The 111,821-nt window shown below is 60.1% G+C and carries 114 protein-coding genes and 3 pseudogenes (1 of these 117 running past the window's edge); 58 read left to right on the top strand and 59 right to left on the bottom strand.

The genetic code is table 11. The annotated features are described in order from the left end of the window. Positions 1–579: 579 nt before the first annotated feature. A complete protein-coding gene (locus IB277_RS34225; RefSeq protein ID WP_192372822.1) occupies positions 580–801 on the bottom strand; it encodes a hypothetical protein in 222 nt (73 codons plus the stop codon). 197 nt (positions 802–998) lie between these two features. Here IB277_RS34225 and IB277_RS34230 point away from each other — a divergent pair, with 197 nt between their 5' ends. After that, on the top strand, positions 999–1,157 hold the full coding sequence (locus IB277_RS34230) for a hypothetical protein (RefSeq protein ID WP_192372824.1): 159 nt from the start codon (positions 999–1,001) through the stop codon (positions 1,155–1,157). A gap of 379 nt (positions 1,158–1,536) precedes the next feature. Here IB277_RS34230 and IB277_RS34235 read toward each other — a convergent pair whose 3' ends face one another. Then, complete coding sequence (locus tag IB277_RS34235; protein ID WP_060521307.1) at positions 1,537–1,782, bottom strand: hypothetical protein; 246 nt, start codon at positions 1,780–1,782, stop codon at positions 1,537–1,539. Between the two features lie 478 nt (positions 1,783–2,260). Further along, on the bottom strand, positions 2,261–3,559 hold the full coding sequence (locus IB277_RS34240; RefSeq protein ID WP_192372826.1) for a tetratricopeptide repeat protein: 1,299 nt from the start codon (positions 3,557–3,559) through the stop codon (positions 2,261–2,263). Between the two features lie 525 nt (positions 3,560–4,084). Here IB277_RS34240 and IB277_RS34245 point away from each other — a divergent pair. Continuing rightward, positions 4,085–4,918, top strand: coding sequence for a hypothetical protein (locus IB277_RS34245; protein WP_192372827.1), 834 nt, complete (start codon positions 4,085–4,087; stop codon positions 4,916–4,918). 555 nt (positions 4,919–5,473) lie between these two features. Here IB277_RS34245 and IB277_RS34250 read toward each other — a convergent pair. Further along, positions 5,474–6,013 (bottom strand): hypothetical protein, encoded by a 540-nt coding sequence (locus tag IB277_RS34250; protein ID WP_192372829.1) that lies wholly within the window; start codon positions 6,011–6,013, stop codon positions 5,474–5,476. Between the two features lie 628 nt (positions 6,014–6,641). Between IB277_RS34250 and IB277_RS34255 the strand changes: the two genes are divergently transcribed. The 5 genes from IB277_RS34255 to IB277_RS34275 all read left to right on the top strand — a co-directional run bounded on the left by IB277_RS34255 (position 6,642) and on the right by IB277_RS34275 (position 12,378). Further along, the gene (locus tag IB277_RS34255; RefSeq protein ID WP_192372831.1) at positions 6,642–8,162 is read left to right on the top strand and encodes an alpha-N-arabinofuranosidase; all 1,521 of its coding nucleotides are present in this window, start codon (positions 6,642–6,644) and stop codon (positions 8,160–8,162) included. A 36-nt stretch (positions 8,163–8,198) separates the two neighbouring features. After that, a complete protein-coding gene (locus IB277_RS34260) occupies positions 8,199–9,290 on the top strand; it encodes an ABC transporter ATP-binding protein (RefSeq protein WP_192372832.1) in 1,092 nt (363 codons plus the stop codon). 34 nt (positions 9,291–9,324) lie between these two features. Continuing rightward, positions 9,325–10,599, top strand: coding sequence for an extracellular solute-binding protein (locus IB277_RS34265; protein WP_210339712.1), 1,275 nt, complete (start codon positions 9,325–9,327; stop codon positions 10,597–10,599). A gap of 70 nt (positions 10,600–10,669) precedes the next feature. Next, positions 10,670–11,554 (top strand): carbohydrate ABC transporter permease, encoded by an 885-nt coding sequence (locus IB277_RS34270; RefSeq protein ID WP_192372834.1) that lies wholly within the window; start codon positions 10,670–10,672, stop codon positions 11,552–11,554. Then, positions 11,551–12,378, top strand: a complete 828-nt coding sequence (locus IB277_RS34275; RefSeq protein ID WP_192372836.1) for a carbohydrate ABC transporter permease — start codon at positions 11,551–11,553, stop codon at positions 12,376–12,378. Before IB277_RS34270 ends, IB277_RS34275 begins: the two co-directional genes overlap by 4 nt. Here the strand turns inward: IB277_RS34275 and IB277_RS34280 are convergent. Beyond that, a complete protein-coding gene (locus IB277_RS34280; protein ID WP_192372838.1) occupies positions 12,368–13,297 on the bottom strand; it encodes a LysR family transcriptional regulator in 930 nt (309 codons plus the stop codon). The two genes, IB277_RS34275 and IB277_RS34280, sit on opposite strands and share 11 nt — an antisense overlap. A gap of 161 nt (positions 13,298–13,458) precedes the next feature. On the opposite strand from IB277_RS34280, the gene araD reads away from it, so the two are divergent. Continuing rightward, positions 13,459–15,201, top strand: a complete 1,743-nt coding sequence (gene araD / locus IB277_RS34285; RefSeq protein ID WP_192372840.1) for an L-arabinonate dehydratase — start codon at positions 13,459–13,461, stop codon at positions 15,199–15,201. A 537-nt stretch (positions 15,202–15,738) separates the two neighbouring features. Here the strand turns inward: araD and IB277_RS34290 are convergent. Then, entirely contained in the window at positions 15,739–15,969 is a 231-nt protein-coding gene (locus IB277_RS34290; protein WP_192372842.1) for an HU family DNA-binding protein, read from the bottom strand. Between the two features lie 210 nt (positions 15,970–16,179). Beyond that, complete coding sequence (locus IB277_RS34295; RefSeq protein ID WP_192372844.1) at positions 16,180–16,551, bottom strand: hypothetical protein; 372 nt, start codon at positions 16,549–16,551, stop codon at positions 16,180–16,182. Positions 16,552–16,851: 300 nt separating this feature from the next. Here IB277_RS34295 and IB277_RS34300 point away from each other — a divergent pair, with 300 nt between their 5' ends. The 3 genes from IB277_RS34300 to IB277_RS34310 all read left to right on the top strand — a co-directional run bounded on the left by IB277_RS34300 (position 16,852) and on the right by IB277_RS34310 (position 18,460). Continuing rightward, the gene (locus IB277_RS34300) at positions 16,852–17,256 is read left to right on the top strand and encodes a SyrB-like regulator (protein WP_192372846.1); all 405 of its coding nucleotides are present in this window, start codon (positions 16,852–16,854) and stop codon (positions 17,254–17,256) included. A 113-nt stretch (positions 17,257–17,369) separates the two neighbouring features. Then, positions 17,370–17,888: a hypothetical protein gene (locus tag IB277_RS34305; protein WP_192372848.1), complete on the top strand. Its 519-nt coding sequence runs from the start codon at positions 17,370–17,372 to the stop codon at positions 17,886–17,888. 32 nt (positions 17,889–17,920) lie between these two features. Beyond that, a complete protein-coding gene (locus tag IB277_RS34310; RefSeq protein WP_192372850.1) occupies positions 17,921–18,460 on the top strand; it encodes a hypothetical protein in 540 nt (179 codons plus the stop codon). Between the two features lie 183 nt (positions 18,461–18,643). On the opposite strand, the gene IB277_RS34315 is transcribed toward IB277_RS34310, so the two are convergent. After that, positions 18,644–18,835 carry a hypothetical protein gene (locus tag IB277_RS34315; protein WP_192372852.1) on the bottom strand — a complete coding sequence of 64 codons (192 nt, stop codon included), beginning with the start codon at positions 18,833–18,835 and terminating at the stop codon, positions 18,644–18,646. Positions 18,836–19,113: 278 nt separating this feature from the next. On the opposite strand from IB277_RS34315, the gene IB277_RS34320 reads away from it, so the two are divergent. Beyond that, complete coding sequence (locus IB277_RS34320; protein WP_371813746.1) at positions 19,114–21,783, top strand: UvrD-helicase domain-containing protein; 2,670 nt, start codon at positions 19,114–19,116, stop codon at positions 21,781–21,783. Between the two features lie 51 nt (positions 21,784–21,834). On the opposite strand, the gene IB277_RS34325 is transcribed toward IB277_RS34320, so the two are convergent. Next, positions 21,835–22,044, bottom strand: a complete 210-nt coding sequence (locus IB277_RS34325) for a helix-turn-helix domain-containing protein (RefSeq protein WP_192372854.1) — start codon at positions 22,042–22,044, stop codon at positions 21,835–21,837. Positions 22,045–22,285: 241 nt separating this feature from the next. On the opposite strand from IB277_RS34325, the pseudogene IB277_RS34330 reads away from it, so the two are divergent. Then, positions 22,286–23,159 (top strand): annotated as a pseudogene (locus tag IB277_RS34330) (LysR family transcriptional regulator). 541 nt (positions 23,160–23,700) lie between these two features. Here the strand turns inward: IB277_RS34330 and IB277_RS34335 are convergent. From IB277_RS34335 to IB277_RS34345, 3 genes are all read right to left on the bottom strand, one after another. After that, positions 23,701–23,883, bottom strand: a complete 183-nt coding sequence (locus IB277_RS34335; protein WP_192372856.1) for a hypothetical protein — start codon at positions 23,881–23,883, stop codon at positions 23,701–23,703. A gap of 126 nt (positions 23,884–24,009) precedes the next feature. Then, a complete protein-coding gene (locus IB277_RS34340; RefSeq protein ID WP_192372858.1) occupies positions 24,010–24,441 on the bottom strand; it encodes a hypothetical protein in 432 nt (143 codons plus the stop codon). An 84-nt stretch (positions 24,442–24,525) separates the two neighbouring features. Continuing rightward, positions 24,526–25,209, bottom strand: a complete 684-nt coding sequence (locus tag IB277_RS34345; protein WP_192372860.1) for a hypothetical protein — start codon at positions 25,207–25,209, stop codon at positions 24,526–24,528. A gap of 146 nt (positions 25,210–25,355) precedes the next feature. On the opposite strand from IB277_RS34345, the gene IB277_RS34350 reads away from it, so the two are divergent. Next, positions 25,356–25,583 carry a helix-turn-helix domain-containing protein gene (locus IB277_RS34350; protein WP_090428798.1) on the top strand — a complete coding sequence of 76 codons (228 nt, stop codon included), beginning with the start codon at positions 25,356–25,358 and terminating at the stop codon, positions 25,581–25,583. Between the two features lie 37 nt (positions 25,584–25,620). Here the strand turns inward: IB277_RS34350 and IB277_RS34355 are convergent, their stop codons facing one another. From IB277_RS34355 to IB277_RS34375, 6 genes are all read right to left on the bottom strand, one after another. Further along, the gene (locus IB277_RS34355) at positions 25,621–25,827 is read right to left on the bottom strand and encodes a hypothetical protein (protein WP_060580849.1); all 207 of its coding nucleotides are present in this window, start codon (positions 25,825–25,827) and stop codon (positions 25,621–25,623) included. A gap of 48 nt (positions 25,828–25,875) precedes the next feature. Further along, complete coding sequence (locus IB277_RS34360; RefSeq protein ID WP_192372862.1) at positions 25,876–26,088, bottom strand: hypothetical protein; 213 nt, start codon at positions 26,086–26,088, stop codon at positions 25,876–25,878. 114 nt (positions 26,089–26,202) lie between these two features. After that, entirely contained in the window at positions 26,203–26,421 is a 219-nt protein-coding gene (locus IB277_RS34365; RefSeq protein WP_192372864.1) for a hypothetical protein, read from the bottom strand. Between the two features lie 56 nt (positions 26,422–26,477). Then, a complete protein-coding gene (locus tag IB277_RS37905) occupies positions 26,478–26,954 on the bottom strand; it encodes a hypothetical protein (RefSeq protein ID WP_210339713.1) in 477 nt (158 codons plus the stop codon). An 822-nt stretch (positions 26,955–27,776) separates the two neighbouring features. Continuing rightward, entirely contained in the window at positions 27,777–28,094 is a 318-nt protein-coding gene (locus IB277_RS38400) for a hypothetical protein (protein ID WP_113553756.1), read from the bottom strand. A 463-nt stretch (positions 28,095–28,557) separates the two neighbouring features. After that, positions 28,558–28,824: a hypothetical protein gene (locus IB277_RS34375; protein ID WP_192372866.1), complete on the bottom strand. Its 267-nt coding sequence runs from the start codon at positions 28,822–28,824 to the stop codon at positions 28,558–28,560. A gap of 164 nt (positions 28,825–28,988) precedes the next feature. On the opposite strand from IB277_RS34375, the gene IB277_RS34380 reads away from it, so the two are divergent. Further along, positions 28,989–29,366, top strand: a complete 378-nt coding sequence (locus IB277_RS34380; RefSeq protein WP_060586377.1) for a DUF4440 domain-containing protein — start codon at positions 28,989–28,991, stop codon at positions 29,364–29,366. Between the two features lie 546 nt (positions 29,367–29,912). On the opposite strand, the gene IB277_RS34385 is transcribed toward IB277_RS34380, so the two are convergent. From IB277_RS34385 to IB277_RS34400, 4 genes are all read right to left on the bottom strand, one after another. After that, positions 29,913–30,134, bottom strand: coding sequence for a hypothetical protein (locus IB277_RS34385; protein ID WP_192372868.1), 222 nt, complete (start codon positions 30,132–30,134; stop codon positions 29,913–29,915). Positions 30,135–30,204: 70 nt separating this feature from the next. Continuing rightward, positions 30,205–30,612: a hypothetical protein gene (locus IB277_RS34390; RefSeq protein WP_060586373.1), complete on the bottom strand. Its 408-nt coding sequence runs from the start codon at positions 30,610–30,612 to the stop codon at positions 30,205–30,207. A 256-nt stretch (positions 30,613–30,868) separates the two neighbouring features. After that, positions 30,869–31,099, bottom strand: a complete 231-nt coding sequence (locus tag IB277_RS34395; RefSeq protein ID WP_060586372.1) for a hypothetical protein — start codon at positions 31,097–31,099, stop codon at positions 30,869–30,871. Between the two features lie 325 nt (positions 31,100–31,424). Next, positions 31,425–31,928, bottom strand: coding sequence for a hypothetical protein (locus IB277_RS34400; RefSeq protein WP_192372870.1), 504 nt, complete (start codon positions 31,926–31,928; stop codon positions 31,425–31,427). 246 nt (positions 31,929–32,174) lie between these two features. Between IB277_RS34400 and IB277_RS34405 the strand changes: the two genes are divergently transcribed. Genes IB277_RS34405 through ligD form a run of 3 tightly spaced genes read left to right on the top strand, consistent with a single transcriptional unit; the run spans position 32,175 to position 33,700 of the window. Beyond that, the gene (locus IB277_RS34405; RefSeq protein ID WP_060586366.1) at positions 32,175–32,504 is read left to right on the top strand and encodes a hypothetical protein; all 330 of its coding nucleotides are present in this window, start codon (positions 32,175–32,177) and stop codon (positions 32,502–32,504) included. Continuing rightward, positions 32,501–32,719: a hypothetical protein gene (locus IB277_RS34410; protein ID WP_060586365.1), complete on the top strand. Its 219-nt coding sequence runs from the start codon at positions 32,501–32,503 to the stop codon at positions 32,717–32,719. Before IB277_RS34405 ends, IB277_RS34410 begins: the two co-directional genes overlap by 4 nt. Next, a complete protein-coding gene (gene ligD, locus IB277_RS34415) occupies positions 32,720–33,700 on the top strand; it encodes a non-homologous end-joining DNA ligase (RefSeq protein ID WP_060586363.1) in 981 nt (326 codons plus the stop codon). A gap of 314 nt (positions 33,701–34,014) precedes the next feature. On the opposite strand, the gene IB277_RS34420 is transcribed toward ligD, so the two are convergent. Continuing rightward, on the bottom strand, positions 34,015–34,218 hold the full coding sequence (locus tag IB277_RS34420; RefSeq protein ID WP_060586362.1) for a cold-shock protein: 204 nt from the start codon (positions 34,216–34,218) through the stop codon (positions 34,015–34,017). A gap of 850 nt (positions 34,219–35,068) precedes the next feature. Between IB277_RS34420 and IB277_RS34425 the strand changes: the two genes are divergently transcribed. Both IB277_RS34425 and IB277_RS34430 read left to right on the top strand, forming a co-directional pair. Further along, complete coding sequence (locus tag IB277_RS34425; protein WP_192372874.1) at positions 35,069–35,242, top strand: hypothetical protein; 174 nt, start codon at positions 35,069–35,071, stop codon at positions 35,240–35,242. A gap of 9 nt (positions 35,243–35,251) precedes the next feature. Further along, positions 35,252–35,965 carry a zeta toxin family protein gene (locus tag IB277_RS34430; protein ID WP_113553750.1) on the top strand — a complete coding sequence of 238 codons (714 nt, stop codon included), beginning with the start codon at positions 35,252–35,254 and terminating at the stop codon, positions 35,963–35,965. Positions 35,966–36,332: 367 nt separating this feature from the next. On the opposite strand, the gene IB277_RS34435 is transcribed toward IB277_RS34430, so the two are convergent. The 3 genes from IB277_RS34435 to IB277_RS34445 form a co-directional block, all read right to left on the bottom strand. Beyond that, positions 36,333–36,713 (bottom strand): type II toxin-antitoxin system HigA family antitoxin, encoded by a 381-nt coding sequence (locus IB277_RS34435; RefSeq protein ID WP_029742565.1) that lies wholly within the window; start codon positions 36,711–36,713, stop codon positions 36,333–36,335. Between the two features lie 17 nt (positions 36,714–36,730). Next, a complete protein-coding gene (locus IB277_RS34440; protein ID WP_192372876.1) occupies positions 36,731–37,042 on the bottom strand; it encodes a type II toxin-antitoxin system HigB family toxin in 312 nt (103 codons plus the stop codon). 195 nt (positions 37,043–37,237) lie between these two features. Continuing rightward, positions 37,238–37,669: a hypothetical protein gene (locus IB277_RS34445; protein WP_192372878.1), complete on the bottom strand. Its 432-nt coding sequence runs from the start codon at positions 37,667–37,669 to the stop codon at positions 37,238–37,240. A gap of 63 nt (positions 37,670–37,732) precedes the next feature. On the opposite strand from IB277_RS34445, the gene IB277_RS34450 reads away from it, so the two are divergent. The 11 genes and pseudogenes from IB277_RS34450 to IB277_RS34500 all read left to right on the top strand — a co-directional run bounded on the left by IB277_RS34450 (position 37,733) and on the right by IB277_RS34500 (position 48,503). Then, complete coding sequence (locus IB277_RS34450) at positions 37,733–37,897, top strand: hypothetical protein (RefSeq protein ID WP_192372880.1); 165 nt, start codon at positions 37,733–37,735, stop codon at positions 37,895–37,897. Between the two features lie 183 nt (positions 37,898–38,080). After that, a complete protein-coding gene (locus IB277_RS34455; RefSeq protein WP_060582852.1) occupies positions 38,081–38,668 on the top strand; it encodes a thioredoxin family protein in 588 nt (195 codons plus the stop codon). A 64-nt stretch (positions 38,669–38,732) separates the two neighbouring features. Next, on the top strand, positions 38,733–40,361 hold the full coding sequence (locus IB277_RS34460; RefSeq protein WP_110819026.1) for an FAD-binding protein: 1,629 nt from the start codon (positions 38,733–38,735) through the stop codon (positions 40,359–40,361). A gap of 3 nt (positions 40,362–40,364) precedes the next feature. Continuing rightward, positions 40,365–40,694: a ferredoxin family protein gene (locus tag IB277_RS34465; RefSeq protein WP_060582850.1), complete on the top strand. Its 330-nt coding sequence runs from the start codon at positions 40,365–40,367 to the stop codon at positions 40,692–40,694. 13 nt (positions 40,695–40,707) lie between these two features. After that, on the top strand, positions 40,708–41,502 hold the full coding sequence (locus IB277_RS34470) for an ABC transporter ATP-binding protein (protein WP_192372882.1): 795 nt from the start codon (positions 40,708–40,710) through the stop codon (positions 41,500–41,502). 11 nt (positions 41,503–41,513) lie between these two features. Then, on the top strand, positions 41,514–42,377 hold the full coding sequence (locus IB277_RS34475; RefSeq protein WP_060521242.1) for an ABC transporter permease: 864 nt from the start codon (positions 41,514–41,516) through the stop codon (positions 42,375–42,377). Positions 42,378–42,425: 48 nt separating this feature from the next. Further along, positions 42,426–43,451, top strand: a complete 1,026-nt coding sequence (locus IB277_RS34480) for an aliphatic sulfonate ABC transporter substrate-binding protein (protein WP_192372884.1) — start codon at positions 42,426–42,428, stop codon at positions 43,449–43,451. A gap of 54 nt (positions 43,452–43,505) precedes the next feature. Beyond that, positions 43,506–44,945 carry an MFS transporter gene (locus IB277_RS34485; protein WP_112983971.1) on the top strand — a complete coding sequence of 480 codons (1,440 nt, stop codon included), beginning with the start codon at positions 43,506–43,508 and terminating at the stop codon, positions 44,943–44,945. A 597-nt stretch (positions 44,946–45,542) separates the two neighbouring features. Further along, a pseudogene (locus IB277_RS38405) lies at positions 45,543–45,995 on the top strand (septal ring lytic transglycosylase RlpA family protein); the annotation flags it as partial. 855 nt (positions 45,996–46,850) lie between these two features. Then, positions 46,851–47,543 carry a thioredoxin family protein gene (locus IB277_RS34495; protein WP_192372957.1) on the top strand — a complete coding sequence of 231 codons (693 nt, stop codon included), beginning with the start codon at positions 46,851–46,853 and terminating at the stop codon, positions 47,541–47,543. 399 nt (positions 47,544–47,942) lie between these two features. Next, positions 47,943–48,503, top strand: a complete 561-nt coding sequence (locus IB277_RS34500; RefSeq protein ID WP_060582844.1) for a dihydrofolate reductase family protein — start codon at positions 47,943–47,945, stop codon at positions 48,501–48,503. A 196-nt stretch (positions 48,504–48,699) separates the two neighbouring features. Here IB277_RS34500 and IB277_RS34505 read toward each other — a convergent pair whose 3' ends face one another. Beyond that, positions 48,700–49,236 (bottom strand): imm11 family protein, encoded by a 537-nt coding sequence (locus IB277_RS34505; RefSeq protein WP_246812875.1) that lies wholly within the window; start codon positions 49,234–49,236, stop codon positions 48,700–48,702. A gap of 18 nt (positions 49,237–49,254) precedes the next feature. Continuing rightward, positions 49,255–50,319 (bottom strand): GlxA family transcriptional regulator, encoded by a 1,065-nt coding sequence (locus IB277_RS34510; protein WP_246812876.1) that lies wholly within the window; start codon positions 50,317–50,319, stop codon positions 49,255–49,257. A gap of 134 nt (positions 50,320–50,453) precedes the next feature. Between IB277_RS34510 and IB277_RS34515 the strand changes: the two genes are divergently transcribed. From IB277_RS34515 to IB277_RS34530, 4 genes are read left to right on the top strand one after another with little or no spacing between them, the layout of a single operon-like run. Beyond that, positions 50,454–51,455 (top strand): DJ-1/PfpI family protein, encoded by a 1,002-nt coding sequence (locus IB277_RS34515; RefSeq protein ID WP_371813747.1) that lies wholly within the window; start codon positions 50,454–50,456, stop codon positions 51,453–51,455. Beyond that, the gene (locus tag IB277_RS34520; RefSeq protein ID WP_192372888.1) at positions 51,452–52,693 is read left to right on the top strand and encodes a flavin-dependent oxidoreductase; all 1,242 of its coding nucleotides are present in this window, start codon (positions 51,452–51,454) and stop codon (positions 52,691–52,693) included. The genes IB277_RS34515 and IB277_RS34520 overlap by 4 nt, the downstream gene beginning before the upstream one ends. A 34-nt stretch (positions 52,694–52,727) precedes the next feature. Further along, positions 52,728–52,865 (top strand): hypothetical protein, encoded by a 138-nt coding sequence (locus IB277_RS34525; protein ID WP_162770696.1) that lies wholly within the window; start codon positions 52,728–52,730, stop codon positions 52,863–52,865. Next, positions 52,862–53,386, top strand: coding sequence for a LysE family translocator (locus IB277_RS34530; protein ID WP_371813748.1), 525 nt, complete (start codon positions 52,862–52,864; stop codon positions 53,384–53,386). The genes IB277_RS34525 and IB277_RS34530 overlap by 4 nt, the downstream gene beginning before the upstream one ends. A 412-nt stretch (positions 53,387–53,798) precedes the next feature. Here IB277_RS34530 and IB277_RS34535 read toward each other — a convergent pair whose 3' ends face one another. Both IB277_RS34535 and IB277_RS34540 read right to left on the bottom strand, forming a co-directional pair. After that, positions 53,799–54,002: a cold-shock protein gene (locus IB277_RS34535; protein WP_034791723.1), complete on the bottom strand. Its 204-nt coding sequence runs from the start codon at positions 54,000–54,002 to the stop codon at positions 53,799–53,801. A 237-nt stretch (positions 54,003–54,239) separates the two neighbouring features. Continuing rightward, entirely contained in the window at positions 54,240–55,250 is a 1,011-nt protein-coding gene (locus tag IB277_RS34540) for a LacI family DNA-binding transcriptional regulator (RefSeq protein WP_192372890.1), read from the bottom strand. 136 nt (positions 55,251–55,386) lie between these two features. Between IB277_RS34540 and IB277_RS34545 the strand changes: the two genes are divergently transcribed. The 3 genes from IB277_RS34545 to IB277_RS34555 are packed head-to-tail and all read left to right on the top strand — an operon-like array spanning position 55,387 to position 58,855. Beyond that, positions 55,387–56,754, top strand: a complete 1,368-nt coding sequence (locus IB277_RS34545; RefSeq protein ID WP_192372892.1) for a uracil-xanthine permease family protein — start codon at positions 55,387–55,389, stop codon at positions 56,752–56,754. Continuing rightward, complete coding sequence (locus IB277_RS34550; RefSeq protein ID WP_162728687.1) at positions 56,751–58,151, top strand: amidohydrolase; 1,401 nt, start codon at positions 56,751–56,753, stop codon at positions 58,149–58,151. The genes IB277_RS34545 and IB277_RS34550 overlap by 4 nt, the downstream gene beginning before the upstream one ends. Beyond that, positions 58,148–58,855: a sulfite exporter TauE/SafE family protein gene (locus tag IB277_RS34555; RefSeq protein ID WP_060521236.1), complete on the top strand. Its 708-nt coding sequence runs from the start codon at positions 58,148–58,150 to the stop codon at positions 58,853–58,855. The genes IB277_RS34550 and IB277_RS34555 overlap by 4 nt, the downstream gene beginning before the upstream one ends. A 42-nt stretch (positions 58,856–58,897) precedes the next feature. Here the strand turns inward: IB277_RS34555 and IB277_RS34560 are convergent, their stop codons facing one another. The 9 genes from IB277_RS34560 to IB277_RS34600 form a co-directional block, all read right to left on the bottom strand. Further along, positions 58,898–60,142 (bottom strand): DUF2325 domain-containing protein, encoded by a 1,245-nt coding sequence (locus tag IB277_RS34560; protein WP_192372894.1) that lies wholly within the window; start codon positions 60,140–60,142, stop codon positions 58,898–58,900. Between the two features lie 333 nt (positions 60,143–60,475). After that, complete coding sequence (locus IB277_RS34565; protein ID WP_034791732.1) at positions 60,476–61,372, bottom strand: LysR family transcriptional regulator; 897 nt, start codon at positions 61,370–61,372, stop codon at positions 60,476–60,478. A 57-nt stretch (positions 61,373–61,429) separates the two neighbouring features. Further along, positions 61,430–62,962, bottom strand: a complete 1,533-nt coding sequence (locus IB277_RS34570) for an ABC transporter ATP-binding protein (protein WP_060582858.1) — start codon at positions 62,960–62,962, stop codon at positions 61,430–61,432. A 5-nt stretch (positions 62,963–62,967) separates the two neighbouring features. Beyond that, on the bottom strand, positions 62,968–63,900 hold the full coding sequence (locus IB277_RS34575; RefSeq protein ID WP_060582833.1) for an ABC transporter permease: 933 nt from the start codon (positions 63,898–63,900) through the stop codon (positions 62,968–62,970). A gap of 79 nt (positions 63,901–63,979) precedes the next feature. Next, positions 63,980–65,074, bottom strand: a complete 1,095-nt coding sequence (locus IB277_RS34580) for an ABC transporter permease (protein WP_051659225.1) — start codon at positions 65,072–65,074, stop codon at positions 63,980–63,982. A gap of 67 nt (positions 65,075–65,141) precedes the next feature. Next, positions 65,142–66,131 (bottom strand): BMP family protein, encoded by a 990-nt coding sequence (locus IB277_RS34585; protein WP_192372896.1) that lies wholly within the window; start codon positions 66,129–66,131, stop codon positions 65,142–65,144. Between the two features lie 54 nt (positions 66,132–66,185). Continuing rightward, the gene (locus tag IB277_RS34590) at positions 66,186–67,481 is read right to left on the bottom strand and encodes an amidohydrolase family protein (protein WP_192372898.1); all 1,296 of its coding nucleotides are present in this window, start codon (positions 67,479–67,481) and stop codon (positions 66,186–66,188) included. A gap of 222 nt (positions 67,482–67,703) precedes the next feature. Further along, positions 67,704–68,492: an aldolase gene (locus IB277_RS34595; protein ID WP_192372961.1), complete on the bottom strand. Its 789-nt coding sequence runs from the start codon at positions 68,490–68,492 to the stop codon at positions 67,704–67,706. 185 nt (positions 68,493–68,677) lie between these two features. Then, positions 68,678–69,574 carry a LysR family transcriptional regulator gene (locus IB277_RS34600; protein ID WP_034791737.1) on the bottom strand — a complete coding sequence of 299 codons (897 nt, stop codon included), beginning with the start codon at positions 69,572–69,574 and terminating at the stop codon, positions 68,678–68,680. A gap of 164 nt (positions 69,575–69,738) precedes the next feature. On the opposite strand from IB277_RS34600, the gene IB277_RS34605 reads away from it, so the two are divergent. The 13 genes and pseudogenes from IB277_RS34605 to IB277_RS34660 all read left to right on the top strand — a co-directional run bounded on the left by IB277_RS34605 (position 69,739) and on the right by IB277_RS34660 (position 84,806). Further along, entirely contained in the window at positions 69,739–71,130 is a 1,392-nt protein-coding gene (locus IB277_RS34605) for a nucleobase:cation symporter-2 family protein (protein WP_060521231.1), read from the top strand. Between the two features lie 61 nt (positions 71,131–71,191). Then, a complete protein-coding gene (locus IB277_RS34610) occupies positions 71,192–72,055 on the top strand; it encodes a xanthine dehydrogenase family protein subunit M (protein WP_034791741.1) in 864 nt (287 codons plus the stop codon). Further along, positions 72,052–72,534 carry a (2Fe-2S)-binding protein gene (locus IB277_RS34615; protein WP_192372900.1) on the top strand — a complete coding sequence of 161 codons (483 nt, stop codon included), beginning with the start codon at positions 72,052–72,054 and terminating at the stop codon, positions 72,532–72,534. The genes IB277_RS34610 and IB277_RS34615 overlap by 4 nt, the downstream gene beginning before the upstream one ends. After that, on the top strand, positions 72,531–74,837 hold the full coding sequence (locus tag IB277_RS34620; protein WP_192372902.1) for a xanthine dehydrogenase family protein molybdopterin-binding subunit: 2,307 nt from the start codon (positions 72,531–72,533) through the stop codon (positions 74,835–74,837). The genes IB277_RS34615 and IB277_RS34620 overlap by 4 nt, the downstream gene beginning before the upstream one ends. Positions 74,838–74,839: 2 nt before the next feature. Further along, positions 74,840–75,970 carry a GTP-binding protein gene (locus tag IB277_RS34625; RefSeq protein WP_060582856.1) on the top strand — a complete coding sequence of 377 codons (1,131 nt, stop codon included), beginning with the start codon at positions 74,840–74,842 and terminating at the stop codon, positions 75,968–75,970. A gap of 401 nt (positions 75,971–76,371) precedes the next feature. After that, positions 76,372–77,295, top strand: a complete 924-nt coding sequence (locus tag IB277_RS34630) for an amidohydrolase family protein (protein ID WP_034791747.1) — start codon at positions 76,372–76,374, stop codon at positions 77,293–77,295. A gap of 18 nt (positions 77,296–77,313) precedes the next feature. Continuing rightward, the gene (locus IB277_RS34635; protein WP_034791749.1) at positions 77,314–78,258 is read left to right on the top strand and encodes an amidohydrolase family protein; all 945 of its coding nucleotides are present in this window, start codon (positions 77,314–77,316) and stop codon (positions 78,256–78,258) included. Between the two features lie 60 nt (positions 78,259–78,318). Then, positions 78,319–79,692 (top strand): UbiD family decarboxylase, encoded by a 1,374-nt coding sequence (locus IB277_RS34640; RefSeq protein WP_089045344.1) that lies wholly within the window; start codon positions 78,319–78,321, stop codon positions 79,690–79,692. Positions 79,693–79,696: 4 nt separating this feature from the next. Then, positions 79,697–80,278, top strand: a complete 582-nt coding sequence (locus tag IB277_RS34645; RefSeq protein WP_192372904.1) for a UbiX family flavin prenyltransferase — start codon at positions 79,697–79,699, stop codon at positions 80,276–80,278. 1 nt (position 80,279) lies between these two features. Then, a complete protein-coding gene (locus IB277_RS34650; protein ID WP_192372906.1) occupies positions 80,280–81,218 on the top strand; it encodes an XdhC family protein in 939 nt (312 codons plus the stop codon). Between the two features lie 147 nt (positions 81,219–81,365). Then, on the top strand, positions 81,366–83,072 hold the full coding sequence (locus IB277_RS34655) for an adenylate/guanylate cyclase domain-containing protein (RefSeq protein WP_192372908.1): 1,707 nt from the start codon (positions 81,366–81,368) through the stop codon (positions 83,070–83,072). A 55-nt stretch (positions 83,073–83,127) separates the two neighbouring features. Further along, positions 83,128–83,494: pseudogene (locus tag IB277_RS38415) on the top strand (exodeoxyribonuclease III); the annotation flags it as partial. A gap of 778 nt (positions 83,495–84,272) precedes the next feature. Beyond that, positions 84,273–84,806 carry an NUDIX hydrolase gene (locus tag IB277_RS34660; RefSeq protein WP_113188460.1) on the top strand — a complete coding sequence of 178 codons (534 nt, stop codon included), beginning with the start codon at positions 84,273–84,275 and terminating at the stop codon, positions 84,804–84,806. 794 nt (positions 84,807–85,600) lie between these two features. Here IB277_RS34660 and IB277_RS34665 read toward each other — a convergent pair. The 8 genes from IB277_RS34665 to IB277_RS34695 all read right to left on the bottom strand — a co-directional run bounded on the left by IB277_RS34665 (position 85,601) and on the right by IB277_RS34695 (position 92,273). Then, entirely contained in the window at positions 85,601–86,515 is a 915-nt protein-coding gene (locus IB277_RS34665; protein ID WP_192372910.1) for a TIM barrel protein, read from the bottom strand. A gap of 27 nt (positions 86,516–86,542) precedes the next feature. Beyond that, positions 86,543–87,664 (bottom strand): sn-glycerol-3-phosphate import ATP-binding protein UgpC, encoded by a 1,122-nt coding sequence (locus IB277_RS34670; protein WP_192372912.1) that lies wholly within the window; start codon positions 87,662–87,664, stop codon positions 86,543–86,545. Between the two features lie 42 nt (positions 87,665–87,706). Continuing rightward, on the bottom strand, positions 87,707–88,594 hold the full coding sequence (locus IB277_RS34675) for an ABC transporter permease subunit (protein WP_060521200.1): 888 nt from the start codon (positions 88,592–88,594) through the stop codon (positions 87,707–87,709). Between the two features lie 7 nt (positions 88,595–88,601). Next, a complete protein-coding gene (locus IB277_RS34680) occupies positions 88,602–89,492 on the bottom strand; it encodes a carbohydrate ABC transporter permease (RefSeq protein WP_060521199.1) in 891 nt (296 codons plus the stop codon). A 75-nt stretch (positions 89,493–89,567) separates the two neighbouring features. Continuing rightward, positions 89,568–90,911 (bottom strand): extracellular solute-binding protein, encoded by a 1,344-nt coding sequence (locus IB277_RS34685; protein WP_192372914.1) that lies wholly within the window; start codon positions 90,909–90,911, stop codon positions 89,568–89,570. Between the two features lie 390 nt (positions 90,912–91,301). Further along, on the bottom strand, positions 91,302–91,538 hold the full coding sequence (locus IB277_RS34690; protein WP_210339714.1) for a hypothetical protein: 237 nt from the start codon (positions 91,536–91,538) through the stop codon (positions 91,302–91,304). After that, positions 91,531–91,842: a hypothetical protein gene (locus tag IB277_RS37910; protein ID WP_246812877.1), complete on the bottom strand. Its 312-nt coding sequence runs from the start codon at positions 91,840–91,842 to the stop codon at positions 91,531–91,533. The genes IB277_RS34690 and IB277_RS37910 overlap by 8 nt, the downstream gene beginning before the upstream one ends. Before the next feature lie 239 nt (positions 91,843–92,081). Then, positions 92,082–92,273: a hypothetical protein gene (locus tag IB277_RS34695; RefSeq protein WP_192372917.1), complete on the bottom strand. Its 192-nt coding sequence runs from the start codon at positions 92,271–92,273 to the stop codon at positions 92,082–92,084. Positions 92,274–92,576: 303 nt separating this feature from the next. Here IB277_RS34695 and IB277_RS34700 point away from each other — a divergent pair, with 303 nt between their 5' ends. Further along, a complete protein-coding gene (locus tag IB277_RS34700) occupies positions 92,577–92,822 on the top strand; it encodes a hypothetical protein (RefSeq protein WP_192372919.1) in 246 nt (81 codons plus the stop codon). A 260-nt stretch (positions 92,823–93,082) separates the two neighbouring features. On the opposite strand, the gene IB277_RS38765 is transcribed toward IB277_RS34700, so the two are convergent. Then, a complete protein-coding gene (locus IB277_RS38765) occupies positions 93,083–93,208 on the bottom strand; it encodes a hypothetical protein (RefSeq protein ID WP_256436368.1) in 126 nt (41 codons plus the stop codon). Between the two features lie 313 nt (positions 93,209–93,521). Between IB277_RS38765 and IB277_RS34705 the strand changes: the two genes are divergently transcribed. From IB277_RS34705 to IB277_RS34720, 4 genes are all read left to right on the top strand, one after another. Beyond that, positions 93,522–95,504: an AI-2E family transporter gene (locus IB277_RS34705; RefSeq protein WP_192372921.1), complete on the top strand. Its 1,983-nt coding sequence runs from the start codon at positions 93,522–93,524 to the stop codon at positions 95,502–95,504. A gap of 684 nt (positions 95,505–96,188) precedes the next feature. Continuing rightward, the gene (locus tag IB277_RS34710) at positions 96,189–97,838 is read left to right on the top strand and encodes a caspase domain-containing protein (protein WP_060582802.1); all 1,650 of its coding nucleotides are present in this window, start codon (positions 96,189–96,191) and stop codon (positions 97,836–97,838) included. A gap of 325 nt (positions 97,839–98,163) precedes the next feature. Beyond that, a complete protein-coding gene (locus tag IB277_RS34715; protein WP_060582801.1) occupies positions 98,164–98,775 on the top strand; it encodes a TetR/AcrR family transcriptional regulator in 612 nt (203 codons plus the stop codon). 37 nt (positions 98,776–98,812) lie between these two features. After that, the gene (locus IB277_RS34720; protein WP_034791853.1) at positions 98,813–100,036 is read left to right on the top strand and encodes an MFS transporter; all 1,224 of its coding nucleotides are present in this window, start codon (positions 98,813–98,815) and stop codon (positions 100,034–100,036) included. 159 nt (positions 100,037–100,195) lie between these two features. Here the strand turns inward: IB277_RS34720 and IB277_RS34725 are convergent, their stop codons facing one another. Further along, on the bottom strand, positions 100,196–100,765 hold the full coding sequence (locus IB277_RS34725; protein ID WP_082572978.1) for a 2'-5' RNA ligase family protein: 570 nt from the start codon (positions 100,763–100,765) through the stop codon (positions 100,196–100,198). Positions 100,766–100,878: 113 nt separating this feature from the next. Continuing rightward, positions 100,879–101,628 (bottom strand): exonuclease domain-containing protein, encoded by a 750-nt coding sequence (locus tag IB277_RS34730; protein WP_060521192.1) that lies wholly within the window; start codon positions 101,626–101,628, stop codon positions 100,879–100,881. A gap of 555 nt (positions 101,629–102,183) precedes the next feature. Here IB277_RS34730 and IB277_RS34735 point away from each other — a divergent pair. Continuing rightward, on the top strand, positions 102,184–102,441 hold the full coding sequence (locus tag IB277_RS34735; RefSeq protein ID WP_192372923.1) for a hypothetical protein: 258 nt from the start codon (positions 102,184–102,186) through the stop codon (positions 102,439–102,441). Between the two features lie 264 nt (positions 102,442–102,705). Here IB277_RS34735 and IB277_RS34740 read toward each other — a convergent pair whose 3' ends face one another. The 9 genes from IB277_RS34740 to IB277_RS34780 form a co-directional block, all read right to left on the bottom strand. After that, entirely contained in the window at positions 102,706–103,647 is a 942-nt protein-coding gene (locus tag IB277_RS34740; RefSeq protein ID WP_192372925.1) for a carbohydrate kinase family protein, read from the bottom strand. Continuing rightward, positions 103,644–104,153: an ureidoglycolate lyase gene (locus tag IB277_RS34745; RefSeq protein WP_192372927.1), complete on the bottom strand. Its 510-nt coding sequence runs from the start codon at positions 104,151–104,153 to the stop codon at positions 103,644–103,646. Before IB277_RS34745 ends, IB277_RS34740 begins: the two co-directional genes overlap by 4 nt. Further along, positions 104,150–104,890 (bottom strand): BtpA/SgcQ family protein, encoded by a 741-nt coding sequence (locus IB277_RS34750; RefSeq protein ID WP_192372929.1) that lies wholly within the window; start codon positions 104,888–104,890, stop codon positions 104,150–104,152. Before IB277_RS34750 ends, IB277_RS34745 begins: the two co-directional genes overlap by 4 nt. Before the next feature lies 1 nt (position 104,891). Further along, positions 104,892–105,692, bottom strand: a complete 801-nt coding sequence (locus IB277_RS34755; protein WP_146749580.1) for a GntR family transcriptional regulator — start codon at positions 105,690–105,692, stop codon at positions 104,892–104,894. 22 nt (positions 105,693–105,714) lie between these two features. Then, positions 105,715–106,575 (bottom strand): ABC transporter substrate-binding protein, encoded by an 861-nt coding sequence (locus tag IB277_RS34760; protein WP_060519001.1) that lies wholly within the window; start codon positions 106,573–106,575, stop codon positions 105,715–105,717. A 31-nt stretch (positions 106,576–106,606) separates the two neighbouring features. Further along, the gene (locus IB277_RS34765) at positions 106,607–107,371 is read right to left on the bottom strand and encodes an amino acid ABC transporter ATP-binding protein (RefSeq protein WP_060519003.1); all 765 of its coding nucleotides are present in this window, start codon (positions 107,369–107,371) and stop codon (positions 106,607–106,609) included. Further along, entirely contained in the window at positions 107,368–108,294 is a 927-nt protein-coding gene (locus IB277_RS34770; protein ID WP_034803346.1) for an amino acid ABC transporter permease, read from the bottom strand. Before IB277_RS34770 ends, IB277_RS34765 begins: the two co-directional genes overlap by 4 nt. 285 nt (positions 108,295–108,579) lie before the next feature. Further along, positions 108,580–109,593, bottom strand: coding sequence for a methyltransferase (locus IB277_RS34775; RefSeq protein WP_192372930.1), 1,014 nt, complete (start codon positions 109,591–109,593; stop codon positions 108,580–108,582). Between the two features lie 1,204 nt (positions 109,594–110,797). Next, positions 110,798–111,382, bottom strand: a complete 585-nt coding sequence (locus IB277_RS34780; protein WP_371813751.1) for a TetR/AcrR family transcriptional regulator — start codon at positions 111,380–111,382, stop codon at positions 110,798–110,800. 103 nt (positions 111,383–111,485) lie between these two features. Here IB277_RS34780 and IB277_RS38420 point away from each other — a divergent pair, with 103 nt between their 5' ends. Continuing rightward, positions 111,486–111,821, top strand: the 5' portion of a protein-coding gene (locus IB277_RS38420) for an NAD(P)-dependent oxidoreductase (protein WP_246812883.1). The gene runs 252 nt beyond the window's last position; the window shows 336 of its 588 coding nt (coding positions 1–336); it begins with the start codon at positions 111,486–111,488; its stop codon lies beyond the right edge, outside the window.

Below are 111,821 nucleotides of genomic sequence, written 5' to 3' on the forward strand. Positions count from 1 at the left end.
GCAACCCGACCCTACCGAAGAACATCGATGACCACCGCTTCGCCGCCCGCTCACTACGGCGCTGTTGAGGGCGCGCTCGCGAGCGGCTTCGCTACCGCCGAGCTACACCACCTGTAGGGACACGACCGCAAAGTCTGCCTACGGCCCCTACGAAGCGCCGCTTGCGAAGACGTCCGCTTCTGTCAAGGCCGCGGCTGCAGCCTGATCGTCGAGTGGAGAGAACGTCGCGTGAGAGGGTGGTTGCAGGAATTGCGACCACCCCTTTTGTATAACGTGGTGGGAAGGATGCGGCCCGGCAAATTGCTGAAGCGGTTTGATGGATCGTGAACTGAGAGGCTGCGGGCCTTGTTCGAGAGAACGGCAGCCAGCCGCCGCTCGACCCGTCTTCGTCGTTCACCTGATCGACCAGTCGATGAGGGCGTCGGCCTGCTCGTCGTCTGCCATTTCTCGGAATTCCCAGTGCCCTTTACGCCAGCGCCGCCAGTAAAACTTCCCGTCCCGGCCGGCTTGGTGCCATGCGGTCCAACCAAGTGCTCCCATCACAAAGTCCCGAACAATGGCCCGCATGGCGGCCACAGCTCAGGCTTCAGCAATTACGATGTCGTCGCGGATCAGCCTCGCCAGCTCGTCTGCGTCGGTCACGCCAAACTCATACCAGTTGATCAGCGTTTTGGCGGTTCGGCTGCCTTCCTGACTATCGGCGCGATGACCGCGCTCATCGCACCAGTCTCGCAAAATTCGGCGAAGCACGACAATCGTTTCTGAAGTCACCGCCGATTTTGGCCAATTCGTCGTCCACATTGCCACCGCCCCCTCTGAACAACTAACAGTATTCGGACTGTGGCCAGACTCACAAGGGGTGAAATCAAGAGATTTCTAATGTTAAGCGCGCCGGTCCGACGAAGTGCTATGCACTGCCCCTCGTCCCGCATTACGGCCCACAAGTCTCACTCAAGCAGAACGGAATATAACACCCTCAATCTTTAGGGGTCTGTCCGATGACGTATGTATTCGAAGTGGTCGACGAGGCGGGTGCGGTTCGCAACTACGTTGCCAAGTTCATGCGCCGCGAAGCGGACAAATTGGTCGTAGAATATCGCGGGCTTCAGATGCGGTTTGCAATCTCGCATATTCGCGACTGGTGCGCCGTGGAATAAGAGCAGCGCCGCTCCGAAGAAATCCGCGAGGAGTATAAATGCCGAGGCGAGGAAAAATCGTAGGTCTCATAGCGCAGAGTGATGTCCACATTGACGGGCTGAACATTCCTCCCGGGCTCTACTCGGCGACAGTGAGAACGTCTCTCTCCGGCCAGCACCGGAAGAGAACCCTGGAGACCACGTATGAGCTTCATTTGAATGCCCGCGACCTTAAAGGGGTTGGCGGTTTCCTTGGAGATGAGCGCGGCGCCAGTATGGATGCGACCACAGCCGTCCAAAAGGGGTTGCTCACCATCGCCTAATGTGAGGCTGCCTCATTGTTACCGCAGAGGTGATGCGGCCGGATCCTTCTCTTTTCACCAATCACCGATCGACTTCCCTATTCAGCGCCGTCTCCGTCGGATGTCTCGATTGCTAGATCGTGGAGCGCTTGGGCGTCCTCCGACGCATACTCAGCAGACAGGATGATGGTGAGAAACGCCGCTCGAGCGATTTCTTTTTTCGAAGCACTTGGATGTCTGGCCTTGACGGCTTCGATCAGTGCTTTTGGCCTCATCCCCGGGACCGCCAATTCCCGGATCGTTTCGGAGATGGTTTCGGTCTCACGAAGCTTTTTCTCTCGCATTGCCACTCCAAATGCTGACGAGAAATATTCATATCGTAGCTACATAAGAGAATTGTGATTTCAGCCGGCTGGCTGTGCCAGAGCTAGCTAATCGTCTGGAAACCCTACCGTCGGTCTACGCCGCGCCCTGCGGCGGAACCAAATAGAACGGACATTTGCTGCCCGTCATCGCATCACCAGACATGCACAAGTATCGCATTTCTGCGTGAGCCAATTGAACCGGCCAACCTTTCGCTTACGCCGCGAGGCCGTTTACTGTCGCTTCGGTCAATAAGAAACCCCTAAAATTACGGGGAACAAAGATAGTCAAGGACCAGAACGAAGGTGCAACCATGCCGACTACGACGAAGCAGGCCTCACAACAAAAAGTGGAGCTACTTCGGAAGGAAATCGTCGCTATCATGAGCCCCCATAGCGTGCGAGAGCCGCTTCATGGCGGTGCAATTTGCGAAAGCGCGGCAACCCCGTACCAAGGTCCTCAGCAGCCTTCGCCGCCGCTAACCGCGTCTAGTCCGCATGCCGTGCCGCCCACGGCCTCAGCAACAGTTCCCATCGCTGCAACCATTCCTTTCTGCGCCTGCATCTGAAGCGTTGGCGAGTACCACCCTTCCGAGCCAAGAATGAAAACCTCTTCCTGTCGCTTGGACCCGTTGCGCGTCATCATGTCGGCGGCTGAACTCATAACCTGGCCCTGTAGAGTATTGCCGAGCGCTGAGATCATCTCTTTCGAGCGACGGTAGGTCAAATCTGCCACGAAAGCGCATGTATAGCCTTGCCCGCCTTTGACGCAGCCTTCCTTGTGCATCCCGTTGATCTCAATTTCCCACGCCGTATCGGCGAACAGGCCATAGGTGAAACTGCGAAACCCAGTCTGCTTTCCGTATTGGGCATAGGCGCGCATGAAGGCTAGCCCGATCTCTCGCTCGTCCGGCTCCGTGTAGTCGGCTGGCACCACGATCGTCTTTCCATCAGCCATCAGGCTTCGCTCACGCCGCGAATGTGCGGCTGTCTCCAAATGCTCGGCCGCAGTCTTGCTGCCAAGTTCCGCGGCAATCTCAAACAGGCGGTCGGCCTCGTCCCTGTTCTCGGGTACACCCTTTCCGAGCTTGTAGTGCATTGCAATGCTGAAGTAGCCGGACGGGTCGTTCTGGTCGGCTGCCAGCTGATACCATTCCCGCGCCTTTTCGAATTCTCCACGCGCCTCAGCCTTCTGCCCCATCCACCATTGCGCCTTTGCATTCCCTTGCTCGGCGGCCGCCTTCATCCACTTGTGGCTTTTCGCTTCATCAAGAGCGCCGAAACGTGGCTCCTGATGAAGGAACGTAAGCACGAGCTGTGCTTCGACATCGCCGGCCTTTGCTGCTTTCTCATACGTGGCTGGCGTGACAGCGTTCCGGGCTGCCTGGCGATACCAGTCGGATACATCCTTGCCGATCGTCCCTTCGTTCCTTCTCGCCAGCCCACCAGCGTTTGAGAACGTATACAGCGCAAACCGGATATCCTGCTTTGGGCCTGGCGCCATGTAGGCGCGGGCTCGCCGAAATTCGCTTGCGTGGTCCTGCGGGTTCAAACGCGCCGCCTCGTCGCATGCTGTCGTCGCCGCGGACGTATCGATAAATGGAAGATCGACCCCGATCTGCTCTTTGTTGTTCGGCTCCTCGACAGATCCAGCCAATCGTCGACATTCATAAACCGGATCAGCCGCGTGAGCATCTGCGAAGGCAAGCCCTGCTAGCAGGCTCCACGCGGCAATCCTTGGAAAATCTACGACGTCCATTCGATTCCTCCATGAAAAAGGAGCGAGGCGAGTATTGCTTGTCGGACTGAACTGGCGCGATGCACAAAAGACGCTGGTCTAAGGGGTCAACAGATTTGGTCCGAGCTTCACATAGTGCCGCTTTTCCACGGAAGTTGAAGTAGACACTATGGGCTAGCTTCACAGCGGAAGCGCCGCGACCACTGTTGCGGGGGAAGGCGCCTTCATCTGGAAGCGGGAAAAAGATGGGGTTAGGCTGCGAGGTCGAGCTTTGATTGTTTGAGACAGCCGCCAGCGACGGCGGCTACGAGTTGTTATTATTTATAGTGTGAGGTTTGCTCAACCGCCCTCTGAATGCACTTGGCAACCGAAGGCCTTTGGCTCCATCCCCCCGCCCGGAGATCGCACCTTTCATTAAACTCGCCGCTCGGCGCGTGGCGTCGCGAAAACAGCTCCAGGCGCAACGTCAAGGCTACATCGAATAGGCGAATTGTTCAGCCCTTCGCCTCGGGTGATAATTTCCGAGCGTGCGAATGGAGCCGGGTTATGAAGATAATGCGTGCAATATCTTCGTTCGTGTTCCTCCGGCTCTTCGTTCTCTCTATTCCGCTCCTTTGCTGGCCAGCTGAGCAAGTGGAGGCTTCGGGCAGCCGGTTATGTATATCCAACATTGGGAACGCGACTGTGAAGGTCGCCGTGATCTACAGTGGCGCGTGGGGGGGCTGGCTGGCGGACGGGTGGTGGGAGATTAAGCCTCAAAGCGGCTTTCTTGAGGGTTGCACGCATGTGCCAGAGAACGACAATCAAGGAGCAGATTTTCATTACCTCGCATTCCGCCAGCAAGGTCCTGATGGGAGATGGTATGAGGCAGCCTTTGACGTCAAAGATGTAAGCTGGACGGAGGACGGATCAGATACCGTGGGAGGTAGCTATACGCTTGTTCCGAGGTCTACGCACGATAGTCGCCAACTGGACGGCCCATTCGGGAGGAGAGACCTCGGGGGAACCAAGTTCATAACGTGTGTTCCGAAACTGGGAACCAAAAAACTCTCGACGCTCAAAGACCATTGGTCCTGTTCCCCCTACGATATGCTCGCGTTATTCGGGACGCAGCTTTACACGCCTACTGACGGCGGCTTGCTGCAGATAAACGACTATGATGTTTACGTTCGGACAAGCGTGGACGCGAAACTCTTCGATATCAATCCATCTAGTTATGGCAAAGCCAATGAGAAGAACCAGAAGGTGTCACCTGGACCTCCGGAATCTGGAGAACCAGATCTCCTCCTGGGGTCGCAGGGGTATGGCTTTTACTTCATGCTGGCTCATCTGCTATTGTTTTATCACCCACTCGGCGTAATCGTTCTCGTGGGTGCCTAGGAACGCGCCTCGGTCTATGGTGCCTACGAAGAGTGCAGTCCCAGAGAATCCATCCGGTTGTTCAGGCCAGGTCTTCCGCGAGCTACAAGACGGCCATATGATAAACTAATTCATGTCGGCCGCCTCGTGGCACCCTGCAGCAAGGACACCGTTGGGGGCTATGCGATTTTTCGCGTCCTGGTGCTGATCCTTGCTCTCATTGCATATCTGTTGCGAGCCGCCTCATTGCCTCCGGAAATAGAGTAGCTTCTATCACCACCAGCGCACACGCGCACCGTCTCACGAAGTCATAAACGTCGAGACTTCGGAGGTCGGCGCAGATGATTGAGCCCCCGCAGGGGGCGGAGGCTCAATCAAGGTGCGCGTTCGTAAATTGAGGAATTGCGCGGCAATAAAAACCAGCACGGATCTCATTTTTAACGTGTGCTTTGTGGGTGCGCAATTACAGGTATATTGTTGCAAGTGAGACGCTGAATAGCAATGAATTTATAGGGGCTCTGGCTAATCAATTCGAGTTACGCAGCAACCGCCGGGCTATTTCAAGGATCCTCGATTTCAACCGGCGTCCAGCGGAGGCGGGATCATCGGCGAACCCAGGGATGGAGAGGGGCCTCTGACTTCGGAGACATACACCTCGTGGCCGAAGTGGGGGTCCTGGCTCAGGTCCTGACCATCAAACCGATCTATAAATTCTTCAAGATCCGTCTGGTGCGAGAAGCCCATCGCAACGGCAGACATGCTTTCGACTTCGCCGTCTTGGTCCTCATAAGTCGCACTCACTTCGAGGACACCTAGCCGATCGAAGTTTGCTTGCATGTGAAATGAAAGCCAAACCAGATATTCTAGCGGATAGCCGGGATTGCCTGCATATGTCACGACATAGGGGTAAGCCAAACGAAATCGTTCGGCCAACGCTACGCCATCGGAGGCAAAGACGAGAAGATCGTTGTCCTCGTCGACGTCGTGAAGTTCGATTGTCAGATCATGTTTGCGCAAAGCGACGTAAGCGCCAAGTCGGTCCGATGGCAAGGATGCAAATATGATGTCGCGCCATCGTTGGATGGCTTCATCGAGGTCGGTGCGGACCAAAAACATGAACCATCCCCAGCAAAGGCATCCCATGATCACGAGCTTGGAGCAGTGCATAGTACAATTACCGCTAGTAGATATTAGGCAAATCTAAATTTCAAGCTCGGCATAAGGTTATAGGGCATTGCGTATATTCAAAAGCGATCGGGCGTCAGAAGCGTTGTGGCAGCGTTCGAGATTCACACCAATTACGACAAGGCTAGCTGTGAGAGCTTTTTCGCCGAGGCCTCGAAATGCATGCCGACCTCGCCAAGGATACCTACAAGCCTCAGGAAGCGCCGGTCGCCAGCGCGGCTGCAGTCAAGGGCGTCACAGCTGCAGCCTGATTGCTGGGTAGAGAGGCAATTATGCCAAAGGAGCGGTTGCAGAAATTTCGACCGCTCCTTGATTGTCGAAATCGTGGCATGGCACCAACGCGGGAGGGGGCCACGGTCGCCGCCCATCTGAAGGTCTATTTTCCCGGATTCCGGTACCCCCAGGCAAGATCTAGAATGTGCATTCCTCACTCTTATTGGAACTTCCGGCATCCCTAAAATGCCAATTATGGTAAGTTAGGATAGGCCAATATGATTTGATATTTAGCAAGCGGCACGCCATCCCTTCCTTATGGGGTTCATACCCACTGGGAGGAAATATGAAAATTCGTGCTGCTGTCCACCGCGATTTCACGATCGCTGAGATCGACGATCGGCTTTACTCGGCCTTCATCGAACATATGGGCCGTGCCATCTACAGCGGCATTTATGAACCGGGTCACCCGACCGCCAATGAGCAAGGGTTCCGCAAGGACGTCTTGGAACTGGTGCGTGGGCTCAACATCCCGGCGATCCGCTACCCTGGTGGCAATTTCGTTTCCGCTTACAATTGGGAGGATGGGATCGGACCGAGGGAACAGCGCCCCGTTCGTCTCGATCTTGCCTGGCGCTCGAAGGAGACCAACCACGTCGGCATCAACGAGTTTGCCGGTTGGGCAAAGGATGCCGGCATCGACATGATGCTGGCGATCAACCTGGGCTCGCGCGGTATTGATGCAGCCCGCAATTTCGTCGAATATTGCAATCACCCCTCTGGAAGCTACTGGAGCGACCTGCGGCGGAGCCACGGCGTCGAGCAACCATACGGCGTTAACATGTGGTGCCTTGGCAATGAGATGGATGGCCCATGGCAGATTGGCGCCAAGCAGGCCAAGGAGTACGGCCGCCTTGCCGATGAGACGGCCAAAGCCGTCAAAGCCTTTGGTCGTAACATGGAAACGATCGTCTGCGGATCCTCGAACGATGCCATGCCGACCTACCCCGAATGGGAACGCCAGGTTCTCGAAGAATGCTACGACAACGTCGACTACATCTCCCTGCACAAATACTTCGGCAACAACAGCCACGATACGCTGAATTTCTTCGGCAAGATCGAAGAAACCGGCCGCTACATCCAGGCGATCGGTGGCGCCATCGACTATGTGAAGGCAAAGAAGCGTTCGAAGCACAACGTCTACATCTGCTTCGACGAGTGGAACGTCTGGTATCACCGCCGCGAGGAAGACAAAAAGAACTGGACGACATGGGACTGGCCGGAAGCACCGGCGCTCTTGGAAGAGGACTACAACCTCGAAGACGCGCTTTTTGTCGGCGGCCTGCTCAACGAGTTCATCCGGCGCTCTGACCGGGTCAAGATTGCCTGCATCGCCCAACTCGTGAACGTCATTGCGCCGATCCGCGCCGAACGCGGTGGCAAAGCCTGGGCGACAACAATCTACTATCCGTATCAGTTCGCCTCGCTTTACGGCCGCGGTACGGCACTCAACGTCGCCGTCGACGCCCCGACCTATGACTGTGCGGTCGAAGACGACGTTTCGTACATCGACGCCAGCGCCGTCCTTGCGAAGGACGGAAAGAGCATGACGCTATTCATTCTCAACCGTCATCTGACGGAGGCCGCTGACCTGAACCTCCAACTGACCGGCTTCAGCGCTGCGACCCTTATCGAGCATTTCGTGATGGGTGGCCAGGGGCAGGACATACGTCTCGCCAACACGTCGGAGAATCCCAATCGAATCAAGCCGCGCAACGGCGAAGGCGTCGGCGTTGAGGATGGTTCTGTCGTTCGTGGCGCTTTGCCGCCGTTGTCCTACCACGTTTTGCGACTGTCACTGGCCTGAGCGGGAGGGAGGCTTGCCAGACAGGAGGAGATGAAGATGGATGCCAATGGCGTAAGACTGACCGACGTCAGGAAAAGTTTCGGTGCGCTCGACATCATCAAAGGTGTCGATATGGAAATCGGGCGCGGCGAATTCGCGGTGTTCGTAGGGCCGTCCGGCTGTGGCAAATCGACGTTGCTGCGCATGGTCGCCGGACTCGAGGAGACAACGGCCGGCAAGATCGAGATCGGCCAGCGTGACGTCACAGATGTCGAGCCCGCAAAGCGCGGCGTGGCGATGGTGTTTCAGTCCTACGCGCTCTACCCGCATCTGACCGTCTACGAAAACATGGCCTTTAGCCTGCGGCTTGCGAAGCGGCCGAAGGTCGAGGTGGACGAGAAAGTGAAGGCCGCTGCGGCCATTCTGCGGCTGACCGATCAACTTGAAAAGAAGCCCTCGCAATTGTCTGGCGGGCAGCGCCAGCGCGTCGCCATCGGTCGCGCGATCGTGCGCGCGCCGGAGGTCTTCCTGTTCGATGAACCGCTCTCAAATCTTGACGCCGAGCTCAGAGTGCAGATGCGCCTCGAATTGAGCCGGCTGCATGAAAAGCTCGGAGCGACGATGATCTACGTCACGCATGACCAGGTCGAAGCGATGACTCTCGCCGACAAGATCTTCGTTCTGCGTGGCGGGGTCGTGCAGCAGGCGGGCAGGCCGCTCGACCTCTACGACGACCCTGACAATCGGTTCGTCGCCGGGTTCATCGGCTCTCCGGCAATGAACTTTTTCGAGGGCACGGTTGCTGAGGTCCGTCCGGGCGGCGGGCGCGTCGTGCTGGCGGGTGGCAGGGACGGCGTATTCGACGTCGATCTGAAGGAACCGCTGCCCGTGGGATCGTCCGTCACCGTCGGTGTGCGGCCGGAACATCTTGCCGTGGCTCAGGAGGGAGCCGGCGGAATAGAGGTGACCATCGATGTCGCCGAGGAACTGGGCGGTGTGTCCTATCTCTATGGCGCTACGCCTTCGGGTGCCTCGATCGTGTTTGAACAGCGTGGTTCGCGGGCGGATCGGCGTGGTGTCCGCCTCAAGCTTGACGCGCCCTCGCAGAGGATTTTGATCTTCGACAAGAACGGCGTCCGGCATCGTTAGCCGGATCCGAGCAACCCATTGGAGGGAGAGGACTATGGGAAAGACATTGAAAAGCATGCTTCTGTCGGCCGCGGTATTCTGTGCGGCCGCCGGACAGGCACTCGCCATCGACGTTGAATGGTGGGATTTCTTGAGCGGCGGTGACGGCGTGCGCATGAAGTCGCTGATCGAGAAATTCAACAAGGAACACCCCGACATCCAGATCAAGTCGACCACGCTTGAATGGGGCGCGCCGTATTATGCCAAGGTCCGCACGGCCGTCGGCGTCGGACAGGGCCCGGACATCATGACTTATCACCTGTCGCGGCTCCCACTCGGTTTGGTCGACGGTAGCCTGTCGCAGATCACCGACGAGGACCTGGCGGCAGCCGGCCTTGCAAAGGCGGACTTCTTTGACAGTTCGGTCAAGGCGGCCAGCAGCGATGATGGCAAGCTCTATGCCGTGCCCTTCGACATCCATGCGATCGTGCTCTTCTACAACAAGAAGGCGCTGGAAGGCACCGAATACCTCGATGACAAGGGGAACCTTGTTGGCATCAAGAGTCTTGACGACTTCAACGCCGCTCTGGCCAAGTTGAAGGAAAAAGGCGTGAAGACGCCGCTCTCCTACCAAACGGCTGGCGGTGGCGGCACCTGGCGCGTTTTCTACACGTTGCTGTCGCAGTTGGGTGGCGAACTGATAACCAACGGCGAGGTTCTGGCGGGCGACAATGCCGCAAAGGCCGAAAAGGCGATTGAGATCATGGCCGACTGGCGCAGCAACGACTACACGCCAGAGCAGGCCGAGTATAAGGCTTCGGTGGCGCTGTTCAGCGCCGGTGACGCGGCCTTCTTCATGAACGGTGTTTGGGAAGTGCCGACGCTGAAGGATCTTGGCGCCAACGGAAAGCTGCCGTTCGACTGGAGTGCGGTCGAGATTCCGCAATTGCTCGATAAACCCGCCACCTGGGCGGATTCGCACGCACTGGCAATCCCAGCCAACAAGGACGAGAGCCCGGAAATGCGCAAAGCTGTGCTCACGGTCATCGGCTGGATGGAGAAGAACTCGCTCTCCTGGGCAGAAGCCGGTCACATTCCGGCCTATAAGGCGACGGTCGAAAGCGGTGAATATCAGAAGCTTCAGCCAAACGCGACTTATGCAAGCCTCGCCAACAACGCCGCATTCGATCCTCGTAGCCCCATCGCCGGTGTAGCTTCTCCAGTTTACGACGCGGTTGACAATCTGGTCGCTCCGGCGGTGCATGGCCAACTCTCTCCGGCCGATGCAGTCGCGGAGATGAAGGCAACGCTACAGCCGTTGCTCCAGTAACAAACCGCCTCGCGGCCCGCATTCGCGGGCCGCGATTCCAGTTGCGGCGTAGAGCGCCGGGAGCCAGCCGATGTCCTTGCAGTCGAAGCGACGAAAGTCCTATCTGACGGCGCTTGCCCTTATCGCGCCGTTCTGCCTCACCTACCTCGTCTTCTTCGCTTATCCGGCCTGGAAGGTTGTTCAGCTAAGCTTCACCGATGCGCCGCTCGTCGGCGACGGGAACTGGGTTGGGCTTGATAACTACCGGCGGCTTTTCGCCGACCGACTATTTTACACATCCCTCAAGAACAACGCTTATTTCCTGCTGCTGACGGTCGTTCCCACGACGGCAATCGCGCTCGGTTTTGCGCTGCTGATCAACCGTTTGAGCGGTCGGATGCAAGCGCTGGCGATGGTTTTCTTTTTCATCCCCTATATCCTGCCGGTCTCTGTTGTCACCCAGATCTGGGGCTGGATGCTCGACTACCAATACGGCGTCCTGCAGCATATTTTTACGTGGCTTGTGGGCAAACCCGTTGCTGTGTTCAAGAGCCCCGCGTGGGTCATGCCGGTCATCGCGGCCGTAACGGTCTGGTGGACCAATGGCTTCAACGTGCTGCTCTTCCTCGCGGGACTACGCAACATTCCCGCCGATCTCTATGAAGCTGCAACCCTCGACGGTGCCACTGCCTGGCAGCGCTTCCGACGCGTGACTTGGCCGCTGCTGTGGCCGATCACGGCGATGGTGTTAACACTGCAACTCATTTTACAGCTCAAGATCTTTGATCAGATCTATCTCCTCTCAAAGGGCGGCCCGTTCAATTCGTCCTACGTTCTCCTCATGCAGGTCTACCGCGAGGCATTTCAGCTCAATCACGGTGGCTACGCTTCGGCGATTGCGCTGGTGCTCTTCCTGGTAATCATCGTCGTGTCGGTGGTTCAGTTCCAACTCTTGCGCGTGGTGGGTCGGCGATGAACGGCAAGCATAAACTGATCAATCGTCTGTTTGCCGCCTTTACGATAGTCGTCGGCGCGATCTGGACCTTCCCCCTCTACTGGGCTTTCGTCACTTCGATCCGCACCGAACAGCGGGTGATCGAAGGCGCGGGCATCATTCCAGACGAGTTCAATCTCGGCTCTTATGCGCACGCGATCTTCAATACCAACCTGCTCCGCTGGTATGTCAACTCGATCGGTACGGCGATCTGCATCACCGCGATCGTCTTACTTTTCGGCATGATGTGCGCCTATGCCCTTTCGCAAATTCGTTTTCCGGGCCGTAAGCTTTTGTTCGGCATCATTTTGATGAGCTACATGGTGCCGGCGCAGGCGCTGGTCGTTTCGCAATTTATCCTGTCAAATGACCTTGGTATCGTGAACAGCTGGGCGGGCATCATCCTGCCGCAGTTGATCGTCCCAGTCGTCATCGTGGTCTACAAGCAGTTCTTTGACGCAGTGCCCAAGGAGATGCGTGAAGCGGCAGTGCTCGACGGAGGCGGAGAATTCACGCTGCTGTTCAAGGTGTTCCTGCCGCTGAACTGGGGGATCACGACTGCACTTGCGATCGTCACGTTCATCATGGCCTGGAACTCATTCCTTTGGCCGTTCCTTGTCATCACCTCCGAGGAGCAGATGACGATCACGGTCGGCATCACGCAAGTCAACGACGCATTCGGCGTCACCTATGCGCGGCTGATGGCGGTCGCATTGCTTGGTGCGGCTCCTGTAGCCATCGGCTACCTGATTTTCCAGCGCAAGGTCACCGAGGCAATCATGATCTCGTCCGGGGTCAAGGGATAGGGCGCGTGATCTCTGCTTCGATTAGCGATAGAAAGCGCTGCGCGAGTGGCGAGAGCAGCACGCCTTTTTCAAGTATGACATTGTAGGCTGGCACGCTTACCCCGCGGGCCATGTCGAGGGTGACGATCCGTGCGCTTAGGTCCTCGGCGGTCAAAAGATTGGCGACTTCGCGGGCAAAAGGCGCTATCGCGTCGGTCCGGGACACGGTCGCAAGCGTCAGTAGCACCGAGGCGGAGTAGGTGATGCGCTCCGGAAAGTCCGCTCGCTCACTGCGAAAGGCATCGACGACCGTCGTCCAGATCGGCGAGCCGGCGGGCTGGATGACCCACTCAAAGGGAGAGAGGTCCCGGAAACTAAGCTGCGTGCGATCCGCAAGCGGATGTTTTTCCCGAACAGCGAAGCTCAGCACCTCCTCTCCGATCGGGCGCACGTCGTAGGCGCCGGGATCGTCGGCAGCGCTCAGTCGGGCAAGCACGAAATCGTATTCGCCCGCGCGCATCCGCTGCATCAGTGTCAGGCTGGGTTCCACGTCCACCTGCAATTGCGCGTTCGGGGCGAGCGTGCGAAGCGCAAGCGATGCAGGCAGGACATGGGCGACGGCTGCCGCTGTTACCGCGCCTATCCTCACCCTTCCGCGTAGACCGTCAGCGACCTCACGGACGTCACGGCCGATATTCTCAACCTCCGCAACCACACGGCTGGCGCGCGCTGCTAAAACGTTTCCGAACTCGTTGAAAAGAAATCCGTGAGCATTGCGGCTGCAGATCTGCTGGCCGACGATTCCCTCTATATCGGCCAGTGTGCGGGAGGCCGCTGGCTGCGAGATGTTCATCTCTTCTGCCGCGAGGCTCAGTTTTCCCCGTCGCTTCAATGCATCGATGAATCTGAGGTGGTTGAGTTTGAGGTAGCGTGCTTTCATTCGGTCTCTTTAGTCACCAGCGTAATATGACGCAATTGGTATGAAATGATATTCATTGATGATTTGACTGTTATGTGACTTCCGCATTTCTTGGAGGCAACGAGGTAGGCTGCGTGAGATCGCAACGCCCGCAACAGGCTCAAAACCGGAAAGCAGCATCAATGACATTCAAACCCGCCACCTGGCCGCGCCAGCTTCGTTCACAGGAGTGGTACGGCGGCACCTCGCGCGACAGCATCTACCATCGGGGGTGGTTGAAAAATCAAGGCTACCCGCACGACCTGTTCGATGGACGGCCGGTGATCGGCATCCTCAACACCTGGTCTGATATGACCCCGTGCAACGGGCATCTGCGTGAACTCGCTGAAAAGGTGAAAGCCGGCATTTGGGAAGCTGGCGGTTTCCCTCTTGAGGTACCGGTCTTTTCGGCCTCGGAAAATACATACCGGCCAACGGCCATGATGTACCGCAACCTCGCGGCACTCGCCGTCGAGGAGACGATGCGGGCGCAACCTATTGACGGTGCGGTTCTGCTTGTCGGATGCGACAAGACCACACCTTCCTTGCTGATGGGAGCTGCCTCAACCGACATTCCGTCGATTGTCGTGACCGGTGGTCCCATGCTGAACGGCTGGTTTCGAGGCGAACGCGTCGGTTCGGGTACTGCGCTCTGGCAAATGTCGGAGGCGATCAAGGCCGGTACGATGAGCAGGCAAGATTTCCTCGACGCCGAACAGGCGATGAGCCGATCCTCCGGCACATGCAATACGATGGGCACGGCATCGACAATGGCGTCGATGGCGGAAGCGCTCGGAATGGCCCTTTCCGGTAATGCCGCGATCCCGGCCGTCGACAGCCGCCGCCGTGTCATGGCACAACTGACCGGACGGCGGATCGTTCAGATGGTCAAGGATGACCTGAAGCCGTCCGACATCCTGACCAGAGAAGCGTTTGAAAACGCGATCCGTACGAATGGTGCGATTGGAGGCTCGACAAATGCTGTCGTGCATCTTCTGGCGCTCGCCGGACGGGTCGGCATCGATCTTACGCTCGACGACTGGGACCGGCTTGGTCGAAACGTGCCCACTATCGTCAACCTCATGCCTTCCGGCAAATACCTGATGGAAGAGTTCTTCTATGCCGGCGGTCTACCGGTGGTCTTGAAGCGCCTCGGCGAGGCGGGCCTGCTACACAAGGATGCGTTGACAGTATCGGGTGAGACGCAGTGGGAGGAGGTCAAGAACGTCACCAACTGGAACGAGGATGTCATCTTGCCGGCAGAACGCGCGCTGGCGCAGCAAGGGGGCATTGCAGTGCTTAGGGGCAACCTGGCTCCCAATGGCGCGGTGCTGAAGCCGTCTGCAGCCACACCTTCGCTCATGGTGCACCGGGGACGGGCAGTCGTGTTCGAGGACATCGACGACTACAAACGCAAGATCAACGATCCCGATCTCGACATCGACGAGACCTGCGTAATGGTCCTCAAGAACTGCGGCCCGCGCGGCTATCCCGGAATGGCAGAGGTCGGCAATATGGGCTTGCCGCCGAAGGTGCTGAAGAAGGGCATAACGGACATGGTGCGTATCTCCGATGCTCGTATGTCAGGCACAGCATACGGTACCGTGGTTCTGCATACGAGCCCGGAGGCGGCAGCGGGTGGGCCTCTCGCGATCGTGCGTGATGGTGACTTCATAGAGCTTGACGTACCAAACCGACGCTTGCATCTCGATCTGCCGGACGCCGAGATCGGACGGCGGCTGGCCGAATGGAAAAACCCGATCGAGAGACCGACCACAGGCTACAACATGCTGTACCACGACCACGTCACAGGTGCCGATACAGGAGCCGACTTCGACTTCCTGCGAGGTATGCGTGGGAACGGGGTTCCAAAGGATTCGCACTAAAGGTGCGTTTTGCTGGATGGGGCTAAGGGGCGAACGTCTTGGTTCAAGCTTCACAATTATGCGACTGCGGCTCGATTCCGAACAAGGCGGGAGGTTCGGTCCAAAGCAGCCATCTCGCGTGGAGAAAAGGAACGCAAAAAGCCCTTCCTCTCAGACGACAAGAGAAAGGGCGGGGCGTCTGAGTGTTCGATTTCGCAGATATTTCATCTCGGGCTGAAACACCGAAAATATCAAGCCGTTCAGGGAAATTTAGCTGGCCGAGGAGTTTTTTCGATGCTGATACGGGATTGTTCAAATGACGGCCCCGGAAAGGCGAGGGCTCGCATGCGCGGGCGCTTACATCATATTAGTAATGGTGGGCCCGGCAGGATTTGAACGGACGACATGAGAAGGCTCGCGTCTACTAACCGAGCCACTTCGGCCAAGGCCTTAGCCGACCGGCTCTATCGCACAATCCGCAATCGCTGAAGGTTCGAGGCAAGTAGATAGCATCACCGTGAGGTGGTGCGCGCTCTTGCCCCGAACCTCCCAGCCGTATCAGCCGTTCAGCGCGTCCTTGAGAGCTTTGGCCGGCGCGAAGGTCAACTTCTTCGCAGCAGCAACCTTGATGGTCGCACCGGTTGCCGGATTGCGCGCCTCCCGCTCGGGCATGTCCTTGACCTTGAACTTGCCAAAGCCCGGGATCGAAGTTTCGCCGCCGGATTTGGCGGCCGCGATCACAGCGGCGAAGACCGCCTCGACAGCTGCCTTGCTCTGGACTTTGGTCAAGCCGTGCTCGGTTGGTTGTTGTCATTGTTTTCCCCTCCTGGTGACGGGCGAAGTCTCGCCCGACGAAATCCCTTTTGTCATCTGGCGTCCCAGCGGGGTGGAGCGAAATGCTAAGGATTTCCACAACGCAATCGCCGCTTTTCGGTGAAATTGGCTCCCGCGCATGCGAGTGCCCGTTCGATCGACGGCGGGATATTCAGATGTGTCTGGTCATCCCATACAGCAAGGTATCGCCCGCCAACCAGAATGACGCGCGTTGAGCAGAGTCGAATTCCCATCCACCACGAGCCACAGCTCGTTGCCTAACGACTGAACCGTGAGGGGTTTGCGTTTTTCCAGACTGCCTTTCGCCGCCGCCACCATGTGGCGGTTGGCATTGACGATGCCTCTTTCGCGCGCACGCGCGTTGACCAACTGCTTGAGCGGAACAAGGAGATGTGGTTGGCTCAAATCGAAGTAAAGCGAAGGGTCATCCGGAAGCCGCGCGAGCGAAGCGGCGATTTCCTGATTGAACTCGATCTCCACAACAGCGCCGTCGGTCCGGAGAGCGGAATACATTAGCGAAATTTCTTCAGCTTTCATGCCGTGCCTCTCGGAAATGCCTGGCTCTGGCCACGGGAAGTCTCGTGCCGGAAAGGAGGATTGCGGTCCATCAGAAACTGCTCATGTACGCTAAGCGCATAGCTCAGGGGAGGGAAGGTCTGTTTTCCTGATTCCGGTACGCCCTTGGATAAAAACCTTGCCGCAAGCGTTGTCGCATGAACGCGCGGCCGTCGACGATGGCGTCATTCATCAACGCAGAGATGACGTCGCGATAAGAGGTTGTTGACTCTGCTTTACGCGCAACGGAAAAAGCTGATGGGTTTAAGAGGAAAAACACTGATGGCAGACGAGAGCAATACCGAAATCGTAGAGACCGCGCCGGCGGCGGAAGTCGCTCCGCCTAAGAAGCCCCGGGGGCCGCGGCCCAAGAATGTCGTATCGGACGCGACCGCTGAACCACCGGCAGCCGCCCAGCCGGCGAGGGGGCGGAAGAAACGTGCGGACAAGTCTGCGGACGGGAACCTCTCGGTAGCTTCGCCGGCCGTAGCCAAGACCAAGGCAACCAAGGCGGCCAAGGTTGCTGCGAAAACCCGTGGGGCAAAGCAGCCGACGGCGGCGACTCCCGTCCTCGACGGCATTGCAGATCTTCTCCAACTTGAAGAAGAGAACGCGCGGCTGCGTAAGACGCTTGCCGAAAAATTGCGGGCCGAGAATGCCGAACTGCGCAAGCGGTTGGGCCACTGATCAATCAGTGCAGGGCCGCTCGGAAAAGCCTGATTGGCCCTGCATCGCATTCTGGCTGAAGCTTCTTTGAGGGCTGCGGCGAATGCCGGTGCCATTTGATCGGGTTGGCCACTATGAAAACACCATGGAAATATCTGGTCGAGCTGGCGTCCCGGGGACGAACGGACAAGGCGGCGGAAAATCCTCCTGAAACCGAGGCCGAGGACCCGGCAGACGAAGTTGTCGATCCGATTGTGGAAGCCTTGCGCAAGGAGGAAAGCAGCCTCGACGTTGCGAGCAGCGATACTGCAGTTGCTGCGGTTGACGAAGAGGACAGGACGTCTTCTGCTACAGTCGAGCAGGCAACTGTCGACCCTCAGGGGGGCCTTCCAGAACCCGTCGGGCCACCACAGCCAGCAGCGACGAAAAGGCGGAGGCCCAGTCGGAAAACGGGCGCCGTGGATGTTGCAGTGTCGAAGGTCGCCGAGTATGGAGATGGCAGTTCCGGTGCCCCACAGCCGCCGATGACTTTCGTCAATGAGATGGCCACACTGGACGAGGACATCCGGCAGCTAAGACGCCAGCTTGCAGAAAAGTTGCGATTGCAGAATACGCAGCTCAAGAAAATGCTTGGGCGATATGACACGCCGTAACCTGTTTTCGCACCCTTAATCATTGGAGCCGCATGAAACCGCAGCAGCGAAAGTTTATTGTCGAAGTCAAATCGCCTCGCCGGCGGTCGACGGCCAGCCAGCCTTCAATATGGGGCGATACGGATCTCAAAGCCATTGCGCGCGCGGCGGAGACGGATGCACCGCATCTGTTTGAACCGGCTCAGCCCATGGAGCTGCCTTCTCCAGAGATCACTGCAGAGGTTTTGCCAAACGAGGGTGCCGTAATCGAGGCTAGTGCTCCGATCGCAGATCTGGCGGCCCCAACAGAAGGCGGCCGTGGTATTGAAGATGCTGCCAGTTCTGCTCGGGTCCTGCCCTTGGAAGTGGATCGCCCGAAGGCTGTCCCACCACAAAAGAAGCCGAAGCGCCAAGGCTTGGCGCGCAAGGGTCGTGGTATTGGCAGCCCGACGGTTATCGCTACGCCCGAAGCAAGTGGTGATCTCGCGGCGCTCGATGAAGAGAACCGCCGTCTGAAAGGCCTGGTCGTGCAACGGCTTCGCCAGGAAAACACTATCCTTAAAAAAATGCTTGAGCGGTTCGAAACCAACTGAGTGGCGGCTTAAAGCCGTCGCACAGTCCGCAGGCCAAGTTGAAGGCGGATGAAAACTGTCTCGGGCGGTTGCTTCGCTTCGATCGCGGCAGCCCTCGAGATATGATCCGATTGACTGGTTCCGGCCGGGCTTGCTTACGCGAAGGAAGGCCCGCCGAAGCGGGCCCAATGCGAAATTCGTGCTTTACTGATGCTTCACCAGCGCGTCGATGAAGCCTATTTGCGAACGAACACCCCTGCGGTATTCGCTGATCAGGAGCTTGGCTTCCTCCGTTGCGTCCTTGCGGCAGATCTTCTGATCGTGGCACCACGCGTCGAGAACGCTTTGCAGCAAAGAAATATCATTCGGTGGAATGCTGTCTTCATCCAGGTTCATTTGTTGCCTCCCAAAACGACAAATGCTGCCTCGACTGATGCCGTCGTCCGGCATCTCTAACCATGATACAGGGCAAGCCGCCCTCCCAAAGTAAATGCTTGTGAGCGGGATTTATTAGACGATAAACGCTGTTTGGGGGGTACTTTCCAAGGCATGTCGATGTGGCTTTGAACAAACTGTTTTCCCGCCAGGCACGGACATATCGACCAGGCCTTCTTGCCAGGCTTTTTCCATCTGGGAAATGGAGGCTGATCGTTGATCCTCGGAAAACTGAGGGTGTGCGGGTCATCCAGGGTGACGACTTTGACGTCGCATGTTTCGATATCGTGTCGGTATCGACCCGCAAGGCGCTGCTCTGGCACAATGTCGAGATCCGATCACGCGGCAGAAGCGTTGAACTACCAGGGCTGTCGGGTGAAGCCGCCGTGCAATTGGCCGCTGACATCCGTGCATTCGTCAACACCCATCTCTTTGCACTCATCAGCGCCGAAAAGGACCGTTGGCACGACGTCGATGTAGCGCTTCGTCAGATCGTCGAGGGCAACAACCAATACCTTGCCCAGTCCGATGTCGCCCGAGTGATCGCAAGCGTGACCGGCAACGCTGCTGCTGCTCTTTCTCACCCGCTTCTGGATGCACTGTTGATGCCATCCAGTCTCAAAGGCTCCCTGCCGGCATCTTTCGCTATTCTGACCGACCCCAACGCTCGTCACGCCTATAACGAGGCCTTCGTCAAAACTGAGCTCGTCAAGTTTCGAGCGTTCTTTGACGATCTCGACGGTCGGTCGTTTTCAGATCAACAACGGGAGGCCTGTATTCGCCTGGAGGACAACAATCTTCTTGTGGCCTCGGCTGGATCCGGAAAATCGGCGACCATGGTCGGCAAGGTCGCCTATGCCTTGGAAAAGCAGCTCTACCGTCCCGACGAGATCTTGCTCCTCGCCTTCAACAAGAACGCGGCCGTTGAGCTGAGGACCAGAATTGCACGACAGCTGCAGGTCGAGGAAGGCGCGCTTCAATGTCGCGTCACGACGTTTCATGCGCTTGGACGGGGCATCATCGAAGAGGTCGAAGGGCGTCCACCGCAACTCGCCAATTGGGTGGATCATCCAAGCGGCGAAACCAAAGTGATCGAAACGATCATCAAGGACCTCGTTGAGACCGATCCGGAGTTCGCCCGTTTATGGGCCGATCTGCTCGTGGTGCATCCGAAAGCGGACATCCCGGCGGAGGTTTTCGATGCCGACGTGGATTTTCGCCGCTATGTATCGGACCGCCTCAAAAGGGGTTCGGCCACGATTGGCTCGCATTCCGGCGTCATCGTCAAATCGCTGCAGGAACAGAAGATCGCGAACTGGTTATGGTTGCACTCCGTCGCATTCACATATGAGAGGCAAATCGAGGTCAAGGATGCCGACGGCACCCTGCGGCATTTGCACCCTGATTTTTACTATCCGCTGACCGGCACCATCCATGAACATTTTGCGATCGATGCCGACGGAACCTCACCCTTTGCGAACTATGCCGAGCACGCCGAGAGCAAACGGCAGGCGTATCGACGATATGGGATTGATTTCTTCGAGACCACCTCTGCGCAAGCGAGCAGCGAAACGCTTTTTGGTGTCCTCGAGGCCGAGTTGGTGCGGCGAAAAGTTCCTTTGGAACGCAAGAGCTATACTGAATTAGCCAAGGTGCTCGAGCCGGTGGTGATCAAGCACTACCACAAGCTCATAGCCACCTGCATCAAACATATCCGGGCGAGCCATTTTACGCTCGACATGCTCTTGGAGCGCGCCAAAGGCCTGCACGACAAGGAACGGGCGAAGCTCTACGCGCGCGTCGTGTGGAGGATCACGCAAGAATACTCCCGTAAGCTGGAAGAAGCCCAGTGCATCGATTTCGACTCGATGATCGCTGACGCCGTGCGGCTGGTACAGGGCGGACAATATCAAAGTCCGTACTCGCTCATCCTCGTCGACGAGTTTCAGGACATTTCCGAGCCGCGCGCCAATCTCATCAAGGCGCTCAGGCAGCAGAAGGCATTCAGCAAAGTGTTCGCGGTTGGCGACGACTGGCAGTCGATTTATCGCTTTGCAGGATCTGACATCACCATCTTCACGCAGTTCGAGGCGAATTTCGGAGCGAGCTGGCGGGGGCGTCTTGAGCAGACCTATCGCTGTAACCAGCTCATTGCCGAAACGGCGGCAAAATTCGTCCAGCGCAATCCGGAGCAGATCACAAAGTCAGTGCGTTCCACGCGGCCTGCGGTTCCGCGTTCGATCAGGGTCGTTCCCATCGACGACAACGCGGGGCGGTCGGACTTCGCGATCGCTTGTCACCGCCTTCTCGAACGGCTCGATCAGTTCCTGGAGACAATTGCTGACGACCGGCGGGATGGATCAAGTTCCAAGTTCAAAGTGCTTGTGCTCTGGCGCTACAACAACGTCGATCCGTTCGAGAGGCGGCTGCCCACGTTCGCGAACATCGATGTTTGCGGACTGTCTTTTCATCGGGCGAAAGGGCTCGAAGCGGATTACACGATCCTGCTTGACGTCAGCGAGGGCAATTACGGCGTGCCAAGTCGGATTGAGGACGATGAACTCCTCAATCTGGTCATTCCCCGACCAGAGACGTTCGCCTATGCTGAAGAACGGCGCCTCTTCTACGTCGCGCTCACTCGTGCCAGCCGCGGCGTGTATCTGATCACCAACAGTCGTGAACCATCACGATATATCCGGGAGCTTTGTGAGATCGCGGGCGACGAGATCCGTTTCGAGACAAGCGAAGGTACGGCCTTGCGCCAATGTCCCATCTGCCTTGTTGGTCAGATCGTTGAGAAGCGAAATCGGGATGGTACTGTGTTCTGCGGATGCAATCAGTTCCCAGATTGCAAGCACAGGGACGGTGCCTCCGGACGCTCATCGCCGCGATTGCGAAAGAAGCGCTGACCCAGTTCCTGCCGCGCTATGCGGGCGGCTGTCCTGACGGCGTGGAAAGGGCTACTTGTTCAATCTCACGCCAGGGCCACCGCTGCCCGCGTAATCGCCATCGATGAAGGTTACGCCGGCGTGCTCGAAAACGGAACGAATGTCGGCGACCGTGCGCGGTTTGAGCTCTTCACCGCGTTCGAAGCGAACGATCGTGTTGGTGGAGACCGTTGCCGCCTCAGCCAGCTCTTTGACGCTCATCTGAAGAGCAGTTCGAGCCATTCTGCACTGCATTGGCAACAAATCGCCTCTCCGTATCGATTTCGCCTTGACGTGGCGAATTTAGCAGCCTATTTACAACCTCGGAGCGCAATGTGGCTCCAGGTGATTCTGTCCGGACTATAACGACCTAACGCCGGGCGCGCGAGCGCGCGTCCGGCTGTGTGCTGTGCAATTTTCGCAAGGCAGGGCTCGCTGAGCACAATCGGAACTAGGCTGTCGTCGGAAGGTGTGGAGCATCGCGATGGAACTGCGCCAACTCTCGTTCTTCGTTGCGGTCGCCGAGGAACTGCACTTCAATCGAGCGGCGGCGCGCATGTGCATTGCCCAGCCGGCGCTCAGTGCGCACATCCAGGCGCTGGAGAAGGAACTCGGGGTCCGGCTGCTGGAGCGGTCGACGCGTCGGGTCGAACTGACGCGGGCAGGGGAGGCGTTTTACGATCGGGCTGTGCGCATCATTGGCGACGTCGGGCTATCGGCCGAGGTGGCGCGCTCGGTTGCCGGCAAGGCGGCCCGCACGATCAAGATCGGAACCGTCTATCCCGCGACGATCGGCGTGCTGCCGGGGTTTCTCGCGCGTATTGGTCGGAAGTTCCCAGATGTTGCCTTGCATATCAGAAGCGGCTCGACCTCAGACATCATCCGCGGTCTGGAGAATGGCCAGATCAATCTCGGCTTCATCAGACCGGTCGAAAACATCGGCTCCTTGCGCTTCTTCTCGATTGCGCATGAGCGCTATCTGCTGGCGGTCGAAAAGACGAGCCCGCTGGTGGTTCGAAGCGAGATCAATATCGAGGATCTGAGGGGAGAGAAGATCATCGCCTTTTCTCGTCAGAACCTCTCCTATTCGGAACGGTACTTCTCCGAGGTGTTCGAGACCCATGGGCTGACCTTGTGATGACACCTTCTCGCTCGTGTCGCTGGTCTCGGCTGGCTTGGGCATCGGTTTTGCGCCGGAATGGACGAAGAACTTGCCGAACCGCAACTTCGAACTTCGGCCGGTGCGCGGCGTCGATCTGAAGATCGGGCTTGGAGTCGCCTGGAGCAAGGACGACCCGACGGCGGCGAGGGACGATGTTATCGATATCGCCCGATCGTTGTCGCGGCACGGAAGGTGAGGGAGCCCGGTCCTCTCCGAGAATTCGGACACCCACAAAATGATTGAGCCTCCGCAGGGGGCGGAGGCTCAATCGAGGCGCGCTTCTCTTAAATTGCGGAACTGCGCGGCAATAAAACCAGCACGAATCTCTTCTCTTACGTGTGATTTTCGGTTGCGCAATTACAGGTGTATTCTCGCAATTGCGACGACTGGAAGCAATGAATTTTTAGGGGATTTGACTAGTCAATTCGAGTTAGTCGCGGGCAGGAATGGTCCACCGCAAACTCAGCCTTCCGCTCCGTCTCCTTGGGGCAGGGCGGAACCCTGCCTTAAAGCCTGCGGGCGAGTGAAGGCCGACGACCTGACCGATCGGTGAGCGCGCGCGTGGGATATTCGAGCGCGCCGCCTCGTACGGCTCATCGAATATCCCGACGGCTGCCACCGTGCGCCAGGTTCTAGGCGCAAATCGGGATGATCGCCATACCTGAAAAGAGTGATTTCGAACGATCTTGGGGTGCAAAATCGGCGTCGGCTTATGCAGAGGCTATGTGGCGCCTCCGCTACTCGAGCGATGCTTGCCCAGATGTTTCGTCGCTTTCGTGCAGGGAGACGGTTTCGCCGATGGGGGTCGCCGTGATCGTCTTGATCTGTTCGGCCAGGTCCGCAAGCTTCTGCGCAAGGTGTTGAAGCTCGGTCGGGGAGTTTGCGCCCTTGGGGCCATTTTCGACACTATGTTCGTGCACGCTCTCGTCCTTCTTTCCGTTGGACTTGGGAGCTCAGTATATTTCCATGTCTGCATGTAAGGCTACAACGCATCGCGATTATTTGTCCGATTTCGCCGCGGCGAGCCAACCGCACCCAGTCCTTGATTACGGGACGGGCCGCAACACCCTTCGCACCTTCTGCGAGACTTCGTCGAGTGTCGCCATCACCCGGTTCACCTGGGAGAACTTGGAAGCCTGCCTTGGGCCATATCTGACGGCGTCATACTCTTTGGTATAGGAGAGGGTAGCCAAGTGTGCCGCCGTGCGTGTACGCAGCACGAGCCCGGCATCAATGGCTACCCTGGACCGCTCGCCAAGATCGTGTTGAAAGCCGTGGATCGTTTTGTGGTCGAGGCCTTTGGCAAGCAGGAGCGCATCCAGATAGAGTTCAACCGAATGCAGAGCCAGAAGGTGAACCGGAAGGTGCGCCGGTTTTGGCGAGGTGGCACCAAGCTTGACGGCCGCGTCTCTATACTGCGCTGCCAGTGCCAATGTGTCGCGAATGCTTGGCTCTTGGCCTGGATACGCGCGATCCATTGAAGTTGCCCTCCAAGGCTGGTCGAAATTCGTGGTGACGTTTGTTGGTAACGTGTCGATCGAAGCGCCGAGAGGCCACCGCTCTCAGCCTCGTTCACCGATGCGCATGAGGTCTCTCAACAATCTGCGTAGCTCCGGCCACGGCGTAAGGTCGAGCTCCAGACCCGGATCGCACATGACAATCAGGCAATGAAGCTTTGCGGTGACTTCGATCAGCGAGGAGGGCGCTGTGATCCGCACTACGCGCCCGGCTATGCCCGCTTGATGTGCGAGCTCCTGTTCTCGGGCGACGGCATCGGCGTATCCGAGACGCTGATCCGTTTCTCTCCATTGCTTCCGACGCCGGCGAAGTTCAGCCCGTGCCTCTGACAGTTGTTCGCTGTTCAGCTTAGCGGCCAGGCGATTGATGTCGGCAAAAGAGCGAACCGAGGTAAGCCGATCGGTCCCAGGTATCGGTATCTCGACAGCCGGAGTGCCGCCGGTCGCCTTTAGGATTTCGGTTTCAAGCTTTTGTCTGAGGTGCGTCGCCCGCAGGCGCTGCTGATGGCACGCGTACCATCGCGGCCACATCTCTCTGACAGGTGTTGGCCCACTCTCCCTCGGCAGGACGCGCGCTTCATCGATGCGTGGGCTCAGCCAACGTGCGGCGACTGGGAGAAGGTTGCGACGATCGATGAGGCGCGGCAGGCCTTCGGCGGTGCCATTTTGGGGATTATCTTTTCCACGCGTGATTGCAGGCAAAGTTCTGCTAATCTCAGAATCAGCCATGATCCGAGCTCCCTATAGCTTGAATTGCGGTCAGGCCACGCAAGGTGTCGCAAGCACCATGCGTGGCCGATTTATACCGTCGCAGAGAGTTTGAATCATACAAAGATTATGTCAAGGTTATAATGTTGACCGCCGATCAAATCCGCATGGCGCGAGCTGCCTTGAAGTGGGGTGTTCGTGATTTAGCAAGTCGCGCCAGCATTACGGCGGCGACCGTGACGCGGATTGAGGCTGGCCGTCCGGGGTATGCCGCGACGTTGGAGGCGATCCGCATCGCGTTCGAAGCTGCTGGATTAGAATTCATCCCGGAAAATGGTGGCGGGGTCGGCGTGCGCTTTTCCAAGCCAAAAGGATCTGACCTGCCCGACGGTTGAGGTTTCCTCGAAAGGCCGCGTTCGCTCCAGAGCCTTTTTACATCAAGATCACAATCCCGCTGACGACGATCATCGCGGCGCCAGGCCAACCCGGCAACGCGGCGATCTGGTCAAGCAATTGGCCGCGGGCGGCGATTTGATCGGCGGGAAGGCCCCGCTTTGGGTTGAGAATGCCGATGAGCCACTCCGCGAGGGCTCTTCGATCGAGCCACAACACACATGCGATCAGCGCGATCGCCCCCAAGTGGGCATGTCCTTTCCTCTCTAAATAGCTCGCGGTCTCTAGAAACCTTCACATCCCGTCGTCAAACTCCGCTGCCTGCCCTTGGGCTAGGAACTGCGCAAGTGCCGACATCAATTTCTCGGCGCTGTACCGGTCAAGCAGCATCTCGATCGTCGTTCCAGCCGAAGTTGATAGTTCGAAAACCCCCAAGACCGGGTCAATGGACGCGATAGAAAAGCTGCCCAGAAACTCGCCCCGAACCGTTGTGCCGCCAAGCCCCATGGATGCCTCCTGCATAGTAGGAAAGACATCACTAAAATAATCACTTTCAATCGACCCGCAAAGCCGGTGTGGGGTTCGCGATGCTCGAGGGGTAGACTGAACGAGTGCGGTCTCTCAGAGCCAGAAGATCATGGAGGCACCGATGACGATCAGCGCGGCTCCTGGCCAAACCGGCAGAGCCGCGAGCCAGTCAAGGAACCGGCCACGGACGGCAATTTGCTCTACGGGTAGGTTTCGCTTCTTGTCGATGTCGCGCAAGAGGCTTTCAGCTAGAGGTCTTCTGGTCAGCCAGGACAGCCCTGCGACCAGAATGATAGCACCTAAAGCATCCATTCGCTTCTGATCTCCAAATAACCGCCCGCATTATTGCGGTACAGCCGTTGTTAGCTCTAGATCTGTGTCGGATCCTCGATTCCGCTGTCGGAACGGACGCACTCTGCGATGACGTCACAGAAATCTCTGACCAGCCGATGACGAGCTTTGTAGCGCTCTTCGGGTCCCAGCGATGCGATGAAGGGCATTTGGTCTGATAATGCCAGCATAGCGCTTATGTTCTGGTTCAAGACTTTCCGCGACGTGGAAAATGGCTCACGCATGGTCCGCAACAGGCGCTGTATCGCTGTGGGATACCGGGTCAGGCCGGCCGCTAAATACGCGGACAGTTGTTCATCAGAAAAGGTGCGTATCCGCAATCGTTGTGGAACGGGCGGCGGCGAATGCCATGTTCTCGCTGCGCCTGGAGCGACTGCAAACACTGATTGGGAAAACCGCTCGTCTCGCTGCTGCCGCCGCAACAAGTAGGCGAAGACGATGGAAGCTATGAGCCGGCGTACGAACGAGCGCCGAATATCGGGCGACCAATTCATAACTAATCTCCGCAACCCTTCCGCTCGCTGGCCCGCGGACACAACTACCAAGTCCACCATTAAGAAAGAGATAAATCCGATGAACAGAACGACGTTCCTCGCCTATGCGAGGCGCGCGCCTTTTGGCGGTCGACGCAATCCGAGATCGACGGCATGAATGCCATCCTCGACGAGTGGGATCGGCGCCAGTCGACCGCCAAGAAGGAGCCGGACGGGAGCCGTATAAACTATGAGAGAATCGAGGCACGCAACGAGGAGCGGTTTCGCTCACTGAACCTCATGTTGATCGCCGTCCTGGATTTGCTGACCCCAGAGCGCTCGCGTTGCCTGATGCGTGCTCTGGGGTCACTCGCGCCAAGTGCGGTTGACGCTCAACTAGTAATGGCAAGGGTGCCGAGATTCCGCAATGCTCCCCCGACCATTTTCGGAAAGGGTCAGACTTAAGTCCTAGGTTCACAATTTTCCTCTAAGCCCAAACCTTTACCTCAGGTTCGCGAATGTTCCTCCCCCGGTTGGGTGATAGAACGGAATCCGATCCTTGTTCGTGCCGCGAGCGTTCTGCACCCGTTCTAATATATTTCAGAAGTTGTGATTTTACTCAGCGAAGTCGAGGACGTGCCTTGGAAGCGGGCACCGCGGAAATGGTTCGAGAGCTGTGCTGCAAGACGTTTGGAAAAAGGGGCTGTACGTCCTGGGGATGACAAGCCGTGCTGCCGTACATCAACGCATGGATCAGCTTGTCATGATCGAGCCTATCAGCAGTCAGTGGCTTCCAAAACCGCCCCTGGGTATCCCAAGGGCGGTGTTAAGCGAGATTTCCGGCTAGAAGTTAAAGTAGACCGTCACGCCTTGCCGCCGCTGATAGTAGTCTCGATAGCCGTATCGGTAATGGTCACGATAGCCGTAATACCGGGAATAGCGGGGGTAGCACCTGTCGTAGTAACCGCAGTGACGATGGGCGTACTTCCGTTTCCAGTGGCGATCCGCATGCTCATGACGATGTTTCCGGTGCTTTATCTGTTCGACATCGCCGGTCTGCACTTGTTCCGGTTTCGGCACGTAAATAGGCGCGGCGTTTAGCGGTAGCCCGAAAGATGCTACCAGGACGACGGCGCCAAGGGCGGATATTAGAATTCTCATTTGACGCATCCTTTCTAGCGTCAGCTTGGCTCCTCAAGCCTGAAGCTCAGCTGAACCGCCCGGCTCGACGCTTGCGGAGCCCGCTCAGTGATCTCCGGCTGCAACGTCGGCTCCTGATACCGCTGTTTGGAATTCACATCCCCTACGGGATTTCGGATTGACAAGCTTGCAGCTTTCAGTTGATTTCTCCGCGCAATTGAGGCGGAACCCTTATGCTAACCAGATACAGATTGATGATCATCATTGCCGTTTCAGCGTTCGTGCCGTGGTCTTATTCGTACCTCGTAAACAATGATCCCTGCACAAGCGCACACTGTGTGTGGATCTTGGGTTTCGGGTATTTGGCATTTGCTGCGGCGATTGGTCTTTTCGCTCTGTATCACCTCATGATGGTTCTTGAGGGACTGTGGATGTCGTTTCTGCACCGCTTCGACAAATAGGCTGGCTCGCCCGTTCCTGGGTCCTACTGCCGCGTGCTTCTGGACCCAAGCTCTATGTATCGGCCGATCGACCACAGATAGGCGATGATCTCAAGCTTCAGCGGAGCACGATCGCCGTATCGCTCCCCGATCCGTTTTAGCTCCTCGATCGCGGCATCCTGCCCGTCCAAATCTCCAATAACGTAGCTTTCGGGTCCGACAGCGCAGATGTCGCACCCGGCCTCAATCACGTCGACGACGAATGCGGGGATATTGCTGGCTTTCATTTCGCGCCGGTCGTTGTTGGTCATGTCTGCTTTCTCCGTTGCGGTAGGAGCGGAAGCTTCGACGAGACCAGTTGCGACCGAAAGGAGCAAAGTGTCCCCTAGATTTCGGGGTGGGCGTAGATCAGACAGACAGTTGCAGGAAGTGAGATCGTTAGTAAGTTCTAGCGGTATGGCCTAACGAGGTGCCAATGTTGACCAGCGTCCCCAGCCTTGAAGAAATGCAGTCTCTCGAAGAGGCCCTTCATCGTCCCGAGGTGAGGCGTTCCAGGGCGGCCATCGAAATGTTGCTTGCCGACGGGTTTGTGGAATTTGGAGCTTCTGGCAGCGTTTACGACCGAACGACTACCATCGATCTGCTTGTGGAAGAGGGCGGTATCCTTGATGGAGAACTTCGGACAGCAAACTACGCTCTGACGCCCATCTCGAAGGACGCTGTCCTCCTGACCTACGAGACAAAGACCTCGTATTCAGACGGTTCAACGCGGTGCGTATTGCGAAGCTCCATTTGGAAGCATGACGGGGCGAAATGGCAGATGTTTTTTCATCAAGGCACAGTGAGGCCGTAAGCCTCCTAGCAGCAAGGCCATTAAAAGAAAGGCCCCGTCGTTGAGCGCGACGAGGCCGTAGGCGCTTATCGGGAGACTTCACTGGGGACTTTGTGAAGCTCTGTGCCTGTCCGATCGTGCAAAGCGGGTCAGGACTAGGGGAAAACGCCGGAACACAGGAATGGTTCCTGCCTTCAAAAAATGGCCTCAGAGAGTAACCAACGGGGCCGAAAGTGTGCTGTGCCAAGAAGCCCGGGTAGGCGAAAGGATCACTCGGGCTCGTTCTAAGACTATCACGTGCGGCGACTAATTCCGCGCCTTTTGGAAAATCCTCCAAATTGTGCGGTGTGCGAAAGCCTGATCTTATGCTGGCATGACCACGAAGCTTTCAGATTTAGGGCTGAGAAACCCAAAGCTGCTCGGCGAGCTCAAACGGCGTGGGTATGAGACCGCAGACGACATGAAGCTCGTACCCACGACAGACGCGTTGCGGATGAAGGGAATGGGCGCAAAATCGTGGCAGAAAATCTGTGATGCATTGGGCAGGGACCCAGCGAAGACGTAAAGTCAGACGACAATGACCGAAACTGCCACCGCCTCCAATACCCTAGATCGCACGCCAGTGACGGGATTCACCTCAGGTTTTTCGCTGGTATCCTTAGCGCCAGGCGGCTGAACAGTTGGCGGCGCGATCGACTCTTCGTCGCGGTGCTTTTTGCGATCCGCCGGTTGGTGGATATCTTTCGGCTTTGCCTGCTCAGGCGTTGCATTGGTGTCTTTGGTTGCCATTTGCCGTTACTCCCTTCGAAAGGAAAACGGATCTGAGTGGCGCGGGTTCCATCTGGCGGCTGCGGCATGGTCAACGCGCCCCATAAGACGACGCCCCCATGCCCCGATACTCGGGTCTGAAGAAAGTGCATTCGTATCGGGAGGTAAGGGCGGCCAGTAGCACGTTGGTGATCGTTCGTTTGGCGGCGTCCCGCTTATTGGCGTCGATACCGACGAGTTCCTTCGTTGTCACAGCGGGCACGTTCCAAAGTTCTTCAGCGAGTAGGTCAATGATCTCGACTTCCGGCACGGTGACGCCATATCGCTCGATCCGATGATTGACGTGGATCGCCTTCACTATCTCAGTGGCGATCGAGTGCGCGCTCGGTCGCTCACGCCGTCGCGACTTTCCCGTGCCGGCAAGCGCACGTTTTGACGGACCGCGCGTCGTGGTGAGGTGGATATAGATCATTTGATCGAGCTGGTCGTGATCGGGCACAGGTTTTCTCCCTGGCAGGTTCATTGCCGGTTGGTGTTGTGCCGCACTAATTGGAAAACGCGCCCCCGCCCGGCGCTCGGTATTTACGCTTGCTTTGACGGCGGCCACGTCGCCGGCCGGTGTTCGTAGCAAAACCAGTTGGACGGACCTTTGCCGACAGCGTATCCGCAACCACCCCATTTCTTGCAGCCAGGGTGCTCACAAAGGTGCACCCAAGGGCCGTCGGTTGATTTCTTCGTGGCCCCCAGTTCGTCGCTCATGATTGGTCGCCTTCATGGCGGTCGAGGCTCGGTCGCCAGCCACGGGCAAAGCCGATGCTCATCGAGCCTTCGGCCAGAGCAAGTTGCGCGCGCAGGTGCCGGCAGTCGTCGAGCAGAGTGCGGATCGTGGCATCCTTGTCGCCCGCGTGCCAAGCAACGGCTGCCGCGGCCTCGTCAACGGGCCGGCTATCGTCCGCGGAATGGATTTGCAATTGAGGTGCGGGCATGGCTTCTCCTTCTCCAGTTGGGACTGGAGTATTTCATTCGTCGGTTTTCAGGTTGGCGGGCGCATCGCCGTGGAATGTTCTCATAATGTTCTCGTGCCTTGTGAGAGTCAACGCCCAGATTTGGGGAGGCAGTCAATGAAGTGAGGAAGGGTTTGTTGAGAATGACCCCGTCCGTTTCGACGGGGCCTAGAGCGCGCGTGCTATACCAACCGTGCTACACCAAAAGGGCCGCCACTCTTAAAACTTTCGATGGAAGCCCTGCTGTTGATCCGTTGGGGGTGGATCATCGGCAATGCAGACAACGGCCGCCGATGCAGAACGTTCCCTACGCGTCCGACCGATAGGTCGCGGCGTCGGAATTCTGCTCCCGCCACATCGCATTCTCGAACAGCGCAGCCTCGTCTTTCAAACCGCTGCCGAATTCATCGATGATGTGCCGGGCAAGTCGATCGGCCCGATTTCCATAGGGCGGGATACCGCACCAGGTGCACACTCGATCGAACGTCCGTTGCAGGATCTCGAGCTCGTCCTGAATGATCCGGGTGTTCAGGGCTCCTGCAATCTCCTCCATGGACACCAATCGTTTGCTCAGGGTGACCGCGTCGGAGTTCTCGTTCAACGCCTGCGTCTTATAGAAGCCGATCATATACTTCAGCGCGCCGCTTTCCCGAACACCTCCTTGGTAGCAATTGATAATTCGTATGGCGATAGCCTCTGCGGCCTCGCTGTTCCGCGGCACACCGAGCCCGCGCAGGACGTACAGGAAGATCTGTTCGATCTCGTCGATTTCGTGAGGAAGAAGTACCTTTGAATTGGCCGTGGGAGACATCACACGACCTCCTGTACTGGGGCGAAAGCGCGATGATCTTCCAGTCGTCGGGGCCCTAAAAACTGCCCAGCGATGGTCAAGTATGCGCCGAACTGATGGCAAAGCAACACACCAAGGGGTGATTGCGGATCGCCGATAGCGAATCAATTGTGGCGTTTAGCTGTCTGTCGATAGTAAAGTGAACCTATCCACGAGTATTGCGTTAGGAGTCTGTTGCACCAAGCCGTGCGTTGAGGAGGCGGTGCTGTGAACACGAAGCTTCATATCGACGGATCATTTCAGGCCATGCGTCAAGCGATCGACGAGGCGCGCGAAGCGTTCGCGAGCGGAGGCGCCGATCATCATCGCGACGCCCTGCAACACCTCGGTCGCGTGGTAATGAACTCACTGGCTGAGATCATTGAAACTGACGGCGGCACAGATGGTTACCTCTATGACGCCGATGGCATCGCCCAGGATATCGAGGATTGTTATCAGAGGGCCATCGAGGAGGAAGAGTCCGCGGAACCGGACAACGCAGCGCGGCAATCTTCTCATGGAACGATGAACCTCAGACAGCAGGGAGTGGGGCGATGATCACCGGCCCGGATCTGCTGCAGATTTCCCTTGCACGCATAAACATGGATCGCTCCGAGCTCGAAGAGGCCGGCGTGATCGACAAGGGTATCGACGGCGACAAGGCCTGGTCGAACTTCGGACGCGACATTGATACTTTCATTGTCAAGTTGCCCCAAAGTCGGCTCGCTGCGTTAGCCGCAATGATCCAGAGGCGGGCAAATCGTCAACGTTGAATGGCCAAAGCAGCAAAGAGCGCACCACCAGCGCAACCGGCAGATCCGATGCCGCGCCGGATCGAGCCATGCGTGGCAACCCTCGTGGACGAACCGCCGAAAGGCCCGGAATGGGCCTTTGAGGTGAAGTGGGACGGCTATCGACTGGCCGTACACGTTGAGCCAGGCGAGGTGAGGGCGATCACGCGCGGCGGCTACGACTGGACGAAGAAGTTCAGTGCGATCGTCGCCGAGGCCCGCGATTTCGGCCACACGTCTATGATTATCGACGGTGAGGCGGTTGTGCTCGACGACCAGAGCCGCTCAGATTTCGGTCTGCTACAACGTGCCGTCGGCAAGAAGCCGAGCCTGCACGAGCCGAGCGAGATCATTTTCTATGCTTTCGACCTTCTCTACCTCGATGGGCGCGATCTGCGCTCCTTGCCGCTGTCCGAGCGCCGGCAATTGCTCGAGCCGATCGTCGCCGGACGCACCGGCGCGATACGCTTCTCCGAGGAGGTGGACGCTGACGGCGCCGAGTTCTTCCGCGCTGCGTGCGAGCTCGGGCTCGAAGGCATCATCGCGAAGCGTCGGGACAAGCCCTATCACTCTGGCCGCCGGCCGGAATGGCTGAAGATCAAATGCGCGCGGCGCGACTGGTTCGTGATCGTCGGCTATGAGCCGTCGACCATGCCAGGCGCGATCGGCCGGCTGTTGCTGGCCGCCAAGAAGGGTGACGGTCTCGTCTATGTTGGCGGCTGCGGTACCGGGTGGAGCAATAAGGAATCTTCACAGCTTCGTGAACTGCTCGACGCGATCCCGGCGAAGCGACCGCCGGTGGCGCTCAAGCGCAAAGGCGCCGTCTTCTCCGAGCCGCTGCTGGTCGCCGACATCGAGTATCGCGCCTGGACGCAAGATGGAAAGCTTCGACACCCTTCGTTCCAGGGTGTGCGCGAGATGGAAGGGCCGACCGAAATCGTCGAAATCGATCGCGATGCATGACGGCGCATAAATGAGATTGGCCGGAGGGCAGGCCCCCCGGCCTTTGGCTGCCCGGCCACGGGTGGTCGCAGCCTTAGAGCTGCAACGGCGGAGCTTTGCTTCGACATGGACCAGGTGGCAACGAACGCAGTTTCAGATCACAAGATCGAAATCATTCCGCCCACGCGCGACAAACGAGATGCGCAAGCGACGACGGTTTGCATCTTTTGTCAAAAGAAGCGCCTGACCTCACGAATGGACGTCGACGGTTGCGGCATATGTGAGGAGTGCCTCGCGCCCTGACGAGGGATCGACTGGGATGGCGGGTTGCGCTCTCAGGCTGCCCTGACGTTTTCGGCCCTCGATTTTCCGGTCTTTCGGTCTTGCCCGATGTCGTAGCTGACCTTTTGACCATCGCGAAGCGGACCTGTGCCATCGACCGCGGACACATGAACGAACACGTCGGTTCCACCGTTCTCAGGTGAGATGAAACCGTACCCCTTGTCGTGATTGAAAAACTTTACCGTACCGATCGCCATCATCATCCTCGTTGGCTCTAGGATCTGCGCAATGCCGCGGAGCCTAATCACCCAGTCTGCCTCCCGCAATCATGCAATGGGTGAAGTTTGCGGCCAGTTAGCGCGCAGTCGAGTCCCTTTCTGTCAGGGACAACCGGGATCCCCTCAGTCGCATCGCCCGCATAGAGGGCGCTCATCCTTTGACGGTGCGGCTGGTGCCGCAAGATTTGACATGAAGGGGAGGAGCCGGGGGGCTCTGCCCCCTTCGCCCCTTCATGGGGATCGACGCATCAGCGCAGATGACCGGCCGCCCTCTCTTCGGCTAAAAGGTGTTTTCCGCAATCCCGGCAAAATCCCCTGAATTTTGCCGTGAGTGTTTTCCTCACTCGTTCGATGGCAGGCCGAAGAGGTTTTTTTGCGTTCCTCCCGCATTTCAAAAGCCCCCCCCCAACTGATGCGGACGTCAAGATTAGACGAAGCAGGTTTTCGCCAATTTGCCCATCATTAGTGGCGATAGCCGTTTGGTGTGGTGAGTATGGTGGGCCCGGCAAGACTCGGAGCTGCAACCAATTGGTTATCAGCGAACCATCGAGCTACAGGTACCGCCAGATTATTTTCCAAGGGCGGCAAACCGATTAATCAAGCTCGAGGCGCGATGGACCTCTTCGCAAAGCTCCGGCGCTCGGTGGGAGGCCGAGCCGTCCCCCATCGCAGTAAACCGCGGGTCGAGTCAGAGATAGGAAGGGAAGATCCCGGAGCTCGCATTGAGGCGGTCTTCCTCGGTCCATTGCCATCGGTGGAACTTGGCAAAAGTGATATTTGCAGCTGACGGCTGAACGCACTATGTTGAGGATGGAATAGGAGATTGACAATGCTCTTGCAAAAATATCGCGAGAACAAACAAGCCCTGAAGCAGATCGGCCGGGAAGCTCTGGCCGAAAGCCGTCGTCTGGGTCTGACTATCTCTGCCAAGGACCGACAGAACGAGGCCAAGGATCGGGCCGAACACGAGCGCAAAGATCGCGTTCGGGCTACCGTGAGGTAGTGATCGTTCATGCCGGAATTGTCGTGCGTGATCCTGGGTGGGCCGAATGGCTCCGGCAAGTCCTCTGCTTTCGCGAAACTGAAGCTAGAAGGCGCGTGGATCAACGCCGACGAAATCGCCCGTGCGCTTACTGAGGCCACTGAAGGCAAATCCAAGGAACGGCGAGCTTCTGAGGCCGCCCTTCGTAAGATTGCCGAGATGATCGAAACCCGGCAATCCTTCATCTTCGAATCCACACTAAGCAGCCAGCAATCGCTCCGGCTGATGCGCGAGGCAAAGGCAGCCGGGTTCACAGTCGGCCTCTACTACGTCGCCCTGGATTCCGTTGAGACGAACGTCGAGCGTGTCAGGCAGCGCGTTTTGAAGGGCGGCCACGACATCCCGGAGGGCGACATTCGCAGGCGGCACAAAGGGTCATTCGAGAAGCTGACCGAAGCTCTGCGGATTGCGGATGAAGTGATCCTGATGGACAACAGCGGCCTCGAGCCGCACGAGGTCTTCGCCATCAGCTCCGGTGTGGTCCAGTCTTTCGATATCGACGACAGTCAAGAGTTGCAGGTCTTGATGTCGGCCAAGGTCTGCGAGGCGTACGGCCTCGTTCGATACGATACCGGATTTCGGAAGGCACCGACGCTGATTGCCCGACATGGCGACGACGTGGCTCCCGGCTCCGCGAAATCGTCAGTTGGACTGGGCCGGCGCATGCCCCCGGGCGTGAAGTGAGAGCCGCATATTCGAACTAATCAATAGTTAGACGCTTCTCGACGGCCCTCCCATTCGCAGTAGCCCTTCACTTCGCATCATTGACACTTGGCCGCGTCTATGCCTCTTGTTCCCGTTCTGTGCGCTTGAGATCGCATAATGTATCGACTGGCACTTGCCAGCTTCCCCGGGGCTCGCCGCTCTTTTTGATAACTGAGTGTTGGCCGTTTAGCGCTCAGTATGGTGGTATGGTGGGCCCGGCCCGACTCGAACCTGAAAGAACGAATTCGATCGTCCGGGGTTGAATGATTCGGGTCGTAATCGAGCGCATCAACGACGTTGCTCGCCTGGTCAATCGGGCTGATGGGGCGAGCTTAGCCGGAATCCCTTAGGCCGCCACTTCGCCGATCAGTGAACCAGCCGGGATGTTCCATTCTTTGCTGAGCTTTCTAATCTGATCCAGATTAATTTCCCGTTTTCCGTTCAGAAGATCGGCCGCCCGCGCTTTCGAACCAATGACCGCCACGAGATCGGCGCGCGTGTAGTTGTTCGCAGCCATCACCGACTTGACCACCTCAACGGGGCTCGCCGTCGGGATTGGATAGTGCTTGCCCTCGTACTGTTCGATCAGAAGGACGAGCGCGTCAAAGTGCGCAGCTTCCTCAGAGCCTTCTTCGGGTTCGTCTTCGAAATATGGCCGAACTTCCTTCAGTGCGGCGTTGTACTCGGCCTCACTCTGAAGCGTCCGAAACCCTTTCAAATCCAACATGTCGACTTCCTTTCACGTCAGAGTTCTTTGACGTCGATCGCATCGTACTGGGCGTGCGTCCCGACAAACAGGACGAAAATCCGCTTGGACCGAAATGCGACCAGCCCCACAATGCGGTACTTGTTGCCGCCGACGTCGAAGATAACCTTGTTGCCGGCCACCAGATCCGCTGAGTTAAATGTCTTCTTTAACTCGCTAAAATTACTCCAGCTCGCCTTCGATGCGGTAGTATACCATTCCGTCATTGCGGCTCGCGCGGTCTCTCTGGGGCCGCCTTTCGGCAAGCTATTCCAAAAGCTGACCAGCGCAGATTTAGCGATAACGTTCACTTGAGTCCCTATTTAACGAATTCCCAATTTGGAAACAAGCACAAAGTTTCCAATTTGGGAATTTTGTTGCGAGTCATTTTTTGATAAGATCCAGTCAACGCTGAATGCAAATCTCGGGCAGCACTGTCTGACATACCTTCGAGTGCGGGTCCAACTCGGAAAACCCGCCATCCCTTTGGCCGCCAGCGATCAAGTTCACTTATGGGGCTTGGTCGCCTTCACCATCTTTGGGACCTTCCGCGAGACCTCCTCAAGCGTCGTCATAACCCGGTTCACCTGCGAGAGCGTGGACGTCAGCTCAGGAGCATATCGGACAATGAGATACTCTTGAGCTGAGGAGAGCGTTGCCAGATGCGCCAGCGTGCGCTTGCGCAAGACAAGTCCTGCGGCCCCCGCTCTTCGGGCCGGCTCGCCAAGGTCATGTTGGAAGTTGTGGATCGGCTCGTCATCGAGGCCTTTCGCCTGAAGTAGAGCATCGAGATAAAGCTCGATGGCATGAAGAGCCAGCAGCCTTTGCGGAAGATGGTTAGGACTGGATGGGTTCTCACCCAGCTTGACGGCGGCGGCTTTGTATTGCGTCGCCAGGTCCAAAACGTCTCGCACGCCCGTTGATTTGCCGAGGTCCATGTTGCTAGATCTCCCCCTCAGAGTGAAACTGCGGGCTGGTTCCGACCGCGTCGGCAGTCGTTCGTGACGGTACTGATCGTCTCGCGCACCGTTGATCCGGATGAGGTCCTTCAACAGGGTTCGCAGCTGTGGCCAGGGGGCATCCTCAAGTTTGAGGTCCGGGTCGTGCGTAACGATCAGGCAGTGAAGCTTCGCGGCGAGCGATTGTTGTCCGCTCATGCGCCGTAGAATTTCGCGAGTTCGACTGAGGCGCGCGCTGCCAAAAGACCGCCACTCCGAAACGAGAATCCGAGCCTTGTGTCCTTGCGCAGCAAGATTATCTCCGCGGCCTGCAATCCGGAGAAAATTGTTATCTATAAAATCTATGTGTTTTATGAGGTAATATTTCTATTGGCTTGCCAGGAGGATACCATGCCCAAAACCGAATCCAATCCCATTACGCTTGGAACCCGCGCGGCGGACTTCACGTTGCCCGATGCCGATGGCAACCTGTTCACGTTGGCCGAGTTCAAGGACAGCCCGGCGCTGCTCGTCGCCTTCATCTCCAACCGCTGCCCCTTCGTGGTGTTGATCCGCGAGGAACTGGCGAAATTTGCGCGCGACTATGCCACGCAGGGGCTTGCCGTCGTCGCGATCAACAGCAACGACGCCAAGGCGCATCCGGAAGAAACGCTGGAGCGGATTGGTGTAGAGGCAAAGACTCACGGCTATGGCTTCCCCTATCTGAAGGACGCGTCGCAAAGTGTCGCCAAGGCCTTTGGTGCCGCCTGCACTCCGGACTTTTTTCTCTATGACCGAGATCGCAAGCTTGCCTATCACGGCCAGTTCGACGAAGCCCGGCCCGGCAACGGCAAGGATGTGACGGGTGCGGATCTGCGCGCTGCGGTCGACGCGGTCCTGAAGGGCGAAGCTGTCGGCACCGGCCAGGTGCCCTCGATCGGCTGCAACATCAAGTGGTCGGCTGGCAACGAACCGTCCTGGTTCTCCACCGCAGCCTGATCCGCAATCGTGAAACGGCCGGCCGTACAGCCGGCCAACGCTTCCTTTTCTGTACCGGGACATCATGGCATCGCGTCGCAAGGAACAGCCCACCGAAGACGGGCGCCACATCGAAACGGACGTGCTGGTTGTCGGTGGGGGCCCCGCCGCCGCCTGGGCGGCGCTTTCCGCTGCCGAGACCGGCGCGCGCGTCGTCTTGGCTGACAAGGGTTATCACGGCACGAGCGGTGCCACGGCTCCGTCCAACACGGGAACGTGGTGTGTGCCGCCGGGAGAAGGGCGCGCAGCCTCGGTCGAGCAGCGTTTCAAGCGCACTGCCGGCCTTGCCGATCGTCGCTGGATGTTGCGCGCGGCTGACCGCGCCTACGAAAACCTCCTGAAGCTCGTCGAATGGGGCTATCCCTTTCCGAGCGAAGAGGATGGCAACCTCTATATCGCCAACCTGCGCGGTCCTGACTACATGCGCTTCATGCGCCAGCGTGTGCACAAGGCCGGTGTCACGATCCTTGACCACCATCCTATCCTGGAACTGCTTGGCGACGATCATCATGTCGGGGGGGCTGCGGGGCTTTCTCGCCGCAATGGCGCAAGCTTCTCCGTATCGGCCGGTGCCGTCGTGCTTGCCACCGGCGGCTGCGCCTTCTTCGAACGCATCCTCGGTGGCACGGGGCTCACCGGTGATGGCTATCTCTTCGCCGCAGAGGCCGGCGCGTCCCTTTCCGGCATGGAATTCACCGGCAAATACACGCTCGCCCCGCACGGTTCCTCGCTGAACAAGGGCTTGCCTTTTCGCTGGGCGACCTTCTACCGAGAGAACGGCGAGGTGCTGCGCGACGCCCGCGGTGAGCCGGTGACGAACGGTATCGGCGGCGGCGAGCGGCAAGTGGCCGAGGCCCTGCTGTCCGGCCCGGTCTATGCCCGGCTCGATCTTGCCGAACCCGCGATGCAGGACTGGCTGCGTCGTGGCCAGCCGAACTGTTTTCAGCCTTACGACCGGATGGGGATCAATCCCTTCGAGCACCTGTTCCGGGTCGACCTCAAATACGAGGGCACCGTGCGCGGCACCGGCGGTATCCGCATCGTCTCGTCCGACTGTGGCACCGGCATTACCGGGCTTTACGCCGCCGGCGACGCGGCGAGCCGCGAAAACGTGACGGGTGGGGTTTCCGGTGGAGGGGCCATCAATGCCTCCTGGGCGATTGCCAGCGGCTGGTGGGCCGGTCACGGCGCCGCCCGGCATGCGAGCAGCAGAAAGTCCCGTGATGCGGCGCGCTTGCGGCCGCTCGGCGCGACGGGTTTGCGCGGCGCCGGCGAACGTGAAGACGTCAATCTCGCGGCCGCCGCCCGCGCGGTGCACGAGGAGATCGTGCCGCTCGACAGGAGTTACTGGCGCAAGGCCAGCGCCCTGGAGACAAGTCACCGCATTCTGGAAGGTGTGTGGGCCGGCCTCAACCAGGCAAAGCCCGCGGTCGGCATCGACCGACTTCGCGCACGAGAGGTGGCGTCGGTTACGGCGAGCGCCCGCTGGACGGTCGCGGCTGCGCTCTTGCGCACGGAAAGCCGGGGCGTGCACCGCCGGAGTGACTTTCCGACCGAAGACGACGGGCAGGCGAGCCGCATCGTCGTCTCCGGGCTCGATCAGGTGAGCGCCGTGCGTGAAGATCTCGCTTTTGAGACGGTTCGGGAGGGCTGAGCGATGATCGAGGTTATCTCCGCCGACCGCTGCATCCGCTGCGATATCTGCGAACGGATCTGTCCCGCCTTCGTCTTCGATCGCGACGAAACGGGTCTGCCGATCATTGCCCGGCAAGACGACTGCCAAACCTGTTTTCTCTGCGAAATCTATTGTCCGACGGATGCGCTCTATGTCGCCGAGGCGGCGCACGGACCAACAGGCATCGCGGAGGCCGAGGTGTTGGAACGCGACCTTTTTGGCGCCTACGCCCGCTCGCTCGGGTGGAACCGCGGCCGCGCCGGCGGCGCGCAAGATGATCCGACCCGTCACATCCGCGTGGCGCAGGTTTGAAGGGAGTTCGACCATGGAACGCATAGCCGTCAGCGCGCTGCGCAAGACCTTTACGCTCAAACAGGGCCAGACCGTAACGGTGGACGGCGTCGCCTCGAGCCGCATTGCGGTGCTGGATGGCGTCGACCTGACCATCAAACGCGGCGAATTCATCACGCTGGTCGGGCCGTCCGGCAGCGGCAAGTCGGTGCTGCTCGATGTCATTGCCGGATTGACCGAAGCGACCTCGGGCGTCGCTCGCATCGACGGCATCGAGGTCTCCAAACCGCATGCCCGCACCGCCTATGTGTTCCAGCAATATGCGCTTTTTCCCTGGCGAACAGCGCTGCAGAACATCGAATATGCCCTGGAGGTGCGTGGTGTGCCGGCGGCGGAGCGTCGCGAGAAGGCACGTCATTTCCTGCATCTCTTCGGCCTCAAGGGCTTCGAAGACCGCTTCCCCTCGCAGCTTTCCGGCGGCATGCAGCAGCGCGTGGCAATCGCTAGGGCGCTCTCCACCGATCCGCAGGTGCTGCTGATGGACGAGCCCTTCGCGGCGCTTGACGCCCAGACGCGCGACATCCTGCAAAGCGAACTGTTGCGCATTTGGGAACAGATCAAGACGACCGTCGTCTTTGTCACCCATTCGATCGACGAGGCGATCTACCTCGCCGACCGCGTGGTCGTGATGACCGCGCGCCCGGCGAGCGTCAAGGAAATCGTCGAGATTGACCTGCCGCGCCCGCGCGGCCGCGTCTGGGAAAGCTTGCGTGACGAGGTCGTCAAGGCCCAGCGCGATTGGGCGCTCGCATCCAACTACACCAACTAAGGGAGGATCCGATGAGTCTGATCGCCGACCGCAACCTGCCGCTCCGCCGGACATTATCATCGCGCCGAAAGCGTGCCGCGGAGAAACCGCCGACGGTTCTCGGTGAAGCCTTCTCAACTATTACGCTGGGCCTGCCGGCGCTCGTCGCCTTCGCTCTTCTCTGGGAGATCGCGCCACGCGCCGGCTGGATCAACGCGCTGTTCTTCCCGCCACTCAGCCAGGTGCTCTCGGTCCTGTGGGAGATGATCGCCTCGGGTCAGCTTGCTGACCACATCGGCATCAGCCTGCAGCGCGCCGCGATCGGCTTTTCGCTTGCCGTTGTTGTCGCCGTACCGCTTGGTCTTTTGATGGGGCGCTATCCGCTCTTCGAAAAGGCCTCGGACTTTCTCGTCCAGACCCTGCGCAATACCTCGCAGTTCGCGCTGCTGCCGGTCTTCATCCTTTTGCTCGGCATCGGCGAGGCGTCAAAGATCGCCATCACATTCTACGCGGCCGTCTTCTTCCTGCTGATCAACACCATCGTCGGCGTAAAGTCGGTCGATCCACTGCTGGTGAAGGCAGCGCGTTCCATGGGAACGTCCGACTGGGATCTCTTCAAGAAGGTCATTCTGCCCTCGGCCGTTCCCTCGATTGTCGCGGGCGCTCGGCTTGGTGTGAAGACCTCGCTCTTTTCGGTCATCGCCGCGGAGATGCTCGCGGCCCAATCCGGCATCGGCTACCTCATCCAGAATTCGTCGCTGATGCTGGAAACAGACCGGATGTATGCCGGCATCCTGACGCTGACGATCATCGGCCTCCTCCTGAACTACTTGCTCGTCGCTGGGGAACGACGCGCCACCCGCTGGCGCGGCGACGGCGAAAGCGGCCCGAACTGAGCCCCAGCCTCTCTTCCAACGAACACGCGATTTCGAAAGGATCCATCCATGACAGCCAATCCACTCCGCCGCACATTGTTGAAGCTCGCCTTGGCGCTATCGTTCCTGCCGGTGGCGGGTGCCGCGCCGGCCTTTGCCGACGACGCGAAGCCCGAGGTCATCCGCATCGGCTCGACCGCGCCGGGCCACCTGAAATTCATCCTTTATCGCAACAAGAAACTGCTGGAAGACGAGTTCGCCAAGGACGGCATCAAGATCGAGCTGACGACATTCGATGGCGGTTCCGCTGCCACGGTTGCGCTCGGTTCGGGAGCGATCGACTTCACCTATATCGGCAACAACCCGTCGCTTCGCCTGGCGGCGACCGGGGCCGACGTGAAGCTCATCGGCCTTTCGAGCTGGAACCGCTCGAACGAGACGCAGATCGTCGTCAAGCCGGAGTCTGCGATCCAGAAGATTGAGGACCTGAAGGGCAAGAAGGTCGCCTATCTCTCAGGCACGGTGCGTCACTCGACCTTCGCCAAGGCACTGAAAGCCGCAGGTCTTTCCCTCGCGGATGTGGAAAGCCTGAACCTCGGTATCGACAGTTCCGGCCCGGCGCTGGCCCGTGGTGACGTCGATGCCATCGTGGAAAGCACCGGCCCTGTGCAGACGCTTGTTGAAAAGGGCGGAGCGCGGGTGATCTTCGACGCCGGCGTGTCGGGCAGCCCCGATTGGGCGGTTCCACATCTCCTCAGCGTCAACGGTGAATTCGCCCGCAAGTATCCTGAAATCGTGACACGTCTGCTGGCTGTCGATATCGCGACTGCCCGCTGGGCCGACGCCAACCCGGAGGAGACGACTACGATCTTTGTCAAGGAGACAGGCAGCAGTGACAAGGCAGTCCGCGCCACCTACCCGGATGGAAAGTTTTTCCAGGACCCGGAAATCACGGATGCGGCAGTGAAAGCGCTTCAGGGGGAGGAGGCCTTCATGGCCGAAGCCGGGCTGCTGAAGGGTAAAGTCAATTATGAGAGCTGGATTGACCGCTCCTTCTACGACGCAGCTCTAAAAAGAGTTGCTGCCAGCAACTGATCCTGTAGGTTCGGGCGGCGGCGCACCTGCGTCTCCGCCCTCTCTTCTTCTTGAATGATGTCCTCCATTTCCTCTTCTCCACTTCCGTTTCACCGCACCCGCATCGTCCCGGCCGTCGTGGCCGTGGCCTTTTTCATGCAGATGCTCGACAGCACGATCATCGCAACCTCGCTGCCGGCCATGTCCAAGGCCTTCGCGACGGATGTGGTGACGCTCAACATTGGCTTCACCGCCTATCTTCTTGCGATGGCCGTGTTTATTCCGCCGGCCGGATGGCTCGCCGAGCGTTTTGGCGCGCGAGAGGTCTTTCTTGCCGCTATCGCGCTGTTCACGCTCGCCTCCGTTGCTTGCGGCTTCTCGGCGTCGCTTGGTCAATTCACCGTGGCTCGGCTCTTCCAAGGTGCGTCCGCAGCGCTGATGACGCCGGTTGGGCGTCAGCTCGTACTGCGCGATGCACCGAAGGCGGAGTTGGTGCGGGCGATCGCCACCATCACCTGGCCGGCTCTGATTGCCCCCGTCATCGGCCCTCTGATCGGTGCCTGGATTACAACCCACGCCGGCTGGGAGTGGAACTTCTTCATCAATCTGCCTCTCGGCATATTCGGTGTCGTGCTCGTTGCCTTTTTCGTGCCGCGCGTGCCTGCGGAGGGAGCGCGACCCTTTGATGTGACCGGCGTCTTGCTGACTGGAGGCGCGCTCGCACTCACCCTTGGCGGTCTGGAGCTTTCCAGTTCATCCTCGGGTGGGACCGCTTCACTTGGCCTTCTGGTCGCCGGTCTTTTCGCCGGCTTTTTTGCAGTCCGCCATCTGAGGCGCGCTGCGCATCCCCTGCTCGACATGACAGTGCTGAAGATCCCGACTTTCGCCTTCGCAACGCTTTCGGCGGGCACCGCCGGGCGGCTTGCCGTCAATGCGACGCCATTTCTGCTGCCGCTGCTCTTTCAGGTTGGTTTGGGTTTCAATGCGGTGGAGACGGGCTCGCTGGTCTTCGTCTACTTTCTCGGCAACCTTTTGATGAAGAGCGTCACCACACCGGCTCTGCGTCTTTTCGGCTTCCGCAGCCTTCTTGTCGTAAATGGCATGATCGCCGCCACGACGATCGGTGCCTTCGCATTCGTCGACGGAGAAACGCCGCGCATTGTCATGTGGGTGCTGCTGATTGCCTGCGGCCTTTCCCGCTCGATGCAGTTTACGGCGCTGACGACAATCGCCTTCGCGGATGTACCGCCTGCTCAGCGAAGCGCGGCGACGACGATTTCGGCGATGCTGCAGCAACTCTCCCAACTGCTTGGCATCGCCGTTGCCGCAGCCGTCATTCGCTTCGCATCCTATCTGGGCGGGGGAGGAGGCGATCATAATATGCTTCCGGATATTCGCGCCGCCTTCCTCTTTATCGCCGCCATAGGCTTCGTGTCGGCGCTTCGCTTTCTCGCACTGTCGTCCGACGCGGGTGCTGAGGTTTCCGGCCACCGTGGTCGCCCTGTCGTCGGATAAGGCGGCGTAACAGAAACCGCGAGCCACTGGCGACTTTTGAGCGGAGATCGCCGAAGAGCCGAGGAAAGACCGGCGGAGGCGCCGGGCGAAAACTTCCTTCCCATTTTCAAGGCTAGAAGTTTCGCCTGACCTCCCGGTCTGCAGTTCGTAAGCAGGGTACGACATAAATCGGCGGCCGGGGCGAAGCGCCGGCTTTGGTTCGTCTGCGAGGGTAAGTTCGCCTTCGATGCGATTCAGCCATCGTTTCGCTTCTGCCGCTGACACCCAAATAGACGGTGCTCTTTCATCGGTGCGACACAGTCGACGAACTCGACTTTTTATTTCCGCCTCTGATCGCGAAGAACGGGCAGATATGCCCTGGGTCGGGAGGGCGGAACCATTCGCTCGTAGCCTCATTTTACCGAGGTATCATAGATGGAGCGGACCAACGGCACGCCCCAGATTGCGCCTGGTGTCGACCAGCCCCTCACGGCTGCGTCGCCTGTCTCGCGTCTCCACTGCGCATTGCGGTCGCGTGTCGAGTTGCAGTCGATGGTGGACGGGATGGGAGATGGAATAGCAGCGACCATTAAAGTCATGCGGTGGTTGGCAATTATGATGTTCTGTGCGTTCGTTGGAGCCTGCACCACGACATCTACGCCCGACACGACCAGTCTGGTCGGCAAGCCTTACGTGGTCAAAGGCAAGCGTTACTATCCGAAGGAGGAACCGGGCTACGATCGAAGCGGCATTGCCTCCTGGTACGGTCGGGGTTTCAGGGGCGGCGGACCGCAAATGGCGAGACTTACGATCCGGGCCGCCTCTCCGCCGCGCATCCGACACTTCCCTTGCCCAGCTACGTGCGGGTGACAAATCTCACAAACGGCTCGTCGGTCGTTGTGCGCGTCAATGATCGTGGCCCTTACCACAAAGGGCGTTTGATCGATATTTCCAGCAAGGCAGCAGAGATGCTGGATATGACGCGCCGCGGGACAGCGTCCGTCCGGGTACAATATGTGGGGCGCGCCGCTCTAAACGGAGATGATATGGCGTTTCTCATGGCGTCACAAAGGAAGCGCCAGGGTCCCCTTGGCGTCAATCGGCCAATCGGCGCGCAGGTCGCCGGCAAACCGCTTACCAGCTACGGTGAGCGCAGCACCCTGTTCGTCGGCTCGAAATCTGCCGGTAACTTTCTGGCTGCCTCTGGTTTGCGGGGACGGGAGGCTGCGTATGCGCTCTGGGCTTCCCAGGCACAGCACTTGGCACCCCTCGGCAAGGCAAGTATTGCAAGGGAAACCGCGATTTTTGCCGAATGCTGTTTGAACAAGGAGCGGGTGGGCGAGAAATCTGTGTTGCAGGCGTTTCTCCCGGCAGCTTTCGGTCGCAAAAGCCGACGGACTTGGATGACTGGCGGAATATCGCCAGCGGCAAGGCGACCACGGGTGAGAAACGCGCCCTCGGCAGGGCGCGGGCGGGAGGCGAACGAGCGCGACCTTGTCAGCGCCGCCAGTCATCCTCGGAAAAATGTTCGCTTTGCCACGATAGTCAGCGCGTCCATGTGGATCCCGCCACACTTGTAACTCCCACCCGACCCTCCACTCACGATAGCCTCTTGCCACATAATCGCTGGATACGGTGTGGAGGAAGGATCGGAAATGCCGAAGTTCGCAGACAAGGAACCGGCCAGTCGGTCGTCAAGTGGGTGGCTACCTGGCCGGACGGCGAGGCTTCAAGGCGAGCCCAAGCTTGGCCCTGAGGGCCTGCATGTCGACCGTCGGCTCGCACGGATGGTCACGCGCTCCCCGCTTCGCCACAGGGGCCGATCAGCCAAATGGTCGTGAGCCCCTGATGAGCTTTTCACTTGCCGCCATGGCTGATTTGCATATCCGCAGCTCGCGGCAACACCCCAACCCGAGGAGACTGACAATGAAACACGCTGTCGTTTCACACGATAACTGGCTAGCCGCCCGTCGGGACTTGCTGAAGGCGGAAAAGGAGCTTACGCGTCATCGCGACGAGGTCGCTCGAAAGCGGCTCGAGCTCCCATGGGTGCGCATCGAGAAGGATTATGTGTTCGATACGCTCGATGGCCCTCGCACGCTCGCCGATCTCTTCGAGGGACGATCCCAACTTCTGGTGCAGCACTTCATGTTCGCGCCGGGATGGAAGCAAGGCTGCCCGAGCTGTTCTTTCATGGCCGACCACACCGATGGTATGAACATGCATCTGGCCCAGCACGACGTTGCCATGATCGCCGTTTCACGGGCGCCTCTCGCCGAGATCGAGCGCTTTCGCCGCCGCATGGGGTGGCAGTTCTGCTGGGTGTCCTCGAATAGCAGCCCGTTCAACTACGACTTCCGGGTCAGTTTCACTCCCGAGGAGGTCGCCAGCGGGCATATCGACTACAATTTCGGGCAATGGCGCGAGCTGGGCGAGGAATGGCCGGGCATCAGCGCCTTCTTCAAGGACGAGGCCGGCAACGTCTTCCACACCTACTCCACTTTCGGCCGTGGCGTAGAGGCAATGATGGGTACTTATGCCCTCCTCGACCTCATGCCGAAGGGTCGCAACGAAGCTGAGGGGATGGAGTGGGTGCGTCACCATGATCGATACTCATGACCGCCCCTCAAACACAGCATAGTTGCAGGTTGGCAATGAGAATATGGTGGATTGCCGGACCCTAGCGGGCTCCGGCGATTTGTTTTGAGTCACGCCCTAGCACAGTTGTCGGTTGATGATCGTGCGCGCCGCATCGTGGCAGAAATCCCGAAACCTCTGTCATTTTCGGCAGGTTCATCGGCTGGTAGACTAAACCCTCATGCGGAACTGCTTCGTCGAACGCAGCAATGCCGCTGGTACGCTACTTCTCGACCGTCATCATGTCTGACAGCTGTGACAGTTCGCGGTGTCCAGTTCCACGCCAGCGGCGTGCCGTCGGCGCTCTGTCCGTCCGCACAACCCAGTTCGTTGCGGACAAAAACACGAGGGCGAGTAGAAAGCTTGGGAAGAGGATGAGCAATGACTGACATCGTTTCTGAGATCATCCTGACGATCGACGGCGCGGCGCGCGGCCAGGAATCGCCAGCCTATTACGGCTATACTGGACCCGAATTCATGGAATGGTTAGCGCAGAAGAACGCGCAGCCCCATCGTACGCTGATCGGCCGCAAAACGCTTGACGCCTTGAGCAACATACCTGCGGCCTACCAAGACGATGACTATCGGCGGATGACTGAAAGTCCGGGCTGGGTCGTTTCCTCCAGACTCAGTCGTGTGGGTTGGCCGGGCTTTACAGTACTTGGTTCCGGATTTCTTGATGAGATTCGGGCAGAGCGCGCGGGCCACGGTGCCGAAATTCGGACGATGGGAAGCCTGTCAATCGTCCGCCAACTTCTTGCGGCAAATCTGTTGGACCGGCTTCGCCTAATCTATTGCCCGCTGATCCTACCGCAGTCCGGCATCGAACCTTTCTTCCAGGGCATGTGTGACCAAAAGTTCAAACTCAGGGATCAGCGCGTTCTTGATGGAGAAGTGGTTGTGCTCGACTACAGGCCCGACGGCAGGCCGCATTATGCGTGATGGCGCGCAGTTCGCAGTGGCGATTTGATCGGCACTGCGCCGACCCGATCGGGCCATCTGCAGGCCGAAGACCTCGATCACACATGCTCAACTCACGGTGTGGTGGCGGGGTGAGATTCGTCGAGATATCGGATATGTGATGGGATAGTGTCCTTCCCGATAGCGGGCGGCGCTGCTTTCCCAATGCGGCGATCGCTCATTCTACTGATGTCCAAAGAGGTGCGAACGAGACGCCGCGCATCCCCAAGTCTCGGACCCTCGTGACGAAACAGTCGGTGACAAAGACCGATGAACCACGTGTCGGCAACTTGAAGATCTCGGCGCTTCCGATGATCTCCATCTTGAACACATATCGTTCGATATCGAGAATATCACCATCATCGAAATAGACGACGCTCGATCGCTCCTTGTCGAGAGCATCAAGGACGTTGGTGACGTTGAACAGCCAGACGTCCTCGCCCTTCAGCGGCAGAAGCTGCCCATAGCGGGTCAGCACCGGGGCCAGCGCCTCGACGGCGGGCTTCTTCAGGATCGGCGCGTGCTCGCCCAACCATGGGAAATCGGAGTAACTCGGTTCCTCTGCCCCATGGTCCGCCTCAAGCATCGTCATGACGGGCGGAACCCACCCCTGGATGGCGCGTCCGTCCATCGCAAGAAAGGTCTCGAAGTCCTCCGCGTTGACAGGGACGATCCATTCCTGGTTTTCACAGACGGCGAACTTGTAAATCGTCATGGGCATGCCTCCGGGTGGTCAAAATTCCGAATGCATCTCGCGAAACAGGCGTGGAGTGATGCCGAAGCGGCGTTCGAATGCTTCGCAGAAGCGTGTCGCCGGCGAAAGGCCGACCTCGGCCGCCACCGATTTCAAGGAAAGTCCGCGGCAAAGCAGCATGCGAGCGGCATCGAGGCGGGCCGTTTCGACGAAGCGGGCCGGGGATTGGCCGATGACCGCAACGAATCTTCGATGGAACGTCCGCTCGCTGAGCCCGGCGCGCTCTGCCAGGCTGGGAACATCCAGCTGCGAGCCGAGGTTTGCTAATATCCACCCAATCAGGTCTGCGAAAGGACTGTCGGCTTTTACCTGCGCGTGAAGCAGCGGGCTGAATTGCGACTGGTAGCCGGGGCGGCGTGCGTAGAGCACGAGCCGCTTGGCAACCTCGCCGGCAATGTCGGCCGATACATCCTGCGCGACCATGGCGAGCGCCATATCAATGCCGGTTGTCACGCCTGCGGAAGTCCATAGCCGGCCGTCGACGACATAGAGCGCGTCCGCGTCGACGCTGACGGAGGGAAACGTTGCGGCCAGCGGCGCACAGGCATCCCAGTGGGTGGCGACGCGATGCCCGTCGAGCAGCCCGAGCCTTGCGAGGACGATCACCCCCGAACAGACCGATCCGAACCGTTGCGCCTTCCCGACAAGTTCCGGGAGCCAGACCGACCAGGCGGGGTCTGCCAGAACCGGCAGCAGATGCTCGCTTTCAGCGCCGGCGACAAGAAGTGTATCGACCCCCTCAGGGGCGCACGCGTCTAGGCTTCGGGTATGCACTGCAATGCCGCTGCTGCTCGTCACCGATCCACCCGCAGGCGATACCAGGTCGACCGCATAGAAGGGCGGCTTGCCGCTATGGCCAAGAGCGCGGTTGGCGCCGGTGAAGACCGAGATCGGCCCGGACGTGTCGAGCAGCTCGAAGCCGGGATAGACGATGAAGGTCAGACGGTGCATTGGCAGAAAATACGATATTTCTGTCATTTCCGCCAGAAAATGCTCGCGATACCCTGATGATAGCCGCAAGCAGAACGGAGTGCCGATGCTCATGCGCTATTTTCTCCCCGCAGTTCTGGCCCTTCTTGCCGTACCGTTGGTGGGCTTCGGCCTTTGGCTGGCGACCCTGCGGGGCAGCACCCGCAACCTATGCGCCGCCGGCCATCCCGCAGGCGGAAACGGATGCCATGCTGGCGGCTCTCAAGCCGCCAAAGCGTGCCCGGCCGCTCATTGCCGTCGTGGCAATAAACGACGCGACGGAAACGACGGACTATCTGATGCCCGTTGGAATTCTTCGCCGAGCGGACATCGCCGATGTGACGACCCTCTCGAGCGGAGCCGGGTCGGTCAAGCTCTACCCGGCGCTCACCGTCGAGGCCGACGCGACGATGGGGGCCTTCGACGCGCTTCATCCCAAGGGAGCCGACTATGTGATCGTTCCGGCGATGAGCCGTGATGACGACCCGGGGGTCACGGCCTGGCTGCGCAAGCAGGCAGAGGGTGGGGCAGTCATCATCGCCATCTGCGCCGGCGCGAAAGTTGTCGCCAGCGCCGGACTGCTCGACGGCGGCCGAGCGACGACCCATTGGTACTATCTCGGGGAACTGATGAAGCGCCATCCGACGATCAGCTACATTGCGGATCGGCGTATGGTGTTGGATCGGGGCATAGCGACCACCACGGGCGTGACGGCCTCGATGCCGATGATGCTGACCTTGATCGAGGCCATCGCCGGCCGCGGCAAGGCAGAGGCGGTCGCCCGCACTATCGGGCAGGGCGGCTGGAGTGCAGGGCATGACAGCGGCGCATTCCGCCTGACGCGCCCTTTCGTCACGACCGTGCTGGGCAATCGCGTTGCGTTCTGGAACCGCGATCGTTTCGGCGTGGCACTCGAGCCGGGGATGGATGAAGTTGCGCTCGCGCTCGTCGTTGACGCGTGGTCGCGCACCTATCGCTCGAACGTCGAGATTTTCGCGGCCTCGCCCGCGGCCGTGACGACGCGCAACGGCGTGCGCGTCCTTCCGGACAAGGTTGTCGCGTCCTGGGCGGGCGAGCGGCTGATACCGGACAAGCCGCCAGCCGAGGCTCTGGACAGCGCCTTGCAGGAGATCGCAGCCCGCCATGGGCAGGACACCGCTGATGTGGTTGCTATGCAGCTCGAATATCCGCAACAGGGAAAAAGGCCATGAAGGCGTTGATAGCAGGCGCCGGCATTGGTGGGCTGACCGCGGCCCTCTTCCTGCACCGAGCGGGGTTCGAAGTTGAGATATTCGAGCGTGCCGACGCGGTGCGCGAACTGGGCGTCGGCATTAACATGCTGCCGCATGCCGTCAGCCTCTTGGCCGAACTCGGGCTGATGGATGCGCTTGACGCGGCGGGAATCCGCACGCGCGAATTGATCTATGCGAACCGGTTTGGCCAGGTCATCTGGCAGGAATTGCGCGGTATCGAGGCCGGCCATGCCGTGCCGCAGTTCAGCATTCATCGCGGCAGGCTATTGGGCCTTGTCCACAATGCCGTCATCGACCGGCTGGGGCAGGGGAGCATCCGCACGGGATGCCGCGTGCACGGCTTCGAGCAGGAGGCCCAGAGCGTGACCGTGCACTTTTCCCAAGGCGCAAGGGCATTGCAGGCGCGAGGCGACCTGCTGGTCGGCGCAGACGGCATTCATTCGACCGTGCGCGCAGCGCTCTTTCCGGAGGAAGGTCTGCCGGTCTGGAACGGCGTCATGCTTTGGCGCGGCACCACGCGCTGGCCGGCATGGCGGGACGGTCGCACAATGGCGATCGCCGGCGGCAACTATGCCAAATTTGTTTTCTATCCGATTGGGGAAGACCCGGACGACCCGGCCATGCGCCTTACCAACTGGGCTGTGATGGCCCGCAGCAACGCGCTGCAAACCGACCGCACCCTCGGGGACTGGAGCCGTCTGGGAGACCTCGCACAAGTCTTGCCCATTGTGCGGGATCGTTTCCGCCTGGACTACGTCGATCCGGCGGAGATCATTTGCGCCACCGGCGAGTTTTATGAATATCCCAACTGCGACCGGGAGCCACTGCCACGCTGGTCGTTCAGGCGCATTACCCTGCTAGGAGACGCCGCCCACCCAATGTATCCGGTGGGCTCGAACGGCGCGAGCCAGGCTATCCTCGATGCCCACTCGCTGGCGGAGCATCTGCGAACCCACACGTCGGTCGAGGCCGCGCTTTGCGCCTACGATAGCGAGCGTCGTCCGCCCACGTCGGAAATCGTTGTGTCGAACCGTAGGGGTGGGCCGGAAGGCGTGATCGATCTCATTGAGGCACGTGCGCCCGACGGTTTCGACGATATCGAGGTGGTCGCATCCTTTGAGGAACGCGAACAGGTCGTTCGCGGCTACGCACGCCTTGCCGGGTTTGCCGCGGGCAATCCGCAAGGAGAGGCCTGAGCGGAATACTCCGAACCGTCATAAGGGTGGAAGCATGAACGACCAAGCGAAACTACTTCTCCACGCGCGCGCCATGGTCGCCGAGGGCGCGTTGGGGGGGCGATTCTGGGTATCGAAGCCGTTGGCGATCTTCAACCGGTTCGAGCAGGACGCGCGAAGGATCGCCCTATGACGCTCGAAACCTACGCTGCCTATGCGGCCATCTGCCTTGTCGCGACGGTTATACCCGGGCCGACCAACATGATGATACTCGCCAATGCAATGCGCCATGGCGTCCGTGCCGGTCTCCTAAATGTCGGGGGCACGATCGCCGGCCTCGCGGTAATGATCACGATATCTGGTCTTGGCCTGGCGTCCCTCGTCGCGCTGGCCGGGCACTGGCTCGACTGGGCCAGGCTGGCAGGCGCAGTCTATCTATGCTGGATCGGCTGGGAGATGATCCGCGATCGGGGTGCGTCCATGGAAAGCCCGCAATCCGCGCCTCCGCGCAGCGGTTTTTTTCTGCAGGGTCTGCTCGTTTCCCTAAGCAACCCGAAACAGCTCCTGTTTTTCGGCGCGCTCCTGCCACAGTTCGTCGATCCCACCCTTAATCAAGTGTGGCAGATGGTGATCTTCGGCGGGACTGCGATCGTCTTCTGTGTGCTCTCGGACGGCAGCTATGCCGTCGTCGCCGGAACATCGGGCGTCGTTTGAACCTCGTTGCAAGACGCAACATCGGCCGTATCGGAGGGGCCGTGCTGATAGTGGGCGGCGTCTGGCTCGCCTCCGCGCGTGTCCGATAGAGCCTTCTTTGAGTGATCGTCCGGCGGAAGCGGCGGGCGAGACTTCGACGGGATTAGGTCCAGGAGCGTGGATATTCCCTGAGCCGTCGGCGCCCAACACAAAGCTCGTCTTTTGCATGCAAACTGCTAGCGCCCGTTCAATGAGCTCGCGCCCGGCGCCTTTATTGTTATTCTTGATCTGAAGATCGGGCTTGGTGTCGCCTGGAAAAAGGAGGACTCGACGGCCTCGCGAGACGACATCATAGACATTTCCCGGCCGCTGGCGCGGCCGGGAAAGTGAGGGAATGCAATCAAGCGAATTCCCGAGGCTTGGTATCCGAAGTTCAGGCTGACCTGACGTTTTCGGCCTTCGATTTTCCGGTCTTGCGGTCCTGGCCAAGTTCATAGCTGACCTTTTGACCGTCGCGCAGTGAAGTTGCGCCCTCAAGCGCCGAGACGTGGACAAAAACGTCCGGTCCGCCATTGTCAGGCGTGATGAAGCCAAAACCCTTGTCCTGGTTGAAAAACTTTACGGTACCGGTTGCCATAGTCATCCTCGTCAGCTGAGTGCTCTGCGTTTTGCCGGAGCACCATATCCAGCGCCTGCCTTAGCGGCAATCGTGCATGTTGGCAAAACTTAATTTGCTCAGCCGCACCTTCTTCCGTCATCGGGAAGGGCCGTTTAGGCCCTAAATCAAGGCGGCAATGGCGACTGCGCGACAGTCACGACGTTGAACGCGGCCGCGCGGATGGTCCGACCATCGCACTCTCGGCTTGAGGCTTCCTCACATGGTATCACACGAAATCATCGAAGAGGGTCGCAGGATCAGACCTGGTGGCGGGAGATCACTTGGTTCGACGTCCACCTGCTCCAATCGCGCCAAGAGCAGGTTGACTGCGGCTCCTGCCACCTCACCAAGGTGCAGATCAACTGCGGTCAGCGGAGGGGTGGCGAGTTTGGCGCGCATGCCGTCATAGCGGGTCGCGATCCGAAGGTCGTGCGGGATCTGGCGACCGGTGGCGCGGGCCGCGTTGAGAACGCCTGTCGCAAAGGCGTCGACCGGCACGCAAAGGGCCGAGATGGAGGGATTGGCGCGCAGCAAGCTTTCAGCAGCGATTGCTGCCGCTTCTTCGCCCCCCTGTTCGTCGATGCGGATGGCGAGTGGCGTAAAGCCGCTTCCGGCCATGCGCTGCGCATACACAGCCTCCATCTCGATATAGGAATTGCGCCTTTGTTCACCCGTTATCAAGCCGACCTGACCGTCGCCCGCAAGCAGGTGATCGAGCAGCAGATGCGCCGTTGCGGCGCTCTGCAAATCCACGAACGGAAGATCGTCCCGGTCGGGCGCCCGCCCGATGCACACGACCTCGGTCCCGCGGGACGAAAAGAAATCCAGCACCGGGTCGTCTCGTTCCGGCTCCACCACGATGGCGCCGTCCACCTCAAGCGCGTCGAGGCGGTCGCGGGGCCCGAGTGGAGGAACGAGGCAAAGGGAGATACCCCTGGCAAAAGCCGTCACGGCGGCGGCAGCAGCAATTTCCATGAGGAAGCCCAGCCTCGACGGTCCGGCGGCCACCGCAAAGGGCATCGATGAAACCAGTGCGATAGATCCGGCTCTGCCGGTGCGCAAACGCTGCGCACGGTGATTGGGACGATAGCCCATTTCCTGCGCCAGCGTTTCGATGCGCTTGCGCGTTTCCGGCTCGACGTAACGTCGGCCGCTGAACGCGTGCGAAACAGTCGTGACCGAGACTCCAGCCGCCTTGGCAAGGTCGGCGATAGTAGGTTTTCCCATCAGCCCTCCGATGAACGTCTTCTATCACGCCGATCGCGCCGAAGCAAAACGATTTGCAAAGGCGCGATTGTGTGTTAGTGGATGCGCATGCAAAACGATTTGCATAACAGCTTGAGGAGGCCGGGAGGAGGAAAACATGCAGAGTGACTTGAATGGAGTGGTCGAACCCGTCGATGAGGGGCTGCCGCTTCGCAGCCTGTTCCTGTTTGGCCTTCAACACGTGCTGGTGATGGCCGCGTCTCCCATCACCGCCGTCTTTCTTGTCAGCAAGGCCCTTGGGTTTTCGGACGGGGTGACAGTCTCGCTCATCAGCGCAACCTTTTTCGTCTGTGGCCTTGGCTCGATGCTCCAGAGTTTCGGGCCAAAGGGGTTTGGTGCACGCCTGCCCTTCGTGATGGTGCCGGGAGGCGCGCCAATTGCCATCTTTCTGGCGATCGCCCAGCAGACGGACATCCAGACAGCCGTCGGTGCCGTCATCGTAACGGCTCTCTTTTACTTTCTGGCGCTGCCGGTCTTCCGCAGGCTGCTGCGTTACTTTCCGCCGATCGTCGTTGGAACGATGCTGTTGCTGGTCTCCGTCAATCTTGTGCGCATCTATGGCGTGACCATCACCGGAAAGCCTGGCAGCGAGGGCTTCGCAGCGCCCGTCGAGGTCGGACTGGCACTGATCACCATCATCCTTACAGTCGCTGCCGCGCGGGTCTTTTCCGGAACGCTCCAGCGGCTCGCCGTCATGCTCGGACTGGTCGGCGGTGCGCTCGTCGCGCTCGCCATCGGCCACATGGATCTGTCGGGTGTGTTCACCGGGCCGGTCATCGCCGTTCCGCAATTATTTCCCTTCGGCATGCCGAAGTTCGACCTCGTCGCAGCCATCCCGCTGATCGTGTTCTCGATCATTTCCATGGCGGAGGCGACCGGTCAGACGATCGCGACGGCTGAAATCGTCGGCCGCCGGGGAGATGCCCATGCGATCGTGCCTTCGACCATCCGCGGCGATGCACTGATGTCGCTCGTCGGTGGCCTGTTCGGCACATCGCTGATCATCACCAGCGGCGAGAACGTCGGTATCGTGCGCGCGACCGGCGTCAAGTCTCGCTATGTGACCGCGATGGCGGGCGCCATCCTCGTTCTCATCGCGCTCTTCGCCCCGATTGGCCGGATGGCCACGGCTTTGCCTGAGGCCGTCGTCGGCGGCACGGCAGTCATCGTGTTTTCGATTATTGGCGTCATCGGGATCGACCTCCTGCGTCGCGTCGATCTGCGCGAACATGGCCCCATGTTCACCCTCGCGGCCGCCCTCTCGATGGGTCTGCTGCCGATCCTGGTGCCCGGTGTCTACAGCCAGTTTCCGCAATGGACGCAGATGATCCTCGGCAACGGACTTGCCGCAGGCACGATCACCGCCGTCGTCGTCAACGCCATCTTTTCACATTGGGGCCAAGCCGGACGATCCGAAATTGCGGCGGCGCCCCTGCAATCCACCACTCAAGGAGCAAGCGAGTGAGCGCAATCCGCCAACAACTATCGACCGCCGGCGACCTCATGCTGCGCCCAGGACAAGTTCTTCTGCCGGATGGCCCGCGCACCGGAAAAGCCATCGTCGTGCGCGATGGCGTCTTTCAGCGCATCGATACCGTGGAAGCGATCGCCCGGGACTTCCCCGAGATTGTTCCGATCGACCTGCCCAACCATCTCCTGATGCCCGGTTTCGTCGATACCCATACGCACCTGACCCAGTCGCTTGGCAAGGCCCTCGTCTTTGGAGAACCGTCGGAAATCTTCCGGCGGATCTGGGTGCCGCTGGAAGGCAGTCTCAACGAGCGCATGGTCTATCTCTCGGCAAAGCTTGCCGCATTGGAAGCGCTGCGTGGGGGGTTCACGACCGCCGTCGATGCCGGCACCCGCTCAAAGGGTCATGTCGGCGCTCTGGTGCGGGCTGCAGGGGAGGTGGGGCTTCGCAGCGTCGTCGGCTTTATCTGCAACGATCTTTCGGGAAGTGCGCAGATCGCCGAACCCGGCGTCATCCTGCGCCAGGCGGAAGAGCACGTCTCCACCTACAGGCAGGACCCGCTGATCCATCCCTCGCTGGCGATTTCGATCCCGGAGGCCGCAACTGACGGAATGCTCAAAGCGGTTTCCGAATTGGCAGCCGCGTCCGGGGTGGTGTTCCAGACCCATGTCAACGAACACCTTGTTGCCGTCGAACGCTCGTTGGCAGCGAAAGGATTGCGACCGATCGAGCACCTGGCGCATCTGGGCGTTCTTGGCCCTCAGGTCCTCCTCGCGCACGCGACGCTCGTCACGCCGCATGAACTCAATCTTTTGCGCGAGACAGGAACGGCTGTCGCTTACAATCCCGTCGCCACCCTGTGGAAGGGGAATGCCGTCGCACCAGCCCTGCAAATGGCAGCGCTCGGCATGCGGTTCGGGCTCGGAACGGACGGAACCCGCGCCGACGCGTTCCGTCTGATGGACGCGGCCGAGGGCCTCCAGCGCGCGGGGTTTGGTCTTGCAACGGGGGATTCTTCCTGCGGCGGTGGCTGGCTGTGGCTCGACCGGGCAACATCCGGCGCCGCAGACGCCGCAGGCCTGTCTCATGTGACCGGCTCGATCACCGAAGGTCTTGCCGCCGACTTCCTGCTCGTCGACCTCGATCGGCCCGAGTTCACGCCCTCGCACGATCTGACGTGGGAGCTTGTCCGCTACGGCAATCGCGATCAGATCGACGCGGTCTTTACCAGCGGCCAGCTTCGGCTTTGGCAAGGCTGGCCGATTGATTGGGACGCCCGGGCACTGCTCGAAGAGGTGAGAGGCGAAACGACGACCGCCATTGCCGAAGCGCCGATCCAGCGCATTCATCCGCTCTCCGAAGCACATCGCCGCCTTGGACAATACCGATGAGTTTTGGTCTTCTTGCCGTTCTGGCTGCCGTGACATTCGTTTCGGCCTTCATTCAAGGGGCGCTCGGCATTGGCTTCGCCCTGATCGTCGCGCCGATCGTCGGTATGCTGAAGCCCGATCTTCTGCCGGTGACCCTGCTTTTGCTGATGCTGCCGCTCAATCTACATGTGGCAGCGCGAGAGCGTGCCCATGTCGACTGGTCAGGCGCGACCTGGATCACGATCGGACGCTTCGCGGGAACGTTTGCTGGCCTTTGGCTGCTGGCAGCGCTTTCGATCGAACAACTGGATCTTGCCGTCGGTGTGTTCACGGTGGTCGCAGCCGTCACCGCGCTCATAGCCCCGCCGTTCACGCCGAACAGGCCGAGTGCGCTCGGGGTCGGATTGTTTACGGGCGTCACCGAAACTGCCACGGGTATCGGCGGCCCGCCGCTTGCGCTGCTCTACCAGCATGCCAAGGCGCCGGTGCTAAGGGCAACGGTGGCCCTTTGCTTCTTCGTCGGCGAGGTCATGTCCCTCGTCGTGCTGGCCATATCCGGGCGCGTTGGGTCAGAGCAACTGCTCGTCGCCCTCTACCTGACGCCGGCGGTTCTGCTCGGAAGTGCGGTCTCAAAGCACGTGCATGGCCGCATCGGCGGCCGCGGTCTTCGGATCGCCGTTCTGGGCTTTGCCATCGTCAGCGGGTTGTTCCTTATCGTCCGGTGAACGACGCTCTCTCGTTAACCGGCCGTTGGCAGACCACCGGAGCTAGAAACGTCCATAGGCGCCGCCGGCGCCGCTGATGGCCGTGAGGAAACTGGCAAGTCCGGCAGAGCGAAGCGGCAGGTATTGTTTTTGCTGCTCGCGGCAAAGGCGTTTGACCAGGCCCACCGCCGTGTGACTGATGTGATCGACCGGAAAGAGGATCGTCGCTGCCTGCCCGACGAGGGCGGGCAAGAGCGTCGTGCTGTCTTCCATGCCTCCGTCGTGGAGGAGGAGGTCGATGTTGCGCACTCTTGCGTAGGCTCGAAGATGATCAAACAGATTGCGTCGGCCGCCGACATAGAGCACGGGGCCGCTGAGCTGTGCGGGCGGCGCGCTGCCGTCGTCTCTGAGCTGAGCTGTGATTGCCGTCTCGAGGGCTTCGTTTTCGCGTAGGACCGCGTAACGCAGATCCTGCATCTGCTCCAGTTCCCGCTGAAGGGCATCGGATTTCTCCTCAGACGCGGCAAGGCGCTGGGCGAAGGCCTCGTTGCGCGTCACGTCCGCTTCGTTGCTTGCGGATAGACCCCTCGTGCTTTTTGCAATGCGCGCCAAGGGTGCGACCGACGCGGCGATTGCTTCGGCGTGGATCGCTCTCTCCTCCAATTGCCGGAGGCGCTGTTGCAAGGCGATACGCTCATCGGCGGCCGCCTTCAGACGCGTCTCCTGCCGGGCGGTTCGTTCGCGTTCCTGTTCGAGTTCCCTTTCCAGCTCTGTCAGCCGTGCGATGTCGAGCCGACTTGCGCTGCCGACAAGGTGCGACAGCATATGCACTTCTCCGAAGATCTCGCGCATTAGTGCTGGCGATGTTCCCGGATGGCTCATCAGTGCCCAATACGGGCCGGCGATGTCGCCGCGCTCGAAGGAATTGCGCCAGATGTTTCGGAGTTCGTCTTGATCGGCCTGCCGGGGAATGCGCTTGATGCTGCTCTCGTGGCGCTTGTCGAGCGCCTTGTTGAGCAACTTTGCCGCCTGATCCCGTTGACCAGCAAGCCACACGCCTTGACCGTGCAGGGTATGGTCCGTCGCAGTGCGCACATCGTCTTGTCCGGTCCTGATCAGGACCTGGCGCAATTCTCCCGCCGTCAGGCAGGTGCCGATGATCGAGCAATGAAATGTCGAGGCAATGTCCCAGGTCCGCAAGCGATGGGCATTGATCTTGGGTGTGTGGCCATCCGGGGATGCAGCGAAGGACAAGGCTGCGGCAGCAAGGGGGACACCGTGGGATTTGAGACGGGGCAACGTGGGCATGGGCGTTCCGGAGCTAGGGCAGTTGCTGGCACTTCGCGACGCGGCCGTCCGCATTGCACATCCGCGAACGGGCCTTTCATCACAGGTAAACCCAATTATCGTTATGTTTCAAGAAATATAACGATGAGGGAAAACGCGCGCCCGAACGGGAACCACAGAATTCCCGCGCAGTTTTCGTCATTGCGTCGTTCAGCGAACAAACGTGCATGTCTGAAACGGAGCGCTGCCAAGGGGTTTCCCACACAGCAATCGGTGTGAGTTCAAGCCTTTGCGCGTAGGAGAAAAGTGCCCGGACGGCGCTGGGCAGCGAGACGACCGGCCGTTTCCCAGGCCTCAGACCTGTTTCGCAACGCTGGCGATGAAGGCCGCTTTCAGATGCTCGGCGGCGGGCGAAAGGCTGTGGTGGCGCCGTTGAAGCAAAGAGACGTCACGCATGACGATGGGGTCAATGAGATCGACTGTCGTTACACCGACGGCCGAGGCGAGCTGTCCGGAGTTTTCCGGTAGCACCGAAACGCCCATTCCAGCGGCAATCATGCTGATCGCCGTTGTCGAAAAGCGTACCTCGTACTTTGGCCGGTAGTTCGGCACGACGCGAATGAGGTTGTGCTCGACGATGTTGCGCAAAGGGTTGGAGGCGGCAAGCGTGATTAGCGTCTCGTCCTTGAGCTCGGCCCAGCGCACGGATTTGCGCTTGGCAAACCGGTGATCCTCGCGGCAGACGAGCATCAGTTTGTCGCGCAGCAGCGGGGTGGCGGCGATTTCGGGGTCTTCCTCCGAAAGGGTGCCGACGGCGATATCGACCTCGTGGCGCTTGAGCGCCGGGGTTATCTGCTCTTCCGGCATGTCGCGAATGTTGACGGAGATCTCCGGATACTTGTTCAGGAATCTGGCGATGATCGGCGGTACGACCGTTGCGGCAAGCACGATCGCCGCGGCGATCGTCACTTGCCCACGCTTCAACGAAGCGTTGTCGCGCACGTCGCCAACGGCAAGCTCGAGGTCCTTCATGATCTTGCGCGCCTGGGGCAGGAATTCCTGGCCGACCAGGGTGAGGGAGACCATGCGCGTGTGCCGGTCGAACAGGCGCACGCCGATCTCCCGTTCCAGATCCCGGATGAGGATGCTGACCGCGGACTGGGTGAGATGGAGGTTGCGTGCGGCGATGTTGAACTGGCCGAGCTCGGCCACAGCAATGAAGGCCCTGAGTTGCCGCAGGGTTATGTTCATATACGCGCGGCCTCCCGTTACATCGCTCCCATCAAAGCCTGCCAGACCTCGGCTTGTCTACCCCGCAAGTGCGGCTTGCTCTTTGTTGCCGGCCATGAGCAGGCCGAGTTCGTCGAGACGGGCGCGGTCGGGCGGCAATTCGCCAAGGATTTCGCCGTGGAACATGACGACGATGCGGTCGCAGATTGCAAACAGCTCCTCGAGTTCCGTGGAGATCAGCAGGATGGCGCGGCCGCTGTCGCGCTGGCGCAGCATCTCCTCCATCACGAACTCCATCGCGCCGATATCGATGCCGCGTGCGAGCTGATTGACGAGGATGAAATCGGGATCGCGCGCCAGCTCCCGCGCGACGACGAGCTTTTGCTGGTTGCCGCCTGAAAGTGCTGCGATCGGCTGGTTCTCGTCCCGGCTCTTCACGCGAAACCGCTTGATCAGGTCGCGGGTGTGCTCGCCGATGACCTTGCGGTTGAGCATGCCCCCCGTCGCGAACGGTTTTCGGTCGTAACGCTGCAGAATGGTGTTTTCGCTGAGCGACAGCGGCAAGACGATGCCGTGCTTGTGGCGGTCTTCCGGAATGTGGGAAAAACGCCTGGCATTGATTTCTGCCGGGTCGAGCCCGGTTATATCGTTTCCGTTGAGAACGACGCGCCCGGAATCGACCGGCAGCAGGCCGGAGAGCGCGAGCGATAGTTCCGTCTGGCCGTTGCCGGATACGCCTGCTATGCCGACGATTTCGCCGGCGCGTACGTCGAGGCTCACGCCGCGCACGGCCGGAAGGCCGGTCTCGGCGCGGCAGGTGAGGTTTTCCACCGAGAGCACGATGCGACCTGGCGGTTTGGGGCTGCGCGGCAGCTCCATGCGCACCTCACGACCGACCATCATGCGCGCAAGCTCACGCGCATTTGTCTCCCCGACCCTGACCGTATTGACGACGCGGCCGTCACGCATGACGCTGACGCGATTGCTGACCCGCATCACTTCGTCCAGCTTGTGCGAAATGAAGACGACGGTCTTTCCATCCTTCACCAGATCACCCATCAGCGAAAGGAGGCGGTCGGTCTCTTGCGGGGTGAGAACGGCGGTCGGTTCGTCAAGGATGAGCAGGTCGATACCGTGGAATAGCACCTTCAGGATTTCCACCCGCTGCTGCTCGCCGACCGAGAGGTCTTCGACGATTGCGTCGGGACGCACGTCGAGGGCGTAGCGCTCGGAAAGCGCGCGGATCTTTCGGTGGACCTTGTCGATATCGGATATGACGCTGAGCGCCGAACCCTGGCCGAGGATGTAGTTTTCTGCCACGGTCAGGTTCGGTACCAGCATGAAGTGCTGGTGCACCATGCCGATCCGCTGGCGGATCGCGTCGCGTGGGCTTGTAAAGCGCACCGATTGTCCCTTGTAGACGATCTCGCCTTCATCCGGCCGGACCATGCCGCAGATCATGCTCATCAGCACGCTCTTGCCGGCGCCGTTTTCGCCGAGCAGCGAATGGATCTCGCCTTCCTCGATTTCGAGCGAAACGCCGTCGCTGGCGATGATAGGGCCGAAACGTTTGCGGATATTGTCGATGCGCAGGAACGGTTTTGCCGACATGTCGATCACCTCATCTCGTAGGGCTGGCCAAGGTTGCTGGGTGCGGCACCCTTGCCGCGGAAGGCGACGAGCGTGACGATCGTCATGATGTAGGGAAGCGCCTGCAGCACTTGGTAGGGCACGACGATCGATGCTTGCGCCTGGAGCATGAGCTGCAGGGCGTAAAAGAGGCCGAAGAGCAGCGAGACGAAGAAGGCGCCGATCGGCGACCAGCGGGCGAAGACCACGACGGCAAGGGCGATGAAGCCGCGGCCGGAGGTGATGCCTTCGACGAACTGGTTGGAATGGCCAAGCGTGAGGAACGCGCCACCGAGCCCTGCAAGCCCTGTACCGACGAGGACGGCGGCATAGCGGTAGCCGACGACACTGCGACCGGCGACGTCGACGGCCTTCGGGTGCTCGCCGACGGCGCGAAGCGTCAGGCCGAAGGAGGTGCGGTAAAGCACCAGAGTGGCGAGGAGGGCGACCAGCACGGTCGAATAGACGATGAGGTTCTGGCGGAAGAACGCTTCTCCGAGAAAGGGCAGGTCGCTCAGCCAGGGTATGTGGACCGGCTGGGCGATCTCGATGCCCTTGCCGGTCGAAACGTAATAGGTGCGAAAGAGGAAGGCCGTCAGGCCCATGCCGAGCAGGTTGAGGGCCGCCCCCACCACGATCTGGTCCGCCTTGATGGTGATCGTGAAGACGGCGAAGACGAGCCCGAACAGCATGCCGCCGGCAACGCCGGCCAATAGCCCGAGCGGAATGTTGCCGGTGGCTGCGGCCGCAGCGAAGCCGCAGAAGGCGCCGACGAGCATCGTGCCTTCGAGCCCGATGTTGAGCACGCCGGCGCGCTCGGAAAAGACCTCGCCGATCGAGGCGAAGATCAGGGGGGTGGCAAGCCTCCAGGCGGCGCCGACGAGCGCTGCGAGAAAGGTGAGAGAAATCATGTCGTCCATGGGTTCGACCCTCCAGGAATATCGCCAAAGTTTTGTTTTCCCGCGGGCGGTCTACGGCGACGCGGGAGTTTCCATGCTTTCAAGCCACAGTCCTGAGGATGTCGCGCAGCTTTGCGAAGGCGACGACCGAGAGGATGACAATGCCCTGAATGACCAACACCAGGACCTGCGGGACCTGTGAGGTGATCTGGAGGACTTCCGAGCCGGAGCGAAGCGTCGCAAAAAGCCCGCCCGACAGGATTGCCGCCAACGGATTGTTGCCGGCCAAGAGCGCCACCGCGATGCCCTCGAAACCATAACCCGGCGAAATGTTCTGGTAGAGCCGACGTGTGACGCCCGCCACCTCGAAGGCGCCGGCAAGGCCTGCCATCGCGCCGCTGATGCACATCGCGATCATGACGTTCCTGGCGACGTTCATGCCGGCATAGCGGGCGGCATGCGGGTTGAGACCGACGACGCGCAGCGCAAAGCCGCGGCTGCTTCTTCGCAGGAAGATGTACAGCGCAACTGCCAGAACCACCGCAACGAGGATGCCGATGTGAAGCCTAAGGTCGGTTACCAGGCGTGGCGTCCAGGCTTCGCGCACCAGCCTTGCCGATTGCGGATAGGCGGCACTCGCATCGCGCATCGGACCGGTGACGAGATAGCTCGTGAGGATGAGGGCGATGTAGTTGAGCATGATGGTGGTGACGATCTCGCTTGCCTGAAAGCGCACCTTCAGATAGCCGGCTATGCCAGCCCAGGCGGCGCCCGCAAGCGCCCCCGCCAACATCACAAGCGGCGCATGCACCCAGACGGATAGGCCGTCGATGCTGGTGCCGACAAGGGTTGCGGCGATTGCGCCGACATAGAGCTGGCCTTCGGCGCCGATGTTCCAGATCGAGCAGCGAAACGCGACGCACAGCCCTGCACCGATCAGGATCAGCGGCGTCGCCTTCAGGAGAATTTCTCCGACCGAGCGTATGTCCTGGAACGAGCCGAAGACCATGACGGTGACGACGTCGCTGCCGTTGAAGCCGTTGAGCCAGAGCAGCAGGGCGCCGAAGGCGAGTGCGACGAGAACTGCCGCGATGGGTGTCAGGGCGCTGATCGCAGCCTGCGAGAGTGTCCTGTAGAAAGCTTGGGCTGCTTGAGAATTCACGGTCTCACGCACTCCCTGGTTTATCTCAGCCATGGGTGTGTCCATTGGTGTGATGCGGGAAGTGGCTGCGGCTGGATATCCCGTCGCAGCATGGAGGCAGCTATTCTGCGCCGGTCTTGATCTCGCCGGCGGCGATCTTGGCGCTGATTGCCTTGACCTCGGCGCGGATATCCTCCGGCACGGAGACCGGACCGTCGTCGCGGAAGGTAAACGAGATGACCTTCGGGTCCTTCAGGCCGAAAACCACGTTCTCCGTTGGCGGGTGGCCTTCCTTGATCGCGCGAACCACTTCGACCACGCCTTGAGCATAGTCGGCGACGTAGAGCCCGAGAATGTTGTTAGGGGCAACCTCGGTAAAGTCGCTGAAGATCGAGAAGGAGCGCACGTCCGGGCCGGATTCGGCAATCGCCTGGTAGCCGCCGACGGTGGCGCCGGAAGCGTTCGGTACGACGAAGTCAGCGCCTTGCGAGATCATGCTGAGCGCCGCTTCCTTGGCGGCGGTCGTATCGGTGAAGTTGCCGATATAGGCTTCGCTGATCGGGAAGTCCGGATTGATGCTTTTTGCGCCGTTCTTGAAGCCGGCGAATGCCTGCTGGATCGGCGGGATTTCCATGCCGCCGACAAGGCCGGCCTTACCGCCCATTTTCGCAGCGATCACACCCATCAGGTAAAAGGGCTGGCTGGTATCGGTATTGAGCCCGATGACGTTGCCTTCGTGGATCGCGCTCGACGAGATCAGGAAATAGGTGTCCGGATAATCGAGCGCGACATCGCGCGCGGCGTCCTGGAACTCAAAACCGTGGCCAAGGATGACCTTGTAGCCCTGGCTCGCATAATCTCGAAACGCCTTTTCGAAGGAGGCCGGGTTCTGCTGCAGCTCGACATAGCTGATCTTGGCGCCAAGCTGTTGCTCAACGCCCTTGAGCGCGTTGTAGCCGATCCGGTTCCATCCTTCTTCGGAAACGCTGCCGGGCACGAGAAGGCCCATCTTGAAGTCTTCGGCGTGCGCGAGGTCCTGCCAGAGTATTCCGGTCAGGGCCATTCCGATAGTGGACGCAAGCAGCAAACGACGTGAAATTTCAGTTATCATTTCATTCCTCCCATTAGATTGCAGTCCCAATCCCCCCGGAGCAGCCGTTCCCTTTTATGCGTTCTCCTTCAGGCGGATGTTTTCAGTAGTGCTCTGCGAGACCAGGCGCCCGTTCGAAAAGACGAAAGCCCGATCCGGCCCGCCGGCAATCAGCGTGTCGGTATCGAAGCAGTCGGTAATGACGAAGTCGGCGCGCGCGCCGGGTCTGAAACCGTAGTCCTTGCCAAGCCCCATCAGTCGGGCAGGGGCCGTCGTGATCATGCTGTGCGCAGCTGAGAGCTCGTCCCCGCGCAGATGGCCTGCAAGCAGTGTCCAGCGGGCGATTTCCAGCATGTCGCCCGAGCCGGTCGGAACGAACGGATCCTGGATATTGTCCGAGGCGGTGGCGATGGTGATGCCGGCGCGATGGAGTTCGGCGACACGCGTCAACCCGCGCGGCGGCAGCATCTCGTAGTCGCGGCCCTGTAGATAGAGATTTGCGGCCGGCAGTGTCACCACGCCGACATTCAGTTTGTCCAGGCGCTCGGCTATCCGCTGGAACTCCCGGCGCGGCAAGGCGCTCAACACCGAGACGTGGCTGAAGACGGTGCGCCCCTGCATGCCGAAGCGCTCGACGCGTTCGAGTGCGGCGTCGATGAGATGCACGCCGGCATTGAGGTGTTCGTCGAGGTGCAGGTCGATAGGCTTGCCGGATTTCACAGCGGCCGAAAACAGGATGTCGAGGTAGCGCGGCGGGTCCTCGGAAACGGCGGGCGTTCCGCCGACGGCATCGGCGAGCGCAACGGCGCCGTCGATGTTGTTGCCGAGCCACTCGAAGTCTTGGCCTGGATGCGGCGTCATGAAGGCGACGAGCTGAAGCGTGATGCGGTGCTTTTCGGCATCGCGAATGGCGGCCAGCGTCTCGATGCCATGGAAACCGGCATCCTTGTCGACGTTGATGTGGCTGCGGATCGCGGTCGTGCCGCGCGAAAGACATCGCCCGATTGTGCGCGTCGCGCGCTTGTGAATGTCGTCGGGGCCGGCGGTGCGGGCGTATTTCGCAAAGGCTTCGCGGGCGCCCTGGAGCGTGCCGGAGGGATTTGGCGTAAACCGCAGCACCCCCGTCTTGTCGAGATGCTGGTGCGCGTCGACGAAGCCCGGCGAAACGAGCATGCCGGAAATGTCTATGCAGGCGCCGCACGAACCGGTGTCGAGAAAGGGCTCGACGACCGTGATGCGCCCGTCGGCGCCGACGATAATGTCGCTTGCCGACTGCGAGCCGTCATCGTTTATGACGGTACCGCCCGTGAGGGCAAAGGACTGATCGGGGATCAGTCTTGCGAGCAACGCAGCTGGATTTTCACGTACCATGTCGTCCCCACCTTGTTGTTATGGCGGGAAACTAAGCACGCGCTTTTAATTCAAACAAATTCATTATTTCAATTATTTGATAAATGGATCGTATTAATTGTCGATCGCCAGGCGCCGATCGAGCATGGCCAACGTCACGGAAAGAGACGCCTGATCAACTGGTTGACCGGCGATCTGGAACGGGCCGATGCGATCGCTTTTGGCATCGGCCCTGGTTCGCATTCAGTGCCTGTATTGCGGTTCCTCGGCGTCGAGTTGCCGGCGGATGGCGGCAAGATGGGCCCGTGCCGACTCCGGGTCACCCTCGCGCATCTGCCGGTAAGCGGCCTCAGCGATCTGTGGGGCGGCGGGCAGGACTTCCCGTCCGGTGGACATCGCAAGCACCTGCACTTCGGCCGCCCGTTCCAGATAGTAGAGATCGTCCCAGGCATCGGCGATTGTCGGCGCCAGAACCAGCACGCCGTGGTGTTTCAGGAAGACGATATCGGCGTCGCCCGCTGCAGCAGCAATGCGAGCGCCTTCCCGATGGTCGAGGGCAAGGCCGTTATAGTTTTCGTCGACAGCGGTGCGACCGTAGAATTTCAGCGCTGTCTGGCCGGCCCAGATCAAGGGGGCGCCCTCGGTCATGGATAAGGCGGTCGCATAGGGCATGTGCGTGTGGAAGGCGACTTTTGCGCGCGGCAGCCGGCGGTGGATTTCGGCATGGATGTAAAAAGCGGTTGCCTCCGGCTCACCGTCACCGTCGATGACGGTGCCGTTGAAATCGCACACCAGCAGCTTTGATGCCGTCAGCTCGCGAAAGGCATAGCCGTAGGGATTGACGATGAAGAGATCGTCATGGCCGGGTACGACAGCCGAAAAATGGTTGCAGATGCCCTCTTCGAAGCCGTTGCGCGCCGCCATGCGGAAGCAGGCCGCCAGATCTTCCTTGGTGCTGCGGATGGCATCTGTGGAAAGGTTGGGCCGGTTCGACCGTGCCGCTTCGGTGCTGCTTTTCAGGGAATGCGCCATGAGTTGCTCCTGGTTTGGCTTGAGCTGGGAGCGGCGGCCGGCCGAAAGCCCGCCGCGCGCAGCGAAGGCTGCGCCCTGCCTGCCCGCCGTTCCGCGGTCCAGCAGCGCGCCCAGATAACGCCGGAAAATGCGCGTGGTCAAACGCAAGGTCGCGTCTGAATACAAGACGTCTTTCCATGGAAACGTCAGTGCACGGATTTCAGCAGGAAGTCGCGAAACCGCCGGGCGGCCGGAGAGAGGGAGCGCGTGCGTTTCTGGATCAGGCTGACTTCGCGCTTGATGTGCGGCTCGGTCGGCGTGCGCACGACGAGGCCCATGGAGGTCGCAAGCCGTGTGACCGCCGATGTCATGATCGCGACGCCGAGCCCGCCTTCGACCATGCCGATAATCGTCAGCGGCAAGGCCACCTCCTGCATTGCCTTGTCGAAGGGCAGCACGATACCGTTGCGTGCCAGCTCGTTTTCGAGGCGGTCCCTGATCGGATTGCCGCGGTGCGGACCGATCAGCTTGCGATCAACCAGGTCGGTCCAACGAATTTCACGCAGCCTGACCAGCGGGTCGTCCGGGTGAAGGACGATGAGGAATTCGTCGGTCGTCAGCCGGGTACCCATCAATTCGGTATCGTCCTCCGGCACGGTTCCGATCCCGAGGTCGACCGAGCTGTTGGTCACCTGTTCCAGGACGGCGATCTCAGCCACGTCATGGAGAGCGACGGTAATATCGGGGTAGAGCCGGGTGAAGGCGTTGACGAGCTGCGGCAGCATCAAAGCCGCCTGCACGGTGCCCGCTGCAATCGAAACCTTGCCACGTCTCAGCGCATTCAACTCGCGCGAGCTCTCCACCATGCCATCGATGTCGGCGACGGCACGTGCGGCAACCGGCAAGATGTCCATGCCGGCCTGCGTAAGCCGCAGAAGACGCGTATGCCTGTCGAAGAGACGCAGCTTCAAATTCTGCTCCAGCTGCCGAACCAGCGTGCTCACCGCCGACTGCGAGGAGCCGAGCCTGTCGGCGGCGAGGGTGAACTGCCCCAGATTGGCTACGGTGACGAAGGCTCGAAGCTGTTTCAGCGTGATGTCCATGCCGGTCCATTCATTCAATTACTATATGAATAAATATGATTGTGCCGATTGTTTGCTGATTTGGCCAGCCGCATGATCCGCTTTGTACGGCGTGCGGTGACCAGATCATGAGGCCGAAGTTGCCCTCCCACCGCGCCGGAAGCTGTTCGCTGGGAGGAAAGCGAATGCATAAATCCGATACGACTGATCCTGTCGAAAAAACCTACCCGATCCCAAGTTTGATGGCCCTTGGCCTACAGCATGTTCTCGTCATGTATGCCGGAGCGGTCGCCGTGCCGCTCATTGTCGGCAGCGCACTTCAATTGCCCAAGGAACAGATTGCGATGCTCGTCAGCGCGGATCTCTTCTGTTGTGGCATCGTCACCCTCATCCAGGCGCTCGGCATCTGGAACATCGGCATTCGCCTGCCGATCATGATGGGGATTTCGTTCACCGCCGTACCCTCGATTATCGCGACGGGCACCAATCCCGATCTCGGCATGCCGGGCGTCATCGGCGCGGTCATCGGCTCCGGGGTGTTCACGATCCTGGTCGCGCCGTTCTTCGGCCGCTGGGTACGGTTCTTCCCGCCTGTTGTCACCGGCACGGTGATGCTGGTGATCGGCCTTTCGCTGATGCGCGTCGGGGTAAACTGGGCGGCAGGTGGCCAGCCGATGATCAAGGGTCCGGACGGCATGATCCCGAACCCGGCCTACGGCGCGCCGTTCGCGCTCGCCGTGGCTGCCATCGTGCTCATGTCGATCCTGCTCCTCACCCGCGTTCTCAAGGGCTTCATGGCCAATCTTGCGGTCCTGATCGGGATCGGGATCGGCTTCGTGGTCGCGATCGCTGCCGGCAAGGTGGATTTCCACGGCGTTGCCGAGGCCGACTGGGTGCGCATCATTCACCCGCTCGCCTTCGGATGGCCGATCTTCGAGTTCTGGTCGATCCTGTCGCTCTGTGCGGTCATGACGGTCATGATGATCGAATCGACCGGCCAGTTCCTGGCTGTCGGCGACATGGCCGGACGCAAGATCACCGAGGCAGAACTGACCCGGGGTTTGAGAACCGACGGTGTCGGTAACATCATCGGCGGCCTGCTCAACACCTTCACCTATACGACCTATGCGCAAAACGTCGGACTGCTGCAGATCACCGGCGTGCTCAGCCGCTTCGTGGTGGCAGCGGGCGGCGCCATCCTGATCCTGCTCGGCTCGCTGCCGAAGGTTGCCTTCGTCAGCGCATCGATCCCGAGCTATGTCGTCGGCGGTGCGGCAATCGTGATGTTCGGCATGGTGTCGGCGACGGGGGTGAAGATCCTGTCGAAGGTGGATTTCGTGGCCAATCGCCGCAATCTCTACATCGTCGCCGTCAGCGTCGGCCTCGCCATGGTGCCGGTCGTTGCCGAAAACATCTTCGATCAGCTGCCGGCGGCGATCGAGAAGTTCCTGCACAGCGGCGTGCTCGTCGGCACCTTTGCGGCGGCACTGCTCAACATTCTCTTCAACGGCGTTCCGGCGAAAGAGCCGGAGGAGGCCGAACTCGCGGACGGAGCGCCGGCTGCCGACCCTGCCTAGAGAACAACACCATTAGTCCGGCGGCCGCGCGCCGCCGGATCCCCAACCCCAAGAGGATTCCATGAGACGCTTCGACTATCATCGGGCGGAAACGCTGGAGCATGCCTCCCGTCTTCTCACCGAGCTCGGCGACGACACATTCCTTTTCAACGGAGGCACGGACCTTTTGGTCGAGATCCGCGAACGGCTGCGCCGCGTGCGCAACGTCGTCGACATCAAGCAGATCCCTGGTTTGTCCGACATCACCTATGACGAGACGCGCGGACTGACCTTCGGTGCGCTGGTGACCGTCGGACGGCTGGAGAACCTGTCGCTGGTGCGCCAGCGATATCCGAACCTGCGTTCAGCACTCGCCTCGCTCGGCTCCATCCAGGTGCGCAACCGCGCGACCGTCGTTGGCAATATCTGTCGCGCCTCACCGTCGGCCGATACCATTCCGCCCTTGGTGGCGGACGGCGCCTTCGTGCACATCTACAGCCGCACCAACATGCGTGTGGTGCCGATCTGCGAGTTCTTCACCGGCCCCGGCAGGACCGTTCTCGCCAAGGGCGAAATCGTTACCGGTATCACCGTGCCGCCGGCGGGTGACAATACCGGCAAGGCCTATCTCAAGCACGGCCGTCGAAAGGCGATGGAGCTGTCCACCGTCGGCGTCGCCGTCAGCCTGGCGATGGACGATGGCGTCTGCAGCGACATCCGCATCGCGCTCGGTGCGGTCGGCGCCACCGTTCTGCGCGCGCCGCAAGCCGAAGCCATGCTGCGTGGCACGAGGCTCGATGCTGAGACGGTCAGGAGTGCTGCCGACAGGGCGATGGAGGAATGCACGCCGATCAGCAACGTGCGCGCCAGCGCAGACTACCGCCGCGACATGGTCGGCGTCCTGACCGGTCGCGCCATCAAACAGGCATTGGAGACTTTCGCATGAAACGGATGGTCGAATTCACCGTGAATGGCGAGGCGCGCGAGATGGCCGTCGATGGCTGCTGCTCCCTGCTCGATGCGCTGCGCGACGAGGTCGGCCTCACCGGCACCAAGAAGGGCTGCGATGTCGGCGACTGCGGCGCCTGCTCCGTGCTCGTCGATGGCGAGCCGGTCAACGCCTGCCTGATGCTTGCCGTGGAAGCCGAAGGCCGTGCGGTCGAGACGGTCGAAGGGCTCCAGCCGGGTGTCGATCGACTGCATCCGCTGCAGGATGCCTTCATGCGGCACGGCGCCTCGCAATGCGGCTTCTGCACGCCCGGCATCCTGATGATGGCGAAGAAGCTCATCGACGACAATCCGCACCCGACTGACGAAGACATCCGCTTCGGGCTCTCCGGCAACATCTGCCGCTGCACGGGATACACCAAGATATTCGACGCGATCAAATCGGCCGCGCGCGAGATGGAGGCTGCAAGACCATGAACATGACCACCCCCATTGAACAGCGCGAGTTCAAGATCGTCGGTAAGAGCGTCAAGCGCGACGACGTGCTCGAAAAGGTCACGGGTGAGGCGCAGTATACCGGCGATATCAAGCTGCCCGGAATGCTGCACGGCAAGATCAAGCGCGCGGCGATCGCCCATGCGCGCATCAAGTCGATCGACGTCAGCAAGGCGCTCGCCTATCCGGGCGTCAAGGCTGTGCTGACCCACGAGACCGTGCCACGCGTGCTGCACTATGGGTCGCCGCATCCACGCTCGGCCTCCTGCACCAAGGACCAGTACATTCTCGACGACAAGGTGCGGTTCTGGGGCGAGGGCGTAGCCGCCGTCGCCGCCATCAGCGAAGAGATCGCCGACGAGGCGCTCGACCTGATCGAGGTGGAATACGAACCTTTGCCGGCCGTCTTCGAGCCGGAGGACGCCGCGCAGCCAGGCGCACCACTGATCCACGACGTTGGGCCGGGCGGCAATCTTGTGCTCGACCCGGTGCGCGTCAACCGCGGTGACATCGATAAGGGTTTTGCCGAGGCGGACTTCGTTCTCGAGGGCACATTTGCCGGCGGGCGGCCGCACCCGGCCTACATGGAGCCGAACGTCTGCATCGCCGACTGGGACGGTTCCAACAAGCTGACCTTCTGGACCTCGACCCAGACCTCTTTCATGGTGCGCGGCATCCTTGCAGAAGTGCTCGGCCTGCCGCTCACCAAGGTGCGCGTGCTCGTCGACCATATGGGCGGCGGCTTTGGGGCCAAGCAGGACCTGTTCCAGCACGAGTTTCTCTGTGCGCTTTTGGCGAAGGAAACCCGCCGGCCGGTGAAAATGGAGTTCACCCGCCATGAGACATTCGTGGCCGGTCGTTCCCGTCACCCTTGCCGGATCTGGCTGAAGCAGGGCTTCAAGAACGACGGCACGCTCGTCGCCCGCGACATGAAGCTGGTCTACGATTCCGGCGCCTACGGGTCCCATGGCCCGGGCGTGACCATCGTTGGAACCACCGCCGCTACCTCGCTCTATCGCTGCGAGAACGTGCGGCTGGAGGGGCGGTGCGTCTACACCAACACCCCGATCAACGGAGCCTTCCGCGGCTACGGCGTGGTGCAGAGCTACTATGCGCTCGACATCCAGATGGACGAAGCGGCCGAACGGCTCGGCATGGATCCGGCCGAACTGAAGCTGAAGAACGTGGTGCGCGCCGGCGACATCGCGCCATCAGGCCATCCGATCCTCGGTCACGGGCTTGAAATCTGCCTCAAGCACGGCATCGACGTGCTCGACTGGAAGGCGCTTTGGAACCGCGACCGGGCTCCAGATCCGAAGCGCCCGCACATCCGCAAAGGGTGGGGCATCGGCTGCGAGATGCACGGCTCGTCTGCCTATCCCGGCATCAAGGAACAGGGCAACGCCACGGTGAAGGTCAACGAGGACGGCACGGTGACGCTGCTGACTGGCGCTGCCGGACTTGGCACCGGAGCCCATACGGCGCTGGCGCAGATCGTTGCCGAAGAACTCGGGGTCCGCTTCGAGGACGTCGGCGTCATCCATGGCGACACGGACGTGGTTCCATGGGACATCGGGGCCTTTGCCAGCCACACGACCTATCTGGTCGGCACAGCCGCCAAGATGGCGGCCGGCAAGGTCCGCGCCGCCGTGCTCGAACGGGCAGCGATGAAACTTCAGGTCTCGCCCGACGACATCGACCTTTCCGAAGGCAAGGTCTTCCTCATCGCCGAGCCAGATCGCTCTATGACGGTGTCGGAGGCCATGGGGCCCTCACGTGGCATTCCTGCCGCCAATATCGTTGCCAACGGCACTTACGAGCCGACGAAATCCTACTCCTTCGCCGCACATTTCACCGAGGTGGACGTCGACACGGAAACAGGCATCGTCGAGGTCAAGCGCGTCGTGCCGGTGCACGACGTTGGACGCGTCATTCACCCGATCGCGGCGCAAGGCCAGATCGAGGGCGGCATCCAGCAGGGCATCGGCCACACGCTGACCGAGGACTACGTCATCGACAAGAAGACCGGGCGCTCACTCAATGCGGGCCTGGTCGACTACAAGATGCCGCTGTCGATGGACATGCCCGACATCGAGACGATCATCCTCGAGGCAGCGCCCGACCCGGGTGGTCCCTGGGGTGCCAAGGGTGTGGGCGAAGATCCGATCATCGCCATCGGCCCTTCCATCGCCAATGCCATCCACGACGCCATCGGCGTTCGCTTCCACCACTATCCGATCACACCGGAAGACATCCTGAAAGCCTTGAGGGAGAAGGGCGCATGAACATGCATATCGAACCTGCGAGCCAGCAGAAACTCCCGATCACGATCCTCACCGGTTTCCTCGGATCAGGAAAGACGACACTGCTCAACTACATTCTCACCGAGCGTCACGGTCACCGTATCGCAGTGATCGAGAACGAATACGGCGAAGTGGACGTCGACAGCGACCTCGTGCTCGCCTCGGACGAGGAAATCTTCCAGATGCAGAACGGCTGCATCTGCTGCTTCGTCGACGTGCGCAACGACCTGATCGACGTGATGAAGAAGCTCCTGAGCCACAAGGACAAGTTCGACCACATCATCGTCGAGACCTCGGGTCTTGCCGACCCGACGCCGGTCGCCACCGCCTTCTTCGTCGACCGTAGCGTGGCCGACGAGGTGGAGCTCGACGCCGTCGTCACGCTGGTGGACGCAATGCACATCGACCAGCATCTCTACGATCCGGTGCTCGACGGCAGCGACAACCAGGCGGTCAACCAGATCGTCGCGGCCGACCGCATCCTCGTCAACAAGATAGACCTTGCCGGGGAGGATGCCCTCGGTTCGCTGGAAACATCTCTGCGCAGGCTAAACCAGACAGCACCCATCCTGAGGTCGAGCTACGGCAAGGTGGATCTCTCCAACATCCTCGGGGTCAAGGGCTTCCGGCCGTCCTATGTGCGCGAGCGGGCGGAAATCCTCGACATCGACATGGATGACGATCACGACGCCGAGCACCATCACCACCATGATTGCAAGGAGCCGTGTTGCGATCACGCCCATCACGACCATGGGCACCACCATCATCATGACCATGGACGCGCGCACGCGACCGCGCTTCGGCCGCACCAGCATGACGCGACGGTGAAATCCCACTCCTTCGTCTATCCCGAAGCCTTCGACGGCGAAAAGCTTGCAGGTTTCCTCAAGGGCTACCTCGGCGAGCACGGCGACGACATATTCCGCACAAAGGGCATCGTTTCCGTTGCCGGCGACGACCGCTTCTTCGTGCTTCAGGCCGTGCACAAGCTCGTCGATTTCCGCCCGGACCACGCCTGGGGCGAAGACAAACGGAAGTCGAAGTTCGTGTTCATCGGCCGCAATCTCGACCGCGAAAGTATCGACAGAAACTTGCGTGCATGCCTGGTGCCTTAGCAGCGAATCTCCACGCCGGACGGCGCTTGCGTAAGCCTTTCTGTCTGAGCCGCCCGCGCCCCTCCAGCGCGGGCGGTTGCTGCTGCTTTCAACGACAAAAATAGCTTTAAAAACAATTTGTTAGCTCATTTTTCGAGTTGACAAGAATCGCGCGAAGTGGTTCCTTTGAAGGCGAGTAGAAGCACCGACAATTGCTCACCGTCTGTTGGAAGATGAGGCTGCGATGTCGATGCTGATCACCAAAGGAACACCCGGTTGCCCCGCCCTGGGAGCTTATGCGCCGGCTTGTTCCCTCCGTCTTCGGCATTTCCTGAGATCGCGGATCCAGGCCTGGCTTTGGCCGGCATGGCGTTCATCGCGCGGCCCCGCATCGACCGGACCCTCTACGACAGGAGAAACCTATGATTATTGACCTGAGCTGCTATCCCACCGATCTGGTGGACCTGGCTTGGCGACACGACGGACCGCCGTTCACCGGCGACAAGCTGCTGAAGATGATGGATGGCCCCTACTATGTGAACGGCAAGCCGCGCCGGATCGACAAGGCCTTCATTCAGCCGCCGCAAGGCAACACCATCTACACCCACGAGGTGATGGATCTCGAGGGCAAGGCCGCCATCCGCCAGTACATGGCCTACACGGAAAAGATGGTGACCGAGCACCCCGACCGCTTCCTCGGCTGCTTCGTCTACAACCCGCGCTACGGCACCCAGAACGGCGCCGAAGAGATCGAACGCTACGCCAAGGAGTTCGATTTCAAGATGGTGCAGCTGCAGGCGAACATGCACGCCTACCGCCCGGACCGCGCGCTCGACTGGCTGCGACCGGCACTGAAGAAGTGCGCGGATCTCGGCCTGATGGTGAAGGTGCATACCGGTGACGGACCGTACTCGATCCCGACGGAGTTCTACCCGATCATCCGCGAGTTTCCGGAGGTCAACTTCATCCTGGCGCATTTCGGCGTTCAGACCGGCGGCGTCTACGTGTTTGAGCCGATGCAGATGGCACTCGACACACCGAGCGTCTACGTGGAATCCGGCTGGTGCCTGCAGTCGCGCATCGTTGAATTCGCCAAGGTTCTGCCCAAGCACAAGATCCTCTTCGGCTCGGATACGCCGCCGAACGAACCGGGCATGTGGATCAACCTCCTGGAGGTTCTCTGCCACGAGCCGCCGCAGGGCCTGAACCTCGATGAGGATACGCTCGAAGATTACCTCGGCAACAACGTCGCCCGGATGATCGGGCTGGAAGCGACGAAGCCACCGGCCACCGTCGAGGAAGCCGAGGCGTATCTGCGCCAGCACGGCGTCGCCCTTGCCGCGTAAATTTGAACGGAGTGAACAATGATCATTGATACCCATCTTCACCCGACCAACCTCGTCGACGAGGCATGGCGTCACACGGGCGAGCCCTTCACCGGCGAGCGCATGCTCAAGCTGATGGACGGTCCCTACATGATCAACGGCAAGCCGCGCCGGATCGACATGGGCTTCATCCAGCCGCCGCCGGGCAACACCGGCTACCGCGACGGCAACCGCAAGGGTCGCGACGGCATTCGCGACTACATGGCCTATTGCGCCGAGCTTTGCCAGAAGTACCCGGACCGCTTTATCGGCAACTTCAACTACAACCCGCGCTGGGGACCTGAAAACGGCGCTGCGGAGCTGGAATTCCACGTCAAGGAATACGGTTTCAAGATGTTGAAGCTGCACGCCAACATGCACGGTTATCGCCCCGACCGCGCGCTTGATTGGCTGCGTCCGGCGATGAAGAAGTGTGCCGAACTCGGCGTCGTCGTGCTCATCCACACGGGCGACGGCCCGTACACCATCCCGACGATGTTTTATCCGATCATTCGCGAGTTCCCGATGGTGAACTTCATCATCGGTCACTTCGGCATCCAGACCGGCGGCAACTATTCGTTCGAGTCCTTCTGGATGGCGATGGATACCCCGAACGTCTATTGCGAGTCCGGCTGGTGCTTCCAGTCGCGCATCGTGGAGTTCGCCCAGCAGTTGCCGAAGAACAAGATCGTCTTCGGCACGGACAGCCCGCCGAACGATCCGGGCATGTGGCTGCGCGAACTGGAAGTGCTCTGCAAGGATCCGCCGCACGGCATCAACCTCTCCGAGGACGATCTCGAAGGCTATCTCGGCAACAACATCGCCAAGCTCGTCGGCATCGATCCGTCGCCGCCGCCGCGCGACCTGAGGGACGCTCAGGCGCGTCTGAAGGATAGCTATGCCGGTGTCGACCGGGCCACGGGCAAGCACAAGGAATTTGCCTGAGTAAAGACGACGGCGCCCATTCCGGGCGCCGTCACCCCCCAGTCGCGTCGAGGCTAAGAAATGACCCAGTACCACAAGCAAGATGTTCGCAGCTTCCTCGCCGACTACAGGGCGGAGCACCCCGAAGATGTCATCACCATCGACCAGCCGGTCTTAGACGATCAGGATGCGACAGCGCTGATCTGGAACCTGGCTGAGCGGGGGCGACATCCCATGCTGCACCTGAAGGATGTCAGCGGCGTCGGCAGCGAGGTCCTCTGCAACATCTTTGCCTCACGCGATCGTATCGCCCGTCTGCTCGGTTCGACCGCTGACAGGTTGCACGAGGCCTACCAGGCGCGCGCCAACCGGCCGTTCACGCCGGAAGTCCTGAAGGAAGGTCCGATCACCGAGGAGATCGTCTCGGGTGATGCCGTCGATCTCAACGCGTTGCCGATGCTCAAGCACTTCGACACGGACCGGGCGAAATACATCACCAGCGGCATCATCATCGGCGAGCATCCCGAAACCGGCGCCGGCAATCTCAGCTACCACCGCGCGATGATCCATTCGAAGAATTCGCTCGCCACCTCGCTGCATTCGCGTGGCCATCTCTGGCGGCTGATGAACATGGCCAAGGAGAAGGGCAGGCCGATGCCGGTCGCGATGGTCATCGGCGGCCATCCGCTCTTCATGATCGCAGCCTCTGCCCGACTTGCCTTCGGTGAAGACGAACGTGATGTTGCCGGCGGCCTGATGGGCGAGCCGCTTCAGGTGGTGCGGACACCAAAGTACGGCATTCGTGTTCCCGCCCATGCCGAGATCGTGCTCGAAGGTGTGCTGGATCCCGAGGCGCATGTGGAGGAGGGGCCGTTCGGCGAGTTCACAGGCTATTCCTCCGACCGCTCGACCAACAACCTTTTCACCGTCGAAACCGTCATGCGCCGGCGCAATGCCATCCTCGTCAGCGTGGCCGGCGGCAATTCGGCCGAACACCTCAATCTCGGCCGCGTGCCGCGCGAGGCCGAGGTGGTGGAGAAGCTGAAGGCGCGCTTTCCCTCGATCACCGCGGTACACTACCCCTCGTCGGGCACGCATTTTCACGCCTACATCGCCATGAACCAGACGCGTGAAGGGGAGGCGCGGCAGGTCATGCTCGGACTTCTCGGCTGGGACCAGTACCTGAAGACCGTGGTCGTGGTGGACGCGGATGTCGATATCACCCGAGACAGTGAGGTGCTCTGGGCGCTTGCCACTCATTTCCAGCCGCACAAGGACGTCGTCATCATCGAAGGCCTGCCAGGCAATGCGCTCGACCCCTCCGCCAGCGGCATCGGCACGACCTCGCGGATGGGGCTCGATGCGACGCGCGGCCCGAATTTCCATGGCGTGCGCGCCCGCATCAGCGACGAGGCCTGCGCGCGCGCCGCAGCACTCCTGAAAAGCGCGGGATAAGGCGATGACGCATCCAAGACGCATGATCGTTGGCATTTCGGGCGCGTCGGGCGTGGTCTACGGCAAGCGCATCCTCGAACTGCTGCGTGACCTCGAGATCGAGACACATCTGATCATGTCGCGCGCGGCCTGCATCACGCTTGCGGCCGAGGCGACGTTTTCCAGACAGGACCTCGAAGCGTTGGCGACGACCACCCATTCCAACAAGGATATCGGCGCCGTCTGTTCCTCTGGCTCCTACAAGACGCTCGGCATGATCGTCGCCCCCTGTTCGGTCAAGACGCTGGCCGAGATCGCCACGGGCACGACGGACAACCTCATTTCCCGTGCGGCCGACGTGGTGCTGAAAGAACGTCGTCGCCTCGTCCTGATGCTCAGAGAAACGCCGCTTCATCTCGGCCATATCCGTAACATGGCGCATGTGACCGAGATGGGCGGCATCATCTATCCGCCTGTCCCAGCCTTTTACGCGAAACCTCAGAGCATCGAAGACATGGTCGACCACACCATCGGCCGCGTGCTCGATCTCTTTGATCTCGATCCGGGTATCGTGCGCCGTTGGCGGGGAACGCAGGGAGTGGAGTGAGATGACAATCCGCATCGCCGCCGATCCGGAAACGCTTGCGCCAGAACCGCGCGCTGCCTTCCTGTCGGACGATGCAATCGAAGTACTGTCTTTCGCCGCTCGATCGCTCGAAGAGGGGCAGTCAACGGCCCTCATCACGCTCGTCGAAATTCGTGGCGGCGCTGCGCGCGCCCTCGGCGCGCAAATGGTCGTGCGCAGTGACGGTCTCTATTGCGGTTTCGTCTCCGGTGGTTGCACCGAAGCGGCCGTGGCCGCCGAAACCATCACCGCTCTTGGAAAGGGCCTTGATCGCACGCTTCGACTTGGCGAAGGGTCCCCGTTCTTTGATATTGTCCTGCCCTGTGGCGGCGGCATTACCCTTGCGATCCATGTATTGGCGGATGCGGCAGTCTTGCGCCAGGCGCTTTCCACCCTCCAACATCGCTCGCCGGTGGGTCTACGCTATCATCCTGGCAAGCGCGCCCTTTCGCTGCAGCACGGCAGCGAGGCAAGCGGCTGGTACGGCGAGAGTTTTGTGCGCGCCTACCGGCCGAGGCCGCGGGTCATCCTCGCCGGCACTCCGCTCGAGATCGATGCGGTTGCCCGCGTTGCTGTTGCGGCCGGCTACGAGACCGTCGTGCTCGAGCGCGGGCAAGTGCCTTCGCCTGACGAACTAGACGGCGACACCGCCGTCGCGCTCCTCTTCCACGATGTTGATCGCGAGTTGCCGCTGCTCGATGTGGCGCTGACGTCGAATGCATTCTACATCGGCGCCCTTGGCAGCCGCCGGACCCATGCGAAACGCTGCCAGCTCCTGCGTGATTGCGGGGGAGATGAGCGTCTGCTTTCTCGCATCAAGGCGCCGATCGGCCTGTTCGACAAGGCGAGGGATGCACGTTCACTCGCAGTCTCGGTCGTGGCCGATATCGCACACGCGCGCCTGCGGCTCGACTGGATGTAGGTCTCCCATCCGAAGACAAAGGGCGCCGATAAAGTCGCTCAATCCTCGATGGAGGCGGAGGTCGCCTGGCATTACCTCTTGCGACTTGTTGACTCACTCGCGGTTGAACAATACCTTGCGAGCTCGGTCGTTAGGCTTGTCCTCAACATGACGGATCAATCTCTTCAGCGTCGCCTTGCCGCCATCGTCGTTGCCGATGTGGTGGGATATTCACGCCTGATGGAGGCTGATGAAGTCGCAACGCTGGCCGACCTCAGGAAACTCCGTTCTGGCGTTATCGAGCCGGCTGTGATGCGTTACACGGGTCGCATCTTCAAGGTCATGGGCGACGGATTTTTAATCGAATTCGGTAGCGCGGTGGACGCGGTCGCAGCAGCGTTGGAAATGCAACGGGCCACCACTGCTGTCGAAGCTGCCGGAGACCGGCGCCTGCTTTTGCGTGTAGGGGTCAATCTGGGAGATGTCATTGACGACGGTTCAGACGTTCTCGGCGACGGTGTCAATGTCGCGGCGCGCCTAGAGACGCTGGCCGCACCGGGAGGTATCTGCATTTCAGCCAAAGTTCACGGCGAGATCGTCGGCAAGATCGGCGACCGTTTCTTTGATGCAGGCGAACGCTACCTAAAGAACCTGGCTCGCCCGGTGCACGTGTGGCATTGGCCGGATGCGCTGCAGAGCATTTTGCCGCTGCCAGAATGTCCCTCGATCGCTGTATTGCCGTTCACGAATACGAGTGGGGATGAAGCGGACGCGCCTTTCGTCGACGGCTTGACCGAAGACCTGATCACCGACCTTTCCCGTACAGCTGGCCTGTTCGTCATCGCGCGCAATTCCGTGTACGGCTACAAGGGCAAGCCGGTCGACGTACGGCTCGTCGCCCAGGATCTCGGCGTCCGCTACGTCCTCGAGGGGAGCGCCAGACGCGCAATGGGTCGTGTCCGCATCAATGCACAATTGATCGACGCGCTTGGCGGCCAGCACTTGTGGGCCGACCGGTTTGACAGGACGGTGGAAGACGTTTTCGAATTGCAGGATGAAGTTAACGCCAAGATTGTTGAAGCCCTCATCGGCCGACTGACCATCCCGACGCAGCGCAATCGGCCGAAGAATTTTGAGGCGTACGATCTGTGTGTGCGCGCCCGCCTGCTGACGGAAGAGTCGCCGCAAACTGCGCGTGAGGCTTATGTGTTGCTTCAGCGCGCGGTTGAGCTTGAGCCATCATATGCCGAAGCGCTCGGTCTGCTCGCCTATAATCGTTGGCTGGCCTGGACTCACTTCGGCGAGCCCGAAGATCCTAACCGTCAGATGGCGGTGACGTTCGCGCAGAAGGCCGTCGACCTGGACCCCAACGATGCCGGCTGCCGTTACGTTCTGGGGACTATTTTGGCTTATGAGCGGCGATGGGAGGAATCAGAAGCCGCCTTCGCCAAGGCCCTGGAGCTAGACCCCAACCACGCCGACACCTGGGCCGCCATGTCGGACATGTCCGTGCTGGACGGCAGGGTTGCCGACGGACTGGCACAGATTGAAAAAGCTCTGCGGCTCAATCCCTATCCAGCCTGCTGGTATCTTTGTCATCTTGGGCAGGCGCAATACGCCGCGCGTGACTATGAGGCGGCAACGGCTACACTGCGCAGGAAAGACACGTACCGTACCAACTCACGCAAATTCCTGGCTGCTACGCTTGCGCAATTGGGCCACCTTGAGGAGGCGCGGCGAGAAGCAGAATTGTTCCTGATCGCCCACCCTCATTTCACGATCGGCCATTGGCTCAACTCCCAGCCGCTGCGCGATGCATCTGTACGAGACCACTTTGCAGACGGCTTCCGAAAGGCTGGGCTGCCAGAGATCTGACAGCCGCCGGGGACAATCTCGACATGTTCGAGGACTTGATTAACGGTTATGCGCTGCGCGAGAACGGCGGCCTGGAACGCAGTCCAAGCTTGATCTAGGCGATACACACAGCCGCTATGTCGAAGCCGCCGTTGATGGCATGGTGATCGGCCGTCTCTATCTGAGGAATGGCAATCCGTATCCGGGACCCAAGTGCGAATACAAACTGGCATGGTTCAACCGGCTAACAATGTACGCGGCTAAACTGCGCCGCTTGGAGGTTTCTGTTATCCTGGCGGCACGGACCTCGACGTTTACAAACCAAGCGTTGGTTGAATGACGCCTTGTTCCGAGTAGAAGTTCGCGATGCCTACCGACGTTTGCTCGAACATGGCTGGACAGACGCCCTTCGCCAGCTTCATCCTGGCGAACGTATCTACAGCCAAAGCCGGCGATCCCCGACGACAGCTGGTCGAAATCAAGCGCCCCTTCTGGCGAACGTCGGATGCCTCACAGGCGACGCCATAATTGTCTCAGGACTTTGGCGGGTCGGTTTCCGTCAAGCAGCGTTGCACCGCTCCTTTGCCAACCCCGAAGGCACTGGGTACCTTGTACTACCGCTGATGCATTCATTCAGCCGTCACCGAAGATTAGCCTGTGGTGGGGGCTCTGGGCCGGGTGAGCAGCGCCCGAGCGATCTTGGGGCAAGGGGCTCATGTCCGTCTTCGTCAAAAGATTGAGCCGTGTTCTGAAAACCAGTTATCCGAAACTGAGCCTTTACCGCCGCTTACCTGAACGCGCGATTTCTATGGCGCTCTTGCGTTGGGTATGGCGCGACAAAATTGCCCATTGATGTGCTCGCACGAAAGGGCGATGTGAGGGGTATGCATACGGAAACTTTCATCAGGATATCGCGGCTCATCGAGCAAGCACGCTCCCTTACCCGGAGCCGGCTACCCTGATCCTGTAACGCCGCCATAGCCCCCGCCGCTCCGGGAATCCACTGACCAACAGTGCGGTTCATTATTGACGGAGTGTATCTATGCCCGCGTCTCCAGCCCGCCCCGTTTGCATCGGTTGCAACCGGCATCTTCCCCTTTCTGCTCGCCGTTGCCCGTGGTGCAAGACGCACTGCGCTGCCACCCGCCGCAACTCGTGCGCCGTGCGCGAACGGAGCGCGCATCCGCCAGTTCTCTGCGCGTTTGGCAGGGGGAGCGGAAAATGAAGGACACCAATAAGAACTATTGCGCCGCTGAGGAGGCTGCCCCGGAAGAGATGCAGCAGGTCGGAGCTCTTCCCTGGCGCATCGCCAAGAATGGCGAGGCAAGGATTTTGCTCGTCACGTCGCGCAGCAGCGGGCGGTGGATCGTGCCCAAGGGATGGCCAATGAAGGGTTTTGCGCCCCGCCAGACCGCGTCGCGGGAAGCGTTGGAGGAGGGCGGTGTCATTGGCGTCCTCTCTAAGGCGCCGGTGACGACCTATCGCTACATGAAACGCCTGGATAACGGCGCAAGCGTTGCCTGCCGCGTGGCTGTGTTTGGGCTGAACGTGCGCGGGACACTGGTTGATTGGCGGGAAAAAGCACAAAGGCAGCGGCGTTGGTTTTCGCTCGCCGCGGCGGCGGACAAGCTTGATGACCGCGAACTTTCGGAGTTCGTGCGCACCCTGGATGCCGCGTCTGAATGTTTGGAGCCACCGACCGGCGCAACCGGGAAAAAATCGGCGCTCGACGAGATCCTCATGTTGAGGCGCTAGACCAGTGTCGACGTTCCCGCACCTCGAAAAGTATCGGCGACCAGTTAAGTCCGTCTGCAGCCATAGGGTCAGTCGCGCACGATGAATGCCTGGCGCCACTACCTGCGACGGCAAGAGCGGCGCCAGGAACCTCCCGGGGTTGATCCCTCAAATGCCGACCTATCCGGCCGAATCCGCATACAGAGAGAATAAGCAATGAGCTTCAGATACAGTCATACTTTGCCGATCAGCGGCGCAAACAAGCTGCCCCGATTCAGACAGTGGGCCGCCGAGAACATCCCAGGTATCGCCTTGTCCCTGCCTCCGCAGGTCCCGGTCAAGAGTACCGCCTTGACCGTCCGCCTCAGGTCAGTCGAGGATCGCGCTACACTGATGGCGAGGCTTGAAGGCGTGGATCTCGATGACAGGAAGACCCGCTAGTATCCCCTGTTGTCCACCGCGCGACCGGTGAGACGGTCGAACCGGCGATTGGGACACTGATCGCCGGTTCTGTTCGTTGCATGAAAGTGGTAGCGGTGGTCGACCGCGAAAGGCTGTGCAAACAAAGCCGAAGGAAAAAGCTTCGGTTCCCCCTCACGTCATCGCCAGGAGACGACGTCATCGATATGGCCGGTCTCTGGCGACGCCCCGCAGCTGAGAGGCGCAGACCAGATGCGCTTGCGCGCAGGTTTGCCACGTTGAGGCGCACTTCTCGTCGATTGGCGCGCCTCGGTAACACCTGATCCTGCCGGTGTCCTTGCTTGCGACAAGCCGGAAGCACCATTCAGCTGTCCGCCAGGGCCGTCGGTGGCACGTTAAGCAGCGCGCCTAAGCCCCACGCCTGCCGCCAGTCGCCTGGCTTGCTCCAGGCACGCCAGCTGCTGATCGGCAAAGCGCTCGGCGCTGATTTCCATGATCAGCGTCGTATCGGGAAGGAAGGTCAGCTCAGAGAAGATGTCATCCCAAGCAATGTCGCCCCAGCCGATCGGCAAATGCAGGTCCCCGATGCCGAGCGCGGTTGCTTCCGCCGGATGATAGAAGCGGTTCATGGTACAGGGCAGGCCGAAACTGTCGTGAACATGAAGGTGACCGGTCACCGGAGCCATGGCCCTGAGTTCATTACGGAAATCGAGCCCGCGATGCGTGGCCTCGATATAGGCATGCGAGAAGTCGATGAGTGCGACCACGTTGTCGGAACCGATCGCCCGCACCGTTTCGGCAACCTGGCTCGGGGATTGGCGGTACTGGCCGCTTTCCGTCGTGAAGATGTTCTCAAGTGCGATGCGAACGCCGTAGCCTTTGGCAATCTCGGCCATTTCTGCGAGCGCGTCACGTTCCATCTTGTCGAGGTCAGCGGCGTTCTCGCCGGCGGCAAGCTGTGCTGCACCGGAGTGGTGGACGAGGATCCCCGCGCCAAGCCGGTCGCACAACTCGAGCATCGCTCTTACGACCTTCTTCTGCAGATGATGGTGCTGGCGATCCATGAAGTTGGAGACGATCTGGCCGTGCAGCGATAGCTTGTTGAAAGTGTACCTCTTCGTGATCTCGGCGACGCGCTGGACGCGGTCTTCGATGATGCGGCCGCCGCTGACGACCTCTTCGCCATAGATCCCGATCTCGCAGGCGTCAGCGCCCGTCTCTGCAATCTCACGCAGGGAAGCATCAAGGGTCGAAAGGTCACCCTTGCCCGTCCGGTTGCAGAATCCTACGGCGGAAATGATGTCGTTCATCACGGTTCTCCTGATTTATGAAAACGATCAGACTGCTTGGAGTGTCGGTTGGCTAGCGGAATTGCGGATGGCACGCGGCTCCAGATCGACCTCGATCCTTCGGCCGGTCTCCTTGTCGAAGAGATGCAGGTGCGCGAGCGGCAGTTCCAGGGTGATCCTCTCGCCCGGCCGCACGCGCGTGTGCTCGTCGACTGTGGCCGCGAAGGGATAGCCGTTCAGTTCCGAGTGGATGACGCGGCCGGAGCCGAGCTCCTCGATGAAATCCACCTTGATCGAGACGCCTTCAGGCGCAACGACACATTGTTCGGGGCGGATGCCGACCGTGATCTGTCTTGCGCCCAGTCGGGTGGCCAGGCCTCTTTCGATCGGCATCTTCGTACCGCCGAATGTGAGGCAGGCGTTGTCGACGTCGACCACGGCATCAAAAAGGTTCATTGCCGGAGAGCCGATGAAGGATGCGACGAAGATGCTTGCCGGACGGTGATAGATGTCGAGCGGCTGGCCCACCTGTTCGACCACACCCCTGTTCATCACGACCAGCTTGTCGGCCAGCGTCATTGCTTCGACCTGGTCATGCGTGACGAAGATGGACGTTGCCTGGAGGCGCTGATGCAGTTTGCGGATCTCGGCCCGCATGGTGACGCGGAGTTTGGCGTCCAGGTTCGAAAGCGGTTCGTCGAACAGGAACACGTTCGGCTCGCGAATGATCGCGCGTGCCATCGCGACGCGCTGCCGCTGACCGCCGGAAAGCGCCGCCGGTTTGCGATCGAGATAATCGGAAAGCCCCACGATCTTTGCGGTCTCCTCAATCCGGCGCAGGCGCTCCGCCTTTGCGACGCCCGCCACCTTCAAGGCGTAGCCAATGTTTCCCGCAACGGTCATGTGCGGATAGAGAGCGTAGTTCTGGAAGACCATGGCGCAGCCGCGTTCGCGCGGTTCGAGCCGGTTCACGACCTTCCCGTTGATCGCGATGTCGCCTGAGGTGATCTCCTCCAGCCCGGCGATCATCCGCAGAAGCGTCGATTTCCCGCAGCCGGACGGGCCGAGGATCACGACGAATTCTCCCGACGCAAAGGCGAGGTCGATGCCATGCAGGGTGGGGTTCTTGCCGTAGGATTTACGCACGGCGCGGATTGCGATGTCAGCCATGAGCGCGGACCTCTCTGTTTCTTCTGTTTGGGGAAAGCGGGGTCATTTTTCCGTGGCTACGAGGCCGCGCACGAACCACCGCTGCAGCACGGCGACGACGATGAGCGGTGGCAGCATGATGATCAGCGATCCGGCAAGCGTCACGTTCCAGTCCGGCGTGCCGTTGTCAGCTGGCAGGAGTGCAACCAGCGACATCATCGTGGTCTTGTATTGCGGGTCCGTCACCATCAGGAGGGGCCAGAGATACTGGTTCCAACCGTAGACGAACATGATCGTGGTCAGCGCGAGCATGTTGGTGCGCGACAGCGGCAGCAGCATATCGATGAAGAAGCGGATTGCGCCTGACCCGTCCATGCGCGCAGCCTCCGCCAGTTCGTCCGGCAGGGTCAGATAGAACTGGCGGTAGAGAAAGGTCCCAGTCGCCGTGGCGATCAGCGGCAATGTGAGGCCGGCATAGGAATTGAGAAGGTTCCAGTCGACGGAGACCTCGAAGCCGGTGACGGCGGAAATCAGCAAGCGGATCGGCTGGAACAGGTCGGCGGCGACGGCATAGGTGGGCACCACGCGCACTTCGAGCGGCAGCATCAGGGTGATGAACACCATCCAGAAGAAAAAGCCTTTCAGAGGTGTTCGGAAGAACACGATGGCAAAGGCCGTCAGCGCCGACAGCGCTACCTTGCCGACCGTGACCAGGCTCGCCATGACGAAGCTGTTCAGCATCGCCGTGCCGAGGCTGGCGCGCGACCAGGCAGCACCCATATTCTCGAAGAGGCGATCCTGCGGCACGAAACTGAAGGGTATGGCGTTGACCTTTTGGAAGGTCTGGCTGGCGCCCGACACGATGACGATGAAGGGGCCGATCAAAAGCAGGAAGCCGAAGATCATCACACCATAGGTCAGCGCGTTGGCAAAGGGTGTCCGCTGGATCATGGAAGCCTCACTTGTAATGGACCTGGCGCTCGATGAAGCGAAACTGGATGAAGGTGAAAATCATGATGAGGCCGATGAGCACGAGGCTCTGGGCCGAGGCACCCGAGTAGTTCAGGCCTCGGAACGCCTCCTCGACGATGCGGTAGACCATCACGTCGGTGCCGTGGTTCGGGCCCCCATCGGTCGTGCGTGCGACGATGCCATAGGTATCGGCGCCGACGAAACCCTCGGTCATCATGATCACCAGCAGGAAGAAGAGCGTTGGCGCCAGCAACGGGATCTGGATATCGACCGCGCGGCGGATCGGGCCGCAGCCGTCCATCGCGGCTGCCTCGATCAGGGAGCGCGGGACCGACTGCAGGCCGGCGAGCAGGAAGATGAAGGTGTAGCCCGCCCACTTCCAGGCAAAGACGACGATGACGAGGATGAGCGCGTGGCTGCCGTATTTGGCCGGGTTCCAGAAGTCCGGAAAGGCCGCGTTGACCGAGGCCATCAGCCCGCGCTCGGGCGACAGGATGAAACGGAAGGCCATACCGGCCGCCGGTCCCGCAATCGCATAGGGCAGAATGTAGAGGAACCGGAACGGCGCGGAGCCCGGCAATTGCCGGTCGACAGCAAGGGCAAGAACAAGACCGATGAAAATGGTGGCAAGCGTTCCACAAAGCGCAAATGCCAGGCTGACGCCAACGGAGTTCCAATAGAGCGGATCGGCAAAGACTTCCTGGAAGTTGGCAAGGCCGACGAACTCGGCAGCACCGCCGAATGGGGGCTCCAACGTGAAGGCCCATCGCAAAACGGCGACAGCGGGCCAATAAAAAAAGAGCAGGATCAAAATGATCTGCGGCAGGGCGAATAGGCTGGGTAGCCACCAGCTGCGAAAGGCCGCGCGCTTGTCCATATGTCGAAATTCCAATGCGCAAGAAGAGCGATCGGAGCCCACCGATATTGTGGCAGGCTCCGGGCGGATCAGATTTTAGTTCAGCGTCTGTCCGGCGTAGGTCTTTTCGAAGCGGCGCAGAACCGCGTTGCCGCGTTCCACCGTCTTGTCGAGTTCGCCCTGTACGTCTGCGTTCTGCATGAAGATTGCTTCAAGGGCGGTTGCGAACTCCTTGCGGATCTGCGTGAAGCCGCCTAGCCGAATACCGCGGGTGTTTTCCGAGGTCGGGGTGAAGGACAGGCTCTGGATGGCGAGTTCGCGGCCCTTATAGGGAGCCTTGTCGTAGAAGCCATTGGCCTTCATGGCGTCGAAGCCGGTCTTGGTCACCGGGATGTAGCCCGTCACCGTCGACCACCACTCGGCCATTTCCGGAGTTGCAAGATAGTTGAGGAAGGCGGCTGCACCCTTGTATTCCGCTTCCGGACGACCGGCGAGCACCCAGAGCGATGCGCCGCCGACCAGCGAGTTCTGACGCTCGGTGCCCTTCCAGACCGGCAATATGGCGACTTCCCATTTCACATTCTCAGGAAGGGTCTTGCCGATCGTGCCGTGGTCGGCGACCGAGGTCTGGATCATCTGGCAGGTCTGGGACGTGAAGGCTGGGACGATGTCCATGCCGAGCTGCTTGGTTTTGACCACGAAAAGCTTCTCGTCAGCCATCTTCTTGAAGAACTTCACGTGGTCGACGAACTTGGTCTTGTTGACGACAAGCTCGGCGTCCAGTCCGTTATAGCCGTTCGCCTTGGTTGCGATCGGCTGGTTGTGGATCGCCGAGAACTGCTCCATCAGCGGCCAAGTGTCGAAGTTGAATGCGAGCGGGCATTCGAAGCCGGCCGTCTTCAGCTTGCGGGCTGCTTCCTCGACCTGCTCCCAGGTGTCCGGCTTGAAGTCGATGCCGGCCTTCTGGAAGGCGTCGACGTTGTAGTAGAACATCGCGGTCGAGGAGTTGAACGGGAAGGAGTTCAGCTCGCCCTTCGCCGTTGCGTAGTAGTTGGCGATGCCGCCGAAATAGTTGTTCCAGTCGATGGTGTAGCCATTGTCGGCCATCAGCTTCTTTGCAGGCACGAAGGCGCCGGACAGCATCATGTCGAGCGTGCCGGCATCATAGATCTGGGTGATCGCCGGCTGCTTCTTGGCGCGGTAGGCGGCAATCGTGTTTTGCAGGGTGGTGTCGTAACCGTTTTGCGAGGTGCAGACGATCTCGAATTCTGTCTGGCTCTCGTTGAACTTCTTGCAGGCATCCTGGACGCGTTCGCCAAGATCGCCCGAAAGGCCGTACCAGAACTCGAATTTCGTCTTTTCGGCGGCTGCGGCTGGCGCGCCAAACGCGACGCTAGCCATCAGGCCGAGGAATACGGAGGTAGTGACGGAGACTCTCATTTGCAAAACGCTCCTTGCAGGATGGCGGACACCAGGATCGGTGGCACGATGAAGCCGGGGCGCTTGCTAACAGTTGCGTGTGACAGTCCGTGACAATCTGCATGATGATAAAATGAAAGTTTCGTAACGCTGGCGCGAGACAGGCAGGCCAACCAATCTTCCCGTTTTGCCCTTGATGGTCAAAAGCTGGGCATTCCCCCGAATTAAGGGCCATGAAAAGGAATGGCCCCGTCGGGGACGACGAGGCCATTGGCTTACCGGGGGCTTCACTTCCGGAGGGATGGTGAAGGCGTCACCCTGATCGGGGGCTCAGGGTTTCCACAAAAACGAAAACGCCGATGCCGATAGCGGGTTCCATCTTCTCTTCCGAAAAGTCGGGTCAGACCATTGCTATTCCGGAGGAGGCAAGTCGTCGTCGGGGTCGTCTGCATCAAGGATGCTGTCGAGCTCTATTTCCTCGGTCTCGTCGAGATCGTCTTCGTCCTCGTCAAATTCCGGCACGGGCTCGCGCGGTTCGCGCAAATCGCCCTTGCCGAGCGGGCTATCGTCGGGGAAATCGGTCGGCTCGCGTTCGTGTGCTGTCAGCATATTTGCGATGTTCTCGCTGCTGCCGCCTGTTTTAAGCATCACCGTTCTCCTTGCTTGTGCTGTGGTCTGTTTTTGAAAGTCCGTTGCTGCGAGGACAACCGATGCGCACGAGTACCCGGTCAGCGCCGGCAATATCCTCAGCAATACGGCGGACAAAATCGTCGCCCCTGCAGTGGCTGACCTGACCCTCTATGACGACGGATGTTCCGAGCACTCTGAAGCAGAGATTTTGCGTATCGAAGGGCGCTTCAGAAGCCAGAGCGTATTTGATCGATGCGATCAGCCCTGAGACGTCAGCCCCTCCGCCGCCCCGGCAATCGAATTCAGGTCGTATAAAAACCATAGGAAACTCCTTCTCGGAGTCTCAACTCACCTATGCAGACCTTGTTCCTTGTCGGATTGCTAATTTATTGATGCCAAAAGAGATGGCCCGAAAGGCGACTAAGGGGCCATGAATGTGTTGCTTTGCGCGGGCCGGCAAGATGGAACACAACGGGCGCGCCCTACAAATAGCCCGTGATGAAATCGGTTCCGTTCCCGCTTGATTTTCTCCTAATCGCCGGAAGATGAAGGCCGAGTAGCTCAGTGGAGTGGGCAGGCCTTGCCCTTCCGAATGATGACGCCGGCCGCTTCCTCGAACATCTTTTCCTTGGCATCCAGCATGAACCACCGGTTATGCGCCAGTTCAATCAACGCGTCGGCGACCTCGCGCTCGGTCCAGCCGGCGGCCTCGCCATATTCGGCGACCGATTGGAAAACATCTTCCATTGCCATCTGACAGTCCAGATCTCGATCCGGGTACAAGCCCTTCGATTTCGGCGATACGTATCTTGGATGCTTTGCCATAACGGACCTCCTTGGATCCGCAGTAGAGCGCATTAAGCTATCCTCAAACTTTCGCTAAAACGCGTGCGACTTTCCTATTGTTCCCTGCTCCGCGCCATTCATCGTTCAAGGATGCTCGCGAAATGGCTGGGCCATCCGACGCTTTTGAAATCACGGGAGCCTTCAAAGCGCGAGGGGACGCAGTCCCATCTATGATTTTCCTCGGGGCCTCCGGCGGGCAGTGGGAGAGTTTTGCCTGAACTTGGCGAGCGAGCGCCTGAGTTTCGCGATGTTCTTGGTGACGTGCTCGATGATGAGCAAATGCTTTTGTCTGCCCAGCGCGATGGTGCTTCCGCACCTTTCACAGGGGAGGTGCTCGTCGTCCCTCACTCGGTCGACCGGTGTCCCGTTTTCGTGGCCGCACTCGGGGCACTCGACGTCGATCTCATCGTCAAACATAACGCTCCCTCAATTGAGAGCGGATACCAGCACGACTGAAATTGGGGAGCAATGCTTAGGCACTTACTCAAATTGGGCTACAACTCCGCCGCGAACAGGCAAGAATAGCGACTTTTCACGCCGGTCGAACGATCGTGCCATGGCTTTGGAAACGCTGATCCACCCTCGGCGAGGATCATGCGCAATACCCGAACGATGCTTGCGGCATCGGTCAGCGTGTCTCAGATCTGCCTATCGAGGAAAGCGACAAACACCAGCTGGTTCAGATGAAGGCGCCAATGACGGCCGGTAAGGTGGACCTAATTTGCAGATACATTCGCATAGGCAAACGGCTCAGGGGAAAGCGCCTCGAGGCCAACGCGCCGAAGCACGTCCACGTCGTTGACCGACAGACGGCTGATCACGGCAACTTCGCCAGTCGCCATACAGACCTCCCAAGGAATGAACTTTTCGCGCGCCGCCGAACCATACCCGCGCATCATCACCCCGACCACTGCCACCCGGGGGATCCGGCGTCGACAAGTCCCGCAACTTTGCAGGCCAGGTTGGCCTTTGCCGTCGGGATCTCGCCTTCTGGCTTATTTGTGCGTCCGTTCTAATATTATCAGCTTGGTCGGTCGTGCTGATCGGCAGTGCCTATGGATTGATGACGCCTGCCCGTAGCCAGAGAACCACCGGGCCAGAGGGTTCGCAATTGAAGACCAGAAGGGGCACGCCTGGAAGGTCCCGGGAGATTTGATGCTGAGATTTTCGCGCAAGAGTGGGAAAGAACCGGTCAATATGGCCGCCGAATTGCATCCGCTGACCTTGTCACGGGCCACTGCCGAGACTTCGAAGCTGCCAACGCTTGCAGCAATTGCTGCAACGGTGGCGGTGCTCTACATTGCCAGGGACGTCTTCCTTCCCCTGGCGATTGCCATCCTTTTGACGTTTGCTCTTGCACCCGTTGTCTCAAGGCTGCGCCGCGCCGGCTGCCCTCGCGCGGTCGCGGTTACCGGGACTGTGACGATGGCTTTCCTTTTCCTCACTGCATTCGGCGTCATAGTGGCGCTGCAAATCAGCGAGGTCGCGCGGGATGTGCCGAGATACCAGTCAAATATCGTCGAGAAGGTCCGCTCCCTAAAAGAAGCTGGGTCGGACAGCCAGATACTCGATCGATTGAGCCGGGTGATGGAGCGGATCAGCATCGAGCTCAGCCGACCTGAAAAAGATGTGGCTGTGTCGCCCGTGACCGCGCCTGAACCGAAGCCGCTTCTGGTCGAGATATTTTCGCCGCAGCGCCCGGTCGAAATCCTGATGAGCGTCATCAATCCGCTGCTAGGTCCCTTGGCAACCGCTGGCCTCGTCATCGTCGTCGTCATCTTCATGCTGTTCGAGCGGGAGGATCTGCGCGACCGATTCATCCGGCTGGTCGGGTATGGCGATCTTCATCGAACGACCGAGGCGCTTCAAGATGCGGGCGCTCGTGTGGGCCAGTATTTGCTCATGCAGCTTGTCGTCAACATCACCTATGGGGTGCCGCTCGCGATTGGCCTTTGGTTTTTAGGGATTCCAAACGCACTTTTGTGGGGGATGCTTGCGATCGTGCTGCGCTTCGTGCCCTATATCGGCCCGGTGATTGCTGCTGCCTTGCCGCTGTTTCTCGCGTTCGCAGCAGCTCCTGGCTGGAGCTTGGTGGTTCTGACGCTTGGGCTCTTCATTGCCCTTGAGCTTGTAAGCAACAACGTTGTCGAGCCCTGGCTATATGGGTCTCGCACAGGACTGTCTCCCCTTGCGATCATTGTTGCTGCCATCTTCTGGGCCTGGCTCTGGGGCCCGGTTGGACTGGTACTGTCGACCCCGCTCACCGTCTGCCTGGTTGTGCTTGGCCGTCACGTCCGCCAGTTCGAATTCCTCGAAATTCTGTTGGGCAATGAGCCCGTCCTCAATCCAAAGGAGCGCCTTTACCAACGGTTGCTGGCGGGAGACCCGGACGAAGCAACGGATAATGCAGAGGAGATGCTTGAGGAAATGTACCTCGTCGAATTTTACGACACGGTTGCCATTCCCGCGCTGCTTCTGGCCGAAAGTGACCGTATGCGTGGTGCCTTGACGGAAGAGCAAGGAGTACGGGTTGCCGAAAGTGCAGGTACACTGGTTGCCAACCTCGAGGAGATCGCGGTTGAAGAGGAAGACGAAGACAAAGACAAAGACAAAGACAAAAGCGAAGATCCCGACCGCGACACCGATGAAAAAGAGAACGATTATGAACTCCCTCCCGGTGAAGGGCGATCCGTGCTTTGCCTAGGAGGGCGAAGTGCGCTCGACGATGTCACGGCGATGATGCTCCTGCAGGTTCTGCGGGTACAAGGCGCGGACGTCAATTATTTCAGCCATGAAGCTCTCAGGCCGCAAAAAATCAAGGAGCTGCCGATAGAGGGTCGGCATGCCATCGTTCTCACTGCTCTCGATCGAGAATCCATGCGCCACGCCAAATTCCTTGTCCGTCGCCTGAAGCGATTGGCTCCTGGAGCGCGGGTCGGCATAGCCCTATGGCAAGACGTAGACGAACACGAAGCCGGGAAGTTCCTCGTTGAGGAAACGCAGGCGGACTTTGTCGTTTCTGCGATCACGGACGCCATCCGGGAGGCGCTGTCGACGGAACCGCCGCAACCCTTCAAGTCGGCACATCCGGGGAGCGCCGGTCGTGCGGCGGTGCGAGGGCCGGCCCATGACGGTTAGGGCAGCCCCGATGAGCCAATTCGTCGGACGGATCCAAGTCGAGTGCTATTCTGGAAATGCTTCCCACGAAAGGCGACGAAGCTCGGGTACGTGCTAAACAGATTGTTCAGCCGGCACCTTGAGAGACACTAGGCAGCCAAAGTCCTTCAGCCCCTGGCCACCCGACTGCTGGAATGTCGCATTTTCTATCGAACTCGCCCACGGGCGCCTTTCGTACGCACTTCTTCAGCGCGCGAAATTCTAGTCCACCGGCCTGTGCACGGTCAGTTTCATCATCAGCGATTGCGACCATCGGGACGGCCAGCGCTGTGAGCACGAGAAAGATCCTCACCATGTTCGCTCCTTCGAAATTAAGTAGATTCTAAATCTACAGTAGTGGGAGCCACTCGGTCTTTAGTCATTCTGAACTAGTACGGATGGATATTTACGAGCAGTCAGGATTATCCATTTTTCCATGCGGGCAGTTTGGAGTAACCATACGATCAGGAGGCTCCTTTTTAGGCCATCAACCGTCGATTGTTGATCTCATCTGCTTTCCGACGTCGATTGACTACATGCTCCGGCAGGATCATTCTTGATGTTCCCGTCGCGGCCTTTTGGGGCCGCTCCGATGAAGTGACGGCAACGGTTGCGCGCTGTGGCTGTCAAACGCTCGGCTCGGGATCGGAGTGGTGGAGCTGCTTCATGAATTCCCTTCGTGCCGCTGTCGTGCTCTTGCTCTTTTTTGTGGGCTCCCCCGTCTGGGCCGAAAAGCGCGTCGCGCTGGTCATTGGGAACTCCGCCTATAGACACGCACCTCAGCTCGCGAACCCGCAGAATGATGCCGGCGACATGGCGTCGAAATTGACAGCACTGGGCTTCGTGGTGGTAACGGGTCGGGACCTCGATTTGACGGGAATGCGGGGAGTGATCCGAGAGTTCGTCGGCAAGGTCGAAGGCGCAGACGTGGCGCTTTTTTTCTATGCCGGTCACGGGCTGCAGGTGAACGGTGGCAATTATATCATCCCGATCGACGCGCAGCTGAAATCGAACAATGATCTAGACTTCGAGGCGCTGCCGATCGAACTCGTGCTTGCTGCCATGGAGCGCAACGCCAAGGTCAATCTGGTTTTCCTCGACGCTTGCCGTGACAATCCGCTCGCTACGACTTTGGCCCGGTCGCTCGGAACACGGTCCGTGGTCGTCGGTCGAGGCCTGGCCAAGCTCGATACAGGTGTGGGGTCGCTGATTGCGTTCGCCACGCAGCCGGGAAACGTTGCGCTTGACGGCGCCGGTCGAAACTCCCCGTTTACGTCGGCCTTGCTTCAACACCTCGGCACACCCGGGCAGAGCATAACGGATGACCTGATTGCTGTGCGTCGCGCCGTTTTGCAGGTCACCGGCGGTAAGCAGATTCCCTGGGATAGTTCCTCACTGACGGGCCCGGTTGTGCTGAACCCGGCGAAAATTCCCGAGACGCCAACGAACTCGGCGGTGGTCACATCGGACACCGACAGAAGTGTGGAGCTTTCCTTTTGGAATTCCATCAAGGACGCGACCGAGAGGAACTTTTTTGAAGCCTACCTTCAGCAATACCCAAGCGGCGCCTTCGTCACGCTTGCGAAACTGAAAATCGCAGCGATTGAAGCGCGTGATAAGGAACGGGAGACGGCTGAACTGGGGCAGGGAGACCTCAAGCGTGCCGCCCTGCCGAAGGTCACCGGCGTGCCACCCGAACTTGCTAAACTTGAGCAGACCACACCAGGCTTGAAGGGATCAAGCGATCCTACCAGCCAAATGAGTGCCGGCGAGCTCACACTGATCACCCAAAGGGAACTGGTGCGTGTCGGATGCCTTGAGCAGGTGGACGGCAAATGGGGTAGCGGCAGTCAGAAGGCGCTGCAAGCCTATGCCGAACGCAAGGGGATCAAGCTTGCCTCGCTCACCCCCACCGAGGAGCTCGTGAATAGTCTGAAGGCGGCCGGTGGCCGTGTCTGCCCCCTCGTCTGTGGCAACGGAATGGAAGTTCGCGGAAATCGTTGCGTGGCGGCTGGTTTGAGCGTGTTCAATGGCGTGTGGAAGCTAACGAGGCACGCTACGACGGACTGCGGTGATTGGCGTGAGCTTTCAACGTCCATCCTGGTAAATGACGGCGTTGTATCCTCCAGCTCGGGGCTTTCGGGGAAAGTCGCGAGGAATGGGACTATTAATATGACCCTCACATTCGTCCATAAAGGCCGCAAGGGCGGCAACATCCTCACCGGCATGATAAAGAACGACAAAGGGAAAGGCAGGTTCAAGGGGACCGGGGCGGGCAGCGGTTGCTCAGGAACTGTCACGATGAGCAGGATGTAGTCTGAAACTCCCCGGCATGGGCTCTTGCGATCGATCGCCCTCAGACGCTTCCGTCGACGCCGTGGACATGAATGCCTGGAGATCGACGGCTTGCTTATTCACGGTGGAATGCCCACGGACAACTTGTCTGCGCTCTGAACCAACGCTGCAGCTCCTGTCAGCCAATGTGCTCGATACCAAGCGCAATGTGGGGCATCATCAACTGCAACGGGTTCGATCTAAGCTCGCGCCACTCGTCTTTCCAATAGATGCCGATAGATAAGCGGCTTGACCAAATCCCTTTGGCGGCCTATTAGGGAACGATCGTTTCCTAATAGGCCGCCAAATGAATTCCGAAAGACACTCCCATCGCTCCGTCGGGCGCCCCCGCGAGTTCGACATGACCCAAGCTCTGGATGCGGCGATCCGCATATTTTCGGAGAGGGGCTATCACGGAACCTCCATCGCAGAACTGAAAGCCGAAATGGGACTGACTGCCGGCAGCCTGTACAAGGCGTTTCAGGACAAGCGTGACGTCTTCGTCGCTGCCTACGACCGCTATAAGCAGGTCCGAGCTGACCTTCTGGAACAGGCATTGTCTTCCGCCTCCACCGGTCGCGAAAAGGTTGCCCGCGTCGTCAGTTTCTATGCCATGTCCGCCTGTGGTGAGACCGGCAGGCGTGGATGTCTGGCCATCGGTGCCGCCGTGGAACTGGTTCTGTCCGATGCCGAGATCGCCGCCAGGGTCGCAGGACACAATCGCAAGCTCGTCACGCGGCTCGAAGGTTTCATTCGCGATGGCCAGTTAGATGGTTCAATTCGCCATGACGCCGATCCCGCGAGTACCGCGCTTGCGCTATTTTCCTATCTGCAGGGCGTGCGTATCGCCGGCAAGACCGGAGAGCTGGAGAGCCAGCTGCTCCCTTCCGGTGAAGCAATCTTGCGCATTCTCGACTGATCAACCCGCCCGCCTCCTTTCTCCCAAGGCACATTCCATGACAACTCCAGCTTCCCTCGCCCAGTCGCAGCGCCCGGCCGGTCTCTCCGCCGGCATGACTTTTCTGATGGCCGCCGCCTGCGGCCTGATTGCCGCCAACCTCTATTATACCCAGCCACTCGCCGGTCCGATCGCACTCGACATCGGCCTACCGGCTGAGGCAACAGGCTTGATCGTGACCGTGACCCAGATCGGCTACGGCCTCGGGTTGCTGCTCCTCGTGCCACTGGGTGATCTCCTGGAAAATCGTCGGTTGATTGTGACCATGATCAGCCTGGTTACTCTTGCCCTGATCGCGGCCGGGCTCTCCACCACACCTGGACCCTTTCTCACCGCTTCGCTCGCCATCGGGCTTGGCTCGGTTGCTGTCCAAATGATCGTGCCGTTCGCTGCCAACCTTGCACCGGATGCCGTTCGGGGTCGCGTCGTTGGCAATATCATGAGCGGTTTGATGGTTGGGATCATGATGGCGCGGCCGATTGCCGGATTAATTGCCGGCGTCAGCTCCTGGCATACCGTGTTTTATGTTTCCGCGATCGTTATGGTCGGGCTTGGAGCCCTTCTATGGACGCAATTGCCGACCCGCATGCCTGCGGCGGGTCGATTGAGCTACGGCCAGCTGCTCAAGTCGATGGCCCAGCTTCTCGCGACGCAGCCGGTCCTGCAGCGGCGCGCCGCCTATCAGGCCTGTCAGTTCGCCGCATTTAGCCTGTTCTGGACCGTGACGCCGCTTTATCTTGCCGGGCCCAGCTTTGGGTTGGGTCATAATGGCATTGCGCTTTTCGCCCTGGCCGGTGTTGCGGGCGCAATTGCTTCGCCCATCGCTGGGCGCCTTTCTGACAAGGGATTGGTGCGGCCGGCAACGGCATTCGGCCTTGTCAGTGTCGCGGCCGCTTTTCTGATGACGCAAATCTCTGAAGGTTCGACCTTTGCGCTCACATTTTTAACGCTTGCTGCAATCCTGCTCGACTTCGGCGTCACCATGACGTTGGTGACGGGGCAGCGCTCGATTTACGAACTCGGCGCGGACTTGCGCAGCCGGCTCAACGGCTTGTTCATGGCAATCTTCTTCACCGGCGGCGCCATTGGCTCTGCCCTGGGTGCCTGGGCATTTGCCTCTGGTGGATGGTGGCTCGCCTCCATGATCGGCCTCGCACTGCCCGCCACAGCGTTCGCCATCTTCCTGACCGAGACCCGGTCAGAACGATGCTCGGAGAGTTGAGCGAGTTCGGCATCGCATCCGTCATCGATGTACGCCTCCGCGCGATGTGACGGGTAGGCGGTCTCTTCCTGGTGCGGGCCACAGTCTTCTTTCGAGGTCTCTGTGCTCCGACCCTGTTGGTCATAAGCGCGCGGATAAAGCATCTGTCGCCCATTTGGCTCAGCGATGATCGTCAACGATCGCCGCTGAGCCGGCCAATGGCGCTGTACGGAGAGCGGAGATCTCGAAACAGATCGCTCGTTCGAGCTGCCAAGGTCCGCCTAGATATCTCCACAGATCCAGGCCCTCCAGCGTCAACGATCGTGGTTTGAAATCGTGTGTCAGTTGCCGGTGCAAGGTGTCTGCGGCTGACCGCGAAACCCTGTTCTGGACGGTGATATGCGGCTGCCACCTCTGCATGTCCTGACCGCCCAGCCATGGCATGAAAGCGCGCTTTAGTTCTGCATAAAGGTCTTCAAGCGCAAGACTTCTGATCGTGAACGCCACGCCCGCGCCGAGATGGCGAACACTGGCTGCCTGCGCGCGGATCTGGTCACGCTTGGTGGCAGCGGCCTGCAATTCTCCAACGATCCGCTCGAGGTGTTCGCCCGGTAGCCGATGAAACATCGTGAGGTGAGCGCGGAGGAAGTTTCGCTCCGACGGGAAATGCGCGTTTCGAAGGCGATCGAAGATCTCAAGATCGATCTCCGCGATCCGGGCTGTGAGGATAAGCGGCTTGCGTGTCTTCAAGGCAATTCCTGTCGATGCTGAGTAGAGTACTTCACCAAGGCAGATCACCGCGTTCGCCGAGCGCCACCCTGGTGCCGCCCTTCATTCGGCGCATGCGCGACGCACAGTCCCAGTCATAGCAAGGTTTGCTGCACTGGCTCGTCGGCAGCGGTAGGTTCGAATTCACCGCGCCTTTGCAACTCGGTCTGGGCGCTGAAGCGGATGTCGCTATCTCTATCGCGAAGAAATTCGGTGAGCGTCTCAGTACTAAGGCGATCCCAGCCCTTCCCACGATCAGGCCCGGAGGGCACGCGCGGCAACAAGCCCGGCTCGGCACTCCACGCCAGCAACTGATCGAGCGATGCAGCGTTCAACAGATCGCGCAGATGATGGGCCGTCACGTAGGCATCCGGCATGCCTCGATGGGCCGGAAGACCTATCTCGTGAACGAGCCCTTCCGGCATACGCTGGTAGCGGAGCATCTGGTTGGAAAATCGTGGCAGATCGGGCCAAATCCGTAGGGCGCACTTCCAGGTACAGATCCAGGGCAAGCCGCCGGTGAGACGAGGCGTGCAATACCGTTGTTCGAAGGCTGCACGATGTGCGGCCAATGCGTCGATCCCGCCGTGCGGATGCAACACTTCTGGCGCCACATTTTTCCAGTAGGGCGCGCCGGCGACTTGTTCGTCGAGAATATGATGGATGGCCATCGTGTCGGGCGAAATCGGCCGCCCCGGATTGACCATCAATGCGCCGCGTTCGTCGTTGACGACCCACCGTCCATTGTCTTCAAGGACCACGTCCTGCCACCCGATTTCGCAGACGTCGTTCGGTCCGTTGCCGGCCGTTTCCAGATCGATGACGCGAACGCGGGATGTCGACAATGCCTGCTGTTCCTTCGCCTACTGCGGCCACCGTGGCAGCGGTGCCCGATTATCTAGTGCTGCAAGGCCAAACCTGCCACTTCGAAAGACGTTTTGCAGAGTTGAACTGCTATCCCCCTAACGAGCTTTTTTGAAGCTCTCTGATTTCCCCTCGCGTACTGTGCGTTACACCTTTTTCCCGAAAGGCTACAGCGCCGGGTTGCCGGAGAAAGCCCCCGAAGGCATCACGGTTAGTACTCCTTGCCATTCTGCTGGGCGATCATTTTCGTCAGCCGCGCCGCATCGTGCACGAGCGAAGTGAGCGGCATTTCCCGCGGAGGGAGGGGCCGAGGAGTTTCGCCGCGTTACTCCCTGCTCCGCCCGAGACCGCGACGACCATGTTACCCACTCTCCGAAACTGATAATTATCATGGTCACGCTCGCGTCACGCGACAACAATACGAGGTCGCGATAAGTTGCGCCGTCATTTCGAACTCTCGCATTTCCGCCCGTAGCGCGCTCGGCTCGATAAGCGTGGCCAGTGCTGACGCGGCATCACGTACGGAGTGAAATTTCATGCGTCGTTATCTATTCAACATCTGTACAGCAGACGTCGTCAGCCGCGACGAAGTTGGCCGGATATTTTCATCGGACGGGCCTGCCGTTGCGTACGGACAACGCATTGTTGATGAACTGACCAAGGATGCCGACTATCGCGACGCGGTCATTGATGTGGTCACTGCATCGGGGCGTTTGGTCGCACGACTAATATCGCGTGAAGCGCCACTATTGCCCCGTGTTAAGCAAGACCCGCGCCAAGTCTCACTCCATTGAGCTTTCGCTCCCATAGCCTCGAGACGTAAATTGCCATTGTGGCGCTGGGTGAGCCGATACGCTCTTGCCATCGCCCGAGCGTCGCAGCCCCCGGGCCGGCGCAATAGTCCTCATCAAGGATTCCCGATCGTTGAGGGGATAAATCGCGGTTTGCCCTTCGGAAAAAGCGCCTCACTCCGGGCTGGTCGTCATGACGGGGTCGACCACTCGACACCTTTGTGCAGCCGCAGAGCCAGCGGTTCATGTGCGCCCCATGAGGCCAGTTCAGCGATCCTGGTGGCGGTGCCGCCGTCGCCAGGCAAGGACATCTTCGGGTGTCGCCTTGCCTGCGCGCGGGCCATGGATGGTGACGGCGCGCGAAGCGGCCGCGACTGCGAAGTCGAGCGCCTCCTCGAAGCTCTGGTCCTGCGACAGGCACCAGGTAAGCGTTCCACCAAAGGTATCGCCGGCACCAGTCACGTCGACGACTTTCAAGGTAAAGCCGGGCACGCGCAAGACCGTTTCATGGTTGCGAGCCTCCGCGCCCTCGGCGGCCAGCGTCCGCACAACTCGGTCGATTTGGTGCTCTCGCATCCAGTCGCCGATGAGGTTGATGTCGTCGTGGCCGAAAGCGGTGTGGAAACCGATCTGGTTGAAGATGACGACAGCCGCGCCGGTCAGATAGGGCATGTCCTCGGGCGTGCAGCCGCCGACGTCGAGATCGAAGATCGCCCGGCGCCCGTTGGAATGCAGGTCCCTGAGGAGATCTCCTTGCTTCAGAACGCCGTTTTGCGTCTTGGCGTGCAGACGGCGGACGCGATAGAGCGTGGTGTAGAGGTAACCCGGCTGGCGCAATGCCTTCAGGCTGGCGCCTGAAAGCCACATCGGCTGCTCGCCCATCTCGACGGTGAGCACGATGTGCTCGCCCTCGACGAGGAAGATGAAGTTGCGCGATTCCGGAATGGCGGGATCGATCAGCATGTGATCGACGCCGACGCCATTTTGCCTGAGATCGGCGATCAGGCGCTCGGACAATGGGCTGTCGTTGAGTAGCGATAAGAACTGCGTATCGCCGCCAAGACCGGCGTGCACGACGGCGGCGTTGGCGATGGAGCCGCCGGCTTCTGCCGGAAGCTCCTTGACCATGCCCTTGTCGGCGCGGCCGGGCCAGCGGTCGGCGGTGTAGTATTCGTCGAGGGCGACATCGCCAATGAAGAATGCGGTCATAAGGTTAGTCCCGTGCCCGCTGCCGCCGACACCTTTATCGGACCGCCCGAGACTGCTACCCATGGGCTTTCGCCGAGGCCGCAGACGGCCATCCAGTAATAGGGTGCGGGGCCGGAAACGCCGCGGCAGGCATCGTGCCAGACATTGCGATCCATGACGACAGCCTGCCCGGGCGCGATGACGAAGGCTTCGATCTCGTCGCGATCAGGTGCTTCGCCATCCGACGCCGGCGCAACCGCAAGGACAACCGGTTCAGCGAGACAGAAGATCGCCTCTTCGGTCAACGGGTGCCGCTCCATCGCGCGGCAGTCCCAGGGCGCTTGTCCGCCACGGGTGAAGCCGAGATGACCGCGGCCGTCGATCAACGGCGTTTTCGTAAAGCCGTCGTTCCAGCCGTCGCCGGCAGTCCAGACGACCTTGCCGTCCGTGTCACCGGTCAGGTCGTACACCCGGCCGTAGCGGGAAAAATTGTCCGGGGTCACCGGCCGGGCGTGGACGGCGTTCATGCCGCGCTCCTGATCGCGCGCACGACACGCATCAAGGCTGCGACATGGGCGGCTTCGACCCGGCCGGTGTCCTTGTGATCGTGCTTGAACCAGCTGCCGACGACGGCGCCGTCGGCCTGAGCCAATTGCTCGGTGGCGTTGGCTTCGGTGAGGCCGGCGCCGATCAGGAGCGGCGTCTCGCCACCGGTCGCCGCGCGGAATCGCGCCACCTTCTCCAAGTCGGTCGGCTGGCCGGTCGCGTCCGACGTGACGACCAGCCCGTCGCAGCGCGACGCACCGATGCGCACGTCTTCCTCCTCCAGCCGGCCTGATAGGACCGGCTGGTACTTGAACCGGACACCACCGAGGAGCAGGGCCGTCACACCGTCGCGGCGGGTCTGAAGTTCGGTCGCAAAGGGGACGTCTGCTTCGGGCGGCAGGTGGCCAGCGACGGAATCCACCTGGATGAACGCGACCGGATAGGTCCGCGCGAGCGCGAAGGCGCGGGAGTCATCGCGCAAGACGTTGACACCGATGCGCGTTCCGAGGTCGAGGTGGAAGATCCGCTCTAGCACCCGTTCGACATCCTCGGCATCGCCGAAATAGTTCTCGACAACCAGCCCATCGACGCCTTCGCCGGCCATGATGCGGGCTTCCTCTTCGGCCTGGGCAAGCTTGGCCTGAGCGCCGTCACCGGCAAGGTGCAGCATGCCGAGGATTGGTTTTTGGATGGTAAAGGTGTCGCCGAAGCGGCTCATGTCATGTCTCCTGCACGCCGTGCGGCGCGGTCTCGCGGCCCCAGCGCGTTGCAAATTTCATCTGGACTGCCGGCGAGTAGACGATCGACGTGCGCTCGACCAACCGGTCGTCCGCGTCGAGCACATCCCCGCTGGCGCAAAGGTAGCCCGGCACGTCCTGCGCCGGGGCAAAGACCTCCCGCAGGCGATCGGAAGCCGGCACGACGGTCAACAGCAGTTCCGAACGCAGGGGGTGACGGTCATAGTCGCGGCGCAACACCTCGTAGAGGGATTGCGACGCGAAGTCGTATCGATCAAGCCCGGGATAAAGGGCGAGATCGAGCTCGGACGTGTCGACGTTCAGCCATGTCACGCTGTCGCCGTTGGCAAGCCCGCGGGCGCGCACCAGCACGAGTTGGCCGTTGTCTGCCCGGTGCTCCAGCACCCGCGTCACCGGGCGCTGGCCTTGTTTTCGGGCAAGCTCCGTGAAGCTGCCGAAGTTCCAGATGTTGTGGCTGATCGGCCGGTGCGAGACGATTGTGCCGCGGCCGCGAACCTGCTGGACCAGGCCCTCCGAAACCAGAAGCGCCATCGCATTGCGCACTGTCGTGCGGGCAATGCCGAACTGGTCGCGCAACTGGTTCTCCGAGGGAATGGCTTCACCTTCGGAAAAGTCGCCGCTCAGGATCGCGGCGCGCAGCGCCCGATAGAGCTGCCGGTAAAGCTGCTCGCTCGAATAGAGATCGAGGCGCAGCCGCGACAGTCGATCGTCAGGGCGTTCGCCCGTTGCGGTTGAGGCGTCTGGCATGGGGGGATGGGTCAAGGCAGGCTCCGGCGCGGTTCTGTTACTTCGTGGCTCCGTTTATCTTGAACTCCTCGACACCCGCCTGTTTCAAGCCGTAGCGGTCGAGGATCTGTGCATAAGTGCCGTCGGCTTTCATGGCGTCGAGCGCGCCCTTGATTGCATCGCGCAGTTGCGTGTTGGCCTTTGCAAGGGCAATGCCGTAGTGGTTGATCTCGCCAACCTCACCGATCTGGTAGAATTTGTCCGGCTCCTGCTTCATCAGGTCGAGCAGTCCTTCAAGGCCGATGACGGAAGCCTGGGCACGCCCCTGGCGGATCTGCATGATGTGCTCGGCCTGGGTCGGGATCTGAATGACGGTGATCAGCTTGTCGGCCGGGCAGATGGATTTGCCAAGGTTTTCCGCCCAGGTGACCCAGCTGGTTCCAGTCGCGACCGCAACCGTCTTGCCGCAGAGGTCGGCCTCGGCCTTGATCTCACCCTGGTGGTCGGCGGTCGAATAGAAGACGTTGCCGGTCTTGAAGTAGTCGATGAAGTCCAGTTGCGTCTGGCGTTCCACCTTGTCGGAGAAGGCGGTCATGATCAGGTCGGAGCGGCCGGTGACCACCTGCGGGATCAATTGCGGGAACTCGACGTTCTGGAATTCCGCCGTCAGGCCGAGGCGCTCGGCGATCGCCTTGGCAAGATCGATGTCGAAGCCTTTCAGTTCGGTCGAGCCGGCGTCGCTGTATTCCATCGGCGGATAGGCAAGGCTGATCGTGACGTTCAGCTTGCCGGTGTCGCGCACGGCATCCGGCAGGGCGGCGGCCAGCTTCTCGTCGGCGGCATGGGCAGCAGCCCCTGCGGCAAGGCTGATGAAGGTGGCGGAGGCAAGCGCCAGAGCCATCGGCAACAATCGTTTCATTTCCTGTTCTCCCTTTTTTGAACTCTTGTCGTCAGGCAAGCACGCGGCTCAGAAAACTGCGCACACGCGCATCACCGGGGTTGCTAAGGACCTGTTGAGGTGCGCCGTTCTCGCGGATTTCGCCGTCGATCATCACCACGACGCGGTCGGCGACTTCTCTTGCGAAGCCGATTTCGTGGGTGACGACGATCATCGTCGTGCCGCCGCGCGCCAGATTGCGCATCACTTCCAGCACCTCGCCGACGAGCTCCGGATCGAGCGCGCTGGTCGGCTCGTCGAAGAGCATGACGCGCGGTTCCATGGCGAGCGCCCGCGCGATTGCCACGCGCTGTTTCTGGCCGCCGGAAAGCTGCGACGGGTAGCTCGATGCCTTGGCCGCCATGCCGACCTGCTCGAGCAGGGCCATGGCGCGGGCTTCGGCCTCGGCGCGGCTGAGACCGCGCACCACCATCGGTCCCTCGGTGACGTTGCCGAGCACGGTGCGGTGCGCAAACAGATTGAAGTGCTGGAACACCATGCCGAGCTGGCTCTGCTGGGCGCGCAGTCGCTTGACCGGCAATTCCTGCAGCGCGCCGCGGTTGAGCTCGTAGCCCATGATCGCGCCGTCCACCCACACGTAGCCGCCATTCGGCGTTTCCAGGTGGTTGATGCAGCGCAGGAACGTGCTCTTGCCGCTGCCCGAGGGTCCGAGGATGCAGAGAACCTCGCCATAGGCGACGTCCAGGTCGAGACCCTTCAGCACCTCGTGATTGCCAAAACTCTTGCGGATACCGACCGCTTTAACTGCAAGTGTCATGCTTCACCCGTGACGGCCGGACGACGCGCCCAGGCTTTGAACCAGCGGCGTTCGGTGGTTGTCGTTGCGGCATCGCGGCCGAAGTGGCGTTCGAGATAATACTGGCCGATGGACAGAACCGTGGTTCCGGCCAGATACCAGACGGCGCAGACAAACAGCAGTTCGATGACGGCGCCATTGATGAAGTAGATGCGCTGGGCCGCGTTCAGCATCTCGCCCATGGCGATGGTGGCGGCGAGCGAGGAGAACTTCAGCATGCCGATCGCGCTGTTGCCGAGCACGGGCAGGATCAGCCGAAGGGTCTGCGGCAGGATGATGCGCCGCATCGTCTGCCCGGGCGTCATGCCGAGCGTGTGGGCCGCCTCCTTCTGACCCTTGTCGACCGAACCGATACCGCCGCGCACGACTTCCGTGAGGTACGACCCTTCGTTGACGCCGAGACCGAGAACCGCGGCGACGAAGGGTGTCACCACATCGACCATGCGGGCGTCAATAAGACCGGGGATGTAGAGCTTCGGAAAGATCAGCGCGATGTTGAACCAGATGAGAAGCTGTAGCAGCACCGGTGTACCGCGGAAGATCCAGACATAGAGCCAGGCGGCAAAACGCAGGATCGGGTTTTCCGAGAGCCGCATGATGCCGAAGGCAAAGCCGAGCAGCACGCCGAGCACCAGCGCGCAGGCCGAAATGAGCAGCGTCCAGCCGAAACCGGTGATGATGACACCGGCCGTCAGAAACTCGCCGACCACCGTCCACTGGATCTGCCCGACTGCGAAGGCGCGCCCGATCACTGCCAGAAGCAGGATGACGAGACCGCCGCTGATCCAGCGTCCGGGGTGTTTCAGCCGGCGGATGACGACATCGGGAGCGGGAAGATCCGACAATGACAGTGCGGGACTTGGTTTTGACTGAGACTGGTGCATGGCATCCAATTGTAGGGTTAGGCCTACAACTTGATACTGGCGCGGCCTGAGGGAGTCAAGCGGCACCCTCGGGTATATTTGAGGGTTTGCATGTTTAGCTGCTTGCGGAATTGCGCAGGCGGTTCGGTTTTCCCGACGGCACTTCAAGAAACGTCGGCTGCTGGTAGCGGCGCTTTTGCGGCGACAGTTCAAAAGTCAGATTGAGCAACGCCGTTGTCAGCTGCCGGCAATCGACATTACCCAGTGGTAGGTCTTACGGAACAACGGTCGGGGTTTGGTTTCTGATCAACCGGGCTTGAAGCCGATCACCATCGAGTCCGGCCCCAGCAACGGCTCGACGCGCGTGGACACAAAACCGGCGTCGCGCATCCAGGCTTGGCAGTCGGCGCCGGTATAATCGAAACCGCCGCGGGTCTCGATCAGCATGTTCAGGCTCATCAACAGGCCGAAGGCGTTCAAGCGGCGCTCGTCGTCAATGACGGCGTCGTAGACGATCACGGCTCCGCCTTTCGGCAGCGCAGCGAACGCTTTTTCCAAGAGCTTCCTTTTTTCGGCAAGATCCCAGTCGTGCAGGATGTGCCCCATCACGATCACGTCCGCATTGGGCATTGGGCCGTCGAAGAAGTTCCCGCTTTGGAAGGTGATGCGGTCGGTAAGGCCCTGCCGGGCGACGAAGTCGTCGAATATCGGCTGCACCGCGGGCAGATCGAAGCCGATGGCCTTAAGATGCGGATGCGCTCGCGCGATCACCACCGGCACCATCCCCTGCGCCGCGCCCACATCGGCGAAGGTCGTGTATTTCGACCAGTCGAACCTGGCGGCGATCGCCTGCGCCGCGCCGGCGCTGATCCCGCTCATCGCCTCGAGGAATCCGCGCAGCCGTGCCGGTTCCGCATAGATCGCGGCGAAGAAATCTTCGCTGTGCTTGGCTTCGTTCTGCGGCTCTCCGGTGCGCAGCGCTTCGGTCAGCGAACCCCAAAAACCGTAGAGCCGGGCATTGGCCATCTCGAGGATGCCGCCGATATAGGATGGCTTCGCCTTATCGAGGAAGAGGTCCGTGTCAGGGGCATTGCGATAGCGGCCGTCCTCGCGTTCGAGCAGCTTCAGCGCCACCAGGGTGTCGAGAAAGTCGCGGGCCGAGCGGGGATGCAGTTTCAGCCTGACCTGCAGATCCGGCAGTTCGGCCGGGCCAGTCGCAAGCTCGGTGAAGACGCCGAGTTCAACCGCACTGAGCAGGGCCTTGGACGCCCAGAACCCCATGCCGACCTGCATGATGTTGTTCGGCGTCGTTGTACCCATCGCTCGTCTCCTCGTGGATCGTGTCGTCGAACGGCATCTGGGATTGGTGCGGAAACCGAAACTCTTCGGCAGCGCTGGCCGTGGACGTCCCGTCTCATCGACGCAATAAAATATTGCGTTCTGCGATGGGGTGCAATTAATCAAGAATCACTAGCAAGGAGCGCAATCGAAGATCCCGTTGCGTGACTTCAGGTGGAATTGCTCCCGGTTGCGAGACTCGCGCTTTATTTGCCGAAACCTCGGATCGACGTTTCGGTTACGGTCACGGCAGCGAGGGCCGCCTCGATATCGCGCCCGCGAATGACGGACGCGGGCGACCTCGAGCGGCTGAACTCCGGGGTGGCGTATTCGCATTAGCTGCTGTCAGGTGGGGCAAAGAAACAGTTCACGTCGTCTTCCGTCGGATGAAGGCAAATATGATACTGCCCATCGCCCGACGGGATCTCATCGCCATAGGGGATAAAGAACACGTGCGGTCGTCTTGCCATGTGGTGGTCGCCAGCATGCAAGAAAACGGAAAACCCACGAGCCCCTCGCAAAATGTCGGGCGCGGGGATGGCAGCACAATCGCCACCTGCCTCATGAGCCTTGCAGCACGCCAGAGGATAGGTCCAGCCGGTCTTTGCCTGGTGAGCGTCCGTTCGAACGACTCCGACTGCGATTGTCGCAAGAATTATCAGATAAACGGATGATGGCGCGGCTCTCATTGTGCACCTCCTTGGAGGCAGCCTTCGAAAACGCCGAGAGGTTGCTTGCTGATTGGCAAGGATCGAATTGTCTGTTGGTCAGCATACTCCTGGGTGCTTTGCGTGAAACCTGAAATATGCTCCTCGGACCAACGGCTAAGGAAACACCAAGGGACAAGGTGGGTACTGTCGCGAGGGCGGTTTCCTTGGAAATGCACAACGGGCCATGCGCTCCATCGTAATAGTGCACAGCCGACCTGTCGCGCGGGGCTTCGCTTAGTCGTTATTGACGCTGGCCTTTCCGCGTCGATTGTTGTGCCGCAGCACCCGCTCGCTGATAGACGAAGCAGCGTTTCTGTAGAGGGCAATCGCGGGTGGTTCGGTGGATGATACGAGCCGTCGTGCATCAATCAGCCGTATGACCGTAGCGGCTGCGAAAGACTGCTGACGCCTGACGATGCATCCTGCGTCGGCCAGCCGGTTTAGGATATTGAGGCTTCAAGCCTCATGGGTAAACTTCACCGAACCTTGCTCGGCTCACTTGTGACCCCTTTGATGATGAGCGCCGCCAAAACGGACGTGGCGACCCGCTCAGATATCGCGCCGGTTTGCGTTTCGGAAGCAAGCGCCTCCGCTGCACCTAACAGACCGACGCATACAGGATGGAGATGGCCAACTTCCAGCTCTGAGAACGGCCGAAGGGCATTACACATCAAATCTATGTATGCGCGAATCATGAGCCGTTGCTGCGCGGCCATCTCTTCTGTCCCTTTGAGCGCCGCGGATATTGCGAGACCTTCTGGGCCAAAATCGGCAAGGCAATTGAAATATGCTTTGCTGATAATGTCAGCTACGGCGGTGAGCTCCTTTGGCGCTTCGCAAAGCGCAGAGCGGAGTCGGTGGACATAGTTTTCCTCCAGCCGCTTGAAAAGTGCCAGCAAAAGTCCGGACCGGGTAGAAAAGTGTCCGTAAGCGATCGGACGACTGACCCCTGCTTTTGCAGCCAAGGTCCCGAGCGTCAGTTCATCCGCGCCCTGATCCCGGACAATTTGCATTGCGACATCAAGCATTTGTTCGCGACGCATATCTTTCTTGAGCTTCACGACTTCCCCATGCATCTAAAGCTACAATATGTAAGTTACATAGTGTAACTATCCGGTCAAGGGTGAAGTGATGAGTGAAGTAGCTGTCATCGGGCTGGGGCGCATGGGCAGCGCGCTCGCCAAAGCGCTTATAACTTCGGGAAGGAGCGTTACAGTCTGGAACCGAACTCCAGGCAAGGCAGAGCCCTTGGAGCACCTCGGCGCGTCGAGGGCGGAAACGCCGGCCGCCGCTATTGCCGCCAGCAGCACACTCATCGTCTGCCTGTCAGACTACGCGGCAACCTCGATGGTCCTCGATGACGCATGCGCGACAGACTTGCTCCAAGGAAAGACCGTCGTGCAACTCACGTCAGGCACGCCGAAGCAAGCGCGTCAGCTTGAAGAATGGGTGGCGAACCGCGGAGGAAGCTATCTTGACGGCGCGATTTCTGCCTGGCCA

Source organism: Ensifer sp. ENS07 (assembly GCF_014852185.1).
GTDB classification, from domain to species: Bacteria; Pseudomonadota; Alphaproteobacteria; order Rhizobiales; family Rhizobiaceae; genus Ensifer; species Ensifer adhaerens.

Bases quoted from the DNA above. Each gene is read 5' to 3' on its own strand.
- IB277_RS34705 (WP_192372921.1), top strand. From the start codon at position 93,522: ATGCTGAGATTTTCGCGCAAGAGTGGGAAAGAACCGGTCAATATGGCC.
- IB277_RS34460 (WP_110819026.1), top strand. From the start codon at position 38,733: ATGGCATCGCGTCGCAAGGAACAGCCCACCGAAGACGGGCGCCACATC.
- IB277_RS34410 (WP_060586365.1), top strand. From the start codon at position 32,501: ATGATCACCGGCCCGGATCTGCTGCAGATTTCCCTTGCACGCATAAAC.
- IB277_RS34225 (WP_192372822.1), bottom strand. From the start codon at position 801: ATGTGGACGACGAATTGGCCAAAATCGGCGGTGACTTCAGAAACGATT.
- IB277_RS34475 (WP_060521242.1), top strand. From the start codon at position 41,514: ATGAGTCTGATCGCCGACCGCAACCTGCCGCTCCGCCGGACATTATCA.
- IB277_RS34365 (WP_192372864.1), bottom strand. From the start codon at position 26,421: ATGGATGCTTTAGGTGCTATCATTCTGGTCGCAGGGCTGTCCTGGCTG.
- IB277_RS34250 (WP_192372829.1), bottom strand. From the start codon at position 6,013: ATGTTTTTGGTCCGCACCGACCTCGATGAAGCCATCCAACGATGGCGC.
- ligD (WP_060586363.1), top strand. From the start codon at position 32,720: ATGGCCAAAGCAGCAAAGAGCGCACCACCAGCGCAACCGGCAGATCCG.
- IB277_RS34645 (WP_192372904.1), top strand. From the start codon at position 79,697: ATGACGCATCCAAGACGCATGATCGTTGGCATTTCGGGCGCGTCGGGC.
- IB277_RS34315 (WP_192372852.1), bottom strand. From the start codon at position 18,835: ATGAACCTGGATGAAGACAGCATTCCACCGAATGATATTTCTTTGCTG.
- IB277_RS34235 (WP_060521307.1), bottom strand. From the start codon at position 1,782: ATGCGAGAGAAAAAGCTTCGTGAGACCGAAACCATCTCCGAAACGATC.
- IB277_RS34760 (WP_060519001.1), bottom strand. From the start codon at position 106,575: ATGAAACGATTGTTGCCGATGGCTCTGGCGCTTGCCTCCGCCACCTTC.
- IB277_RS34245 (WP_192372827.1), top strand. From the start codon at position 4,085: ATGAAGATAATGCGTGCAATATCTTCGTTCGTGTTCCTCCGGCTCTTC.
- IB277_RS34260 (WP_192372832.1), top strand. From the start codon at position 8,199: ATGGATGCCAATGGCGTAAGACTGACCGACGTCAGGAAAAGTTTCGGT.
- IB277_RS34275 (WP_192372836.1), top strand. From the start codon at position 11,551: ATGAACGGCAAGCATAAACTGATCAATCGTCTGTTTGCCGCCTTTACG.
- IB277_RS34630 (WP_034791747.1), top strand. From the start codon at position 76,372: ATGATTATTGACCTGAGCTGCTATCCCACCGATCTGGTGGACCTGGCT.
- IB277_RS34530 (WP_371813748.1), top strand. From the start codon at position 52,862: ATGACGCTCGAAACCTACGCTGCCTATGCGGCCATCTGCCTTGTCGCG.
- IB277_RS37905 (WP_210339713.1), bottom strand. From the start codon at position 26,954: ATGAATTGGTCGCCCGATATTCGGCGCTCGTTCGTACGCCGGCTCATA.
- IB277_RS34500 (WP_060582844.1), top strand. From the start codon at position 47,943: ATGACTGACATCGTTTCTGAGATCATCCTGACGATCGACGGCGCGGCG.
- IB277_RS34455 (WP_060582852.1), top strand. From the start codon at position 38,081: ATGCCCAAAACCGAATCCAATCCCATTACGCTTGGAACCCGCGCGGCG.
- IB277_RS34535 (WP_034791723.1), bottom strand. From the start codon at position 54,002: ATGGCAACCGGTACCGTAAAGTTTTTCAACCAGGACAAGGGTTTTGGC.
- IB277_RS34505 (WP_246812875.1), bottom strand. From the start codon at position 49,236: ATGACGATTTACAAGTTCGCCGTCTGTGAAAACCAGGAATGGATCGTC.
- IB277_RS34690 (WP_210339714.1), bottom strand. From the start codon at position 91,538: ATGCTTAAAACAGGCGGCAGCAGCGAGAACATCGCAAATATGCTGACA.
- IB277_RS34765 (WP_060519003.1), bottom strand. From the start codon at position 107,371: ATGACACTTGCAGTTAAAGCGGTCGGTATCCGCAAGAGTTTTGGCAAT.
- IB277_RS34540 (WP_192372890.1), bottom strand. From the start codon at position 55,250: ATGGGAAAACCTACTATCGCCGACCTTGCCAAGGCGGCTGGAGTCTCG.
- IB277_RS34735 (WP_192372923.1), top strand. From the start codon at position 102,184: ATGCGTCGTTATCTATTCAACATCTGTACAGCAGACGTCGTCAGCCGC.
- IB277_RS38400 (WP_113553756.1), bottom strand. From the start codon at position 28,094: ATGAGAATTCTAATATCCGCCCTTGGCGCCGTCGTCCTGGTAGCATCT.
- IB277_RS34240 (WP_192372826.1), bottom strand. From the start codon at position 3,559: ATGGACGTCGTAGATTTTCCAAGGATTGCCGCGTGGAGCCTGCTAGCA.
- IB277_RS34675 (WP_060521200.1), bottom strand. From the start codon at position 88,594: ATGATCCAGCGGACACCCTTTGCCAACGCGCTGACCTATGGTGTGATG.
- IB277_RS34345 (WP_192372860.1), bottom strand. From the start codon at position 25,209: ATGGCTGATTCTGAGATTAGCAGAACTTTGCCTGCAATCACGCGTGGA.
- IB277_RS34775 (WP_192372930.1), bottom strand. From the start codon at position 109,593: ATGGGTACAACGACGCCGAACAACATCATGCAGGTCGGCATGGGGTTC.
- IB277_RS34580 (WP_051659225.1), bottom strand. From the start codon at position 65,074: ATGGCTGAGATAAACCAGGGAGTGCGTGAGACCGTGAATTCTCAAGCA.
- IB277_RS34265 (WP_210339712.1), top strand. From the start codon at position 9,325: ATGGGAAAGACATTGAAAAGCATGCTTCTGTCGGCCGCGGTATTCTGT.
- IB277_RS34640 (WP_089045344.1), top strand. From the start codon at position 78,319: ATGACCCAGTACCACAAGCAAGATGTTCGCAGCTTCCTCGCCGACTAC.
- araD (WP_192372840.1), top strand. From the start codon at position 13,459: ATGACATTCAAACCCGCCACCTGGCCGCGCCAGCTTCGTTCACAGGAG.
- IB277_RS34720 (WP_034791853.1), top strand. From the start codon at position 98,813: ATGACAACTCCAGCTTCCCTCGCCCAGTCGCAGCGCCCGGCCGGTCTC.
- IB277_RS34680 (WP_060521199.1), bottom strand. From the start codon at position 89,492: ATGGACAAGCGCGCGGCCTTTCGCAGCTGGTGGCTACCCAGCCTATTC.
- IB277_RS34425 (WP_192372874.1), top strand. From the start codon at position 35,069: ATGCTCTTGCAAAAATATCGCGAGAACAAACAAGCCCTGAAGCAGATC.
- IB277_RS34625 (WP_060582856.1), top strand. From the start codon at position 74,840: ATGCATATCGAACCTGCGAGCCAGCAGAAACTCCCGATCACGATCCTC.
- IB277_RS34595 (WP_192372961.1), bottom strand. From the start codon at position 68,492: ATGGCGCATTCCCTGAAAAGCAGCACCGAAGCGGCACGGTCGAACCGG.
- IB277_RS34280 (WP_192372838.1), bottom strand. From the start codon at position 13,297: ATGAAAGCACGCTACCTCAAACTCAACCACCTCAGATTCATCGATGCA.
- IB277_RS34610 (WP_034791741.1), top strand. From the start codon at position 71,192: ATGAGACGCTTCGACTATCATCGGGCGGAAACGCTGGAGCATGCCTCC.
- IB277_RS34565 (WP_034791732.1), bottom strand. From the start codon at position 61,372: ATGAACATAACCCTGCGGCAACTCAGGGCCTTCATTGCTGTGGCCGAG.
- IB277_RS34395 (WP_060586372.1), bottom strand. From the start codon at position 31,099: ATGCCCGCACCTCAATTGCAAATCCATTCCGCGGACGATAGCCGGCCC.
- IB277_RS34325 (WP_192372854.1), bottom strand. From the start codon at position 22,044: ATGGCTCGAACTGCTCTTCAGATGAGCGTCAAAGAGCTGGCTGAGGCG.
- IB277_RS34255 (WP_192372831.1), top strand. From the start codon at position 6,642: ATGAAAATTCGTGCTGCTGTCCACCGCGATTTCACGATCGCTGAGATC.
- IB277_RS34400 (WP_192372870.1), bottom strand. From the start codon at position 31,928: ATGTCTCCCACGGCCAATTCAAAGGTACTTCTTCCTCACGAAATCGAC.
- IB277_RS38765 (WP_256436368.1), bottom strand. From the start codon at position 93,208: ATGGCGACTGGCGAAGTTGCCGTGATCAGCCGTCTGTCGGTCAACGAC.
- IB277_RS34665 (WP_192372910.1), bottom strand. From the start codon at position 86,515: ATGAACGACATCATTTCCGCCGTAGGATTCTGCAACCGGACGGGCAAG.
- IB277_RS34685 (WP_192372914.1), bottom strand. From the start codon at position 90,911: ATGAGAGTCTCCGTCACTACCTCCGTATTCCTCGGCCTGATGGCTAGC.
- IB277_RS34300 (WP_192372846.1), top strand. From the start codon at position 16,852: ATGGCAGACGAGAGCAATACCGAAATCGTAGAGACCGCGCCGGCGGCG.
- IB277_RS34670 (WP_192372912.1), bottom strand. From the start codon at position 87,664: ATGGCTGACATCGCAATCCGCGCCGTGCGTAAATCCTACGGCAAGAAC.
- IB277_RS34485 (WP_112983971.1), top strand. From the start codon at position 43,506: ATGATGTCCTCCATTTCCTCTTCTCCACTTCCGTTTCACCGCACCCGC.
- IB277_RS34740 (WP_192372925.1), bottom strand. From the start codon at position 103,647: ATGACCGCATTCTTCATTGGCGATGTCGCCCTCGACGAATACTACACC.
- IB277_RS34560 (WP_192372894.1), bottom strand. From the start codon at position 60,142: ATGCCCACGTTGCCCCGTCTCAAATCCCACGGTGTCCCCCTTGCTGCC.
- IB277_RS34375 (WP_192372866.1), bottom strand. From the start codon at position 28,824: ATGACCAACAACGACCGGCGCGAAATGAAAGCCAGCAATATCCCCGCA.
- IB277_RS34270 (WP_192372834.1), top strand. From the start codon at position 10,670: ATGTCCTTGCAGTCGAAGCGACGAAAGTCCTATCTGACGGCGCTTGCC.
- IB277_RS37910 (WP_246812877.1), bottom strand. From the start codon at position 91,842: ATGGTTTTTATACGACCTGAATTCGATTGCCGGGGCGGCGGAGGGGCT.
- IB277_RS34310 (WP_192372850.1), top strand. From the start codon at position 17,921: ATGAAACCGCAGCAGCGAAAGTTTATTGTCGAAGTCAAATCGCCTCGC.
- IB277_RS34600 (WP_034791737.1), bottom strand. From the start codon at position 69,574: ATGGACATCACGCTGAAACAGCTTCGAGCCTTCGTCACCGTAGCCAAT.
- IB277_RS34615 (WP_192372900.1), top strand. From the start codon at position 72,052: ATGAAACGGATGGTCGAATTCACCGTGAATGGCGAGGCGCGCGAGATG.
- IB277_RS34660 (WP_113188460.1), top strand. From the start codon at position 84,273: ATGAAGGACACCAATAAGAACTATTGCGCCGCTGAGGAGGCTGCCCCG.
- IB277_RS34480 (WP_192372884.1), top strand. From the start codon at position 42,426: ATGACAGCCAATCCACTCCGCCGCACATTGTTGAAGCTCGCCTTGGCG.
- IB277_RS34555 (WP_060521236.1), top strand. From the start codon at position 58,148: ATGAGTTTTGGTCTTCTTGCCGTTCTGGCTGCCGTGACATTCGTTTCG.
- IB277_RS34350 (WP_090428798.1), top strand. From the start codon at position 25,356: ATGGCGCGAGCTGCCTTGAAGTGGGGTGTTCGTGATTTAGCAAGTCGC.
- IB277_RS34745 (WP_192372927.1), bottom strand. From the start codon at position 104,153: ATGAACGCCGTCCACGCCCGGCCGGTGACCCCGGACAATTTTTCCCGC.
- IB277_RS34385 (WP_192372868.1), bottom strand. From the start codon at position 30,134: ATGGCAACCAAAGACACCAATGCAACGCCTGAGCAGGCAAAGCCGAAA.
- IB277_RS34635 (WP_034791749.1), top strand. From the start codon at position 77,314: ATGATCATTGATACCCATCTTCACCCGACCAACCTCGTCGACGAGGCA.
- IB277_RS34585 (WP_192372896.1), bottom strand. From the start codon at position 66,131: ATGATAACTGAAATTTCACGTCGTTTGCTGCTTGCGTCCACTATCGGA.
- IB277_RS34435 (WP_029742565.1), bottom strand. From the start codon at position 36,713: ATGTTGGATTTGAAAGGGTTTCGGACGCTTCAGAGTGAGGCCGAGTAC.
- IB277_RS34295 (WP_192372844.1), bottom strand. From the start codon at position 16,551: ATGAAAGCTGAAGAAATTTCGCTAATGTATTCCGCTCTCCGGACCGAC.
- IB277_RS34340 (WP_192372858.1), bottom strand. From the start codon at position 24,441: ATGGATCGCGCGTATCCAGGCCAAGAGCCAAGCATTCGCGACACATTG.
- IB277_RS34605 (WP_060521231.1), top strand. From the start codon at position 69,739: ATGCATAAATCCGATACGACTGATCCTGTCGAAAAAACCTACCCGATC.
- IB277_RS34715 (WP_060582801.1), top strand. From the start codon at position 98,164: ATGAATTCCGAAAGACACTCCCATCGCTCCGTCGGGCGCCCCCGCGAG.
- IB277_RS34770 (WP_034803346.1), bottom strand. From the start codon at position 108,294: ATGCACCAGTCTCAGTCAAAACCAAGTCCCGCACTGTCATTGTCGGAT.
- IB277_RS34570 (WP_060582858.1), bottom strand. From the start codon at position 62,962: ATGTCGGCAAAACCGTTCCTGCGCATCGACAATATCCGCAAACGTTTC.
- IB277_RS34230 (WP_192372824.1), top strand. From the start codon at position 999: ATGACGTATGTATTCGAAGTGGTCGACGAGGCGGGTGCGGTTCGCAAC.
- IB277_RS34590 (WP_192372898.1), bottom strand. From the start codon at position 67,481: ATGGTACGTGAAAATCCAGCTGCGTTGCTCGCAAGACTGATCCCCGAT.
- IB277_RS34360 (WP_192372862.1), bottom strand. From the start codon at position 26,088: ATGGGGCTTGGCGGCACAACGGTTCGGGGCGAGTTTCTGGGCAGCTTT.
- IB277_RS34305 (WP_192372848.1), top strand. From the start codon at position 17,370: ATGAAAACACCATGGAAATATCTGGTCGAGCTGGCGTCCCGGGGACGA.
- IB277_RS34420 (WP_060586362.1), bottom strand. From the start codon at position 34,218: ATGGCGATCGGTACGGTAAAGTTTTTCAATCACGACAAGGGGTACGGT.
- IB277_RS34650 (WP_192372906.1), top strand. From the start codon at position 80,280: ATGACAATCCGCATCGCCGCCGATCCGGAAACGCTTGCGCCAGAACCG.
- IB277_RS34510 (WP_246812876.1), bottom strand. From the start codon at position 50,319: ATGAGCATCGGCACTCCGTTCTGCTTGCGGCTATCATCAGGGTATCGC.
- IB277_RS34695 (WP_192372917.1), bottom strand. From the start codon at position 92,273: ATGGCAATGGAAGATGTTTTCCAATCGGTCGCCGAATATGGCGAGGCC.
- IB277_RS34525 (WP_162770696.1), top strand. From the start codon at position 52,728: ATGAACGACCAAGCGAAACTACTTCTCCACGCGCGCGCCATGGTCGCC.
- IB277_RS34710 (WP_060582802.1), top strand. From the start codon at position 96,189: ATGAATTCCCTTCGTGCCGCTGTCGTGCTCTTGCTCTTTTTTGTGGGC.
- IB277_RS34750 (WP_192372929.1), bottom strand. From the start codon at position 104,890: ATGAGCCGCTTCGGCGACACCTTTACCATCCAAAAACCAATCCTCGGC.
- IB277_RS34495 (WP_192372957.1), top strand. From the start codon at position 46,851: ATGAAACACGCTGTCGTTTCACACGATAACTGGCTAGCCGCCCGTCGG.
- IB277_RS34545 (WP_192372892.1), top strand. From the start codon at position 55,387: ATGCAGAGTGACTTGAATGGAGTGGTCGAACCCGTCGATGAGGGGCTG.
- IB277_RS34620 (WP_192372902.1), top strand. From the start codon at position 72,531: ATGAACATGACCACCCCCATTGAACAGCGCGAGTTCAAGATCGTCGGT.
- IB277_RS34655 (WP_192372908.1), top strand. From the start codon at position 81,366: ATGACGGATCAATCTCTTCAGCGTCGCCTTGCCGCCATCGTCGTTGCC.
- IB277_RS34470 (WP_192372882.1), top strand. From the start codon at position 40,708: ATGGAACGCATAGCCGTCAGCGCGCTGCGCAAGACCTTTACGCTCAAA.
- IB277_RS34380 (WP_060586377.1), top strand. From the start codon at position 28,989: ATGTTGACCAGCGTCCCCAGCCTTGAAGAAATGCAGTCTCTCGAAGAG.
- IB277_RS34575 (WP_060582833.1), bottom strand. From the start codon at position 63,900: ATGGACGACATGATTTCTCTCACCTTTCTCGCAGCGCTCGTCGGCGCC.
- IB277_RS34465 (WP_060582850.1), top strand. From the start codon at position 40,365: ATGATCGAGGTTATCTCCGCCGACCGCTGCATCCGCTGCGATATCTGC.
- IB277_RS34515 (WP_371813747.1), top strand. From the start codon at position 50,454: ATGCTGGCGGCTCTCAAGCCGCCAAAGCGTGCCCGGCCGCTCATTGCC.
- IB277_RS34445 (WP_192372878.1), bottom strand. From the start codon at position 37,669: ATGGACCTCGGCAAATCAACGGGCGTGCGAGACGTTTTGGACCTGGCG.
- IB277_RS34430 (WP_113553750.1), top strand. From the start codon at position 35,252: ATGCCGGAATTGTCGTGCGTGATCCTGGGTGGGCCGAATGGCTCCGGC.
- IB277_RS34520 (WP_192372888.1), top strand. From the start codon at position 51,452: ATGAAGGCGTTGATAGCAGGCGCCGGCATTGGTGGGCTGACCGCGGCC.